93 protein-coding genes, 4 tRNA genes, 1 other RNA gene and 1 pseudogene (1 of these 99 only partly in view) are annotated in these 90,000 nt (G+C 70.0%); 45 read left to right on the top strand and 54 right to left on the bottom strand.

Translation table 11 applies throughout. The features are described 5' to 3' along the window. The 3 genes from M8445_RS05140 to M8445_RS05150 all read right to left on the bottom strand — a co-directional run. A protein-coding gene (locus M8445_RS05140) for an ABC transporter permease (RefSeq protein WP_273990155.1) crosses the window boundary here: on the bottom strand, window positions 1-774 show its 5' portion. Its footprint begins 342 nt before the window's first position; only the first 774 of its 1,116 coding nucleotides appear in the window; its start codon is at window positions 772-774; its stop codon lies off the left edge, out of view. Window positions 775-976: 202 nt separating this feature from the next. Beyond that, a complete protein-coding gene (locus tag M8445_RS05145) occupies window positions 977-1,891 on the bottom strand; it encodes a glycine betaine ABC transporter substrate-binding protein (RefSeq protein ID WP_273990156.1) in 915 nt (304 codons plus the stop codon). A gap of 96 nt (window positions 1,892-1,987) precedes the next feature. Then, window positions 1,988-2,281 (bottom strand): Lrp/AsnC family transcriptional regulator, encoded by a 294-nt coding sequence (locus tag M8445_RS05150; RefSeq protein ID WP_273990157.1) that lies wholly within the window; start codon window positions 2,279-2,281, stop codon window positions 1,988-1,990. A 95-nt stretch (window positions 2,282-2,376) separates the two neighbouring features. On the opposite strand from M8445_RS05150, the gene ahbA reads away from it, so the two are divergent. Next, complete coding sequence (gene ahbA / locus M8445_RS05155) at window positions 2,377-3,435, top strand: siroheme decarboxylase subunit alpha (protein WP_273990158.1); 1,059 nt, start codon at window positions 2,377-2,379, stop codon at window positions 3,433-3,435. Window positions 3,436-5,065: 1,630 nt separating this feature from the next. Beyond that, the gene (locus M8445_RS18320) at window positions 5,066-5,590 is read left to right on the top strand and encodes a hypothetical protein (RefSeq protein WP_420704101.1); all 525 of its coding nucleotides are present in this window, start codon (window positions 5,066-5,068) and stop codon (window positions 5,588-5,590) included. Between the two features lie 14 nt (window positions 5,591-5,604). On the opposite strand, the pseudogene M8445_RS18325 reads toward M8445_RS18320, so the two are convergent. Continuing rightward, window positions 5,605-5,703, bottom strand: a pseudogene (locus tag M8445_RS18325) (E3 binding domain-containing protein); the annotation flags it as partial. Between the two features lie 329 nt (window positions 5,704-6,032). Here M8445_RS18325 and M8445_RS05165 point away from each other — a divergent pair. The 5 genes from M8445_RS05165 (at window position 6,033) to truA (ending at window position 11,529) form a co-directional block, all read left to right on the top strand. After that, on the top strand, window positions 6,033-7,100 hold the full coding sequence (locus M8445_RS05165; RefSeq protein ID WP_273990160.1) for a Glu/Leu/Phe/Val dehydrogenase family protein: 1,068 nt from the start codon (window positions 6,033-6,035) through the stop codon (window positions 7,098-7,100). A gap of 11 nt (window positions 7,101-7,111) precedes the next feature. After that, window positions 7,112-7,711, top strand: a complete 600-nt coding sequence (gene udk / locus M8445_RS05170) for a uridine kinase (protein ID WP_273990836.1) — start codon at window positions 7,112-7,114, stop codon at window positions 7,709-7,711. Window positions 7,712-7,933: 222 nt separating this feature from the next. Beyond that, window positions 7,934-9,739, top strand: a complete 1,806-nt coding sequence (locus M8445_RS05175; RefSeq protein ID WP_273990837.1) for a DUF5693 family protein — start codon at window positions 7,934-7,936, stop codon at window positions 9,737-9,739. Next, entirely contained in the window at window positions 9,736-10,713 is a 978-nt protein-coding gene (gene csaB / locus M8445_RS05180) for a polysaccharide pyruvyl transferase CsaB (protein WP_273990161.1), read from the top strand. Before M8445_RS05175 ends, csaB begins: the two co-directional genes overlap by 4 nt. A gap of 6 nt (window positions 10,714-10,719) precedes the next feature. Then, window positions 10,720-11,529, top strand: a complete 810-nt coding sequence (truA, locus tag M8445_RS05185) for a tRNA pseudouridine(38-40) synthase TruA (protein ID WP_273990162.1) — start codon at window positions 10,720-10,722, stop codon at window positions 11,527-11,529. Here the strand turns inward: truA and M8445_RS05190 are convergent. Then, the gene (locus M8445_RS05190; protein WP_273990163.1) at window positions 11,481-12,158 is read right to left on the bottom strand and encodes a class I SAM-dependent methyltransferase; all 678 of its coding nucleotides are present in this window, start codon (window positions 12,156-12,158) and stop codon (window positions 11,481-11,483) included. The two genes, truA and M8445_RS05190, sit on opposite strands and share 49 nt — an antisense overlap. 71 nt (window positions 12,159-12,229) lie before the next feature. Between M8445_RS05190 and M8445_RS05195 the strand changes: the two genes are divergently transcribed. After that, on the top strand, window positions 12,230-12,757 hold the full coding sequence (locus M8445_RS05195) for a hypothetical protein (RefSeq protein ID WP_273990164.1): 528 nt from the start codon (window positions 12,230-12,232) through the stop codon (window positions 12,755-12,757). 16 nt (window positions 12,758-12,773) lie between these two features. Here the strand turns inward: M8445_RS05195 and M8445_RS05200 are convergent, their stop codons facing one another. Both M8445_RS05200 and M8445_RS05205 read right to left on the bottom strand, forming a co-directional pair. Next, on the bottom strand, window positions 12,774-13,604 hold the full coding sequence (locus M8445_RS05200; protein ID WP_273990165.1) for a class I SAM-dependent methyltransferase: 831 nt from the start codon (window positions 13,602-13,604) through the stop codon (window positions 12,774-12,776). A 63-nt stretch (window positions 13,605-13,667) separates the two neighbouring features. Then, a complete protein-coding gene (locus tag M8445_RS05205) occupies window positions 13,668-14,927 on the bottom strand; it encodes a cytochrome P450 (protein WP_273990166.1) in 1,260 nt (419 codons plus the stop codon). Window positions 14,928-15,009: 82 nt separating this feature from the next. Here M8445_RS05205 and M8445_RS05210 point away from each other — a divergent pair, with 82 nt between their 5' ends. Then, on the top strand, window positions 15,010-15,657 hold the full coding sequence (locus tag M8445_RS05210) for a hypothetical protein (RefSeq protein WP_273990167.1): 648 nt from the start codon (window positions 15,010-15,012) through the stop codon (window positions 15,655-15,657). A 55-nt stretch (window positions 15,658-15,712) separates the two neighbouring features. Here the strand turns inward: M8445_RS05210 and aguB are convergent, their stop codons facing one another. Then, entirely contained in the window at window positions 15,713-16,603 is an 891-nt protein-coding gene (gene aguB / locus M8445_RS05215) for an N-carbamoylputrescine amidase (protein ID WP_273990170.1), read from the bottom strand. A gap of 125 nt (window positions 16,604-16,728) precedes the next feature. Between aguB and thrC the strand changes: the two genes are divergently transcribed. The 4 genes from thrC to M8445_RS05235 all read left to right on the top strand — a co-directional run bounded on the left by thrC (window position 16,729) and on the right by M8445_RS05235 (window position 21,033). Beyond that, complete coding sequence (gene thrC / locus M8445_RS05220; RefSeq protein WP_273990171.1) at window positions 16,729-18,174, top strand: threonine synthase; 1,446 nt, start codon at window positions 16,729-16,731, stop codon at window positions 18,172-18,174. Window positions 18,175-18,213: 39 nt separating this feature from the next. Next, a complete protein-coding gene (locus M8445_RS05225; RefSeq protein WP_273990173.1) occupies window positions 18,214-19,230 on the top strand; it encodes a potassium channel family protein in 1,017 nt (338 codons plus the stop codon). 37 nt (window positions 19,231-19,267) lie between these two features. Further along, on the top strand, window positions 19,268-19,945 hold the full coding sequence (locus M8445_RS05230; RefSeq protein WP_273990175.1) for a DsbA family oxidoreductase: 678 nt from the start codon (window positions 19,268-19,270) through the stop codon (window positions 19,943-19,945). A gap of 317 nt (window positions 19,946-20,262) precedes the next feature. Then, complete coding sequence (locus M8445_RS05235) at window positions 20,263-21,033, top strand: VOC family protein (protein WP_273990176.1); 771 nt, start codon at window positions 20,263-20,265, stop codon at window positions 21,031-21,033. A gap of 73 nt (window positions 21,034-21,106) precedes the next feature. On the opposite strand, the gene M8445_RS05240 is transcribed toward M8445_RS05235, so the two are convergent. From M8445_RS05240 to M8445_RS05305, 14 genes are all read right to left on the bottom strand, one after another. Beyond that, window positions 21,107-21,466 carry a GNAT family N-acetyltransferase gene (locus M8445_RS05240; protein ID WP_273990178.1) on the bottom strand — a complete coding sequence of 120 codons (360 nt, stop codon included), beginning with the start codon at window positions 21,464-21,466 and terminating at the stop codon, window positions 21,107-21,109. A gap of 22 nt (window positions 21,467-21,488) precedes the next feature. Further along, the gene (locus tag M8445_RS05245) at window positions 21,489-21,872 is read right to left on the bottom strand and encodes a hypothetical protein (protein ID WP_273990179.1); all 384 of its coding nucleotides are present in this window, start codon (window positions 21,870-21,872) and stop codon (window positions 21,489-21,491) included. 3 nt (window positions 21,873-21,875) lie between these two features. Then, a complete protein-coding gene (locus M8445_RS05250; protein ID WP_380090903.1) occupies window positions 21,876-22,958 on the bottom strand; it encodes an agmatine deiminase family protein in 1,083 nt (360 codons plus the stop codon). Between the two features lie 97 nt (window positions 22,959-23,055). Further along, window positions 23,056-23,781, bottom strand: coding sequence for a 7-cyano-7-deazaguanine synthase QueC (gene queC / locus M8445_RS05255; protein WP_273990182.1), 726 nt, complete (start codon window positions 23,779-23,781; stop codon window positions 23,056-23,058). A 55-nt stretch (window positions 23,782-23,836) separates the two neighbouring features. After that, a complete protein-coding gene (locus M8445_RS05260) occupies window positions 23,837-24,529 on the bottom strand; it encodes a 7-carboxy-7-deazaguanine synthase QueE (protein WP_273990184.1) in 693 nt (230 codons plus the stop codon). Between the two features lie 4 nt (window positions 24,530-24,533). Then, window positions 24,534-24,944, bottom strand: coding sequence for a 6-pyruvoyl trahydropterin synthase family protein (locus tag M8445_RS05265; RefSeq protein WP_273990185.1), 411 nt, complete (start codon window positions 24,942-24,944; stop codon window positions 24,534-24,536). A 4-nt stretch (window positions 24,945-24,948) separates the two neighbouring features. Further along, window positions 24,949-25,431, bottom strand: coding sequence for a preQ(1) synthase (gene queF / locus M8445_RS05270; RefSeq protein ID WP_273990186.1), 483 nt, complete (start codon window positions 25,429-25,431; stop codon window positions 24,949-24,951). Between the two features lie 175 nt (window positions 25,432-25,606). Continuing rightward, window positions 25,607-26,038 (bottom strand): DUF6508 domain-containing protein, encoded by a 432-nt coding sequence (locus tag M8445_RS05275; protein WP_273990188.1) that lies wholly within the window; start codon window positions 26,036-26,038, stop codon window positions 25,607-25,609. A gap of 92 nt (window positions 26,039-26,130) precedes the next feature. Beyond that, window positions 26,131-26,206, bottom strand: a tRNA-Phe gene (locus M8445_RS05280). Between the two features lie 5 nt (window positions 26,207-26,211). Then, window positions 26,212-26,287: transfer RNA gene (locus M8445_RS05285), tRNA-Asp, on the bottom strand. Window positions 26,288-26,409: 122 nt separating this feature from the next. Next, window positions 26,410-27,171 carry a metallophosphoesterase family protein gene (locus tag M8445_RS05290; protein ID WP_273990190.1) on the bottom strand — a complete coding sequence of 254 codons (762 nt, stop codon included), beginning with the start codon at window positions 27,169-27,171 and terminating at the stop codon, window positions 26,410-26,412. 118 nt (window positions 27,172-27,289) lie between these two features. Beyond that, complete coding sequence (locus M8445_RS05295; protein ID WP_273990191.1) at window positions 27,290-27,889, bottom strand: single-stranded DNA-binding protein; 600 nt, start codon at window positions 27,887-27,889, stop codon at window positions 27,290-27,292. Between the two features lie 132 nt (window positions 27,890-28,021). Next, the gene (locus M8445_RS05300; protein WP_273990192.1) at window positions 28,022-30,475 is read right to left on the bottom strand and encodes a penicillin acylase family protein; all 2,454 of its coding nucleotides are present in this window, start codon (window positions 30,473-30,475) and stop codon (window positions 28,022-28,024) included. Window positions 30,476-30,707: 232 nt separating this feature from the next. Continuing rightward, window positions 30,708-31,076 carry a hypothetical protein gene (locus M8445_RS05305; protein ID WP_273990193.1) on the bottom strand — a complete coding sequence of 123 codons (369 nt, stop codon included), beginning with the start codon at window positions 31,074-31,076 and terminating at the stop codon, window positions 30,708-30,710. Between the two features lie 199 nt (window positions 31,077-31,275). Between M8445_RS05305 and M8445_RS05310 the strand changes: the two genes are divergently transcribed. After that, window positions 31,276-32,448 carry an MFS transporter gene (locus tag M8445_RS05310; RefSeq protein ID WP_273990195.1) on the top strand — a complete coding sequence of 391 codons (1,173 nt, stop codon included), beginning with the start codon at window positions 31,276-31,278 and terminating at the stop codon, window positions 32,446-32,448. An 18-nt stretch (window positions 32,449-32,466) separates the two neighbouring features. On the opposite strand, the gene M8445_RS05315 is transcribed toward M8445_RS05310, so the two are convergent. From M8445_RS05315 to M8445_RS05340, 6 genes are all read right to left on the bottom strand, one after another. Further along, entirely contained in the window at window positions 32,467-33,687 is a 1,221-nt protein-coding gene (locus M8445_RS05315) for a transposase (RefSeq protein WP_273990196.1), read from the bottom strand. Between the two features lie 276 nt (window positions 33,688-33,963). Next, window positions 33,964-34,821, bottom strand: coding sequence for a 4-(cytidine 5'-diphospho)-2-C-methyl-D-erythritol kinase (locus M8445_RS05320; protein ID WP_273990198.1), 858 nt, complete (start codon window positions 34,819-34,821; stop codon window positions 33,964-33,966). Continuing rightward, a complete protein-coding gene (ispD, locus tag M8445_RS05325) occupies window positions 34,818-35,474 on the bottom strand; it encodes a 2-C-methyl-D-erythritol 4-phosphate cytidylyltransferase (protein WP_273990200.1) in 657 nt (218 codons plus the stop codon). Before ispD ends, M8445_RS05320 begins: the two co-directional genes overlap by 4 nt. Further along, window positions 35,471-36,037, bottom strand: a complete 567-nt coding sequence (locus tag M8445_RS05330; protein WP_273990202.1) for a UbiX family flavin prenyltransferase — start codon at window positions 36,035-36,037, stop codon at window positions 35,471-35,473. The genes ispD and M8445_RS05330 overlap by 4 nt, the downstream gene beginning before the upstream one ends. Window positions 36,038-36,110: 73 nt before the next feature. Further along, window positions 36,111-38,261 carry a hypothetical protein gene (locus tag M8445_RS05335; protein WP_273990204.1) on the bottom strand — a complete coding sequence of 717 codons (2,151 nt, stop codon included), beginning with the start codon at window positions 38,259-38,261 and terminating at the stop codon, window positions 36,111-36,113. Then, window positions 38,258-38,824, bottom strand: coding sequence for a glycerol-3-phosphate acyltransferase (locus M8445_RS05340; protein WP_273990206.1), 567 nt, complete (start codon window positions 38,822-38,824; stop codon window positions 38,258-38,260). The genes M8445_RS05335 and M8445_RS05340 overlap by 4 nt, the downstream gene beginning before the upstream one ends. Window positions 38,825-38,917: 93 nt before the next feature. On the opposite strand from M8445_RS05340, the gene M8445_RS05345 reads away from it, so the two are divergent. Together M8445_RS05345 and M8445_RS05350 are read left to right on the top strand one after the other, a co-directional pair. Continuing rightward, on the top strand, window positions 38,918-39,715 hold the full coding sequence (locus M8445_RS05345) for a HesA/MoeB/ThiF family protein (protein ID WP_273990208.1): 798 nt from the start codon (window positions 38,918-38,920) through the stop codon (window positions 39,713-39,715). A gap of 104 nt (window positions 39,716-39,819) precedes the next feature. Then, window positions 39,820-40,173, top strand: a complete 354-nt coding sequence (locus M8445_RS05350) for an HU family DNA-binding protein (protein ID WP_273990210.1) — start codon at window positions 39,820-39,822, stop codon at window positions 40,171-40,173. A gap of 72 nt (window positions 40,174-40,245) precedes the next feature. Here M8445_RS05350 and M8445_RS05355 read toward each other — a convergent pair whose 3' ends face one another. Then, window positions 40,246-40,812 (bottom strand): hypothetical protein, encoded by a 567-nt coding sequence (locus M8445_RS05355; RefSeq protein WP_273990211.1) that lies wholly within the window; start codon window positions 40,810-40,812, stop codon window positions 40,246-40,248. Between the two features lie 275 nt (window positions 40,813-41,087). Here M8445_RS05355 and M8445_RS05360 point away from each other — a divergent pair, with 275 nt between their 5' ends. The 18 genes from M8445_RS05360 to M8445_RS05445 all read left to right on the top strand — a co-directional run bounded on the left by M8445_RS05360 (window position 41,088) and on the right by M8445_RS05445 (window position 58,678). Further along, the gene (locus M8445_RS05360) at window positions 41,088-41,492 is read left to right on the top strand and encodes a hypothetical protein (RefSeq protein WP_273990212.1); all 405 of its coding nucleotides are present in this window, start codon (window positions 41,088-41,090) and stop codon (window positions 41,490-41,492) included. A 12-nt stretch (window positions 41,493-41,504) separates the two neighbouring features. Beyond that, on the top strand, window positions 41,505-42,227 hold the full coding sequence (gene pth / locus M8445_RS05365; protein ID WP_273990213.1) for an aminoacyl-tRNA hydrolase: 723 nt from the start codon (window positions 41,505-41,507) through the stop codon (window positions 42,225-42,227). Then, window positions 42,202-43,290 (top strand): M42 family metallopeptidase, encoded by a 1,089-nt coding sequence (locus M8445_RS05370; RefSeq protein ID WP_273990214.1) that lies wholly within the window; start codon window positions 42,202-42,204, stop codon window positions 43,288-43,290. The genes pth and M8445_RS05370 overlap by 26 nt, the downstream gene beginning before the upstream one ends. 129 nt (window positions 43,291-43,419) lie before the next feature. Continuing rightward, window positions 43,420-43,977, top strand: coding sequence for a DUF4126 domain-containing protein (locus M8445_RS05375; RefSeq protein WP_273990215.1), 558 nt, complete (start codon window positions 43,420-43,422; stop codon window positions 43,975-43,977). A 379-nt stretch (window positions 43,978-44,356) separates the two neighbouring features. Next, on the top strand, window positions 44,357-44,728 hold the full coding sequence (locus tag M8445_RS05380) for a P-II family nitrogen regulator (protein WP_189066536.1): 372 nt from the start codon (window positions 44,357-44,359) through the stop codon (window positions 44,726-44,728). A gap of 82 nt (window positions 44,729-44,810) precedes the next feature. Further along, window positions 44,811-46,145, top strand: a complete 1,335-nt coding sequence (locus M8445_RS05385; protein WP_273990216.1) for an ammonium transporter — start codon at window positions 44,811-44,813, stop codon at window positions 46,143-46,145. Between the two features lie 292 nt (window positions 46,146-46,437). Further along, window positions 46,438-46,815 (top strand): P-II family nitrogen regulator, encoded by a 378-nt coding sequence (locus M8445_RS05390; protein WP_273990217.1) that lies wholly within the window; start codon window positions 46,438-46,440, stop codon window positions 46,813-46,815. After that, a complete protein-coding gene (locus M8445_RS05395) occupies window positions 46,812-48,059 on the top strand; it encodes an ammonium transporter (RefSeq protein ID WP_273990218.1) in 1,248 nt (415 codons plus the stop codon). Before M8445_RS05390 ends, M8445_RS05395 begins: the two co-directional genes overlap by 4 nt. 442 nt (window positions 48,060-48,501) lie before the next feature. Then, window positions 48,502-48,819 carry a V-type ATPase subunit subunit G family protein gene (locus M8445_RS05400; RefSeq protein ID WP_273990219.1) on the top strand — a complete coding sequence of 106 codons (318 nt, stop codon included), beginning with the start codon at window positions 48,502-48,504 and terminating at the stop codon, window positions 48,817-48,819. Beyond that, on the top strand, window positions 48,816-50,873 hold the full coding sequence (locus M8445_RS05405) for a V-type ATP synthase subunit I (protein WP_273990220.1): 2,058 nt from the start codon (window positions 48,816-48,818) through the stop codon (window positions 50,871-50,873). Before M8445_RS05400 ends, M8445_RS05405 begins: the two co-directional genes overlap by 4 nt. 18 nt (window positions 50,874-50,891) lie before the next feature. Then, window positions 50,892-51,200 carry a V-type ATP synthase subunit K gene (locus M8445_RS05410; protein ID WP_273990223.1) on the top strand — a complete coding sequence of 103 codons (309 nt, stop codon included), beginning with the start codon at window positions 50,892-50,894 and terminating at the stop codon, window positions 51,198-51,200. 1 nt (window position 51,201) lies between these two features. Then, window positions 51,202-51,771: a V-type ATP synthase subunit E gene (locus M8445_RS05415; RefSeq protein ID WP_273990226.1), complete on the top strand. Its 570-nt coding sequence runs from the start codon at window positions 51,202-51,204 to the stop codon at window positions 51,769-51,771. Between the two features lie 10 nt (window positions 51,772-51,781). Continuing rightward, the gene (locus M8445_RS05420) at window positions 51,782-52,759 is read left to right on the top strand and encodes a V0D/AC39 family V-type ATPase subunit (protein ID WP_273990228.1); all 978 of its coding nucleotides are present in this window, start codon (window positions 51,782-51,784) and stop codon (window positions 52,757-52,759) included. Continuing rightward, entirely contained in the window at window positions 52,756-53,100 is a 345-nt protein-coding gene (locus tag M8445_RS05425; protein WP_273990230.1) for a V-type ATP synthase subunit F, read from the top strand. Before M8445_RS05420 ends, M8445_RS05425 begins: the two co-directional genes overlap by 4 nt. Before the next feature lie 118 nt (window positions 53,101-53,218). After that, window positions 53,219-54,967, top strand: coding sequence for a V-type ATP synthase subunit A (locus M8445_RS05430; RefSeq protein WP_273990231.1), 1,749 nt, complete (start codon window positions 53,219-53,221; stop codon window positions 54,965-54,967). Continuing rightward, window positions 54,964-56,373 carry a V-type ATP synthase subunit B gene (locus M8445_RS05435; RefSeq protein ID WP_078301214.1) on the top strand — a complete coding sequence of 470 codons (1,410 nt, stop codon included), beginning with the start codon at window positions 54,964-54,966 and terminating at the stop codon, window positions 56,371-56,373. The genes M8445_RS05430 and M8445_RS05435 overlap by 4 nt, the downstream gene beginning before the upstream one ends. 84 nt (window positions 56,374-56,457) lie before the next feature. After that, a complete protein-coding gene (locus M8445_RS05440; protein WP_273990232.1) occupies window positions 56,458-57,132 on the top strand; it encodes a V-type ATP synthase subunit D in 675 nt (224 codons plus the stop codon). A 328-nt stretch (window positions 57,133-57,460) separates the two neighbouring features. Continuing rightward, a complete protein-coding gene (locus M8445_RS05445; RefSeq protein WP_273990233.1) occupies window positions 57,461-58,678 on the top strand; it encodes a CaiB/BaiF CoA transferase family protein in 1,218 nt (405 codons plus the stop codon). Here the strand turns inward: M8445_RS05445 and M8445_RS05450 are convergent. The 4 genes from M8445_RS05450 to M8445_RS05465 all read right to left on the bottom strand — a co-directional run bounded on the left by M8445_RS05450 (window position 58,644) and on the right by M8445_RS05465 (window position 61,124). Continuing rightward, window positions 58,644-59,201, bottom strand: coding sequence for an HD domain-containing protein (locus M8445_RS05450; protein WP_273990237.1), 558 nt, complete (start codon window positions 59,199-59,201; stop codon window positions 58,644-58,646). The genes M8445_RS05445 and M8445_RS05450 overlap by 35 nt on opposite strands. A 4-nt stretch (window positions 59,202-59,205) precedes the next feature. Continuing rightward, complete coding sequence (locus M8445_RS05455) at window positions 59,206-60,114, bottom strand: ROK family protein (RefSeq protein WP_273990238.1); 909 nt, start codon at window positions 60,112-60,114, stop codon at window positions 59,206-59,208. 192 nt (window positions 60,115-60,306) lie between these two features. Beyond that, window positions 60,307-60,657, bottom strand: coding sequence for a hypothetical protein (locus M8445_RS05460; RefSeq protein WP_273990239.1), 351 nt, complete (start codon window positions 60,655-60,657; stop codon window positions 60,307-60,309). Continuing rightward, entirely contained in the window at window positions 60,654-61,124 is a 471-nt protein-coding gene (locus M8445_RS05465) for an acyl-CoA thioesterase (protein WP_273990241.1), read from the bottom strand. The genes M8445_RS05460 and M8445_RS05465 overlap by 4 nt, the downstream gene beginning before the upstream one ends. A gap of 236 nt (window positions 61,125-61,360) precedes the next feature. Between M8445_RS05465 and M8445_RS05470 the strand changes: the two genes are divergently transcribed. Next, window positions 61,361-61,762 carry a cell division protein FtsB gene (locus M8445_RS05470; RefSeq protein WP_273990243.1) on the top strand — a complete coding sequence of 134 codons (402 nt, stop codon included), beginning with the start codon at window positions 61,361-61,363 and terminating at the stop codon, window positions 61,760-61,762. 72 nt (window positions 61,763-61,834) lie between these two features. Here M8445_RS05470 and M8445_RS05475 read toward each other — a convergent pair whose 3' ends face one another. From M8445_RS05475 to M8445_RS05485, 3 genes are read right to left on the bottom strand one after another with little or no spacing between them, the layout of a single operon-like run. Beyond that, entirely contained in the window at window positions 61,835-63,154 is a 1,320-nt protein-coding gene (locus tag M8445_RS05475) for a thymidine phosphorylase (protein ID WP_273990244.1), read from the bottom strand. 42 nt (window positions 63,155-63,196) lie between these two features. Continuing rightward, entirely contained in the window at window positions 63,197-63,664 is a 468-nt protein-coding gene (locus M8445_RS05480; RefSeq protein ID WP_273990245.1) for a (4Fe-4S)-binding protein, read from the bottom strand. Further along, a complete protein-coding gene (locus M8445_RS05485) occupies window positions 63,661-64,617 on the bottom strand; it encodes a helix-turn-helix transcriptional regulator (RefSeq protein WP_273990247.1) in 957 nt (318 codons plus the stop codon). Before M8445_RS05485 ends, M8445_RS05480 begins: the two co-directional genes overlap by 4 nt. Window positions 64,618-64,704: 87 nt before the next feature. Between M8445_RS05485 and M8445_RS05490 the strand changes: the two genes are divergently transcribed. The 3 genes from M8445_RS05490 to M8445_RS05500 all read left to right on the top strand — a co-directional run bounded on the left by M8445_RS05490 (window position 64,705) and on the right by M8445_RS05500 (window position 66,482). Continuing rightward, a complete protein-coding gene (locus M8445_RS05490) occupies window positions 64,705-65,190 on the top strand; it encodes a DinB family protein (protein WP_273990248.1) in 486 nt (161 codons plus the stop codon). A 5-nt stretch (window positions 65,191-65,195) separates the two neighbouring features. Next, window positions 65,196-65,765: a DinB family protein gene (locus M8445_RS05495; RefSeq protein ID WP_273990249.1), complete on the top strand. Its 570-nt coding sequence runs from the start codon at window positions 65,196-65,198 to the stop codon at window positions 65,763-65,765. 183 nt (window positions 65,766-65,948) lie between these two features. After that, window positions 65,949-66,482 carry a DinB family protein gene (locus M8445_RS05500; protein ID WP_273990250.1) on the top strand — a complete coding sequence of 178 codons (534 nt, stop codon included), beginning with the start codon at window positions 65,949-65,951 and terminating at the stop codon, window positions 66,480-66,482. A gap of 86 nt (window positions 66,483-66,568) precedes the next feature. Here the strand turns inward: M8445_RS05500 and M8445_RS05505 are convergent, their stop codons facing one another. From M8445_RS05505 to M8445_RS05530, 6 genes are all read right to left on the bottom strand, one after another. Next, window positions 66,569-67,303, bottom strand: a complete 735-nt coding sequence (locus M8445_RS05505; protein ID WP_273990252.1) for a cytochrome c biogenesis CcdA family protein — start codon at window positions 67,301-67,303, stop codon at window positions 66,569-66,571. Window positions 67,304-67,306: 3 nt separating this feature from the next. Next, window positions 67,307-67,717 (bottom strand): peroxiredoxin family protein, encoded by a 411-nt coding sequence (locus M8445_RS05510; RefSeq protein WP_273990253.1) that lies wholly within the window; start codon window positions 67,715-67,717, stop codon window positions 67,307-67,309. Between the two features lie 60 nt (window positions 67,718-67,777). Next, entirely contained in the window at window positions 67,778-69,025 is a 1,248-nt protein-coding gene (locus M8445_RS05515) for a hypothetical protein (RefSeq protein ID WP_273990254.1), read from the bottom strand. Further along, the gene (locus M8445_RS05520; RefSeq protein ID WP_273990256.1) at window positions 69,013-69,591 is read right to left on the bottom strand and encodes an RNA polymerase sigma factor; all 579 of its coding nucleotides are present in this window, start codon (window positions 69,589-69,591) and stop codon (window positions 69,013-69,015) included. Before M8445_RS05520 ends, M8445_RS05515 begins: the two co-directional genes overlap by 13 nt. Window positions 69,592-69,814: 223 nt before the next feature. Then, the gene (gene ftsH, locus M8445_RS05525; protein ID WP_273990258.1) at window positions 69,815-71,698 is read right to left on the bottom strand and encodes an ATP-dependent zinc metalloprotease FtsH; all 1,884 of its coding nucleotides are present in this window, start codon (window positions 71,696-71,698) and stop codon (window positions 69,815-69,817) included. Between the two features lie 121 nt (window positions 71,699-71,819). Further along, window positions 71,820-72,296, bottom strand: coding sequence for a hypothetical protein (locus tag M8445_RS05530; protein WP_273990260.1), 477 nt, complete (start codon window positions 72,294-72,296; stop codon window positions 71,820-71,822). 75 nt (window positions 72,297-72,371) lie between these two features. Here M8445_RS05530 and M8445_RS05535 point away from each other — a divergent pair, with 75 nt between their 5' ends. Then, window positions 72,372-73,796, top strand: coding sequence for a tetratricopeptide repeat protein (locus M8445_RS05535; RefSeq protein ID WP_273990262.1), 1,425 nt, complete (start codon window positions 72,372-72,374; stop codon window positions 73,794-73,796). A 237-nt stretch (window positions 73,797-74,033) separates the two neighbouring features. Here the strand turns inward: M8445_RS05535 and M8445_RS05540 are convergent, their stop codons facing one another. From M8445_RS05540 to M8445_RS05550, 3 genes are all read right to left on the bottom strand, one after another. Continuing rightward, window positions 74,034-75,821 (bottom strand): WD40 repeat domain-containing protein, encoded by a 1,788-nt coding sequence (locus M8445_RS05540; RefSeq protein ID WP_273990263.1) that lies wholly within the window; start codon window positions 75,819-75,821, stop codon window positions 74,034-74,036. A gap of 129 nt (window positions 75,822-75,950) precedes the next feature. After that, window positions 75,951-78,449, bottom strand: coding sequence for a glutamine--tRNA ligase/YqeY domain fusion protein (locus M8445_RS05545; protein WP_273990264.1), 2,499 nt, complete (start codon window positions 78,447-78,449; stop codon window positions 75,951-75,953). A 244-nt stretch (window positions 78,450-78,693) separates the two neighbouring features. Beyond that, entirely contained in the window at window positions 78,694-79,167 is a 474-nt protein-coding gene (locus M8445_RS05550) for a hypothetical protein (RefSeq protein WP_273990265.1), read from the bottom strand. Between the two features lie 105 nt (window positions 79,168-79,272). Here M8445_RS05550 and M8445_RS05555 point away from each other — a divergent pair, with 105 nt between their 5' ends. Continuing rightward, complete coding sequence (locus M8445_RS05555; RefSeq protein ID WP_273990268.1) at window positions 79,273-80,076, top strand: GNAT family N-acetyltransferase; 804 nt, start codon at window positions 79,273-79,275, stop codon at window positions 80,074-80,076. Here the strand turns inward: M8445_RS05555 and M8445_RS05560 are convergent. The 3 genes from M8445_RS05560 to M8445_RS05570 all read right to left on the bottom strand — a co-directional run bounded on the left by M8445_RS05560 (window position 80,062) and on the right by M8445_RS05570 (window position 82,645). Next, complete coding sequence (locus M8445_RS05560) at window positions 80,062-80,772, bottom strand: hypothetical protein (RefSeq protein WP_273990270.1); 711 nt, start codon at window positions 80,770-80,772, stop codon at window positions 80,062-80,064. The two genes, M8445_RS05555 and M8445_RS05560, sit on opposite strands and share 15 nt — an antisense overlap. 72 nt (window positions 80,773-80,844) lie before the next feature. Further along, complete coding sequence (locus M8445_RS05565) at window positions 80,845-81,405, bottom strand: multidrug DMT transporter (RefSeq protein ID WP_273990271.1); 561 nt, start codon at window positions 81,403-81,405, stop codon at window positions 80,845-80,847. A 64-nt stretch (window positions 81,406-81,469) separates the two neighbouring features. Continuing rightward, window positions 81,470-82,645: a S1C family serine protease gene (locus M8445_RS05570; RefSeq protein WP_273990272.1), complete on the bottom strand. Its 1,176-nt coding sequence runs from the start codon at window positions 82,643-82,645 to the stop codon at window positions 81,470-81,472. 246 nt (window positions 82,646-82,891) lie between these two features. Here M8445_RS05570 and M8445_RS05575 point away from each other — a divergent pair, with 246 nt between their 5' ends. Next, on the top strand, window positions 82,892-83,356 hold the full coding sequence (locus M8445_RS05575) for a gamma-glutamylcyclotransferase family protein (RefSeq protein WP_273990274.1): 465 nt from the start codon (window positions 82,892-82,894) through the stop codon (window positions 83,354-83,356). A gap of 91 nt (window positions 83,357-83,447) precedes the next feature. On the opposite strand, the gene rpsO is transcribed toward M8445_RS05575, so the two are convergent. Continuing rightward, on the bottom strand, window positions 83,448-83,723 hold the full coding sequence (gene rpsO, locus M8445_RS05580; RefSeq protein ID WP_273990276.1) for a 30S ribosomal protein S15: 276 nt from the start codon (window positions 83,721-83,723) through the stop codon (window positions 83,448-83,450). 188 nt (window positions 83,724-83,911) lie between these two features. Between rpsO and M8445_RS05585 the strand changes: the two genes are divergently transcribed. Next, window positions 83,912-83,995: transfer RNA gene (locus M8445_RS05585), tRNA-Leu, on the top strand. A 127-nt stretch (window positions 83,996-84,122) separates the two neighbouring features. Next, an RNA gene (ffs, locus tag M8445_RS05590) (signal recognition particle sRNA small type) lies at window positions 84,123-84,221 on the top strand. Window positions 84,222-84,296: 75 nt separating this feature from the next. Here the strand turns inward: ffs and M8445_RS05595 are convergent. Together M8445_RS05595 and M8445_RS05600 are read right to left on the bottom strand one after the other, a co-directional pair. Next, complete coding sequence (locus tag M8445_RS05595) at window positions 84,297-84,506, bottom strand: hypothetical protein (protein WP_273990280.1); 210 nt, start codon at window positions 84,504-84,506, stop codon at window positions 84,297-84,299. 92 nt (window positions 84,507-84,598) lie between these two features. Continuing rightward, entirely contained in the window at window positions 84,599-84,976 is a 378-nt protein-coding gene (locus M8445_RS05600) for a hypothetical protein (RefSeq protein ID WP_380090879.1), read from the bottom strand. 78 nt (window positions 84,977-85,054) lie between these two features. Between M8445_RS05600 and M8445_RS05605 the strand changes: the two genes are divergently transcribed. Continuing rightward, entirely contained in the window at window positions 85,055-85,777 is a 723-nt protein-coding gene (locus M8445_RS05605; protein WP_273990282.1) for a carbonic anhydrase, read from the top strand. Between the two features lie 84 nt (window positions 85,778-85,861). Here M8445_RS05605 and M8445_RS05610 read toward each other — a convergent pair whose 3' ends face one another. Further along, on the bottom strand, window positions 85,862-87,097 hold the full coding sequence (locus tag M8445_RS05610; RefSeq protein WP_273990284.1) for an aminopeptidase: 1,236 nt from the start codon (window positions 87,095-87,097) through the stop codon (window positions 85,862-85,864). A gap of 108 nt (window positions 87,098-87,205) precedes the next feature. Between M8445_RS05610 and M8445_RS05615 the strand changes: the two genes are divergently transcribed. Continuing rightward, window positions 87,206-87,282: transfer RNA gene (locus M8445_RS05615), tRNA-Pro, on the top strand. A 131-nt stretch (window positions 87,283-87,413) separates the two neighbouring features. On the opposite strand, the gene M8445_RS05620 is transcribed toward M8445_RS05615, so the two are convergent. Beyond that, window positions 87,414-88,460, bottom strand: a complete 1,047-nt coding sequence (locus M8445_RS05620) for a transposase (RefSeq protein ID WP_273988203.1) — start codon at window positions 88,458-88,460, stop codon at window positions 87,414-87,416. 160 nt (window positions 88,461-88,620) lie between these two features. Further along, window positions 88,621-89,586 carry a homoserine kinase gene (thrB, locus tag M8445_RS05625; RefSeq protein ID WP_273990286.1) on the bottom strand — a complete coding sequence of 322 codons (966 nt, stop codon included), beginning with the start codon at window positions 89,584-89,586 and terminating at the stop codon, window positions 88,621-88,623. Window positions 89,587-90,000: the final 414 nt, after the last annotated feature.

Genomic DNA, 90,000 nt, shown 5'->3' on the forward strand with positions numbered 1-90,000 from the left:
GCCGTTTCTCAGTACCGGCAGCAGCGCGTACAGGGTCATGGCCGTCAGGGCCGGGGTGACCCCGATGCCACTCACGCCCGCCTCCCGCAGCGCCGGGAAGGCGTTCGCCAGGGCCGAGAGCGGCGCGATCAGCAGGCCCAGCAGCGCCAGGCTGGGAATGGTCTGCACGGCGTTCGCCACGCCCAGCACGGCCCCCGCCACCCGCTCGCGCCCGGACGCCCATACGGCCAGCGGCGCGCCGATCAGGACGGCCAGCCCCAGCGCCGTGCCGACCAGCCGCAGATGCTGCGCGAGTTCCTGCACCCAGCGCGGTCCCTCGCTCCGGCCCTCGACCAGCACCGACCAGCTCGACAGCGTGCCGGTCAGCAGCAGCGCCGCCAGTCCTGCCACCCACAGCAGCCCGGTCCAGGCGGGACCGCCCGCCGCGCGGGTACACAGCCGCGACCCGTACAGGGCCACGCCCGCACCCAGCAGCGTCAACCACGCGCCGCTGGCGGCACTGGCCCGCGCGAAGTCCGCCTGCCCGACCAGAGCCGCGCCCGTGCGGGTGCCCAGCAACCACACGGCCAGCAGCAGCGCCAGGGTGGCCGGCACCCAGGTCAGCGCAGGCCGCCAGCGGGCCACTGCGAGTGGGAGCAGCGCCAGCACCAGCAGCGCCGCCATCCACACGGGCGGCAGGCGCAGGTACTCGCCCGGTGCGAGGCGGTTGGGGCGCAGCAGCACCCACGGCAACCACGCCCCCGCCAGCATCGGCAGGGCAGCCAGGGCCAGCACCGCCTGAACGTCGCCCCGCGCGCCCGCACCTGACCGGCCGGCAGAGGCAGGGCCAGCAGAAGAGGGGGCAGGCAGCCTCTCGGCTCCCACCCCCCTGTTCCCCGGATTACTCATGGACGGCCCGCACGCGGGTGGGGAAAGTCCCAGCGCGGAAAGAAACTCCGGCCGGCCCACCCCAGTGCAGCGCCCTGACCCACGGCGGTTACTTGATCAGCCCTTTGGCTTTCAGGTACTCCTGCGCCACGGCCTGCGCCGTGCGGCCTTCCAGCGCCACCTTGGCGTTCAGGCCCTGCATGGTCGACTGGGACAGCGTGGCGAAGGTCCTGTTCAGGATCGCCTCAATCTGCGGGTTGGCTTTCAGGGTCGCCGTGCGGATGATCGGGGACGGCTGGTACACCGCCTGCGCGCCCTTGGGGTCCTTCAGGGCCACCATCTTCAGCGCGGCCAGCGTGCCGTCCGTGCCGTAGGCCATGGCGGCGTTCACGCCGTTCGTGCCGTTCGCGGCGGCCTGCTGCGTCTGGGGGGGCGTGGCGCCCGCCAGGATCAGCTTCTGGTCGGCCTTGAGCTTGAAGCCGTACGCCTCTTCAAAGGCCGGCATGGTGTCGGGCCGGTTGAAGAACTCGGGGCTGCCCGCCAGTTTCAGCTTGCCGCCGCCGTTCACGTAGCGGGCGAGGTCCGCGACCGTGCCCAGCCTGGCGCTCTTCGCCAGGGCCTCGGGCACCGCGATCACCCAGGTGTTGTTCACGGCGGCAGGCTTGAGCCACGTGACGCCGTTCTTGCTGTCCAGCTGACGCGCCAGCCCGTAGATGGTGCCGGTGTTGCCCGCCTGCTTGGCCGTGATCTTCGCCTTCGGGAACAGGTACACGGCGTTGCCGGTGTACTCGGGGTACACGTCGATTTCGCCCGCCAGGATCGCCTTGCGGTTCACGCCGGTATCCCCCAGGTTCGTGCGGTCGGTCACGTCCAGGCCCGCGTTCTTCAGGGTCAGGACGATCATCTGACCCAGAATCTGCGCTTCGGGGTCGAGTTTGCTGCCCACCACGATGGGCTTGGCGGACGCGGCGCTGGACAGGGCGGCGCCCAGAAGCAGGGCAGGCAGAAGCAGTGTGCGGGTCATACGGTCAACGTACCCGCCGCCCCAGGAGGCACAGGTAGGGCAGGTCACAAAACCCGCAGGCCTCTAAAGACTTCTTAAACCCGCTGTGCCTACCCTCTAACGCTCCTGGCTCTCGTCGAGTCCTACCCCGAACCCCTGATCCAGCAGCGCCTCGTTGTACGTGCGGAACGCCAGCATCGTCTGCGTGCGCGCGATGCCCTCGACCTTGCGCAGGTGGCCGGTCACCACGTCGTCCAGGTCCTCGTAGCGGGCGAGTTTCAGGATCGCCACGATGTCCCACTCGCCCGTCACGGAGTACACCTCGCGCACGCCCGGCACGCCTGCCAGCGCCTCGGCCGTCTCCTGCACCCGCTGCCGCTCTGCCTGCACCATCACGATTGCCGTTACCATGTCCGCCATTGTGCGCCCACACCAGCCCCCACTGCACCCGCCTGACCGTTCGTTCGGGGACGTTTCGCCGCCCCGCCGGCGCGTATTGTGCAGACATGACCGCACCCGCCGCCGCGCCCAAGCCTGCCCCCACGCCACGCGAGCAGCTCCTGAACCGTATTCAACGCGACATCCCCATCACCCGGCGGCCCTACGCCGTCATCGCCCAGGACGTCGGCCTGACCGAAGCCGAGGCCCTGAGCATCCTGCGTGAGGTGAAAGCAGAGGGCGTGCTGCGGCAGGTCAGCGCCATCTTCGACACCCGCACCCTGGGCTACCAGAGCAGCCTCGTGGCCGCCGTGCACGACGAGGACCAGCTCGACGCCGGGGCCGAGATCGTGAACCAGCACCCCGGCGTCAGCCACAACTACAAACGCAACCACAGCTTCAACCTCTGGTACACCATCGCCGTGCCGCCCGAAAGCGACCTTGAGGCGCACGTGCAGAAACTCCACGAACTCAGCGGCGCGCGCCTGACCCGCCTGATGCCCACCCTGCACCTGTTCAAGATCGGCGTGGAATTCGACATGACCGGCAAGGAAGACTGGAACGCCAAGGCCAAACCCCAGTACACCAGCGAGCAGCGCAACATCGGCTACGCGGTCACGGACCTCGACCGGGCCTTCGTCACGGAATTCCAGAAGGACCTGCCCGTCACCGAGGAACCCTACGCCGACGCCTGCGCCGCCCTGGGCCTGAGCATCGATGAGGTCGCCGCACACGCCGAGAAGATGAAAGCCGCCGGAGCGCTGCGCCGCGTGTCCGCCGTGTTCCGCCACCAGAAAGCCGGCTTCACCTTCAACGCCATGGGCGTCTGGGCCGTCCCGCAGGACAGCGTGGCCGAGGTCGGCCGCCAGATGGCCGAATTCAAGGCCGTCTCGCACTGCTACCTGCGCCCCACCTACCCCGAATGGCCCTACACCATCTTCACCATGGTCCACGGCCGCAGCAAGGAAGAAGCCTTCGGGAAGATCAACGCCATCGAACAGGAAGTCGCGCAGGGCGTCGCCCACGACATCCTGTACTCCACGAAGGAATACAAGAAAGTGCGCCTGGAATTCTATAAACCGGAATTCTACGGCTGGGCCAAAGAGCACCTGGGCACCGAGGCGTAACCAGGGAGGTGGGCAGAAGGTTGACCCCCTTCCTGCTCAGGCACAGCGAATTCAGGCACAACGCAAAAGAACCGCCCCGTAACGTGGGGCGGTTCTTTACGTTGCGGGCGCTTAGAGCACCAGCAGGATGGGCTGTTCCAGCGCCTCGGCCACCTGGGCCAGGAACTTCGCGGCGCGGGCGGCGTCCACGTCACCGTTCAGGCTCAGCGGAGCGCGGCCATTCTGCATGCGGCCCACGCTGAGGGTCAGGGTGTGCGGGTAGTGCAGGTCATCCAGACCGTGCGCGCCAGCGTCCACGATCAGCAGGTCCGGGGTGTCGCCGTCGTACGCGGTGTCCAGCTGCGCCAGCGCGTCACGCAGGCTGCCGGTCCCGACCGTGTGCGCGTGGCTCTCGCCCTGCACGGCCACGCTGCCGAGGCTCAGGGTGTCCGCGTGACGCTGCGCGGCGCGGGCGACCAGCAGGCCCAGCGGAAGCGCCTGATCCAGCGCGGCGCTGACCTGACCCTGCAGGTCATGCAGCGCGGTCACGTTCGCGTCGCGGCGCAGGTACGCGCCGAACCACACGGCGTTCGCCGGGCTGCCCTCGCCCTGCGCGTGCACGACCTGCGTGGAGTTGGTATCGGCCACCGCGACCGGCGCGACCAGCACCTGGGGTTCCTGCGCAGGCTCGGGCTGAAGCTCCTCAACCGGAGCTTCTCCAGATTCCGTGTCCTGTGCGTCGTCCGCTGCGGGCGTCAGTTCAGCCGCCACGGGCGCGGTGACCTCCGCTTCGACCTCTTCGACGGGCTCCTGTGCGGACACGGGCTCTGCGGCGGGCTCTTCTGCGGGCTCGTCCACGGGGTCAGGCTCGACCGGAGCGGCTTCAATCGGCGCTTCCTCGACGGGTGCCTGCTCGGTGGGGCTGGCGTCCACCGTGTCTTCTGCGGCTGCGGGGGCCGCCTCTGCCACTTCAACCGGCATTTCATCGGTCGTGACGTCCCCGGTGCTCGCGGCCTCGACGGGAGCGATTTCCGCAACGGGCGCCGCGTCTTCAAGGGGCGCCGCGTCTGTGGCAGGTGCTGCGGCCTGGGTCTGTTCCGTCTGGGTCGGTTCCGTCCAGGCGTGATCGTCGGCCTCACGGCCATCCGTCCAGGTGGGCATGGCGGGCGTCCCGGTCTGTTCAGGCTCGGGCATGGTTGCCGGCACTTCCGGCTGGGCAGCGGGGGTCTGGGCGGCCGGGGTGGGGTCGAAGTGGAAGGCGGGCACGCTGGTGGGCTCCGCTTCCGCCGCAACCTGCACATCCGGGGTCTGCGCATCCGGAATCTGCGCGGCGGGTGTCGTCAGATCGGGCAGGTGGACCGGGGGTGCGGTGACTTCCGGCTCGGCTGCCACGGGTGCCGTGAAGGCGGGCGTGTTGATGTCAGGCGCAGTGATGTCAGGCGTGGTGGCCTGCGAGGCGGCTTCCGGCGCGGGTTTCTGGTACAGGCGCGAGAGCAGACTGCCCAGGCCGGCGGCCAGTCCGGTCGCGGCGGCGGGCGCGGCAATGTCGGCGACCTGCGGAGCGGCAGGGGCCTGCGGTGCCACCGCCTCCATGACCGGGGCCTCCACGACGGGAGTCTCCATGACAGGTGCTTCCACGACGGGAGCCTCCATGACAGGGGCTTCGATGACAGGGGCTTCCATGCGGGGGGCTTCCACCACGGGCACCTGCATGACGGGCTCAGGAGTGACCGGCGCCTGCATGACAGGTTCGGGCGCAGTGGGCATCGGCGCCGAGAAGACCGGCGTGGCGAAGGCAGGGGCCGTCACTTCCGGCACGGCCGGTGCCACGGGGGCCGCCGGCATGGGGGCGGGGTCCGTGAAGCTGGGGGTACTGAAGGCCGGGGCGGGCGCGTCGGGCGCACTGTCCTCGTCGTCCAGTTCGAATTCCAGGTCCTCGTCGGCCAGGGTGCTGGCGGCCGGGGTGGCGGGCACCTGCGGCGAGGCGGTGCGCGCCTGCTCGACGAACGCGGTGATGTCGGTATCGACGCCCGCGCGGCTGAGCATGTCGGCGTTCATGCCGGCCTTGTTCAGCATGTCGGCGCTGGGGATTTCATCCCCGGTCCAGCCGGCGGGGGTGGGGTCCACGGGCGTGCTGGGCGGATCTTCCTCGCCGCTCATGACGCGGGAGAGGTAATTCAGGATGTCCTGTTCGACGATCATCCCGCCGCTCCCGGTCCCGTTGAGTTTCTGCCAGTCAATCCCGTTCGCTTCTGCCAGAATTTTGGCGAGCGGAGCAATCCGTTCCATTCAATTCCCCCTTTGTGCGCCCCATTGTAAGGGACTCCAGTCCGCCGGAACGCCAAGTTTTTCCACGTGGTTACAGTGAACCACGCGGAAGGCCGGGCGAGAGACCAGCATGAGCATGGTTGCAGGGTGACGAGGGGCGTCTGACAGCGTTCTTTCACACCGTTGCCGGCGGGCCCCGGCGGGCTGGTCACACGGCGCGCAGGGGTGTGGTCAGGAGGCCCTGCACATCCCCCCACAGGCCGCTGTTGCGGCGGCGGGCGCGGTGGTAGGCTACGGGGCGTTACCGCGCGCCGCAGCAGTGGCGGGCGGGGGCGGCACAGGAGTCCCGAATGCTAATACTTGAGGAGATGCAGTCACGCGGGCATGAAGCCCTGACGTTATTGCACCACGCTCCCAGTGGCCTGCGCGCCGCACTGGCGATTCACTCGACGGTGCTGGGGCCCGCCATTGCCGGCGTGAGGTTACGAGAACAGGATGAAGAACTGGCCGTGCGGGGCGCGCTGGCGCTCTCGGAAAGCCTGACCCTGAAAGCTGCGCTGGCCGGACTGAACTACGGCGGCGGCGCGTGCGTCCTGATGATGCCGGAATCCGGCGTGGAAGACCCGCACGCCAGAGAAGCGCTGTTCCGCGCGCTGGGCCGGCAGGTGCGGCCCATGGAGTCCCGGGTGGTCCTGACCGAGGACATCGGGGTCAGCCCGGCCGACATTGCCTTCGTGGCGCAGGAAACCGGGTCCACGCTGGGCATGCACACCGACACCAGCTCCGTCACCGGGTACGGCGTGTACCGGGGCATGAAAGCCGCCGCCCGGCACGCCCTGGGCTCCGAGAGCATGCGCGGCGTGCGCGTGGCCATCATGGGCGTCGGGGCAGTCGGCCGCGCGCTGGCCGTTCACCTGCACCGCGAGGGCGCCCGCCTGACCGTGGCCGACGACCGCCCGGAGCGCGCGCAGGCCCTGGCCGACTCGCTGAGCGGCGTGACCGTCGTGGGGTGCCATGAACTGCTGGACGCGCCGTGCGACATCCTGGCCCCCTGCGGGTACGGGCACACCATCCGCAGTCAGGACGTGCCGCGCCTGCAGTGCCGCCTGATCGCCGGTGGCGAGCACCACCCCCTGACCCGCCGGGGTGAGGAGGCCGTCAAGGAGGCCGGAATCGTGTACATGCCAGACTTCGCCATCAACTCTGCGGGGCTGATCTCGGCCGCCACGGGCCTCGACATGAACCAGTCGGCCGAGCGCATCTACCAGACCGTCAACCGCATCACGGGCGTCGCCGAGCAGTACGGCAAGGCCACGCACGTCGTGGCGCGCCGCATGGCCGAGCGCCGCATTGACCTGATCGGCAGTCTGGGTGCCTGCTCGACTGGCGGTCTGGGCGGCGGCGGGAGGAGCGCGTGAGCGTTCCGTTCATGATCGGCGTGGCCGGCGGTTCCGGCAGCGGCAAGACCACCGTGACCCGCCGCGTGATCGAAACGGTCGGGCGCGAGGGCGTGGCCGTCCTGAACCAGGACAACTACTACCGCAACCAGGACGACATTCCCTTCGAGTCCCGCCTGAAAACCAATTACGACCACCCCGCCGCGTTCGACTGGGCGCTGCTGGGCCGGCACGTGGACGCCCTGCTGTCCGGCGTGCCCATCGACATGCCCGAGTACGACTTCACGAACCACACCCGCTCGGCGCAGACCACCAAGGTCCTGCCCGGCCCGGTCGTGGTGCTGGAGGGATTCTTCGCGCTGTACGACGAGGCGTTGCGCGCCCGCATGCACCTGAAAGTGTTCGTGGATGCCGACGCCGACGTGCGCTTCATCCGCCGCCTGCTGCGCGACACGCAGGAACGCGGCCGGACGCCCGAAAGTGTGATTGAGCAGTACCTGGAGTACGTGCGGCCCATGCACCTGAGTTTCGTGGAACCCACCAAACGCTACGCGGACGTGATCATCCCGCACGGCGGCATGAACGAACCGGCGCTGGACATGCTGGCCGCCCGCATCCGCACCACCATCTGACGCGGCCCGCCCGGCTGGCGCCGGCGTCTACCCGCGCCGGACACTCCCTGAGCCAGACGCTCCTTTGGATGGACGACCCGGCGGGCGGGGCCGCCGCAGCATGAACCGCTGCCCGGCCCCGCCCGCCGATCTGACCCGCTTCCCGTTCCCGCTGTTTCTCCCCTTTAGGATGTGCCTGTGACCGATGCTGCCCCCACCCGCGACGCGCCTGCCCAGGGCGGAATGACCGTTCCGCCGCCGTCCCGTCACCCCTGGACTCCGGCGCTGCTGGGCCTGATCCTGCTGTCCCTGATTCCGGCGCTGCTGCTGGCCGTCGGGCGCGTGAACTACGAACGAGGCGAGAAGACGGCCGCGCTGGTCATGGATTACCCGGCCGTGGCCACGCAGGCCCGCCGGTTCGGTCTGGAACCGCAGGCGCTGATGGACCGCTACCAGAAACTGGGCGTGAACAGCGTCGCCATCTACGAGGACGTGATCGGGAACCTCGTGCAGCGTGGCGAGGTGTACCAGCGCAGCGGCGCGGACCTGAAAGCCGACTTTCCCGGCGCGGCCGTGAACCCGCAGAACGTGTACCTGCGGTCCCTGAAGCCCGGCGTGGCCGAGGGCCTGCCTGCCCGCTTCACCATTCCGACCCGGCAGGTGCAGGTCGGCGGGTTCACCTGGACCGAGTGGCCCACCGACCCCACCTTCCTGCCGACCGGCCCGAACGCCGCCCTGATCAGCGAACTGAAGGCCAAGGGGTACATGATCGTGTACCGCCCGTACGCCGACGACGCCCTGCGCGACCCCGGCGCGGACTGGCCGGACGTGCCGTTCATCGCCTTCAACGGCGAGGAAGTCATCGGGGCGCGCACGCCGGAACTGCTCGCCCGGATCAACGAACGCATGGGCAAACGCATTCCCGCGCTGATCGAGGCGACCCCGCAGCGTGGCCTGGACACCCTGATCGCCACGCACGGCGCGGCCCGCGCGTTCAGCGTGAACCCCGCGTGGCAGAACCGCCTGGACCCCATCACGCTGGCCAGCAAGTACAACCTCGCGGCCCGCGAGCGCTCCATGCGCCTGCTGTACCTGCGCCCCTACCCGACCATCAACGAGACCGAGGACCTGCTGACGCGTACCACCGAACTGCTGGGCAAGTCCGGCGTGAAGATCGCCGAGCCGGTCATCACGCCCTTCGCCGAGAACACAGTGCTGCGCCTCCTGAGCCTGATCGGGCCGGTCGCGGCGCTGCTGCTGCTGGGCCTGAGCTTCCCGCTGGTCCGCCTGGGCCTGCTGGTCGCCGCCGCGAGCGGCGCGCTGGCCCTGGGTCTGAACCGCTTCGATCCCTTCGCGGGCGGCGCGCTGATCGCCGCCGTGACCTTCCCCGCGCTGGGCATGGTGCTGCGCCGCGCCCGCGTGACCGACTGGTTCATCGCGACCGGCCTGAGCCTGTGCGGCGTGCTGTTCGTCTCGGCGCTCGGCGCGAACCGTGACAGCGTGTTGGGCCTCGAACCGTTCCGGGGCGTGGGCCTGACCCTGGCGCTGCCGCTGCTGCTGGTCGCCCTGAGCTTCCTGCCCCGCCAGGACCTGCGGCAGACCGCGCGGGACATCTACAAAGCGCCCATCAAGCTGGGTGACGTGGTCGTGATGGGCCTGGCGCTGGCCGTGTTCGCGCTGGTGTTCCTGCGGCGCGGGAACGCCACCGGCGCCAGCGTCAGCGACACCGAGGCCCGCATCCGCCAGGACCTGCAGGACAGCCTCGTGCGCCCGCGCTTCAAGGAGATGGCCGGACACCCGCTGGGCCTCATCGGCCTGAGCGGCGCGCTGCCCGGTTACTTCGGCGCGATGCTGATCCTGGGCGGCGTGGTCGGTCAGTCCAGCATCCTGAACACCTTCTCTCACTTCCACACGCCGCTGCTGATCAGCGCCACCCGCTGCTTCCTGGGCCTGGGCATCGGATTGATCGCCGGTCTGATCGGCATCTGGCTGGTCCGCACGGCGCTGCGCCTGTGGCACACGTACGGCGCGCGGCCGGTGAACGCATGACCCGCACCACCGTCACCGTCAGCGGCTACTACGGCTTCGGGAACACCGGTGACGAGGCCATCGCCCTGGCCATCACCCGCGAACTGCGCAAGTACAGCGCCGAGCCGCTGCTGCTGTCGAACACCCCCGCCGAGACCGCCCGCACCTACGACTGCCAGAGCGCCGAACGCATGAAACCCGCCGCCGTGCTGGGCGCGCTCATGCGCTCGCGCGTGCTGCTGTCCGGCGGGGGCGGCCTGCTTCAGGACAAGACGAGTGCACGCACGCTCACGTACTACCTGGCGATCATCCGCCTCGCGAAATTCATGGGCCGCCGGGTGGTCGTGTTCAACCAGAGCGTCGGCCCCCTGAGCGAACAGGGCGGCCGCCGCGTGGCCCGCGCGCTGCGCGGCGTGACCGTCATCGTGCGCGACCAGGGCAGCCTGGACACCCTGGGCAGCCTGGGCGTGCGCGCTGAACTGGGCGGCGACCCCGCCCTGCTGCTGAGCGCCGCGCCCACCGTGCGCGACCTGAAACGCGTGATCGTCGCCCCGCGCGGCGACGTGACCGACGCCACCGCGAAACTCAGGGACGTGATCCGCCGCCTGCAGGCCGAGGGCCGCCACGTCACCGCCCTGAGCTTCATGCCCGACCACGACGACGAGGCCGCCCACAGCCTCGGCGCGAACGACGTGATCAGCACCCGCGACCCGCAGGTCGCGCTGGACGCCATCGCCGCCAGCGGGTACGTGATCGGGGTGCGCCTGCACGCCGTGATCCTGGCCGCCGCGACCGGCACGCCCTTCAGCGGCGTCGCCTACGACCCCAAGGTGCAGGGCTTCTGCGCCGACGCCGGCGCGCCCGCCCACCCCACCGACCTGAACGCCGAACAGGTGGCCGAGGAAGCCCTGCGGCGCGTCGTGCCCGACTGGAACGCCGTCGAGGACATGAAACTCCGAGCCGCGCAGAGCTTCGGCCGCGCCCTGAACCGCTAGGCGCCCATGACCCGCCCGGACTACCGCCCCCCCGACGGGCACCGCCGCCTGCTGCTGCACGTCGCCTGGGACGGCGCGCCCTACGCGGGCTGGCAGTCCCAGCCGGCGCTGCCCAGCGTGCAGGACACCCTGCACGGCGCGCTGGCCCGGCTGGGCGGCGGTGAGTTCCGGCCCGTCGCGGCCGGCCGCACGGACGCCGGCGTGCACGCCGAGGCCATGCCCGTGCACGTGGACGTGCCCGACACCTTCCGCGTGCCCGCCCCGAAACTGGCCCGCGCGCTGAACGCCCACCTGCCGCCCACGGTGGCCGTCCTGCACGCCGCCGAGGCGCCCGCCGGGTTCCACGCGCGGTTCTCGTGCACCGAGCGGCAGTACGTGTACCGCCTGCTGGTGCACCCGCAGCGGCACCCGCTGTGGCATGGCCGCGCCCTGCACGTCCCGCAGCCCCTGAACCCAGGTGCCATGAACGCCGCCGCCACCGCCCTGACCGGCACGCACGACTTCGCCGCGTTCGCCACCCAGGAAGACCGCCAGACCGTGCGCGAACTGAGGCTGCTGCGCGTGCAGCCCGGCCCGCTGATCTGGGAAATCCATGTGCGCGGCGAGAGCTTCCTGCGGCACATGGTGCGCGGACTGGTCGGCACGCTCCTGCTGGCCGGGCAGGGCCGCCTGAACCCCGAGCAGGCCGAGGGCATCCTGCACTCGCGGCAGCGGTCACAGGCGGGCGCGAACGTGCCCGCGCACGGCCTGTCCTTCACCGGTGCCCGCTACGAGGGATTCGACACTGACGAGGGCTTTGAGGCCAGCACCACGTAACGCTCCTCGCGGTACGGCAGACCGTCCGGCCCCGCGTGCGCGTCCCATTCGGGGAGGCGCTCCGGCTCGTTCATCCACTCGCAGCGGGTCGCCCAGTCCTGCCGCGTGGGCACGCGCGCCCTCACGCTGACCCGCCACTCACCCCGGACCTCCCACCCCACCGCCGCCAGCCGCTCGGGCACCTGCGGCACGTCCAGGCGCGGCCCCACGTACAGGAACTCCGCGCCCGGCGCGGCCAGTTCCGGCAGGCGAAGGATCACCGACGTCGGCCCCCGGCGCGACACGATCAGGTCGAAGGGACCGCGCAGGTCCGGGGGCACCTCGCCCTTGGCATTCCACTCGTGCACGTCCGCGTGAGGGGCATACACGCGCGCCTGCGCCACCAGCTCCGGCACTGCGTCAAACGCCGCCCAGCGCCCCGCCAGCGGCCCGAACCGCGCCGCGTCCGGCCCATGCCCGTACCCAGCCTCCAGCACCCTGACGGCTGGCCCCAGCCGCTCCGTGAGGAGGGCATCGAACGTCAACTCCGGGTCCGGGCCGTCCAGCACCCGCGCCCAGGGGTGCCGGTACCCGCCCAGCTCGCGGGCCAGCCGTGCGTACCACTCCTTCGAATGCGGTATCAGCGTCACCCCACCAGCGTGACACGAGCCTCAAGAGTTGACCTGCGCCAACCTGCCTCCCACCCCGCTACGCTGCCCACATGACCCTGCATGCCTTCACCGGCCCGCGCCCCTCGCACGACGGCGGCCAGGGCACCGTGCGCGGCGCGTTGGTCGGCTGCGGTCCCCTGAGCGCCGCGTGCCTGCTGCGGTGGCACGCCGACCGGCTGGACGTGCCCCTGCCGCCGCGCGACGCCCTGGCCGCCGAACTGCTGACCGCCCAGCGGGCCTTCATCGTCCCTGCCAGCGGCGGGCAACGCGCCGTGCTCCCGTGGGACTGGCTGACCGGCACGAACGACTGGCTGCGCGCACAGGCCCTTCCGCTGCGGGCACGCGGCCTGTGGGGCGTGCGTCGCGCCGACGCGCTGGAACGCCACCTGCACCGCCTGTTCACCGCCGGGACGCCCGCCGTGGGCCTGGAATTCAGCCCACGCCTTCAGCATTACGGCCTGCTGAGCGCCTACCAGCCCGGCCCCACCCTGCGCGCCACGCTGCTCGTGGACGGCAGCGACCTGCACCTCGCGCCCCGCGTCGGCTTGGGCGGCGTGTTCTGGATCGAGGGGCGGTAGCGCTCAGGGGGGCGGATCAGGCCCGCACCCCGGCGGCCAGCAGGTGCGGGCTGATGCCCAGCAGGGCCGGGTCGCGTTCGGTCAGGCGCAGGGCGCGCAGGATGCCCTCGCGGCGCGCGGGGTCGCGCATGGCGGCGTCCGGGTCGCGCAGCAGCGCGGCGGGACCCTCGACGGCGTACACGCTCACGTCCCGGAAGCCCGCGCCCGTCAGTTCCCCCGCGAGTTCGTGGGGGTGATGGTAGTACGCGTCCGTGAAGTGTCCGCGCCTGTGTTCGGGGTTGTGGTGCCTGCCGGTGCGGTAAGTGTGCTCGCGGATGGGCCGGGCGTACGCCTCGTCCAGCGCGTCCCCCTCTTTCGTGAAGTCCCCGGCGATGTCGGCGGCGCGGGTGATCGCGGCGGCCAGCACCACCCCGCCGGGCCGGACGGCGCGCGCCGCTTCGGCCAGTGCGCGGGCGCGGTCCCGCGGGTCGGTCAGGTGGTACAGCGGGCCCAGCAGCAGCGCCGCGTCCGCCCCGGCATCCGGGTAGGGCAGGGCGCGGGCGTCCCCCAGCGTCACGGACGACAGGCCCGCCAGCGCCGGATCGGCCCGCAGGCGCTCCGCGTGACCGGGCATGGCGTCCAGCGCGTGCACGGCGTACCCGGCGCGCAGCAGTTCCCGCGCGTACACGCCCGCACCTGCCCCCACGTCCAGCACCGTCGCGGGCGCGGGGGGCAGCAGGCGCGACAGCATCTCCAGTGTGCGCATGAACTCGATCAGGCCCAGGCCGCGCGTCAGGCGGTCATGCTCGCGGTCCTGGGCGTAGTACGCGGCGATCTGCGTCAGGGTGTCCGGGGTGGCGTCTGGCATGTGCCAGGGTAGGCGAGGCGGCCCGGCAGGCGGAATGCGCCGACTGGCCTATCCGAGACTGGCCTACCCGAGCCGGACCCTGAGTTCCTGCGGGCCGCGCAGGACGAGGTTCGCCTTGAATGGGGGGTGGGGGTCGGTGACGGTCAGGTTCGGGGAGCGGCGGGCGAGCGCGGCGTACACTTCCGCGATTTCCAGGCGGGCCAGGGACGCGCCCAGGCAGTAGTGCGCGCCGGCGGCGAAGGCGAGGTGCCGGGCACTGTTGGGGCGGTCCCAGTCGATGCGGTCGGGGTCGGGGAATACGCCGGGGTCGCGGTTGGCGGCGGCCAGCAGGGTCTGCACGTGCGCGCCGGCCGGGAGGGTGATGGGCTGGCCGTCCGCGCCGGTCGTGGTGAGGTCGCCGGCCAGGGTGCGCCCGTCGAGTTGCACGGGGGAGACGACGCGCAGCAGTTCGTCCGCGACGTTCGGGTGGTCGGGGCGGGCGACCAGGGCGGCCCAGGCCTGGGGTTGCCGGGCGAGTTCGAGGAGGCCGCCGGGAATCAGGTTGCTGGTCGTTTCGTGCCCGGCGGCCAGGAGCAGCACGGCGTTCGAGAGCAGTTCGTCGCTACTCAGGCGTTCGCCCCCGTCCTGCGCGGCGGCCATGGCACTCAGCAGGCCGGGTTGCGGGTCGGCGCGCAGTTCGTCGGCCAGGTCACGGAAGTACGCGCGCATCTCGCTCGCGTCCGCCTCGATGCGGGCCAGGAGGTCCGGGTTGCCTTCCGCGCCGCCCAGCAGGTCCGCGACGCTCTGGGTCCAGCGCATGAATTTCGCCTCGTCGTCGCCGCGCAGGCCCAGCATCCGCATGATCACGCGGGCCGGCAGGGGCGCGGCCAGTCCGGCGACGAGGTCCACGTCCCGGTCGGTGGGCAGGGCGTCCAGCAGGTCGTTCAGCACCGCCTGCACCAGTTCGCGCTGCGCCTCGACCACGCGCGGTGTGAAGGCCGCCTGCACCAGCCCGCGCAGGCGGGCGTGCGAGGGGCCGTTGTGGAACAGCATCATGGGTTGCAGCAGTCGGGTGCCCTGCGTGTCGCCCGGCATCTGCGAGATGATGGCTCCCGAGCGCGCCAGCGGGGAGCGCAGCACGGCGCTGTTCACGGCGTGCGACGTGACGAAGGTCATGCCCCATTCCGGCACGGGCAGCACCCCGGGCGGGTTCAGGTCGCGCAGCGCCGCGTACGCCGGGTACGGGTCCGGGAGGGTCTGCGGGTGCCACAGGGCCTGCACGGACGCCTGCACGCGCTGCTGTTCGGGCGTGAACTCCACCTGGGCTGCCACCGGATTGGTCATGCCCCAGCGTGCGCCCCGGTCTACTCGACCCTCAAGCACCCGCGTCGAGTAGACGTGGCCGCCGCTGCGATACGCTGCGGGCATGCCGCGAGCCTGGACGCGCCTGGAAGACCCGCACGCCGCCCGGCTGGCCCTGAACCCCGCCTACACCGACCTGCTGCGCCTCCTGATGACCCGCGAGTGGACCGCCGCCCCGCTGGCCGCCGCTGCCGGGCAGGCCCTGAACGCCGCGCACCACCGTCTGGGCCGCCTACAGGATGCCGGGCTGATCCGCGTGACGCGCCTGGAGGCGCGCCGGGGCCGCCCGCTCAAGTACTACCGGGCCGTCAGTGACGCCCTGCTCATCCCGTACCACCTGACCCCGCTGGGCAGCCTGGAAGACCTGATCTCGCTGCACGAGGACACCTTCAGCGACCGCTTCCGGCAGGCGGTCGTGCAGGCCGGCGTGCCCCTGGTCCGCCGTGAAGAGGACATCGCCGTGCGCCTGTACCGCCACGCGGGCAGCGTGGTCATGGACGTCACGCCCACTGCCGAGCATTTCGACATGCACGATCTATTACGTCCAGAGGCGCCCGCCCTGACCGTCGAGTGGGGCACCCTGCACCTGACCCGCGAGGATGCCAAGGCCCTGCAACGCGACCTGCACGATCTGCTGGGCCGCTACGCTGCGCGGGGCGGCCCGCACCCGCATCTGTACCGCGTGAACCTCGCACCCGATACCAGCGAGTAGGGAGTGGGGAGCAGGGAGTGGAGGCGGGGACGCCGATCCACTTCCCACTCCCGGTTCAGCCTCTGCGGGTCACGCCGTCCAGGGTCAGCAGCGGGCCGTACAGTTCGGGGCGGCGGTCGCGGAAGAAGCCCATCCCGGCGCGGAATTTGCGGGCCTCGGCGATGTTCAGGGTGTGGATCAGGGCGCCTTCCTCGGTCTCGGCCAGTTCCGCGACGATCTCGCCGGTGTAGTCGCTGACGAAGGTGTGCCCGTAGTACGTCTGGTTCAGGCCGCCCACGACCTCGGTGCCGATGCGGTTGGCGGCGGCCACGTACGTGCTGTTGCTCACGGCGTGGCCGACCATGGCGCGCTGCCACATGTGGTGGCTGTTCGGGGTTTCCACCTCGGCCGGTTCACTGCCGATGGCGGTGGGGTACAGCAGGAAGTCCGCACCCTGAAGCATCATCACGCGGGCCGTTTCCGGGTACCACTGATCCCAGCAGATGCCCACGCCCACGCGCCCATAGCGGGTGTCCCAGACCTTGAAGCCGGTGTCGCCGGGGTTGAAGTAGTACTTCTCCTCGTAACCGGGGCCGTCGGGGATGTGTGTCTTGCGGTAGTTGCCCAGGAGGGTGCCGTCCGCGTCGATGCACACGAGGCTGTTGTAGTGCGCCTGCCCGGCCGCCTCGAAGTAAGAGACGGGCAGCACGACGCCCAGTTCGCGCGCCAGTTCCTGAAAGCGCCCGATGAACGGGTGGCCCTCGAGCGGGTGCGCCAGCGCGAAGTACTCCTCGCGTTCCACCTGACAGAAGTACAGGTTCTCGAACAGTTCCGGCAGCAGGATCACCTGCGCGCCCTGCGCGGCGGCGCTGCGCACGTGACCGATGGCGCGCGTGACGTTGTCTTCGAGTTGATCCGTGACGTGCATCTGCACGACGGCCAGCTTCACGGTGTCGGGGGCTCTCATGCCCCCACGCTACCGGATGGGCCGGGTGAGGATGGTGCGCCCCGCCTTCAGGCGGCCATGACGACAGGCCGGTCTGGCTAGCCCCCGGCGCCGTCCGGGGCGCGGGCGGCCTTTAGAGTGACCGTATGAAGTACGTTTCCACGCGCGGCATGCAGGACCTGGGGAGCTTCTCGGACGTACTGCTCTCGGGACTCGCCCCGGACGGCGGGCTGGCCATGCCCGAGAGCATTCCGACCTTCACGCCCGCGCAGATCGGAGCGTGGCGCGGCCTGAGTTACGCCGATCTGGCGTTCGAGGTCATGCGGCCCTTCATCAGCGACATTCCGGAAGATGACCTGCGCCGCCTGCTGCGCGCCACGTACACTGAAGAGGCGTTCCACAGCGAGGCGATCACGCCCCTGACCCCCCTGGGTGACGCGGGACCGGACGGGGGCGGCCTGTTCCTGCTGGAACTGTCGAACGGACCCTCGCTGGCATTCAAGGACATGGCCATGCAGTTCCTGGGGCAGGTGTTCGAGTACGTGCTGGAGCGGCGTGACGAGCATCTGAACATCCTGGGCGCCACCAGCGGCGACACCGGGTCGGCCGCCGAGTACGCCATGCTCGGCAAGGCCCGCGTGAACGTGTTCATGCTCTCCCCGCACGGCCGCATGAGTGCCTTTCAGCAGGCGCAGATGTTCAGCCTGCACGACGACAACATCTTCAACATTGCTCTGGAGGGCGTGTTCGACGACTGCCAGGACCTCGTGAAGGCCGTGAACGCCGACGCCGAATTCAAGGCCCGCTATGACATCGGCGCCGTGAACTCCATCAACTGGGCGCGGGTGCTGGCGCAGGCCGTGTACTACTTCCGCGCGTACCTGACCCTGAACCTGCCGGACGGGCAGGAGGCGGACTTCAGCGTGCCGTCCGGGAACTTCGGGAACGTGTTCGCCGGGTACCTCGCCCGCAGCATGGGCCTGCCCGTCGGGCAACTGATCGTCGCCACGAACGAGAACGACGTGCTGAACGACTTCTTCACCGGCGGCGTGTACCACGTGCGCCCGGCCGAACAGGTCGCCATGACCAGCAGCCCCAGCATGGACATCGGCAAGGCCAGCAACTTCGAACGCTACCTGTACCTGATCACGGGCAGCGACGCCCCGCAGACGCACGGCTGGTGGCAGGACGTCGGCGAGGGCCGCCCGGTGGACCTGCGCGGCACGCCGCACTGGGACGCCGTGCAGGCCAGCGGCCTGAAGTCCGGGCGCAGCACCCATACGGACCGCCTGAACACCATCCGCCGCGTGGACCGCGAGCACGGCCGCCTGATCGACCCGCACACCGCCGACGGCGTCCTGATCGGCGAGCGCTACCAGCGGCCCGGCGTGCCCATGATCTGCCTGGAAACCGCGCTGCCCGCCAAGTTCGAGGAAACCGTGCAGGAAGCAGTGGGCCGCCTGCCCGAGCGCCCCGCGCGCTTCGAGGGCATCGAGGGCGCCCCCAAGCGCTTCGAGGTCCTGCCGAACGACGTGCAGACCCTCAAGGACTTCATTACGGCGAAGCTGGCCGGGAAGTTGGCAACCATCTGAACGGAGCCCCCCCGGCCGCCCCGCCCTACACTGTTTCCTGTGGACCGCCGCCGCCTGTCCCTGCTGCTGGCCCTGATCGCGGGGCTGGTGCTGTTCGGCACGCTGGGGTACCGGGTGCTGGAAGGCTGGGGGTGGCTGGACTGCGTGTTCATGACGGTCATGACCCTCACCACCGTCGGGTACGGCTCGCCGGGGCCGCTCGGCACGGACGGCAAGGTGTTCAGCACCCTGCTGATGCTGGTCGGGATCGGCCTGATGCTGTACCTGCTGACCCTGCTGGCCGAGACGGTCGTGCGCGGCCTGACCGACCCACTGGCGGTGCGGCGACGAAAGGAGCGCAAATTGATTCACCTGCGGGGACATACGGTGGTGTGCGGGTACGGGCAGGTGGGCGAGGCCGTGTGTGTCGCCCTGCGCGGCGCGCGCAAGGACGTGGTCGTGATTGATCACCGGCCCGAGCACCTGGAGTGGGCGCAGGGGCAGGGCATTCACACGCTCGTCGGGGACGCCACCGACGAGGACGTGCTGCGCCGCGCCGGGGCCGAACGGGCCGAGTCGCTGGTCACGGTCATCAACAGTGATCCCAGCAACCTGTACGTGGTCCTGTCCGCCAAGGGCCTGAATCCGGCGCTGCGGGTGATCGCGCGCGCCAGTGACGAGAGCGCCGCGCAGAAGATGCGCCGCGCCGGAGCGGACGAGGTCGTCAACCCCTACCAGCTCAGTGGGAACCGCATCGCGGCCATGATGCTCGCCCCGCGCCTGAGCCGCCTGCTGAGCGGCGACGTGACCAGCGACCACTTCATCATCCGCGAGATCAGCGTGCCCGACACCCTGGTCGGGCAGACGGTCGAAGCCCTGGGCCGCGAGACGGGCGCGCTGATCGTGGCCATCTGGCGGGGTGGGCAACCCATCCGCTGCCGCGCCGGAGACGTGCTACAGGCCGACGATACCGTGCTGGTGGCCGGCGCCGCCGCCGAGGTGGACGCCGTCGAGGGACACCGCGCCGTCGGGGGAAGTGCCGCTGGGGGAAGTGTGGCGGGAGTGCAGCCCACCTGACCTTCCGTGCTGTGCGGGGGGTGCTAGCGTGCCCGGCATGACCGACACCCAGACAGCCGGCCCCCAGGCAACCCTCACGCAGCCCACCGACGTGTTCATCGACTTCCTGTGCCCCTACGCGTGGCGGGGCGTGGAACTCGCCGCCGTGCTGCGCGCCGGGGGCGAGGCGTTCACGCTGCGGCACTTCTCGCTGGTGCAGGGCAACCACGCCGAGAACGCCGGGCAGGCGCAGAGCGCGTGGTGGCTGACCGATCAGCCGGCCGGTGAGGGTAGCGAGTACCAGCAGGGCAGCCTCGCCGCGTTCCTGGCCGCGCAGGCCGCCGCCCGGCAGGGTGAGGATGCCGCCTGGAACTTCGCGCTGGCGCTGTTCCGCGCCCGCCACGAGCAGGGCCAGCCGCTGAACGCAGACACCATCCAGGCCGCCGCCGCGCAGGCCGCGCTGGACCCGGAACGCTTCGCCGCCGACCTGAGCGACGACGCGGGCCTGCGCGCCACGCTGCGCAGCGACCTGCAAGACGCCGCCGAAATCGGCGTGTTCGGCACGCCCACCTTCGTCCTCCCGACCGGCGAGGCCGCGTACTACCGCTTCGAGAACCTCACCCGCGACCCCGCGCAGGCCCGCGCGTGGTGGGACCTGTACGTGACCATCCTGCGCGACGGGGCGGGCGTGGCGACCATCAAACGCGCCAGGAACCGCCCCGCCCGCCGCGCCTGAACCGGACTCCGATTGGATGGTGGGCAAACACCATTCAATCCGAGTGAAGCGAGTAGGAGCTAGGCGGAGTCCGGGCGTGGAGTTGGCAACCCGGTTATTAACGCAACAGACGGCAGTCCGCATGACCGGCCGCCGGCGGTGCGGCCGCGTGAGCGGCCGCCCAAGGGCCGCCCCACCCGCCGTGCGCGGCTGCGGCCTACGCTCGGGGCATGACCCTGGCCCCGACCGCACTGAGCGGCCCCTCCCCGATTCTGGACCTTGCGGGCGTGACCCTGGAAGTCAACTCGCTGGAACGCGGCGTGCGTTTCTACGCGTAGGTGCTGGGCCTGCCGCTGCAACACCTGGACGAGGACCGCCGCGTCGCGCGGCTCGGCGTGAACGCCGCCCAGACCGTGACGCTGTGGCAGCCGGTCACGCGCCAGCCGAACGAGCCCTGGCTGGCGCCGCTGCGGGCGCGCGGAGCGGGGCACCTGGACCTCGCGTTCCAGGTGCGGCCCGAGGACCTGCCCCGCTGCCGGACCCTGCTGGACGCGCACGGCCTGCCCTGGCAGGAGATCGACCTGGGCACCCCGGACGCCCCGGACCCCACCCTGTACTTCTTCGATCCGTTCGGGCACGGGCTGGAACTGCGGACCGTGAACCGCCACGATCCGCGCCAGCCGCTGTGCCCTGCGCCGGATCACCCCCTGACGCCTGACCCGCACGCCCTGCCGGTCCTGGGCCTGCGCGAGGCGGCCATCGCCTTCGGGGACTACGCGGCCATGAAGGCCCGCCTGCCCCGCGCGTACGGCTTCGCGTTCGCCAAGGAGCAGGACGACCGGGACTTCGCGCAGTTCACGCTGGGCCCCTGGCCGGAACCCGACGGGAACGGCACCCCGCACCGCTGGCTGTACGCCTGGGACCCGCAGGTGGGTCTGGCCGACATGCTGGGCGGCGACCACGCCCTGCTGGAGTTCTACGCGGACGTGCCCGCCGTGGCCGCCCGTGTGCAGGCCGAGGGGCTGCCCTGCGTCACTGACGCCGGCCGCCTCGCTGTCCGCGACCCGGAAGGGCACGTGTTCGTGTTCCGCCCCGCGCCGACTGACTAAATGCGGGTCAGGCCGCTGCGGCGATCCATGTGCGCGGCGTACGCCGGATCGAAGCTGAGCAGCAGGACGGCCATTACGCCGTGCTCGTCTGCACCAGCGTGAACCCTGCCGCCCGGAACACCGCGAGCAGGTGCGTCAGCAGCCGCAAGTACACCCCGCGTCCCTGATGCTCCGGCAGCAGGCCCGTGTCGGCCATGTACACCGTCCGCCCGTCCAGCGCGTGCGCGTGGTGCCAGCCGACCAGCGCCGCGCCATGGTACACGCCCCAGTTCCACGAGTCGCCGGGCGGCGGGGCCGGACGCACCGGCGGGTCGAAGGCGTACAGCGAATTCCCGCCGAAGATCCGGTCCTCCAGCCGCGCACACGTCTCCCGGTAGTCATCCAGCGAGATCGGGCGGGCCGAGTACCCGCCGCCCAGGTCAAGGTCAGTCACGCCGTCACTCTGGCACGCGCGGTCAGCGGACGTGGTTCATGTAGAAGTTGTAGACCTGAGCCTGCCACTCTGCGTTCCCCTGGAGGGTGAAATGGATGTCCTCCAGCGGCACCTCGCGGCCCTGGGCGTCCACGAAGCGTTCGCCGTCCAGCGGACGCAGGCCCAGCGTCTCCTCGATCAGGAACAGCAGGCGCGGCTCATCCAGCAGGTCGCGGAAACTCCCGAACGACACCTGCCGCCCGCTGCCCGGCGCGACGCTGCCCATGTACCGGGGCCGGGCCGCGCCGCAGACCGGGCAGGAGCCCAGCAGACCCAGCTGCTGCTGGTGCACCAGCCAGCGGTGTCCGCACGCCGGGCATTCCACGGTGCAGCTCGGCTGATCCTGCGGCAGGGGCTGGAAGGGCATGGGTCAGCCTTCCTGCGCCCAGGGCGTCCCGGTGGGTTGCTGCTGCGTGACGCAGTGGAAGCTGCCGCCGCCCTCAATGATCGCGCGGCTGCTCAGGCCGATCACCTCGCGGCCGGGGAACAGCGGCGTCAGGACCTCCAGGGCGCGGGCGTCGTTCGGATCGCCGTACTGCGGGACGACCACGAAGCCGTTCCCGATGTAGAAGTTCGCGTATGTGGGCGGCAGGCGGCCCTCCGCGCCCTCCAGGTAGGTGGCGGGCAGGGGCAGTTCCACGATGCGGAAGGGCTGGCCGTCCTGGTCGGTCATGGCGCGCAGGTCGGCGAGGTTCTTCGCCATGACCGCGTGGTTGGGGTCCTCGGGGTTGGGTTCGACGCTGGTGACGATGGTGCGCTCGTCCGTGAAGCGCGTGATGGTGTCGATGTGCCCGTCGGTGTGGTCGTTCTCCAGGCCGCCGTCCAGCCACAGCAGTTTCTTCACGCCCAGCGTCTCGGCCAGCAGCGCCGCGTACCCGTCCTCGGTCAGGCCAGGGTTGCGGGTGTCGGTCAGGAAGCACGAGCGGGTGGTCAGGCCCACGCCCAGCCCGTTCACTTCCAGGCCGCCGCCCTCCAGCACGAACGGCTGCGCCCAGCGCTGCGTGCCGAGGTGGCCGGCCACGTACTCGGGCACGCGGTTGTCGTGGTCCCAGTTGAACTTCCCGCCCCAGGAGTTGAACTGCCAGTCCGTCAGGGCCAGATCACCCTCACGCTTCACGAAGATGGGGCCGTTGTCCCGCACCCACACGTCATCCAGCGGCACGCGGTGATAGGTGACGTTCGCGCCGTCCAGACGGGTGCGGGCGTCGGTCTCGCTCTCCTCATCACGGACGAGCAGGTGCAGCGGCTCGAAGCGCGCGATGGTCCGCACGAGCCCGGCAAACTCGGCGCGCACGCCCTCCAGGTGACCGAACCACAGGTCGTCGTCGGCGGGCCAGCTCATCCAGGTGGCGGCGTGCTCGGCCCACTCAGCCGGCATGCCGAACCCCAGCTCGCGGGGCGTGGGGTCATGCGGGGCGTCGTGCGGGGTGGCGGCAGGGGAGAGATCGGACATGCCCGCCATTAAAACAGACCCCGGTGCGCGGATTGTCTGATGAGGCGGCATGGGCGCGGGCCGGGGGAGGAAGTGTCGCCTTCCGCCAGCCGCCTCCTTACGCCAGCTGCGCCTGCGCGTACCGGGTGGCGAGGTCCGGGCGGCCCGCCTTGATCAGCGCCTTATCCCGGATGCGGCATGAGTCGCACACCCCACACGGCTCCTCGCCCCCCTGATAGCAACTCCAGGTCACGTCAATGGGTACGCCCACCGCCAGCGCCTCCCGCACGATGTCCGCCTTCGTCTCCGCCTTCGTCTCCGCCTTCGTCATTTCCGCCAGGGGCGCCGTCAGCACCGCTCCGCGTCCCTCCAGGCCCGCCTTCGTCGCCAGATCCGCCAGCGTCTGATACGCCGCCAGATACTCCGGCCGGCAGTCCGGGTACCCGCTGTAATCCACCGCGTTGATGCCCAGGAACACCCGCTCGGCATCGATCGCCTCGGCCAGACTCAGGCCCACCGCGATAAACACCGTGTTGCGCCCCGGCACGTACGTCGGCGGAATCACGCCGTCCTCCGTCCCGTCCGTCGGCACCACCATGGATTCATCCGTCAGTGCACTCCCCCCGAACGACCCGATATTGATGTCGATCACCCGGTGCTCCGCCCCGAAATGCGCCGCGACCGTCGCCGCCCGCTCCAGCTCCACCGTATGCCGCTGCCCGTACCGGAACGACAACGCCGTACACGCGTACCCGTCCCGCACCGCCATGCCCAGCACCGTGCTCGAATCCAGCCCGCCCGACAGCAGCACCACCGCGCGCTTCTTGCCTTCAGCCATACTCATTCCTCCGAAAGACCCCTCACCCAACCCTCTCCCCAGGGAAGAGGGCTCTAGAAGCTCAATACCCCAGGGCCGTGTTGCCGCCGAGGGGGATGAGGCGTTTGTCGCTGTGCGCGTCGAGGTCGTCGGCGCGGTACAGCTTGTGCATCTGGTACCCGGCCCGCAGGCGCGGATTCTCCTTGACCGCCTGCGTGATGCCGTTCAGCACAGTCAGATTCCGCTCGCGAGCTTTACTCCACTCGGGGTGCAGCCAGATCACCGCCCCGTCCGGCAGGCCGGTCAGGGTGTCCAGTCCAGCCTGAATGTCACTCAGGTCGTGAACGATGATCTTCACCTCGTCCGCGAGTGCCACGACCTCCGGCAGTGGGAGTTGCCCGAACGGTTTGGGCGACAGCGTCACCCAGTCCAGTTCACCCCGCAGCGGTGCGATCCCGCTCGTCTCGATGTGCACCCGGCGGCCCAGCGCGTGCAGCGCGTCCGTCAGGGGGTTCAGGTCGAACAGGATCGGTTCGCCCCCCGTGACCACCACCACCGCGCCCTCTGGACTCTCGGCCCGCACCACGTCCGCCAGTTCCCCGGCGCTCATCAGGGTCACGCCGTCCGGGCGGTAATCGCGGTGCCACGTGCCGGCACTGTCGCACCACGGGCAGGACTGCGGGCAGCCGTACAGGCGGATGAAGTACGCCGCGCGGCCCAGGTGCACGCCCTCGCCCTGCCACGTGTAGAAGCGCTCGTACACCGGGTATTTCACGGCCTCACTCCCAGTACTCGCAGGAACTGTCGGGCGTTTCCCACAGAGTCACGTGCAGGCGCAGGTCCGCGCCGTCGTCACCTTCGGGCAGGTCGGCACGCACGCGCTTCATGGTGTGGCGGTGAATGTACGCGGCGACGACCTCGGCGGTCGTGTCGTCCCCCAGTTCCGGGATGTCGTTCAGGTATGTGTGATCCAGGCCGCCGGCATCGATGTCCTTCTTGGCCCACTTGAGGGTCTTGAAGTCCGCGACCATGATGGCGCGCTTCACGTGCGCGCTGGGGCGGAGTTTGTCACTGCTGAGTTCCATCCGCACGCGGTAGGTGTGCCCGTGCAACCTCCCGCACGGTCCGTCGTATTCGGTGATCACGTGCGCCGAATCGAACGTGAACTCCGAACTCAGTTTCCACGGCATCCGCTTACGCCCCCTGGTGATCGGGTGCCACGTACCGCACGGTGCAGATCGTGTTCAGGCCCCCACGCATGCCGTAATCACAGCGGATCTCCAGGCTCAGCGGGTTCAGCAGCGCCACCAGATCCGCCAGCACCCGCCGCGTCGCGTGCTCGTGGTAGATCCCCACGAAGCGGTAGCTGGTCAGGTAGTACTTCAGGCTCTTCAGCTCCACGCACGCCTCACGCGGCAGGTACCGGATCTCCAACCGCCCGAAATCCGGCAGGCCACTCCAGGGGCACACCGGGCTGAACTCGTCCGTCACGATCTCAATCTGCATCGGCTCGCCCGGATACCGCACCGGGTCGTCCACGCGCACGTGCTCGAAGGTGCCCAGCACCGCCGTATCGATGGCGTCCAGGCCCTGCACGTCGTAACGGCGGTCAAACCCGGGATTCTGGGGGCCGCAATCGGCCCCGGCGGTGGCCGGCGTGTTCACAGTGTTCGTCATGTTCTCTCCCTGACGGTCCCGCCGCTTGATACGGACAGGCCGGGACGACAGCACAGGTCGTCCAGTGGTGGGGGAGCCCGCACAGAAGACGGGCTCGCCGGGCATTATCCACCACGCCGGGAATAACAGTCAGGGACGAGCAAACACATGACTCCCCGCGACAGAAGAGGAACGCTCAGTCCGCCGCGTCTGCCAGCTCGGCCGCGCGGCGCAGGATGCCCAGCAGCAGCCCGGACTCCCAGAACCCCAGCCGCGAACCGTCGTTGAAGCGCTCCTGCCGGGCGAAGACCGTCAGCAGCCGCGCCAGTTGCGGCGCACTGGCCTGTGCCAGCGCGGCCGGGTCGTCCCTCAGTGACCGTGCCTCATCGCCCTGAATCCATTCCGGCCACTGGAACCCATCGTCTCCATGCACCCACTGGACCTCGTCCAGGGTGCGCAGCAGGCGACCTACCTGCGGGTCGTACGCGTACCCCCGCATCTGAATCCCGCCGTCCGGCCGCACCACGGCGGGCGGCTGACCGTCCGTGAACCGGAACGCCGGGTCACTCATGACCGGCAGGAACGCCGCGACGGCGCGCAGGGCTTCCGGGGTGTACTGGGGTGTCATGGTTCCTGCATCGTACAGAGGGTCGGGCCGGGGCGTACGTGCAAGTGCGGCACAACGAAAAACCCCCACCGCTGGGGTGGGGGTTTTCTTGGTGGTGGCCAGGGCCGGACTTGAACCGGCGACCCAACGATTTTCAGTCGTTTGCTCTACCAGCTGAGCTACCTAGCCTTCCTTGGCGGTCCGGACGGGATTTGAACCCGCGACCTTCTGCGTGACAGGCAGATATGCTAACCGCTACACTACCGGACCATGGTGGAAGTTACTGCTGGTACGCTGCTGTAAAAGCAGCGGGGTTAAGGATAGCGGTGGCAGTTACGGTTGTCAACCGGGTGCGGGCCGGGCCGCCGAGGTGCGTCGGGACTGGGTGCGGGTCAGAAGGGGACGGCGCGGACGCTGATCAGCGGGTCGGGCTGTTCGGGGTTCAGCATGAGTTCCAAGTACTCGCGGCCGTGCAGGGCGTCGATCATGGCGAGGTGGTGTGTTTCGTCGAGCAGGATGCCGTCTTCGATCTGGGTGTGGCCGTACACGCCGAAGCTCAGGCCGGCCATCTGCACGTACTCGGGTGTTTCGCGGAACCAGCGTTTGGGGCTGCGGTCGGCGTAGAACAGGTCGTCGTAGTGCGTGTGGGCGGGGAGGGGGGACACGTGCGCGAACTGCACGGTGCCGACCCTGAGTTCGCGGGGGAAGGTCTGCATCCAGTGTTTCAGGTGGTCGGGCAGGTGGATGCCGCCGTGGTCCGGGTCGAATTCGGCGTGGACGAGGCCGCCGCTGGTGCCGAGCATGAAGCTGGTGTTCAGGACGGCGTCGTCGTGGTTGCCCAGGATGATGTGAATGGCGTGCGGCGCGGCGTTCTGGTACTCGCGCAGGCGGTCGAGGTGCTTGACCTGTTCGCGCGCGGCGAGGAACAGGTGGTCGGGGTCCCTGTGGTCGAAGCGGGGCAGGCCGGTCAGGCGGCTGTACTCGCGGTCGTTCTTGGGGTGCACGAGGTCGCCGATCAGGACGACCTGATACAGTCCGGCCTGCACGGGCGGGGTGGGCTGGCCGTTCGCGTCGGCGCAGCTGGCGGCGCGCAGGGCGGCCCAGAGGGTGTCGAAGTCAGCGTGCACGTCACCGAAAGCCAGGAACTTCCGCATCGGTTGTCAGTGTACGGGATGCCGGCCGGCCTTCCCCCAATAGGGGCTGGCCGGGCCGTTACGCGTCCCTTGAGGGTCCGGCGTGAGCCGGCGCGCCGGGCTTCATACGGACTCCGTTTCAGCCTTTGAGGATGGAGTGCAGTTCCTTGTAGATGGCGCGGCTTTCTTCCAGCGTTTCGCCGTAGCCGCGCATGAGGATGCGGGCAGCCTCGCCGCCGCGCCCGGCGACTTTCAGTTGCTCGAGGAGGTCCTCGATGTGCCGCCGCGCTTTTTCCATCTGCGGGTCGCGGGGCGGCGCGGGGGGCAGGGGGCGTTCGGGCAGGTCGGCGGGGGCGGGCGTGTCGGTTTCCAGTTCGGTGGTGTTCGCGCCGTCTTCCGGGTCGTACTCGACCCAGACGGGGTCGCTGGTGGGGCGCACGCCGTAGCTGCGGGCCATCTCGGCCAGCGCGGCCAGTTTCGCGTCCGGCAGGGTGTGCGCGGTCGCCAGTCCCTCGCGGGCGGTGCCGTGCACGGTCAGGCGGGCGCGCACGACGGGCGGCGTGACGCTGTCGCACGCCCAGGTGAGACTCCAGGCGGGGTCGATCTGGTCGAGGTGCGGGGCGAGCACGTCGAGGTCCGGGGCGAGGGTCACGCGGGCCTGATCGTCCCGGACGGTCAGGGTGGCCCAGGCGGTCATGCTGGCGCGCAGGGCGTCGCGCACGCGGTGAGGTTCAGCCATGCCCTGGAGTGTACCGGGTTGCCCGCGCCGCAACTGTCTTCCGTGAAGGCACGCCCCCCGCCCGCAGGGAACGCCCCCGCCTTCCCGCCGCGTGGGCGTGGGGAGGTCGGGGGCGCAGGGGGGACGGGAACTTCAGGGCTTCAGGGTCAGGGTGCTCACGCGGCCCCAGTCGGCCTGATCGGTACTCATGGGCAGGTACTCCCCGGCAATCCAGCGGGGTTGCTGGTCGGCGGCGTGCGCGCCCAGCGGGTTGCCGTCCTGGCCCAGGCTGCCTATGAACACGCTGTCGTTGGGGTTGGCGAGGTCCACGACCTGCCGGTAACTGGGGCCGTGGGTCTGCCGGAAGGTGCCGTGTTCGGGCCGGGCGACGTTCACGGTGTTCGTCCCGCCGGGCGTGGGGGCCGAGTGGTTGAACAGCCACGCCAGGGCCTGCACGTTCCCGAAGGCGCGGTGGTTGCTGGCGACCGTGTGCAGTCGCCCGTACGTCCAGGTCTTCATGTCGGGTCCGAGGCGGCCTTGCAGGTCGGCCAGGGCAGTGTCCAGCGTGCGGGTCAGCAGGGCCGCGCAGTCGCCCTGGCCGTTCACGGCGCACAGTTCGCCGCTCCCGTCCGCTTCGCGCAGCTGGTTCAGAACGGACAGGCTGTTCATGACGGTGTCGGTGCCCAGTTCGTCGCGCCCCATTTCCTGCAACTGCATCAGCCACGCCTCGAACAGGGTGGCAGGCACGCTGCCGGTCGTCTCGTTGCCGTCCCAGGCCCGCAGTTGCTCCAGTGCCTGCCGCGCCCGGTCGCTGCCGGGGCGGGTGGCCAGCAGCGGCCCCCTCAGGTCCGCCCAGACGAGGCTGGTGGTATCCAGTTGCACGCGCTGCACGTCCGGCACGGTCAGTTTCCCGGCGGCGCTCAGCAGGTCCGTGATGCGCTGGGCGCGGTACGGTTCGGCCCAGTTGCGGTCGTTGCCCAGCGCGCGCGAGCCGGGGCCGGGCACCACCTGATTGTTTGCCGTGACGACCAGCCCGTCGGCGGGGTTCAGGGTGTGCGGTAACTGCTCGAAGGGAATGAAGCCCTGCCACTCGCGGCTGCCGTCGCCACTGACGGGCAGGCTGCCGTCCCAGCCGCTACGGATGGGCACGCGGCCCGGCGCGTAGTGCCCGGTGTTGCCGTCCACGTCGGCGTACACGAAGTTCTGGCTGGGCGCCACGTACGAGCGCAGCGCGCCCGTGAAGTCCGCCCAGTTCTGCGCGTAGTTCAGGCCCAGGAAGGCGTCCATGGTCGTGTCGCCGCCTTGCAGGGCCGTCCACTTCAGGGCCACGCGCGGCCCCACGGTCCTCGCCCCGGCGTCACTGATGATCGGCCCGTGCGCGCTGCTGCGGACCGTCAGGGTCACGTCCGGCTGGCCCTTGACCCGGATGACCTCGCGGCGGCTGGTCAGGGGCGCGTCCTCGGGTTCGATGTACAGGTCCTGCACGTCCGGGTTCACGTTCGTCACGCCCCACGCCACGCGGTCGTTGCGGCCGATCACGATGGCCGGCAGGCCCGGAATGCTGGCCCCGATGGCCTTCAGGCGGTCACCCTGCACGTCCGCGAGGTACCACAGCATCGGCGCGGTCAGGCCCAGGTGCGGGTCGTCCGCCAGGATGGGTTTTCCGCTCGCGGTGCGGCTCCCGGCGATCACCCAGTCGTTGCTGCCCTTGCCCGGCACGGCCTGCATGCCCAGGGCCCGCGCGGCCAGCAGGTGCGAGCGCAGCGCCTGCACGGTCTCCTGCGGCAACCCTGGCCCCTGCGGCGGGGCCACCTGTGACCCGCCCGCCTGCGTCCCGTCCGTTCCAGAACTGACGGCGCCGGTCAGGGACTGCGCCGCGCCGGTCAACTCGTCGGCGCTCAGGATGGTCGGTGCGCCCGCCGGGTACGGGGCCGTCACCTGATTCAGGCCGTCCTCGCCGAGCGCGCGGACCACCTGCGCGCCCAGCACTTCTTCCTCGTAGTTCCCGCCCAGGTCGAAGGCCATCAGTTTGCTCCAGGAGACGCTGTCCACGTCCTGCCAGGGTTCCGGCGTGTAGCCCAGAATCCGGAATTCCAGTGCGGTTTTCCCCTGCGCCTGCGCGGCGTTCACGCCCGCCGTGTACGCCCGGATCAGCGCGCGGGACTGCGCGGACAGGGCCGGCAGGGCCGCCTGGGCCGCCCGCCCGAACCCCCAGGTGCGCAGGAAACGGTCCTGTTCCAGCGCCGCCCCGCCCAGCACCTCGGACAGGCGGCCCTGCGCCACGCGCCGCTGGAAGTCCATCTGCCACGCGCGGTCCTGCCAGTGCACGAAGCCCAGCGCGTACACGGCGTCCGCGTCCGTCGCGGCGCGGATGTGCGGCACGCCCCAGGCGTCACGCGTGACCGTGACCGGCCCCGACACCCCGGCGACCGTCACGGCCCCACTGCGCTGCGCTCCGGAGGTACTTTTCAGCCACGCGAACGCGCCCCCGCCCGCCAGCAGCAGCAGCGCTGCCAGCCCCAGCAGCCCTCTGCCCAGCAGCGCCCACGGGGAGCGCCTGCGTTTCTTCTCGTTCCGACCTGCCCGGTCTGCCTGCCCCTGCGTCATGTCCAGCCTCCCTCAAGGTGACAGCCGGAGCGAGCGCCCGGCGGCGGCTCCAGCGTTCCTGTGATTGTCGATGCCGGCAGCATAGCGCCCGTGCCCGCCGCGCCCCACGACAAAGCCCCCAGTCGGGAACTGGAGGCAGGGGCAAGCAGCAGTGAAGCGGCGAGGGTAAAGCTGAGGGGAGGCGGGGGGGGCGCAGCAGGACCAGCCGGACAGGGGAAAGCTGGTCAGCGGATCAGAACACCTCGTCCTGAAGGGCGCGGTTCGCGGCGGCGCGGCGCGGGTGCGTCGGCAGGCGCTCGGTCAGCATCAGCAGGCCCTGCGCGCCCGCGTGCGTCAGGCTGTTCAGGAACGCCCCGGCGACCGGCGTGTCGAAGCACGGCTGCGGGTCCGGCAGCGTGCAGTCCAGCACGCAGAACTCGAAGGCGCTGTCCGGACCGGCCGGGCGGGTCACGGCCGCGCCGTACCCGTTCATGAACCGGAACACCAGCAGTTCGCCCTCCGGCAGGGTGTGGCGCTGCGGGGCGTGCAGCAGTTGCGGGAAACTCGTTTCGGGCGTCAGTAACGCCGGATGAAGGGTGAACTCGGGGGGATGCAGCGTCATGGGCACACTCCTGTCACCCGCCGGGAGAACGGTGAGGCGTCCGGGAAGCGGGATGCGTTGATTGATGACCGGCGAGCCGCAGCTCTCAGGGGTGATCCTGTCCCCGCACGCTACGCCCGCAGGACTTACGGGTCACTTACGGCCAGCAATCCTCAAGGTCAGTCAGGGAACCGCGCCGGCCGGCCTTACAATCGGCCCTGTGTTATGGCTGCGGCCCCTGACCATGCTGCGGCTCCTGGCCCTGCTGACCCTGTGCGAGACCGTGCGCACCGGGCTGTTCGTGTCGGCCCTGCCGGTCAGCGGTCCCGGCCTGGGCCTGAGCGCCGCCGTGATCGGCGTGATGGCCGGCGTGCACTACCTGGCCGACGCGCTGGCCAAGGGCCCCGGCGGGCTGCTGGTGCAGCGCTGGGGTCTGGGCGCCGCCCTGCTGCCGGGGCCGCTGCTGGGCCTGCTGGCGCTGCTGCTGGCCCGCTTCTGGCCGTACCCGGCGAGCGGCGTGCTGGCCTGCGCCGCCTGGGGCCTGGGGTATGCGGCGCTGTGGCCGGGCGTCATGAGCGCCTCGCAGGCGCTGGCCGTACCGGGCCGCACCGCCCGCGCCCTGACGGTCAGTAACCTCAGTGTCGCGCCCGCCATCCTGACCGGCGCGCTGATCGTCGGGCCGCTCATGCGAACCCACCCGGACGCCACCTGGAACGCCCTGCTGGCCGCGCAGCTCCTCGCGGCCGGGCTGGCCCTGAGCCTCGTGCGGCTGCGCCTCTCCTCGCCCGCAGCCCCCCCGGGCACGCCCGTGCCCGCGTGGCGGGACTGGCAGCGCGTGGCGGCCCTGCTGCCCGCCGCGTTCGTGCAGACCCTCGCGCCGGCCCTGCTGACCACGGTCCTGTACCCCCTGCTGGACCGCCTGAACCTGAGCCTGCGCGACCTGCTGCTGCCCGGCGCGCTGGCCCTGACCACCTTCGGCCTGAGCGTCTGGCTGATCGGCCGCCGCGCCGACCGGGGCCACCCGCGCCGCGCCCTGCTGCCCGGCCTGCTGCTGCTGGCCGTGACCTTCGCGCTGGCCGCCGTGCCCGGCATGACCGCCCTGCTGCTTCCGCTGGGCGCCCTGGTCGGCCTGGGCTACGGCGCGTTCATCACCGGCTGGAACGGACTGGTCGCCCGCACCCTCCCCGAAGGCCAGCAGGCCGCCGCGTGGGGCACCGTCATGGCCGTCGAGGCGCTCGGGTACGCCATCGGGCCCGTGCTGGGCGGCGCGGCGTGGCAACTGGCGGGCGTGACCGGCGTGTTCAGCCTCGGCGCGGCCGTGTTCCTCAGCGCCCTGCTGTACGACCTGGCCCGCCACCGCAGCAGACGCGCCGCGATGACCGGACCGGCCTGATCAATGGTGCGGACAGGTTCAAGCGGCTTTAACGCCAAGATCCAGCGGTCTGGACGGATGTTCCTCCAATTCGACAAATCGCTGTGACAAACCCAGATTGGCCATAATTCGCGAGGCGAACAGCCGGTTAAACGCACGCCGCTTCACATCCTCGTACGAAAACGCCACCACGCCAGCCGGTCTGCCCAGATGGGCAGACCGCTCCAGTAGATACTCCGCACGACCCAGCGACAACGCGAAACACACTGCGTTCCAGTGATTCTCCAGCCCCGTCGTCGACCGGAGCTGGCAGGTCGTCAACCCCGCGAACTGCTTGGCATCACGGAAGACGAACTCCAGCTGGAACCGGGCGCTGTACAGCGCCCGGATCTCCTGTGCCGGCATGGTCGTATCCGTGCTGCACAGGACTACATGGGCCTTCACCTGACCCTTCCGGTCGAGACGCTCGATCACCACCACCCGCAGAAAGCGGGCGAAGTGAGGGGCCCACACCACCCGCGTCCACACGCGCTCCTGAGCGTCACCCGGAACGCTCTGCCAGCCGCTCCAGTCTTTGAAGTCGACCTTGCCACCCCACTTCCGCCGGGCACCCCGGCGTGTGGGATGCGCGCCAGTGAACGGGTAGAGCAGGTTGGCATTCGACTGGAGCTTGGTGACGAAGGCGATCTGTTCGGCGTGGATGGCGTCCATGAACATCTTCTTGGCGTACTGACCGTCAGCAACCACCGCGCGCAGTTGGCCGGACAGCCCGTCGAGTCGCCGGGTGAAGACGTCTTTCAGTTGCTCCAGATACTGTTCCAGGCGATCCGCCCGGTCCTGTTTGGGCCGGGTCTGACGGACGTCCAGCGGGAAGGCATGCTGTCCGGTGAGGCTGATCAGGGCCAGGCAGGATAACTCCAGTCCGGTGTCGGAACGGCTCGCAGAGCCGTTCCAGAACGCCCCGAGCCCTTCGGTGTTCTTGCCTGACTTGGGGATGAAACTGGCGTCGATGGCCAGGATGAACCGTGAACCGAGAACACCCCAGCGAATCAGGAGTCGCACCAGTCCCCAGTGGAGTTCTCCCCAGGGCAGCGTCTCGTGCATCCATCGGCGGAAGGTGCGCTCGTCCCACTCGCTGTAGCGGCTGAAGTTCCTGGCGTTGACCCGACCTGGAATGGCTTGCCAGAGGGGAATGAGGTGAGCGAAGAAGCGGGTTTGATGGGCTGGCAGTCCGAGGAAGAGCAGCAGCATTGGTAACATGGGGTCAGGTCTCCTTGCGGTGGTGTCGTTTCAACTTCACCGTACAGGAGACCTCTTCCTTGAACCCCTCAAAAGTGTCCGCACCATTGCTGATACGGATTCCGTCTGTTTCGTTGACAACCTGCCAACGCGCCGGGTTGCCAACTCCACGCCCGGAACCCGTTTCTCTCCTGCTCGCTCCGCTCGGGTTGAAAGTTTTTGCAAACCTTTCAACCGGAGTCCGTATGACCCACGCCCCGGAACCCGTTTCGCGTCTGCGCGCGTCCGGGTCCGTACTTACAGCGTGCGCGTGGCCTGCACCCACCAGTGCGGGTACTGCCGGGCCAGGGCGTGCGCGGCGTCGTGCGCGTGGGCGTCGTCGCGCGCCAGGGCGAAGCAGGTGCTGCCCGAACCGCTCATCAGGGCCGAGTGCAGTCCGGCGGTCTCCAGGGCGCTCAGGGCCTCGCGGACGGGCGCGTGGCGGGCAGCGACCGGTCCCTGCAGGGCGTTCAGGTACGGCACGGGACGGCCTCCGGTCAGGGCGTCCAGGATGGCCTCGGTGTCCAGGGCGGGCGTGAAGGCTTCCTCGGCGTCCAGCCACGCGTAGGCGTCGCGGGCGCTGACCTCCACGCCGGGGTTCACGAGGACCAGCGGGACGGGCGGCACGGGCAGCGGGTCCAGGATCTCGCCCACGCCGGACGCCACGGCGGCGCGGCCCAGCAGGAAGAACGGCACGTCCGCGCCGAGTTTCAGGGCCAGCGCCGGCAGGTCCACGCGCGCCGGGTACAGGCGCGCCAGGGCCATCAGGGTGGTGGCGGCGTCGCTGCTGCCGCCGCCCAGCCCGGACGCCAGCGGCAGGCGCTTGTGCAGCGTGATGGCGGCGCCGCCGGGGTGGCCGGCGGCGTCCAGGTACGCGCGGGCGGCGCGGAACACCAGGTTGCGTTCGTCGGTCGGCAGGTCCGCGCCTTGCACGCTCAGGGTCAGGGTGTCGGCCGGGGCGATGTCCAGGTCGTCCCCGACGTTCAGCGGAACCATCAGCGAGTGCAGTTCGTGGTACCCGTCGGCGCGCAGGTCCCGGACGCTGAGGCCCAGGTTCACCTTCGCGGGCGCGAAGTACGTGACGGGCAGGGCAGGGTCGGCGGGAACGTGGCTCATGACGCCTCAGCATCCCACACCCGCGCCAGGGCCTGCGCGATCAGCAGGTCGCCGGGTGTGGTGACTTTCAGCAGGCGGGCGTCGCCGGGCACCAGGGCCACGGGCTGCCCCGCGCGGGCGATCAGGCCCGCGTCGTCGGTGGCGGCGTGGGCGTCGGCCAGCGCGGCCTCGTGCGCGGCGATCAGGGCCGCGCGCCGGAAGGCCTGCGGGGTCTGCACGGCCCACAGGCCCTCGCGGGGCGTCAGGGTACCCCAGCCGCCCGTCTCGCTGGCCCGCACCAGCGTGTCGGCCACGGGCAGCGCGGCGGTGGCGGCCCCGACCTCCTGCACGGCGGCCAGCAGGTCGCGGATCACTCGCGAGGGCAGGAAGGGCCGCGCGGCGTCGTGAATCAGGACCACGTCGGCGTCCGTGGCGCGCAGCAGCGCCAGCACGCTCGCCTGCCGCGTGTCGCCGCCCAGCACGGACCTGCCCGGCACGTCGCCCGGCAGGTCCAGCCCGGCCGGCAGGGCGATCAGGACCTCGTGCACGTGCGGGGCGAGCGCGGCGGCCGAGCGGCCCAGCAGCGTGCGGCCCTCGACCGGCACGAACGCCTTGGGGCCCAGGCCCAGGCGGGTGCCGGACCCGGCCGCCGGGATCAGCGCCGCGACCTTCACGGCGTGTCCTCACGCCAGCGCTGGAAACCCGGCACGTCCAGCCCAAACTGATCGAGCACCCGCGCCGTCACGAAGTGCAGCAGTTCCTCCACGCTGCGCGGCGCGTGGTAGAAGCCTGCGCTGGCCGTCATGACCGTCGCGCCCGCGTCGTGCGCGGCCAGCATATTCAGCAGCGCCGGGCGCGGCAGCGGATCCTCGCGCAGCACCAGCACCAGCGGGCGCCGTTCCTTGAGGGTCACGTGCGCCGCGCGGGCCAGCAGGTTGTCCGCGAAGCCGTGCGCGACCTTCGCCAGCGTGCCCGCGCTGCACGGCACGATCAGCATGCCGTCCGTGCGGAACGACCCACTCGCCACGCCCGCCGCGAGGTCCCGGTCGTCATGCACGTGCGAGGCCAGCGCCGTCAGGTCCGGCAGTTGCGGCCCGCTGCCCTCGGCCGTCATGACCCGCTTGGCGCCGCTGGACACGATCAGGTGCGACTCCACGTTCAGGTCATGCAGGGCGTGCAGGACCGCGTGCGCGTACGGAATGCCGCTTCCACCGGAAACACCGACCACCAGCTTCATGCGCGCACCCTAGCAGGGCCGCCGCCGGGCGCGCTGTACGCCTGCACCCAGCGGCCACGCCCAGAATGGAGCTTCAGGGAGTGGCTTGCGGTTCGGCATCCGGGTCGTCGCGCCGCACCCGCCGCGCGTGCCGCACCTCGGCTGTCACGAAGGTCAGGGTGTTCAGCACGTACGTCAGGATCAGGGCGCTCAGCAGCGCCGCCTGCGACCCCGCCTGCTCCAGGAACGGCAGGTTCGGGAAGAACACCAGCCCCGTCGCGGGGGCCAGCGCCGCCATCACGCTGCCCCACGACAGCAGCAGCATCCCGCCCCAGGGGCTGTCCAGCACGCCCGCACCGGGGAGCGCCAGGGCCAGCAGCCGGAAGCCCGGCGGGCGCGAGCGGCGCAGCGGCGTGACCGTGCGCGGCAGCAGCAGCGCCAGCGCCAGCAGCGCCGTCAGGGCTGCCGATGCCAGCAGCGCCGCCGACACCCGCGTGCCCACCGCCGGGTTGCCCAGCAGGCCCGCCGGGTCACTCAGGGCCGCGCGCAGCGTGACGCTCAGGTCGCCCGTGACGGCCCGCGTCACGCTGCGCTGGTCCGGGTAGCACAGGCGCGGCTCGCCCGGACGGTTGGTCCGCTGGAACTCCAGGGACGCCAACCCCGGATTCAGGCCTAGGTTGAACGCGGCGGCACTCAGGTCCGGGTTGTCCGACAGCGCCGCGCGGTACAGTTCGCGCGCCTGCGGTTCGTCGCCGCGCACCTGTGCGATCACGCCCAGGTTGTTGCGGGCGCAGGCGTCGGGCAGCGCCTGCGTGTACAGCGTGCGCGCCAGGCTGTTGTCGCCGTCCAGCTGCGCGGCCAGCCCGCTCAGCAGCGCGGCGTCCGGGCCGGGGCGCAGCGTCAGGTTCGCCAGCTGCGCGTTCCACCAGCCGCCCCCGTACGTGCCGCTGGACAGCGCCGGGGACTGCAACTGCACGCTGACCTGACTGGCCCACTGCACGCCGCCCACCGCGCCCACCAGCGCCGCGCCCAGCAGGGTCAGCAGCAGCCGCTCGCCGGGCGACGCGTACGCCACGAACACCCGCCGCGCCCGCGACAGCGGATGCCGCAGCCACGAGCGGTACCGGCCGCCCAGCGCGCGGGTATCCTCCCGCTGGGCGGGCCACGCGCGGGCCGCCACGGTCAGCAGGGCCGCCAGCAGCGTCAGCAGCAGTGCCGCCGCTGTCAGGCGCGCCGCGCCGCGCACGCTGTTCAGGCCCTCGGGACCCAGGTTGTACAGCGTGCCGCCGCGCAGGGACCGCGTGAACTGCCGCCACTCCTCGGCCTCACCCTCGCGGCCCTGCTGTTCCAGAATCTGCGCGTAGCGGGCGTACAGCGCCGGGCCGCCCTGAAAGCGGGGGTGCAGCTCGCGCAGGTACGTCATCCAGATGTCCGCGCGGGCCAGCCGGTTCTGTTCCAGCAGCGTGCCCACGTACCCGCTGGGATTCCCGAACGCGCCCAGCGCCGACCGGGAGATCGGGATGTCCGGGTCCACGCCGCGCGCCGCTGCGTCCCGCCGCGCCCGGTCCAGCGCCAGGTCCGCCGCCGACGGGAAGCCCGCGCCGTCCAGCCGGGCCGCCAGCTGCACCCAGGCCGGGAACGGCACGCTGACGTTCAGGGCGCGCCGCACGGCACTCAGGGCCGCGTACGGGTCACCCGGACTGGCCTGCGCCTGCCGCAACGCCAGGAACGGATTCAGCGGGTCCTGCGCGGCCGCCGCCTGCACGTCGGCGGGGAGCACGCTGTCGGCGGCGCGGGCCAGCCAGCCGGTCACGGTCGCGTCGGGCGGGAACACCACGCGTTCCTGCACACTCAGGGTGCCGGTCTCGCCGGACAGCGTGAAGCGTTCGTTCACGCCGCTCAGTTGCGTCGTCACGCGCACAACGCCCCCCGAGGCGTCCAGCGAGGTGACCAGTCCCGGCAGGTCCGCGCGGCCCAGCGGCGTGCCCGTGGCGCTGCTGTACGCGAACACCACCGGCCCCACGCCCAGGTACACGGTCTCGCCGACTTCCAGCGGCCCGGACAGGCTGCCCAGCGCGTCCGGGTACGAGCGGGACCACAGCAGCTGCGCGCCGTTCTCGGAGCGCAGCGTGCGGTCCTCCAGCACGGCCGTTCCCTGCGCCGTCCCGGTCAGCCCGGCGGTCAGCAGGCCCACCAGCAGCGCGCTCCGCCGGCCGCGCCGCACCCCGCCGCGCCGCACGTTCACGCGGGCCCTGCCGGGCGCAGCAGCAGGTGCAAGCTGCGCGCCGCCATGGCCGCCCCGCCCGCCAGCAGTTCCGGCAGGCCCCCGTACCGCGCGGCCACCAGTAGTCCCACCGGCACGGCCACCGCCGCCGCGAACGGCACGGCGTTCAGGCCCACGCGCCGCTGCCCCCACGCCCGGTACGCCGGAATGACCAGCGCGGCCGTGCCCAGCAGGGCCAGCAGCGTCAGCGGCGCCAGGACCGCCAGCGCCCCCAGCAGCGGCGCGATGCCCGCCCCACCCCGGAACCGGAAGAACACCGGGTAACAGTGCCCCAGCACCACGCCCAGCACGGCCAGCCAGCCCAGTTCCGGAGCAAACTGCCGTGCGATCAGGGCCGCCAGCACGCCCTTCAGGATGTCGCCGCCCGTCACCAGCGCCGCCGCCGCCGCGCCGTACTGCCGGTACGTGCCGCTCCCGCCGGGCAGGTCACGCTCGCGGATGTCCGCGCCTCGCGCGCGGGAGTACAGCACGCCCGACACCAGCGAACCCAGCAGGTAGGAGGACAGCAGGATCAGGGCGGGCATACGCGCGGCATTCTACCCGGCTTCCGCACGGTGCCGCCCGGTGCGGAAGCGGATGGACCGGTGGCTGGCGGGGCCGGGTTCTACACTCGGCGCATGACCGATCCCGTCCGCCCGCCCGACCCTGACCTGACCAGCCCGGGTCTGACTCACTCTGGCCTGACCCGTACCGAGTTGCGCCGTTACTCCCGGCAACTGCTGGTGCCCGAGTGGCTGGACGCCGGGGCGCAGGAGCGCGTGCGGGCGGCCTCGGTGCTGGTCGTGGGGGCGGGCGGGCTGGGCGGCCCTGTGTGCGTGGCGCTGGCCGGGGCGGGCGTGGGCCGCCTGATCATCGCGGACGACGACACGGTGGACCTCAGTAACCTGCACCGGCAGACGCAGTTCACGCTGGGCGACGTGGGGCGCGCCAAGGCGGCCGTCACGGCGGCGCGCGCGCAGGCCATCAACCCGTTCGTGGCGGTGCAGGCCGCGCCCCGCCTGAATGCTGCCAACGTGCACGCACTGCTGGCGCAGGCGGACCTGATCATCGACGCCACCGACAACTTCGAGACGCGGTACCTGATCGCGGATACCTGCGCCGCGCTGGGCCGCGAGTGGGTGTGGGGCGCGGCCAGCGGCACCAGCGGCATGGTCAGCGTGTTCGGCCCGCACCTGGGCTTGCGGCAGCTGTTCCCGGAGGCGGGCGACGACCTGTCCTGCGACGAGTCGGGCGTGATCGGCCCGGTCCCGGCGGTGGTGGGGAACCTGATGGCCCTGGAGGCCCTGAAGGTGCTGGGGGGGGTGGGCGAGCCGCTGCGCGGGCGACTGTGGACCTTCGACGCCCTGAGCGCCCGCACCCGCACCCTGAACCTGCGGCCTCCCACCGGCCCGGCAGCGGGGGAGGAGGGGGGCTGACGTTCGCCTGGGGCGGCGTTCACCGCTTGACGGGTATCAATAGTGTGTTAGTGTTCATTTGAGCCAAAAATTCATTGCTCAATTCAGTTCCCGGAGGTTCCCGCATGGCCAAGAGCACCAAGCCCGCCGCGAAGAAACCCGCCACCCGCCCGGCCAAAGCCGCCCCGAAGGCTGCCGACGCCGGGAAGATCGCCAAGACGCAGATCATCGACATGGTCGCCGAGCGTACCACCCTGAACAAGAAACAGGCGGGCGAGGCGGTCAGCACCCTGGTCGACTGCGTGATCGGCGCGCTGCGCAGCGGCACCAGCGTGGGACTACCGGGCCTGGGAACGCTGAGCATCGCACAGACCGCCGCCCGGACCGGCGTGAAACCCGGCACCAGCGAGCGCATCACCATTCCCGCCGGGAAGAAGGTGCGCTTCAAGGTCGCCACCACCCTCAAGGGCGACCTGTAACAGCCGCCTGACCGCCAGTTGGGCCAGAGGGGGGCCGGGACCGCGTGTCCCGGCCCCCCTCTGTTGTCCCTGTTACGGGTGTCCTGAGCGGCGGGGGCGGCCCAGCCACTGTTCCAGTTGCCCGCCGGGGTGCAGGCGGTGGGCGTGCAGGGTCACGCGGGCGTGCGGGTCCAGCCCCTGTTCCAGCCACTGGGGCAGGGGCAGGCGGTCGAGTTCGTCGGCGAGGTTCAGCTGTTCGCGCACCTGCCCGGCCTGCACGACCAGCAGGGTGCCGTTCGTCCAGTTCAGCAGGGCGCGTCCCAGCGCCGCCGGGGCCTGCGGGCGGGGCGTGCCGGGCAGCATCAGGGCGTGCCGGGCCAGTTCCAGGGGAACGCCGCGCAGCGTGCCGCCGTCACTCCAGGGGGAGGCGCGCACCTGCCGCCCGGCGCAGCGGTAGGTCAGGTGTGCACCCAGCAGGCGGGCGCTGTCGTGCAGCACGGCGCCCAGCGTGTCTGGGGGGGTGCGGGCGTGCAGGTGCAGCAGCCGGGCGTCCAGGCGGCCCAGGGCCGCGCCGCGCATCTCGGCCGCCCACTGCGGCGGGTAGAAGGCGACGGTCAGGTGGGTGCTGGGGCCGCCCTGCTGGGCGGGATGGGAATCCATGCGTACCTTCCAGGGGGGTGTGCGAGAGGACGGTGGGGTGAAGCGGTGAGCGTGAAGGTGGCGGGCCGGTCGGTGGCAGCAGGCAGTGGCCGCCCAGGGCGCGCCGTGGGGTTGAGTTGTGGATGCCCCCATGCTGACACGTCCGGCGGCCCGGGTGTGCCGCAGGCACCGGGCGCCCGCGCGTGCACCCGCATGGGTCACCCCCGCACGGCACCCGCGTGAAATGGTGGGGGCGGGCGTGGGTGGCGGCGCGCGCCCCTGCTACCCTGCTTTGCATGACTGACGCTGCTGTTCGCGCGAAACTCACGGCCCTCGTTCCGGCCCTGCGGCATTTTCACGCCGCGCTGCTGGACTTCACGAAAAGTGATTACGAGTTCCTGAACGGCCCGGTCGGTGGGCCGTTCGAGCTGTACTCGCTGGTGATGAACCACCCGCAGTTCCAGTGGCTGCGGCCCCTGTCGGGCCTGATGGCCACGCTGGACGAGGTGCTGGACGCTAAGGACACGACCCTGACCGAACGGAACGTGACCGACATCCGTCAGGCGCTGGGACTGCTGTTCGCCGAGACCGACACGCGCTTCGCGGAGTTCCGGGGCGGATACAACCGCGCCCGCACGGACCTGCGTGTCCGCGAGACCGAGGCGAAGTGGCGCGAGATCCTGCACAGCCTGGAAGCCTGAGGACCGCCGCCCGTGAAACTGGTGGTGGGCCTGGGCAATCCGGGGGTTGGGTACGCGCAGACGCGGCACAACGTGGGCTGGCTGGTCGTCGACGAGGTCGCGCGCCGCGCCGGGGCCACGTGGCGCAAGGAAGGCAAGGACGCCGAGGTGGCCGAGGTGCGCCTGGGACCGGGGGCGGGCGAGAAGGTGCTGCTGGTCAAACCGCTGACGTTCATGAACGCGTCGGGCAAGGCGGTCACGCCGCTGATGTCGTTCTACAAGCTGGACGGCGCGGACCTGCTGGTCGTGCAGGATGACCTGGACAGTCCGTTCGGGCTGCTGAAGCTCCGCATGGGTGGGCGGCACGGCGGGCAGAACGGCCTGCGGGACATCATCCGGCTGCTGGGGCACGAGGCGTTCGCGCGCCTGAAGATCGGCATCTCGCGGCCCCCGGCGGGCTGGGCGGTGCCGGACTGGGTGCTGAGCCGCTGGCGTGAGGAGGAGAAGGGTGACCTGACCGAACTGGTGCGGCTGGGCGCGAACGCCGTCGGGGTCTGGGCGGCGTCCGGGCTGGCTGAGGCGCAGGGGCAGTTCAACGGCACGGACCTGCGCCCGCCGCCTCCACCCCCACCCCCGAAACCGGCATCCCCGAAACCCGCGCCTGCGTCCGTCCCGTCAGCAGGGACCACGCCGGTCAGCGCGCCGGGCGGGGCGGGGCATACTGGCGGGCATGTCGAAAACCCGGAAGAAGGATAGGAAGGCTCCCTCCGTCCCCGAACTGCGCCTGGACGTGCTGATGCACCTGTCGGACCTGCCCGGCGTGCCCGGACAGGAGGACGCCGTGCGTGACTTCGTGCTGGCCGAACTGGAAGGACTGGCCGACGAGGTCCGCGTGGACGCCATGGGCAACGTGATCGCCCGCCGCGCCGCCCGCCCGCCCAGGAAGGGCGAGGTGGCCGAGCGCGTGATGATCAGCGCGCACATGGACGAGATCGGCTTCCTGGTGCGCTTCATCGACGACCGGGGCTTCCTGCGCGTGCAGGCGCTGGGCGGTTTCGACACCCGCAACCTGTTCGCGCGTGACGTGACCGTGCACGCGCGCGGCGGGGCGCTGCCCGGCATCCTGACGCCCGGCGGCAAGCCCGTGCACATCGCGACTCCTGAGGAACGCAAGAAGATCCCGGAAGTCAAGGAGTTCTTCATCGACCTGGGCCTGAGCGCCGACGAGGTCCGCGCGCAGGTGCGGATCGGGGACATGGTCACGCTGGATCAGTCGGCCCGCCGGGTCGGGCGGCTGGTGTGCGGCAAGGCCATGGATGACCGCGCCAGCGTGTTTCTGCTGCTCGAAACGCTGCGCGCCCTGCGCGGCCAGGACCTGCGGCACGAACTGATCGCGGTGTTCAGCACCCAGGAGGAGGTCGGTCTGCGCGGCGCGATCACCGCCGCGTACGGCGCTGAGCCCACGGTTGGCATCGGTCTGGACGTGACACTGGCTGTCGACACGCCCGGCGTGGCCCCGGACGAGGCCGTGACGCAGGTGGGCCAGGGCATCGGCATCAAGGTGTTCGATTCCAGCATGATCTCGCACCGCGCGCTCGTCGAGCAGTTCTGGGATCTGGCGCAGGACCGGGGCATTCCCGCGCAACTGGAGGTGCTGGCCCTGGGCGGCACGGACGGCGCGGCCATCCAGCGCAGCCGGGGCGGCGTGCCCACCCTGACCCTCAGCCTCCCCACCCGCTACATCCACACCGTCGTGGAGGCCGTGCACGAGACCGACCTGCGCGCCGGGGTGGACCTGCTGGTCGCGTACCTGCGCTGACACGAGCCCGCCCCTCCCCCCGGACTTGCACTGCCCGGACTTTCACGGTCTGGCCTCCACTGCCCCCGGTGGGGCCGGAAGCCGGGGGGGGTGGAACGCCCCCTCACGGCGGCGCGTACTGTGGGGCGTATGGAACTGCTCTCCGGTCTGCTGTCCTCGCTGGGCCTGTCGGGCGCGGCGGGCCTGAACGCCTTCGTGCCGCTGCTGCTGGTGGGCCTGCTGTCCCGTTTCGGGGTACTGGGCCTGAATGAACCCTTCGACCTGCTAGGCAACACCTGGGTGCTGGTGGGCATAGGTGTGCTGGGCCTGCTGGATTTCGTGGGCGACAAGATTCCGGGTGTGGATCACGCGCTGCACCTGCTGGGCGGCGTGGTGAACACGGCGGCCGGCGCGGTGCTGTTCGCCTCGCAGTCCGGCGTGGCCGACATACCCCCGGCCCTGAGCATGGCGCTGGGCCTGATCGTGGCGGGCGGCGTGCACGCCACGCGCACGGCGGTGCGGCCGGTGGCGACCGCCACGACTGGCGGCCTGGGGAACCCGGTCGTCAGCGGTGTCGAGGACGGTACGAGTGTGCTGCTCAGCGTGCTGGCTGTGTTCGCGCCGGTGCTGGGAGCCGTGCTGCTGGCCGTGGTGGTCGTGCTGGCCGTGCGCTTCTGGACAAGGCTGCGGCCCCACCGGTTGGTGTAGGTCCGGCTGCGCTGTAGGCCCGGCAGAGGGTGCGCGGGCTGCACACCTACAGACACCAGAACACCTGATGGCGCGGCCGTCCTTTTCCCGGGGACGGCCGCGCGCCTGTGTTGTGCGGTGGCCGCAGGGGAGGGGAGAGGGGGCTAAGGGCTGGCGCCTGCCACGATTTCGTTCAGCTGCCGTGCAATCTGTACGTGAAATTCGGTCGCACGGGCAGCCCTGGGCCAACAGAACGCGTTTTTAGGGGAAGATGACGCAATCCGTCCGGCGAAATCTAGCCAAATTGTCAGAAATATTTTGACATTCTGCACATCTGTCTCTAAGCTCGGGGTATGCAGGGATGCAACCACTGCAAATTGAGCTGCAAAAAGGAGACGCCATGAAACTGGTCACGGCTGTCATCAGGCCCGAGAGGGTCCAGCAGGTGAAAGAAGCGCTGTTCCAGGCCGGTATCAGCGGCATCACGCTCTCCCGCGTCAGCGGGCACGGCGGCGAACAGGAGATCGTGGAGCACTACCGCGGCACCCGCGTCATGGTCGAGTTCCGTGACAAGGTCGAAGTCCGCATGGCCGTCAGCGAACCCTTCGTGCAGGCCGCCATCGAGGCCATCTGCAAGGGCGCCCGGACCGGCGAGGTCGGCGACGGCAAGATCTTCGTGCAGTCCCTGGACCGCGTGGTCCGCATCCGCACGGGCGAGGAAGGGACGGCGGCCCTGACGCCCGTCACCGAAACCCGCCTGGCTCCGGCCTGAACCAACCCGGCCCGACCCAACCCGGCCTGACCCGCCCCCCCTTCGGATCTCCCGACTTCAGGCCCCTCCAAGGAGAGTGACCATGCTGACCACCCCCACCCGAACCCCCCGCGCCCGCCTGGGTGCGCTGCTGCCCCTGGCTGTCACGCTGGGCGGCGCGGCCCTCGCGCAGACCGAGGCGCCCAAACTGGATACCGGCGACACCGCCTGGATGATCGTCGCCTCGGCCATGGTCCTGCTGATGACGCCCGGCCTCGCGTTCTTCTACGGGGGCCTGAGCCGCACCCAGAGCGTCCTGAACACCATGATGATGAGCGTCGTGTGCATCGGTCTGGTCGGCGTGCTGTGGATGCTCGGCGGGTACTCGATCGCCTTCGCGCCCGGCGGGAACGCCTTCTTCAGCGGGCTGTCCAACGCGGGCTTCAGCGGCCTGGCGGGGCAGCTGACCGGCACGATTCCCTCGTACATCTTCGCGGCCTTCCAGGCCATGTTCGCCATCATCGCCGTCGCCCTGATCAGCGGGGCCGTCATCGAGCGCATGCGCTTCGGGGCGTTCGTGCTGTTCGGCGGCCTGTGGAGCCTGCTGATCTATGCCCCGCTGGCCCACTGGGTCTGGAACGCCGACGGCTGGCTGTTCAAGATGGGCGCGCTGGACTTCGCGGGCGGCACCGTGATCCACATCGCCGCCGGCGTCAGTGGCCTGGTGGCCGCCTCGGTGCTGGGCGCCCGCATCGGCTTCCCCAAGACCGCGCACGTTCCGCACAACGTTCCCTTCGTGCTGCTGGGCGCCGGTCTGCTGTGGTTCGGCTGGATGGGCTTCAACGCCGGCAGCGCCCTGGCCGCCAACCAGACGGCCGCACTGGCCTTCATGACCACCCTGATCGCCCCGGCCGCCGCCATGCTGACCTGGCTGGGCCTGGAAAGCGTGCGGAACGGCAAACCCACCGCCGTGGGCGCCGCCACCGGACTGGTCGTGGGTCTGGTTGCCATCACGCCCGCCTGCGCTTTCGTCAGCCCCGCCGCCTCGGTGATCGTGGGTGTGCTGGGCGCCGCCGCGAGCTTCGCCGCTGTGCAGATGAAAAACCGCGTGAAGGCCGACGACGCCCTCGACGTGTTCGCCTGCCACGGGGTGGCCGGCATCGTGGGGGCCGTTCTGACCGGCGCGCTGGCCTTCACCACCGGCAGCGGCAAGCCCTGGGGTGAGCAGATGCTCATCCAGCTGATCGGAGTGGTGGCCGCCATCGTCTGGACTGGCCTGGGCACCTTCATCCTGCTGAAGCTGGTGGGTCTGGTCATGCCGCTGCGCGTCCCGGTCGGCCAGGAAATCGCGGGCATCGACATCAGCGCCCACAGCGAGCAGGGTTACTCCGACAGCGAGACGGGCCTGGGCGCTCCGGTGTTCGTCGGCGGCGACTGAATCCAGATTCCAGTTCCGCCTTCCCGCTCCTGCTGAATCTTCTGAACCCTCCACGCGGGTCCCGTCCGGAATTCTGACCCGGCCCGCACTGACAATCAGACCCTCCACGTTTGGCCGGCCCCTGACCGCATCCCCAGGGGCCGGCCCTCTGCTGCCCTGGCGTCCGGCCGGGCGTGGCAATCAGCACTTTCTCCCGTTTCGGTCTGCCGATTTTATGGATTAAGCTGCAAAACGTTCACGCGTTTCTGGACAACCTTCCGGTTTGGCCTTGACAGATCGTTACCTTGTGTTCATGAAACTGGTCACGGCAGTCGTCAGACCCGATCGGGTCCAGCAGGTCAAAGAAGCGTTATTCCAGGCCGGCATCAGCGGCATCACGCTCTCACGCGTCAGCGGGCACGGTGGCGAGCAGATCGTCATCGAGCACTACCGGGGCACGCGCGTCATGGTGGAATTCCACGACAAGGTCGAGTTCCGCATGGCCGTCAGCGAACCGTTCGTGCAGGCCGCCATCGACGCCATCTGCCGGGGTGCGCGCACCGGAGAGGTCGGCGACGGCAAGATCTTCGTGCAACCCCTGGACCGCGTGATCCGCATCCGCACCGGTGAGGAGGACGCCGCCGCACTGACGCCCGTCACCGAGACCCGCCTCAGCCCGGGTCAATTGTGAACGGCGCCGACACCGCCTTCATCCTGCTGGCCTCCGCACTGGTCCTGCTGATGACCCCGGGCCTCGCCATCTTCTACGGCGGGCTGGTCCGCGCCCAGAGCGTGCTGAACACCATGATGATGAGCTTCGCCGCTATGGGCGTCGCCAGCGTCGCCTGGGTCGCCGTGGGGTACACCCTGGCCTTCGGTCCCGGCGGGAACGCCCTGATCGGCGGCCTGTCCCAGGTGGGTCTGAACGGCACCGCCGGAGAGCTGACCGGCACCATTCCCACCCCGCTGTTCGCGGTATTCCAGATTCTGTTCGCGGTGATCACGCTGGCCGTCGTGAGTGGCAGCGTCGTTGAGCGCATGCGCTTCCCGGCGTTCGTGCTGTTCGGCGCGCTGTGGGTGCTGGTCGTGTACGCCCCGCTGGCCCACTGGGTCTGGAGCAGTGACGGCTGGCTGTTCAAGCTGGGCCTGCTGGATTTCGCGGGCGGCACGGTCGTCGAGGTCGCCAGCGGCGTCAGCGGACTGGTCGCCGCGCTGGTCCTGGGCTCCCGCCTGGGCTACCCGCGTGTGGCGCACGTACCGCACAGCGTGCCGCTGGTTCTGCTGGGCACCGGGCTGCTGTGGGTCGGGTGGCTGGGCTTCAACGCGGGCTCCGCACTGGCCGCCAACGGTGTGGCCGCCTCCGCCCTGCTGAACACCAACACGGCCGCCGCCGCCGCGCTGCTCACCTGGATGCTGTGGGATCAGGTGCGGGGCGGCAAACCCACCGCCATCGGCGCGGCCACCGGCGCGGTTGTCGGACTGGTCGCCGTGACGCCCGCCTGCGGCTTCGTGACGCCCGGCGGCGCGCTGCTGATCGGCGCGGTGGCCAGCACCGTCTCGTTCTTTCTGGTGGCCAACAAGCACCGCCTGTTCCCGGACGACGCGCTGGACGTGTTCGCCTGCCACGGCGCGGCCGGCATCGTGGGCACCCTGCTGACCGGCGTGCTGGCCAGCCCCGAGATCAACCCCGCCGGGACGGGCCTGCTGGCCGGAAACGCCGGTCAGGTCGGCGTGCAACTGCTGGGCATCGTGGCGGCGGCGGCCCTGGCGGGCAGCGGCACTTTCGTGCTGCTGAAACTGGTCGCGCTGATCACGCCCCTGCGCCTCAGCGAACGCGACGAGACGCTGGGCATCGACCTGGCCGAACACCAGGAGGAAGGCTACCAGGAGGCGCAGAGCCCGCTGGCCGCGCCCGTCTTCGTCGGCAACGACTGATACAGGCTCCGATTGAATGGTTTGTAAAAACCGTTCAATCCGAGCGGACGCGAGTGGGAGCAGGACGGATTCCGGGCGTGGAGTTGGCAACCCGGTGCCCTGCCGGGTTGTTAACGAAACAGACGGAATCCGTATGACCTGTACGCACCCTGGGGTCATGAAGAGGCAGTACCGGAAAGTTCCGGTGCTGCCTTCCTCTGTTACGCCCCCACCGCCCATCGATGTCCGGGCACTCTGGCGGGCAGGCCGCGCCGGGGTGACAGGGACGCTTGACCCCCCAGAGCCTTCAGGAGGCTGTGTTAGGATTGAGTACGAGTCTGACGCAATTATCACAAAGGGTCGGGCCACCGAAAAACTCACCGCACCCCCGCCACACCTCATGACGTTCATGGGGCGCCTTGACCGGGGTGCTTGAGTCACGAAGGGAAAGGAGGAGTGAGTTTTGGACGTCTCAAGTCGAGTCTTAAGTGAACTGGCCAGCCGCGAAGCGGCCCTGGACGGGCAGATCGAAGCCGCGCGCACCCAGGCGCAGGCGACGGTCGCGGCCGCCGAAGCGGAAGCCGCGAGCATTCTGCAGGGCGCCGAAGCCCGCGCCAAGGCCATGCAGGCCGAGCAGGAGCAGCAGCTCGCCGCAGAAGTCGAGCAGATTCGCGCCCAGGCCAGCGCCGGCGCCCAGCAGCAGGCCGACGCGACGCGCACGCGCGCCGAGGCCAAGCTGGGCCAGGCCGTGGACACCATCATGAGGGCGGTGCTTCCGTGATCAACCCCATGCAGCAGGTCGTGATCGCCACGCGCAAGCGCGACAGCGAAGCCGTCATTGCGGCCCTGCAGAATGCCGGGGTGCTGCACCTCAAGCCCATCACGGGCGGTCCACTGAACACCGGGACCCTGGCCGGAACAGACGCCCAGAGCCGCCGCGAGGACGAGCGCCTGCTTGCCCGCGTGGAGAGCACGCTCGCGGAACTGGGCAGCTACCGCCCCGCGCCCGCGCCGCTGCCCGCCCAGAACACCTGGGCTGACACCATCGAGCAGGCCGCGCTTCCCGTGGCCGCGCTCGCCCGTCAGCGTCAGGAACTCCAGGCTGATCTGGACGCCGAAGCCGCCTACGGCGACGCCGTCCGCGCCCTGGCCAAACTGGCCGGCGGCCTGGACAGCAGCCGGCGCGTCAGCACCGTGCCCTTCCTGCTTCAGCCGACCGACAACGTCGCCGAACTGGAAGCCGCGCTGAACGAAACCCTGCGTGATCGCCACGCCCTGGCCACCGATACGGTCGGCCAGAACCGCGTGGGCCTGATCGCCACCCTCCGCACCGAACGTGACGCCGCGCGCGCCGCGCTGGGCAAGGTCCGCCTCGGCGAACTGCGCCTGCCCGGCCGTTTCGACAGCATGAGCCTCGGTGAGGCCGCCAGCGCCCTGGGCCAGATCAAGCAGAGCGGCGAGAGCCGCCAGCGCGAACTGAACGCCGAACGCGACCGGCTGGCCCAGACGCACACCCCCGCGCTGTACGCCCTGCGTGACGCCCTGAAAGACCGGGTCGCCATTCACGACGTGCGCGCCGTGTCCGCCCGCGGCAAGTACAGCCTCGCCATGCAGGGCTACGTGCCCGAAGACCGCGTGCCGGCCCTTCAGGCGGCGCTCGGCACCTTCGGTGACGCCGTCAGCTACGAACTGCACGCCGTGGACGAACACCACGACACGCTGGTCCCGGTCGAACTGAAGAACAACGGGTACGTGCAGCCCTTCCAGACCGTCATGGGCCTGATGACCCTGCCTAAGTACGGCACCTTCGACCCCACCTGGGTCGTCGCGCTGTTCTTCCCGCTGTTCTTCGGGATCATCATGGCCGACATCGGCTACGGCCTGATGTTCCTGGCGTTCGGCATGTGGCTGCTCGGCAAGGCCCGGCGCAACGAAGGCTGGAACCTCAGCTTCTTCGGCGCGTTCGTGCCGCCCGCCACCCTCAAGGACCTGGGCTTCGTGACGAACGTCATGGCCGCCTGGACCATCCTGTGGGGCTTCCTGACCGGCGAGTTCTTCGGCACCCTGCTGGAGCACATGCACTTCTTCTACATCAACCCGGAGCTGCTCAACAGTCTCTGGAGCTGGACCGGCGTGACCTACCCCATCGAGGAAGGCGTCAAGCACTACGGCGTGATCCCGATCGTGTTCCCCCGCCTGGAAACCGCCTACTTCAGCAACGTCGCGCTGGTGTTCGCGCTGTGCTTCGGCATCCTGCAGGTCCTGTGGGCCTGGGCGATCCGCATCCAGCAGGGCATCAAGCACAAGGACAGCACCCACACCTGGGAAGGCATCGCGCTGTTCGGCGGCGTGCTGGCCCTGATCATGCTGGCCTTCGCCACCAAAGCCGGGAAGGACTTCAGCGCCTTCACGAACTTCAGTGACGTGCGCGTGCTGGTCATGTACGCCGGGTTCGCCGCGTTCATCGTCGGCTGGCTGCGCGTCATCAAGCACTACCCGCTGCTGCCGGTCGAACTGCTCTCGCAGGGCGGCGCGGTCGTCAGTTACGCCCGTATCTTCGCGGTCGGCCTGGTGTCCGCCATCCTGGCGAAACTCTGCACCGACCTCGGCTGGAGCCTCGGCGAAACCCTGGGCTTCATCGGTATCCTGATCGGCGTGATCCTGGGCATCGTCCTGCACTTCTTCGTGCTGGCCCTCACCCTGATCGGCCACATCCTGCAACCCCTGCGTCTTCACATGGTCGAGTTCCTCAACCCGACCGGTTTCAACGCTGAATCCAGCCCCCGTTACAACCCCCTTCGCCGCCTCAGCCCCTCCCAGGGGCCGGTTAAATAACTTTCAGGAGTGTTCACCATGACCAAGTACAACAAGATCGTCGTCGCTTCCCTCGTCCTCGCCCTCGCCACCAGCGGTCTGGCCCAGGAAGCCGGCGCCGCCGCCGGTAACTCCGACAACATGTACCAGGGTCTGCGCGCCATCGGCGCCGGCCTGGCCCTCGGCCTCGGCGCCATCGGCACCGGCATCGCCCAGGCCCGCATCGGCTCCAGCCTCGTCGGCGCCGTCGCCGAGGACCCCAGCAAGGCCGGCAGCCTGCTGCTGTACTTCCTGCTGCCCGAAACCCTGGTCATCTTCGGCTTCCTTGCGCTGTTCATCCTGAACTGATATGGCGCTCGACAAGCTCCTCGAAAACGAAGCCCAGGCGGAAATCGAGCGCCTGCGCGCCGACGCACAGGCCCGCGCCGAGCAGATCGTCGCCGACGCCCGCGAACGCGCCCAGGCCCTCCTGGACAGCCGGACCCGGCAACTGGAAACGGCCCGTCAGGCCGGACTGGTCCGTGCGCGTAGCGCCGCCGACCTCGAAGGCAACGCCCAGCGCCTGTCGGCCTCCGACAGCCTGCAGGTTCAGGCCTTCAAGGTCTCCGAGCAGTACCTGCACTCCTCGGTCACCTCGCCCGAGTACCCGCAGATCCTGGCGAAACTGATCGCCGAGGGCCTGCAGGTCCTCCCGAACGCCGAAGCGGTCGAGTCGGCGCTCAGCGAGCACGACGCCGTCCGTCAGGCCCTGGCCCAGCTGGGCCGCACCCTTGACCTGCGCGTCAACGAGCAGGTCAAGACCGGCGTCCGACTGGTCGGCCCCGGCGGCAAGTCCAGCATCCAGAACACCCTCACCGGCAGGCTCGAACGCGTACGCGGCGAACTCGCGCCGCAGATCAGCCGACTGCTGGCCGAGTAAGGAAGGCCGCATGCCCGACGACTACGCTTACATCAACACGCGCGTCCGCATCATGCGGACCAAGCTGCTCGACGGACGCTCGCTTGACTCGGCGCTCGCCGCGGGCAGCTACCAGGAGTTCCTGCGGGTCCTGAGCGAAACCGACCTCGCCGCGAACCTGCGCGCCACCACCACCGAAACCGCCGGACTGAGCGAACTGGACCAGGCCCTGAGCCGCAACCTGTTCGACACCACCCAGAAAGTCCTGGGCTTCGCCGACGGTGACGCCAAACGCGAGATTCAGGCCCTGCTGATGAAGTGGGACCTCGTGAACCTCAAGACCGTGGCGCGCGGCGTCGCCGGAGGCCGCGGCGCTGAAACCATCAGCGCCAGCCTGATCCCCGGCGGCACCATCAAGGCCAGCGCCCTGCAGACCGCCGCGCAGAGCAGCGACCTGCCCAGCGCCGCCGCTGCCATCGCCCTGAGCGGACACCCGCTCGCGGCCGCGATGCGCGCCGGCGCGCAGGCCTACGCCAGCAGCAACCGCCTGCTGGACCTCGAAATCGCGCTGGACCAGGGCTACTACCGCTACGCCCTGAGCGTGGCACGCAACACCAGCCTGCGCCGCTACCTCAGCCGCGAGATCGACGTGACCAACGCCCTGATCGCCCGCGCGGGCGCCGGACAACCCCTCGACCCGAACCTGTTCGTGGCCGGCGGGAAACTCGACGCCGCCGGGTACGCCCGCCTCGCCGGCGGGGACGCCAGCGGCCTGAGCGACGTCTCGGCCATCCTGGACGCCCCCAGCCTCGAGGACGCCGAAGTCGCCGCCCGCACCGCCCTGGACACCGCCGCGCGCAACGTCGCCGCCGGTGACCCCGAAGGCGTGGGCATCATCCTCGACTTCCTGCGGCGCAAGGAAATCGAGATCGCCAAACTGCGTCTGATCGGCCGCGGCAAGTTCTACGAGCTGCCCACCGACCAGATTCGCCGCGAGGTGCAGGCATGACCAGAGGCACCTCCACCCAGCGCGTCGCCGTTCTCAGTGACGCCGAGACCGCCACCGGCTACCGCCTCGCGGGCGCCGAAGTGATCGAGACCACCCCCGAGAACGCCGTGGCAGAACTGGAACGCGTGATCATCAGCGGCACCTACGGCCTGATCGCCGTGGACACCGGCCTGATCCCCGACCCGGCGACCGCCACCGCCCGCGTGATGCGCGGACGCGACCTGCCGATCCTGCTGCCCATCCCCAGCCTGCGCGACGCGTTCAACCCGGACACCGTCGACGCCAAGGCCTACATGGGCAAACTGGTGCGCGACACCATCGGCTTCGATATCAAACTGTGAGGGGGTTGATGGCAGATGGTCGATGGATAATGGTAAAAACCAGCTCTAGCCGACGTTTTTCCACCTTCTTCCATCAACTTTCTTCCATCAACCGTTTCCCTCTCCCAAGGAGTACCAAATGACGCAGAACAAGACTGGCGTCGTGCAGAGCATCGCTGGACCGGCCGTCATCGCTGACGGCATGTACGGCGCGAAAATGTACGACATCGTGCGCGTGGGCACCGAACGCCTCGTGGGCGAGATCATCCGCCTCGACGGCAACACCGCCTTCGTGCAGGTGTACGAGGACACCAGCGGCCTGACCGTCGGTGAGCCCGTGGCCACCACCGGCCTCCCCCTGAGCGTCGAGCTCGGGCCGGGCATGCTGAACGGCATCTACGACGGCATTCAGCGCCCCCTGGACAAGATCCGCGAGGCGTCGGGCGACTTCATCGCGCGCGGCATCGAGGTCTCCAGCCTGGACCGCACCAAGAAGTGGAGCTTCACGCCCAGCGCGCAGGTCGGCGACACCATCGGCGGCAGCGCCATCCTGGGTACCGTGCCGGAGTTCAGCTTCACGCACAAGGTCCTGACGCCCCCCGACAAGAGCGGCAAGCTCGCCTGGATCGCGCCCGCCGGTGAGTACAACATCGACGAGACCATCGCGAAACTCGAGGACGGCACGGAACTGCGCATGGCCCACTACTGGCCCGTGCGCGCCGCCCGCCCCGTCGCCAAGAAACTCGACCCCAGCTTGCCGTTCCTGACCGGGATGCGCATCCTGGACGTCCTGTTCCCCCTGGTGATGGGTGGCGCGGCCGCGATCCCCGGTCCCTTCGGTTCGGGCAAGACCGTGACGCAGCAGAGCGTGGCGAAGTACGGCAACGCCGACATCGTCGTGTACGTCGGTTGCGGCGAGCGCGGCAACGAGATGACGGACGTGCTGGTCGAGTTCCCGGAACTGGAAGACCCCAAGACCGGCGGGCCCCTCATGCACCGCACCATCCTGATCGCCAACACCAGCAACATGCCCGTGGCTGCCCGTGAAGCGAGCGTCTACACCGGTATCACGCTGGCCGAGTACTTCCGCGACCAGGGCTACAGCGTGTCCCTGATGGCCGACAGCACCAGCCGCTGGGCCGAGGCGCTGCGCGAAATCTCCAGCCGCCTGGAAGAAATGCCCGCCGAAGAAGGCTACCCGCCCTATCTGGGCGCCAAGCTCGCCGCGTTCTACGAGCGCGCCGGGGCCGTCAAGACCCTCGCGGGCGACGACGGCGCGGTCAGCGTGATCGGCGCGGTCAGCCCCGCCGGTGGTGACATGTCCGAGCCCGTCACGCAGGCCACCCTGCGTATCACGGGTGCGTTCTGGCGTCTGGACGCCGGCCTCGCCCGCCGCCGTCACTTCCCCGCCATCAACTGGAACGGCTCCTACAGCCTGTTCACGCCCATCCTGGACTCCTGGTACCGCGCCAACGTCGGCGAGGACTTCCCGGAACTGCGCCAGCGCATCGGCAACCTGCTGCAGCAGGAAGCGGCGCTGCAGGAAGTCGTGCAGCTCGTCGGTCCCGACGCCCTGCAGGACAACGAGCGCCTGATCATCGAGGCGGGCCGCATGCTGCGCCAGGACTTCCTGCAGCAGAACGGCTTCGACCCCGTCGACGCCAGCGCCAGCATGCCCAAGAACTACGGCCTGATGAAGATGTTCCTGAAGTTCTACGATCAGGCCGAAGTGGCCCTCAAGGACGGCGCGACCATCGACGAGATCGTCCAGAGCCCCGTCATCGAGAAACTCGCCCGCGCCCGTTACACCGCCGAAGGTGACTTCGCCGCGTACCGTGACGACGTGCTCAGCGAGCTCGACACCACCTTCAAGGGAGTGAAAGCGTGACCCTTCTCCAGAAGGAATACAACGACGTCGCGTACATCTCCGGGCCGCTGCTGTTCGTGAACGCAGCCTCGGACCTCGCGTACGGCGCCATCGTGAACATCAAGGACGCCACCGGCAAACTGCGCGGCGGTCAGGTCATCTCCGTGACCGACCAGAACGCTGTGATCCAGGTGTTCGAAGAAACCCGTGGTCTGGACCTCGCGACCGCCAGCGTGAGCCTCGTCGAAGACGTGGCCCGCTTGGGCGTCAGCAAGGAAATGATCGGCCGCCGCTTCGACGGCCTGGGCCGCCCCATCGACGGGCTGCCCGAAGTGATCGCCGAGAAGCGCCTGAGCATCAACGGTCAGGCCATGAACCCCGCCGCGCGCGCCAAGCCCGAGGAGTTCATCCAGACCGGCATCAGCACCATCGACGTGAACACCAGCCTGATCCGTGGTCAGAAACTCCCGATCTTCTCGGGCTCGGGTCTGCCGCACAACGAACTGGCTGCCCAGATCGCCCGTCAGGCCAAGGTGCCCGGCCACGAGGGTGACTTCGCCGTCGTGTTCGCCGCGATGGGCCTGACCCAGCGCGAAGTGTCGTTCTTCACGCAGGAATTCGAACGGACCGGCGCCCTGGCCCGCTCCGTGCTGTTCCTGAACAAGGCCGACGATCCCGCCGTGGAACGTCTGCTGACCCCCCGCATGGCCCTGACCACCGCCGAGTACCTGGCCTTCGAGCACGGCTACCACGTGCTGGTGATCCTCACCGACCTGACGAACTACTGCGAGGCCCTCCGTGAAATCGGCGGCGCCCGCGAGGAAATCCCCGGTCGCCGTGGCTTCCCCGGTTACATGTACACCGACCTTGCGAGCCTGTACGAACGCGCCGGCGTGGTGCAGGGCAAGCCCGGCTCGGTCACGCAGATCCCGATCCTGTCCATGCCCGACGACGACATCACGCACCCCATCCCCGACCTGACCGGCTACATCACCGAAGGTCAGATCGTGGTGGACCGCGCGCTGAACGCCAAGGGCGTGTTCCCCCCGATCAACCCCCTGCCCAGCCTGAGCCGCCTTCAGGGCAACGGCATCGGCAAGGGCAAGACCCGCGCCGACCACAAGAACGTATCGGACCAGCTGTTCGCCGCGTACGCCAACGGCCTGGACCTGCGTAAACTGGTCGCCATCACCGGTGAAGACGCCCTGAGCGAAACCGACAAGCTGTTCCTGCGCTTCGCGGACGACTTCGAGAACTACTTCATCGGCCAGGGCAACCAGGACCGCTCCATCGACGACAGCCTCACCGTCGCCTGGGGCATCCTGAGCAAACTGCCCCAGAGCCAGCTGACCCGCCTCGGCAAGGACTCCATCGACAAGTACTACGGCACCAAGATGGACGAGATGTGGAAAGGCAACCGCATGTAACCCCCTGACGGAAGGCGGCCCGGCCCCCGTGGCCCGGAACTCCCGCCTTCCGTCGTGACCGACCGACCAGGGAGGTGAATACTTATGGCAGAACAGATCAGCCCCACCCGCAGCGCCATGCTGGCCAGCAAGGCCAGCCTGAAAACCGCTCAGAGCGGCGCGGACCTCCTGAAACGCAAGCGTGACGCCCTGATCGGGGAGTTCTTCGCGCTCGTCAAGGATGCCCTCGCCGCGCGCGAGGAACTCGCCGGCGTCAGCAAGGGCGCGTACACCAGCCTGTTCAGCGCGAAAGCCTGGGACAGCCCCGAAGCCGTCGAGAGCCTCAGCCTCGCCGGCAGCGGCGACTACGCTGTCGACATGCAGATCGTGAGCATCTACGGCGTGAAGGTCCCCAAGATCGAGATCCCGGAGCGCACGAATACCGCCACGTTCAGCCCCATCAACGTCGGCGCGCGCACCATTCAGGCCGCCACCGACTTCGGCGGCGTGCTGGAAGCCATCGTCAAGGTCGCCGCGACCGAGACGAAACTGCGGCGCATCGGCGAGGAAATCAAGAAGACCAGCCGCCGCGTGAACGCCCTGGAACAGATCCGCATTCCGGGCATTCAGGACGACATCCGCTTTATTCGCGGCGTGCTCGACCAGCGCGAACGCGAGGCCAGCTTCACCCTGAAGAAGATCAAGGCGAAACTGGAAGCCGAAGCCGCCAAGGACAAGGCCAACGCGCAGGCCGGACACCACGGCAGCGCCGCCGACTGAACCTTTCACGGCACACACGAACCGCCCCCCACCCGGAGGGCGGTTTTTTGTGTGCTGATACGGACTCCGATTGAAAGGCTTGCAAAGCTGTTCAATCCGAGCGGACGCGAGCAGGAGCAGAACGGACTTCGGGAGTGGAGTTGGCAACCGGTGCCCTTCCGGGTTGTTAACGAAACGGACGGAATCCGTATGAGTGGGTGGGCGCGCTATGCTGCGCGGCAACCACAACCCTGTTTTTGCTGCGCCGCTGTCCTCCGGCTGCGCTCGTCTGATCCTGCTGAGGTACTCCTATGTTGACGCTCCTGCCCTGTCCCGCCGGTCTGTGCCCGTGACCCCTTCCACCCTGCCCCTGAGCGGCGTGCGCGTCGCGGATTTCACGCGGGTGCTGACGGGGCCGTTCTCGACCATGCTGCTGGGCGACCTGGGCGCGGACGTGATCAAGGTCGAGCCGCCGGGCGGGGACGACACGCGCGCCTGGGGGCCGCCCTTTCAGTACGGTGCGGGAGGGGAGGGCCGCGAGAGCAGTTACTTCCTGAGCGTGAACCGGAACAAGCGCAGCCTGACCCTGGACCTGAAAGCCCCGGACGGTCTGGAGGCCGCGCGCCGCCTGATTGCCGGGAGTGACGTGCTGATCGAGAACTTCCGGCCCGGCACGCTGGAGCGCCTGGGCCTGGGCTGGGAGGCCCTGAGCGCCGCCCATCCGCGCCTGATCTACGCCAGCATCACGGGCTTCGGCCTGGATGGCCCGTACCGCGACCGGGCCGGGTACGACGTGATCGCGCAGGGCATGGGCGGCATGATGAGTTACAACGGCGAGGCGGGCGGGCCGCCCCTGCGGGTGGGCGTGGCCGTGGCCGACGTGTTCGCCGGGTCGCTGGTCACGCAGGCGATCCTGGCCGCGCTGTACGCCCGCGAACGCACGGGGCGCGGCGAGCGGGTGGACGTGAACCTGCTGGAGAGCGTCGTGGCACTGGGCAGCTCACAGGTGGGCCGGTTCCTGGCGACGGGGGAGGTGCCCACTCCCACCGGGAACGACCACCGGTCCATCGTGCCGTACGGAACGTTCCCCTGCGCGGACGGTTTCGTGAACATTGCCGTGGGGAACGACGCACTGTGGCGGCGCTTCTGCGAGGCGCTGGACCTGACGGATCTGGGCACTGACACCCGCCTCGCCACGAACGAGGGCCGCGTGACGCACCGCGCGGACCTGGACGCCCGGATGCTGCCCGGACTGGCCCGCTATTCGCGGCAGGAGGTCATGGACCGCCTGGAACGTGCGGGCGTGCCGTGCGGCCCCGTGAACGACCTGGCCGAGGTCTTCGCGGACCCGCACGTGCAGGCGCGCGGCGTGGCCGTGACCGTCCCGCACCCCACGCTGGGCGAGACGACCGTGACCAGCCCCCCCTGGCGTTTTGGGGGCGAGGCCCTGCCGGTGCGCCGCGCGCCGCCCACACCCGGCCAGCACACCACCGAGATCCTGGCTGAACTGGGACTGCCAGGGCTGGCCGGATCTACGCCAGCCTCTCCAGAGCCCGCCTCAGATTGACGCGCGCCGGGGCGTCCAGCGCCGCGAATTCCGGCGTGAGGTACAGCCGCTCGCGGCTCAGGAAGCCGTGCAGCACGGCAGCCCGCCCCGCCCGGTAGGCGTCCTCCGGAACGTGCGCGTACTCGGCGCGGATGGCGCGGTCGTAGGCGTCGAAGGTGTCGGGGTCGGCACCCAGGATGCCCAGGTCGGCGTCCACGAACAGGGCTTCGGCCCGCGTGGTCGGGGGCGCGGTGTGGCGCGTGGCGAGAATCAGGTCCCGCACCTGCGCCTGCATGTCCACACTGGCGCCCTGTGCGGCCAGCCACGCGCCGAACACGTCCGCGCTGCGTTCCTCGTTGTCGGCGGCGCGCGGGTCGTAGATCAGGTCGTGCCCCCACGCCGCCAGTTCCAGTTCCGGCGTGAGCACGCCGCGCCCGTCCAGCGCCCGGATCAGGGACTGGACGTGCGCGGCGGTGTGGTAAGCGCGACCCGGCGCGTCGTAGAACGGCCGCGCGAAGGCCCCGGCGGCCGCCACGAGCGTCATGGGTTCAGCCGTGCCGGGCCGCGAGGGCCGCGCCGATCACGCCGGCGTTCGTGCCCAGCTGCGCGCGGCGGATCGTGACGGACGCGAAGCCCTGCGCGTACTCGTCGGCGGCGGCCTGCACGCCATGGAAGAAGTAATCCCCGACGCTGGCGACCCCGCCGCCCAGCACGAACACCTCCGGGTCGATGGTCTTCTGCAGGTCGGCCAGGGCGATGCCGATGTGCCGCATGGCCTGCGCGACCACGCGCCGCGCGGCCGGGTGGCCCTGCTGCGCCAGCTGGAAGGCCTCGGCGGTGCTCACGTCGCGGTTCAGGGCGAAGCTGGCGTCGCGGGCGATGGCGGTGCCGCTGGCGACCGCCTCGAGCGCGCCGTCCAGGCCCGCGCCGCTGACCGGGCCGCCGGGCAGCGCCGTGATGTGCCCGATCTCACCGGCAATGCCGTGCCGCCCGCGCCAGATGCGGCCGTTCAGGACGATGCCCGCGCCGATGCCGGTGCTGACCGTCACGTAGATGCTGCTCTCGGCGCCGCGCGCGGCGCCCAGGTGCGCCTCGGCCAGCGCGGCGGCCTTGGCGTCGTTCTCCAGGACCACGCGCTGCGCGAGGCGGTCGCGCAGGCCGTCGACCAGCGGCACGTCGGTGAAGCCGTAGATGTTCGGCGCGAACTTCACGCGGGTGCGGTCGGTGTTCAGCGGTCCCGGAATGCCCACCCCGATCAGGCGGGCGTCCGGGTGGCGGTCCTGAAGGCGGCGGACCTCGCCGGCAATGGCGTCCAGTACGGTTTCCCAGCCGGTTTCCGGGGTGGGGATCACGTGCGCGTCGAGCAGTTCGTCGCCGCGCAGGACGCCGCTGGCGATCTTGGTGCCGCCCACGTCGATGCCGATGCTGATGGGTTCGGGAATGGAGGGGTTGGTCATGCTTGCTCCTGGGTCTGCTGTGAAATCGCGGTGGGACGGGGCTGACCCCACGGCTGGGAACGCTTCCAGTGGAGGCTCCCGGTGAGGTCCGGCTCCGGCCTGCCGGAACGGGGAAACGGGAAAGGTCAGCTCTGCGCCTTCAACTGTACCGCGCCGCCCAGGGCCGGAATTAAGGTCGCGGGCCGACAGAATTCACGTGCCTGAGCGGTCCGGACCCTCCGGGCGGACGGCAGCGGCGTTCCCGTCTGACTCCGGCCCGTCTGGTCCCGGCTCCCCGGACTCGGGTTCAAAGCCCAGCAGGTCCAGCGCCTCGGCCAGTTGCACCTCGGGCACGTACAGGCCCACGTCGCCCTGATACCCGCCCGTCTCGATCTCGATCACGGGACTACCCATCGACCACTGGAACGGCGTGCGCACCACGCTGACCACCCCGCCGTCCATCAGGTTGCGCCGCCAGCCCTCCGCCATGATGCGCGGCAGGGTATCGATCCGCACCCACACGTCCCCCTGGTACAGCACCCGGTCCTCGTACGTGGCGCTCACGGCGTGGCCGCCCGCACCAGCACCGGCGCGATCCGCTCCGCGAAGCCCGGCGGAATCACAGCCGGGAGCCCCTGATCGTCCACGCGCACCTGCACGGACCGCGCGAACGCACACGGCACCCCGTCCGCCAGGATGCGGGCCACGCCCGTCCAGCTGGTGCGGCCCACCCGCTCGATCAGCGTCTCGATCACGACCTCCTGCCCCAGCCGGATATCCCGCACGTAATCCAGTTCCAGCCGCGCCAGCACCGACCGGTCATCGGCGTCCCGCACCTCAAGCGCGCGTGACAGGTCCATGCGCGCCACCTCCAGAAACTCGGCGTACCGGGCGTTGTTCACGTGCCCCATGGCGTCCAGGTCGCCGTACCGCAACTGGATGGTCGTGCGGTGCGCGTCGCCCCAGTTCAGCGCGGGAATGCGCGTGGGGGAGGCCGCGCCCGCCGGGACCGCGTCAGTAGAAACCGTCATGCTCCCAGTGTAGAGCGCCCTGTCCTGCCGGGTGCGCCGCCCCCCACGCAACTCACACTCATACGGACTCCGATTGAATGGCTTGCAAAGCCGTTCAATCCGAGCGGAGCGAGTAGGAGCCGAAGCGGGTTCCGGACGTGGAGTTGACAGATCGGTGGTCTTCCGATCTGTCGACGAAACAAACGGAATCCGTATCACCCATCCAACCGGGCGCGCCGCCCGCTATGCTGGCAGGCGTGACCGACCTTCCGCCTCCCCCCGTGCCGCCGGCCCGGGCGACGTGGTGGCAGCGAACCGAACGGCGTTTTCAGCGCCTGCAACGCCTGCCGCTGACCATGATGATCGCCAGTCTGCTGGCCGGACTGGGCATCGTGCAACTGAGCTTCCAGCTGGTCAACTCGGCGTACCGCAGCGTCACCTGGAGCGCCCAGACCCGCGAGACCCTGGCCCGCACCGCCACCCTGGAACAGGACGTGCGTGTCCTTCAGGACGCCGTGAAAGCCCACCAGGACCCCACCTACCTGCGCGCCCTGGCCCGCTGCCGGGGCTTCGTCGCCGTGGGCGAGCGCGTCGTGGTCGCCAGCGACGCCCCGGAAACCCCGCCCGGCGAGAACTGCAAGGCCCTGCGCGTTCCGTAGAGGGGTGATGGTCAAAAGTTGATGGTTGATGGAAGGGAGACCCCTCTATCAACCATCGACTTTCAACGTCGTTCAGAACACGCGGTCAAGGATCAGCGGCTCCGGCGCAGGAGCCTGCGCGCTGACGCTGAGTCCCTCGGCCAGCAGGCGCTGCGCGACTTCCAGGCCACGGGCGCCTCTGTGGTAGATGCGGATCACGCTTTCGCCGGCCTGCACGGCCTCGCCAGGCTTGCGTAGCAGTTCCACGCCCACGCCGTGATCGATGGCCTCGCCCTTGCGTTCGCGTCCGCCGCCGAGGGCCAGCACGGCGCGCCCGACGCTCAGCGCGTCGATGCCCGCCACGAAGCCGGATTCGGTGGCGGTCACGTCGGCGCGGCCCGGGGCCACGTCGAACTTGGTCACGTCGTCCACGTAGGTCGCGTCTCCGCCCTGCGCGGCCACGAACGCCCGGAATTTCGCCAGGGCCGACCCGTCGTGCAGGGTGGCCAGCGCCCGCTCGCGCGCCTGCGCCTCGTCCTCACCCTGGGCGGCCAGCGCCTCGACGGCCAGCGCCACGCACAGGTCCGTCAGGTCCTGCGGGCCCTCGCCGCGCAGGGTCGCCAGGGCCTCCAGCACCTCCAGGCTGTTGCCGGCCATGTGGCCCAGCGGGGTGTCCATGTCGGTCAGGACGGCGCGCACCTGCCGCCCGGCGCGGTTACCGATGTCCACCATCGCGCGGGCCAGTCCGCGCCCGGCATCCAGGGTGCGCATGAACGCCCCGGCGCCCACCTTCACGTCCAGCACGACCGTGTGCGCGCCCGACGCGAGTTTCTTGCTCATGATCGAACTGGCGATCAGGGGCAGGCAGTCCACGGTGGCGGTCACGTCGCGCAGGGCATACAGTTTCCCGTCGGCCGGGGCAAGGTCACGGCTCTGCCCGACGAGTGCCAGGCCGATCTCGCGGGCCTGCGCGATGAAGTGGTCCTCGTCGAGTTCGCTGGTCCAGCCGGGAATGCTCTCCAGTTTGTCGATGGTGCCGCCGGTGTGCGCCAGGCCGCGCCCGCTCATCTTGGCGACCGTCTGGCCCAGCGCGGCCAGCATGGGCGTCAGGATCAGGCTGGTCTTGTCGCCCACGCCGCCCGTGGAGTGCTTATCCACGGTACGGGGCAGGTCCCCGAGGTTCATCAGGTCGCCGCTCTCGGCCATGACCATGGTCAGGTCGGCCGTTTCCTGTTCGGCCATGCCGCGCAGGAACACGGCCATCAGCCACGCGCTCATCTGGTAGTCCGGCACGTCGCCGCGCGTGTAACCCAGCACCAGGGTTTCCAGTTCCTGTTTGGTGTGGGTTTCGCCGTCGCGTTTCTTGCGGATCAGGTCGGGAATGTTCACGGCATTCAGCGTTGAGGCAGTCATAGCGTAGTTTACGGCTGCCGCGCGGAATTCTGTCCCGCCGCGCTACGAGGGATCGGGCGCGCTTTTCCAGTCGACTTTCGCGTGCGTGCCGTCGCAGTACGGTTTGTTGCTGCTCTGCCCGCAGCGGCACAGCGCGGCGCGGACTTCCCGCTGCTCGCCCTGCGGCGTTTCGATCACGAGGTTGCCCCGGATCATCAGCGGCCCGTCGGGCGTGGGGGTGACGGTGGTGGGTTCCTGCGGCATCTCGGCCTCCTGTTCGTGCTGGTCAGGCTGGTCGTGCAGGGCGTAGTGCAGCGCCCCGGTCGGGCAGGTGCGCACGACCGCCGCGACCGCCTGCGCCCCGGCGTTGGCGGGTTGAATCCAGGGCCGGCGGGCCGTATCGAACACGTCCGGCAGACCCTTTACGCAGTTGGCGACGTGCAGGCAGCGCCGCGCGTCGTAGTACACGGTGACGCCCGGCGCGGTGTACGCCCGGCCCTGCGCGAGGTCCTCCTGGGTTGGCCTGGTCATGCCCCAGTGTACGCAAGTTGCGCCTCGCAGCGCTGCGCGAGCCGCCGGAACTCGGCGTGCAGCTGTGGCGGGCTGTCCACCCGGAACGGGCAGTCCAGGCCCAGCAGGAACGCCGCGAAACTGCCCAGCGAGTCCCGGCGGGTGGTCAGGCGGGTGCCCCGACCCTCGGCGCGCAGCTCCGCACCCCACACGGACACCCGGCCGCGCAGGTCCCCGGGTGGGCAGTCCAGCCACACGCTCACGTCGAAGGCGGCGGGGGCCTGCCGCGCCGCGTGCAGGAACGCCGCCGCGTCGAAGTCCGTGGGGGGCGTGAAGCTCTGCGGGCAGACGGTCAGGTCGCTCATGCGGTCCAGCCGGAACGACCGCAGCGCGCCGCGCAGGTGGCAGTGCGCGGCGGCGTACCAGCGGCCGTCCAGGTGCACCACGCGGTACACGTCCGCCTGCCGGGGCGTGGGGGGCACGTCCGGCGCGGCGTACGTGAAGGCCACCCGGCGGCCGTCGCGCACGGCGCGCAGCAGCGCGGCCAGCAGGTGCGCGTCGGTGCTGACCACCCACGGCGAGGTCTCCATCTGCACGCCGTCCTCCAGGGCCTGCACGTCGGCGCGCAGCGCGGCCGGCAGCGTACGGGCCAGTTTCGCGGCGGCGGCCCCGGCGGCGGGGGCCAGGGCGTGCAGGCCCAGGTGACGCAGGGTGCGCAGGCCCAGCGCGGCAGCCAGCGCCTCCTCGGGCGTGAACATCAGGGGCGGCAGGCGGAAGCCGGGTTTCAGGCGGTACGCGCCGCCCACACCCCGGCGGCCCTCGACGGGAATCCCGAGATCCTGAAGCCGCGCCACGTAGCGCTGCACGGTGCGCGCACTGACTTCCAGCCGGCGGGCGAGTTCCGCGCCGCTGACCTCCTCGTGGGCCTGGAGGAGTTCCAGCACGGTCAGCACCCGCATGCTTGGGTCGTACATGTCCTGAGTCTAATCGGAATAAGCGTCACGTTCTGACGGGAATCTGGATTATGCTGTATACAGATTCAACCCCAGGAGGTTTCACTCATGACCGTACCCGATCCCGTGTCTGCCGCCGCTGTCATGTCCATCCCCGACTTCATCATCCACTGGCAGGGCCACCGCGCCCTGACCCGCCGCGTCATCGAGACCTTCCCGGAAGATCAACTCTTCAGCTTCAGCCTGGGCGGCATGCGGCCCTTCGGCGTGCAGGCCACCGAGATCCACCTCGTGGACGCCATGACCGTCACCGCCCTGCGCAGCGGCGAGTGGCCCGAACCCGACTGGACGACCGGCCCTGGCACGAAGGCCGACCTACTGGCCGCCTGGGACGCTGTCAGCGCCGACCTCGCCGAGCACGGCCCCCACACTGACTCTGCCTTCTTCACCCGGGTGCACGCGCTGCCGTGGGGCGAGATGCCCGGCTGGGTCGCCGCGATCTACGCCGTGGACAACGAGATCCACCACCGCGCGCAGGGGTACGTCTATCTGCGTGCACTGGGTACCGAGCCCCCCGCCTTCTACGAGCGCTGAGTGCCGTGAACCCAGCCACGCTGTACGACCACCTGACCCGCGCCCGGCGCGACCTGCTGACCACGCTGCACGCCACGCCGGACGGGGTGCTGCGCGCGCCCCTGCTGCGCGGCGAACGCTTCCACTCCATCCTGGACCTGCTTCTGCACACCGCCGAGGTCGAGGACGGCTGGATTCACGGGGACTTCCAGGGCCTGCCGATGCTGCAGGAGGGTTTCCCGGAGGTGTTCTCGCTTCCGGCCGGCCCCGGTACGACCCTCAGCCTGAGTGCCATCGAGGCTTACTGGGCCGCCGTGGAGCTGGGCACCCGCGCGTACCTGGGTGACCTGCAAGGCGCCGACCTGACCCGCACCGTCACGCTGGACGACTGGCCCGAGGGACACCGCCAGTTCACCCTGGAAGGCCTGATCTGGCACGTCCTGCTGCACGAGGTGAGGCACACCGCGCAGATCGCCGCGCTGCTGCGCACCCAGGGAATTAAACCCCCGCAGCTGGACCTGCTGTTCTACCTCCCGGCGCTGGAGACCGGTCGGTCCGCCGCCCCCTTCGTGAACCCACTTCCGGAGGACGCATGACTCCTGCTCCCATCCCCCCGCGCCCCCAGACGGCCCTGGCGCCCATCTGGCTGCCACCGCTGAACCCCGCGCCGCAGCGGCCCGCGCCACGCATCCGCTGCCAGCTTCCCTGACAGCGCTGGCCCCGGGTGTCATGCTGGGCAGGACCACCCCACAGACCTTTCCCCGTTTCCCGGAGGCCCCATGACCCACCAGACGCCCGACCTGACCCTGCTGCTCGAATCCTTCCGCCGTAACGCCCGCGTGAACGACGCGCTGCTGGTTGCCCTGACCACCCCGGACTTCGACCTGAGCGACGGCCGGGGCGGCTGGACGGTCGAGCGGCACCTGCGGCACATGGCCACGTTCCGGGTGGGCTGGCTGTGGAACATGAGCCGCGACCACGCCATGCCCCTACTGAACCCGGACGAACTGGACGCGGACGGCGACCCGCAGTGGCGCTGGGCAAACGCGCCCGCCACGGCTCTGCCGGAGGCCCTGGCTGCCGGGGACGCCGCTGCCATCGCCGCCGTGCAGGCGCACCGTGCGTCCGGGGAGCCCTTCGCGGACCCCTGGAACGAGGGCACGTACCGCAGCGACCCGGCGCACTTCCTGATGCACACCATCGTGCACGACAGCCACCACCGTGGGCAGGTCATGAGCCTGCTGCGCCAGGGTGGGCGCACCCCGGAGCAGATGGACGCCCTGGATGACCACTGGAGCATCTGGCGCGAGTAGACGGCCCCGTTCGGTGGCCCCGTCAGTCGAAGGCCCCCTGCCTTACCGGAGGGGGCCTTCACACCTGAACTCCGTCTGCGGGGCCGTCAGGGCACCTGCTGCTGCAACTGCCGCTGCACGGCGTCCGTCTCCTCCAGGAAGGTCAGTTGTTGCAGGGCGGGCAGGCGGTCGACCAGCAGGGTCTGCACCTGCCGGTCCACGCCGAACACCATGCCCACCGCGAACACCACCAGCACCGCGCCGAACACCTGTTGCAGCTCTCCCAGGCGGCCCAGCAGCGCCGGGCGGTGCAGCAGCCGCCGGCCGCCCAGCATCACGCCCAGCATGGGCACGGCCACCCCCACGGCGTACGCGAGGGTCGCGGCGAACGCGAAGCCTGTCACCTGCCCGCTCAGGGCCAGGGTGGTCACGCTTGCCAGGATCGGGCCGACGCAGGGGGTCCACACGACGCCCAGCGTCACGCCGACCAGCACGCCACCCAGGAAGCCATCCCGGTCACCGGGGCGGCGCTGCGGCAGGGCGCGGCTCATGGCCAGCTCAAAGCGGTGTTGCAGCCACGGCACGGCCAGCGTCAGGCCGAAGGTCAGCAGCAGCGCCACCGCTCCGTAGCGGATCACGTCCGGGCTGAGGTTCAGGGCGCTCACCACGCTCGCCAGGAACAGCGTGAGCAGCACGAACGACCCGATGAACCCGGTGATGATCCCGGCGGGCCGCGCGCGCCCGCCGACCGTGCCGGACAGCAGCACGGGCAGCACCGGCAGCACGCACGGGGACAGGACCGTCAGCAGTCCCCCCAGGAACGCGACGAGCAGCAGCAGCACGGCTTACTTCCGGGTGTTCGCGAGAATCTGATCGAGCTTCCCGCCCGCCCATTTCTTCAGGGCCTTGCCGTCCCTGTCCACCAGCACGAAGGTGTGCTGGTACGTGATGCCGTACATCTTCTTCAGCGCGCCTTCCCGGTCGTAGTCTGTTTTGAAGATGGTCACGTTCGCCGGGATCTTCCCGAGGTTCCGGGTGATGTCGGCGTCGGCGGCGCGGCAGTTCGGGCACCACGACGCCGCGAAGAACAGGACGCGCTGGGTGCCCTGCGCGGCGTCGAAGGCCAGTTTGCTGTACGGCACGTACCGCTCACTGGCGGGCGCGGCCGCCTTGGTGGCGGCCAAGCCGGGTGCGTTCACGGTGGCGAGGGTGGTGGCGATCAGGGCGGCAGACAGCAGGGTGCGGGTACGGTTCATGGTGGGACCTCCAGTCAGGGTACGGGCGGGCGGGGCGGAAGGTTCAACGGGGCCGGACGGTCAGCGGGACTGACCGGCGGCGTTCAGGTTCAGGGTGGTGTGCAGGCCCGAGTCCAGCACGCGCAGGCCCTGGCCGCCCCCGGCCACCGCGAAGGTCCCGTCGGGCAGGGTCGCCACGTCCATCGGGTGCGTCATGGGCACCTGCGAGACCGGGCCGCCCGTCAGGGGCACGCGGGTCATCATGCCCGCGCGGTCGCTCAGGACGGCGGTGGTGTCGTTCACACTGAACTTGTCCGGGTGGCCCGGCACCGCCCAGGTCTGCACGACCCGACCGGCCAGGGTGACTCGCAGCAGCCGTCCGTTCACGTCCAGCACCAGCAGGTCACCCTGGTACGTGTCGAGCGCCACGGGCATGCCGCCCAGGATCACGCGGCGCTGCACGGCCAGCGTGTCCGGATTCAGGCTGCACAGTTCGCCGCTCAGGCGGTGCGTGACGAACAGTTGCCCGCCCAGCATCAGCACGCCGTCCATCACGTCCGCCAGCGGCATGCCGTCCTCGCGGGCCAGCGTGACCTGCGCGCCGCCCAGCACGCCCACCTCGCCGCGCACGCCCTTGAAGTACACCCGCGCCCCGCCGGGACCGCTGACGGCGCTCAGCCCCGCCACGCCGTCCGGCACGGCGTACGAGCGGCGCACCTGAAGCGGCGCGGTCTGCACTTCCAGCACGCGGTCGTTCGCGGCGTCCGCCAGGAACACCCGGCCCCCCAGGCGCACGCCCTCGGTGAACCAGGGCGTCTGCGTGCCGCCTACCGTCAGGCTGGCCTGCACGTGGTCGCCGCGCAGCACGGTCAGCGTGCCGCCCCGGTCGTTACTGGCGACCAGCACGTCCCGGCCGGTACTGACGACCACCGCCGGGTCCGGCAGGACGCCCGCCACGCCACTGGACGGGTTCAGGAACGCCAGCGAGGCCAGCACGCCCGTCACCACGGCGGCGGCGCTCAGCGCGGCGGGCCACCAGCGGCGCGCAGGGCGGGCAGTCGGCCGGTCAGGGACAGGCACCGGGTCCGCGAGCGGCGGCCGGGCCGCGCTCGCCTGCGCCAGGATCGCGGCCCGCAGTCCGGGCGGCGGGGCCACCTCGGGCACGTCTTCCAGCAGCGCCAGTTGCAGGTCGCGCAGGAACGCCAGGTCCGCGCGGCAGTCCGGGCACTCCCGCAGGTGCGCCTGCTCGCCGTCACTCAGGGGCACGCCTAACTGCACGTGCCGTTCCAGGCGTCCGGTCAGGTCGCCGCAGTTCATCAGTCCAGCCACGCTCCGCCCTCCTTGCCCAGCTGCGTTTTCAGGTGCTTCAGTGCGTAACTCAGGCGGCTTTTCACCGTGCCGACCGGCACCCCCATCGCCAGTGCGATCTCCTCGCGGGATTCGGCGCGCAGGTACGCCCGCTCGACCGTCTCGCGGTGCGTGTCCGACAGGCCCGACAGCGCCGCGCGCACCTGATCTCGCTGCGCCCGTTCCTCGCTGCGGCCCTCCGGGCCGGGCCGCCCGTCCGCCAGGGGGCGCTCCTCGCCGTCCTCGGTGTGCAGCGGCACGGTGGCGCGCGCCGCCCGCAGCCGGTCCAGCGCCCGCGAGCGCGCCATGACCAGCAGGTACGCCCGCAGGCCCGCCCGCGCCGGATCGAACGCCTCCGGCCGGTCCCACAGGCGCAGGAACACGTCCTGCGTGACCTCCTGCGCCGTTCCCTGGTCCAGCAGGCGACTCAGCACGCCCAGCACCGCGCCGGCGTGCCGGTCGTACGCCTCGGCCAGCGCCGCCTCGTCCCGCCGCGCCAGCCGGGCAGCCAGCACCGCGTCGTCCGCGGCGGCCGGCCCTGGCAGCACAGGCGACGCGTCCGCGTCCGCTGGCTGCGGAGCGGACCGTGCGGGGTGGGAGCGGGAGTCGGCCATGACCAGGGTCATACCTACCATACGGGCCGCGCCGCCGCCGGGTTCAATCCTGCCGTCTGCTGCGCCGCACAGAACCGGGCGCGCACAGAACCAGTCGCCACACACGCAACAGAACAGCCCCCCTCGCAGTGGAGGGGGGCCGGACGGTCGGGAAAGCTCAGGCAGGAGGCAGTTTCGCCAGTTCCGGCATGGGCTGCGGCGCCCCGTTCACGCGGGCCACCGCCTCGCGCACCACGTCACCCGTGATGAGTTCCTGAGACAGCAGGGCCTCGGCGACCTCGTGCATGGCGGCGCTGTACTCGGTGATGATCTCACGCGAGCGCTCGAAGGCGCGGGTCAGGATGCGCTTGACGTCCTCGTCGACCAGCTGGCTGGTGTGCTCGCTGAACGCCTTGGGCTTGGCCATGTCCTCGCCCAGGAAGACGGGGCCGCTGTCGGTGGTGAGGGCCATGTTCTTGAAGTTCTCGCCCATGCCCCACTCCAGGACCATCTTGCGGGCGATGTTCGTCGCCTTGCGGAAGTCGTCGGCGGCGCCACTGGTCACGCTGCCCATGAAGACTTCCTCGGCGGCGCGGCCACCCAGCGCCACGATCAGCTGGTTCTCCAGGCGTTCCTTGCTCATCAGCACCTGCTCTTCGGGCAGGTAGAACGCGGCGCCCAGCGCCCGGCCACGCGGGATGATGCTGACCTTCTGGAGCTTGTCGCTGCCGGGGATCACGGCGGCGGTCACGGCGTGCCCGGCCTCGTGGAAGGCGATGGCGCGCTTCTCGGAGTCGCTGATGGTCAGGCTGCCGTTCTCGAGGCCCAGGGTGATCTTGTCGAGCGCGCGGTAGAAGTCGCTCATGTCGATCACGGTCTTGCCGATGCGGGCCGCTTCGAGCGCCGCCTCGTTCGTGACGTTCTTGAGGTCCGCGCCGCTGAAGTACGGGGTGCTCTTGGCGATCTCGTTCACGTCCACGCCGCTGCCGATGGGCTTGTTGCGCAGGTGCACCTTCAGGATCGCCTCGCGCTCCTTGAGGTTCGGCAGGTCGATGGTCACCTGACGGTCGAAGCGGCCGGGGCGCAGCAGTGCGGGGTCCAGCACGTCCGGGCGGTTGGTGGCGCCCAGCACGATCACGCTGCTGGCCTTGTCGAAGCCGTCCATTTCCGAGAGGATCTGGTTGAGGGTCTGCTCGCGCTCGTCGTGACCGCCGCCGATGCCTGCGCCGCGCTTACGGCCGATGGAGTCGATCTCGTCGATGAACATGATCGCGGGCGCACTCTTGCGGGCGTCCTCGAACAGGGTGCGTACGCGGCTCGCGCCGACGCCCACGAACATTTCCATGAATTCGCTGGCACTGACCGAGAAGAACGGCACGTCGGCCTCGCCGGCGATGGCGCGGGCCAGCAGCGTCTTACCGGTGCCGGGAGGGCCGACCAGCAGCACGCCCTTGGGGATTTCCGCGCCGATCTGGTGGTACTTGGCGGGGTTCTTCAGGAAATCCACGACCTCGATCAGTTCCCGCTTGGCTTCCTCGTGACCGGCCACGTCCGTGAACTTGGTCTGCACGCGGTTTTCCTTGCCGTACTTCTTGGCCTTGCTCTGCCCGAACTGCATGACGCCGTTCTGGCCGCCCTGCGAGCGCATGAAGAAGAAGTACATCATGCCGAACAGCAGGATGATGGGCAGGAAGTTCAGCAGAATCCCGAGCCACTGGCTGGGCTGCTCGAAGCGCAGGTCCACGTTCCGCTGCTCCAGCTGCGTGATCAGGCCGCTGTCGGGCGTGGCCACGCTGCTGGGCAGACGCACCGTGAACGACCGGGTGTCGGTCGTGCGGGGTTGCTGACCGGCCGGGGTGGGCAGCGGAATCCGGGTGGATTCCTTGAGGGTGACGGTGGCGGTGTTCTCACGCACGATCACCTGGGAGACCTTGTCCTGCTCCAGCAGGGCTTTGAATTCGTTGTAGTTCACGCTGGTTCTTCCGCTTATGGGTGCCTGCGAGAACATCAGGAACAGGGCCAGTACGAACAGAACGATCAGCCAGGGATTGAGCCGTTTCAAGAACAGTCCTCCGGGGGAGTGAATGGGGCGTTCGGGGCACCCTTGGCCCCACTGAAGTTGAGTGTACCAGACTCAAGGTGTATGAAATTGTCCCGATTTCACAGCCTTCCTCACCTGCGCTTTAGCCTTCGGCAACCTTTGCCCGTGCCCCCTGGCCACTGCGTCGCCACGCTACCCCCAGCGCCAGCAGACCCAGCGGCACGCCCACCCACACCGCCAGAAACAGCGCCACCGGCAGGAAGTTCAGCGCAATCCCGAGCCACTGGCCGCGCCCCTCGAAGCGCAGGTCCACGTTCTGCGCCTCCAGTTGCGCGGCCAGCGCACCGTCCGGCATCACCGCACTGTCCGGCAGGCGCACCCGTACCCGCTGACCGCCGCGCAGCCACGCCTGAACGTTCCCTCCATCCCGCATGACCACCCGCTCGATCCGCCCGTCCGCCACCAACTCCTGGAACGCCGCCCCGCTGACACTGCTGCCCGCACCACCCAGCGCCCGCCAGCCCAGCAGGCCCAGTCCCGCGAACCACACCAGCGCCAGCACACCGGCCAGCACCGCCCACCCGTTCCACCGTCTGCCCGTCTGTCCGCTGCGTGTCATGGCCCTCACCTCATCACGCCGCGCCCTGGCCCGCAACCACCCAAAGCATGACCGGCCGCGCTATCCTGAGGAAGAATGATTGACGTGGCCACCACCTGGCAGCAAGTCTGCGCGGCACTCGCGGGCGGCGACTACGACGCGGCCTTTTCCATCCTGGAGGCCGCCATGCAGGAAGCCCGCAAACCCGAACGCGCCCGGCTGGCCCTGTACCTGGGCAGCGTGCACGCCCTGTACGGCGACTCGGCCCTCGCCGAGATCGGCGCGGCGCTGCGCGAGGCCCGCACCCTCGACCCGGCCGTGCGCGCCGACCCGCTGCACCTCGCGCTGATCGCGGAACTCGACGCCCGCACCCACGGCCCGGACGCCACCGCGCCCGCGCAGGCCGTGCGGGACGCTGCCGACCCGCTGGCCCGCTTTCACGCCATGTGCGCCCTGGCCCTGGCCGAGAAACCGCAGGAGGCGCTGGACCTGCACCTTCCCATCGCGGATCTGCCTGTGCACCTGCGCTGGCGGCTGCGGTCCTGGGAGGCCGACGCGCACGAGCAACTGGGCCAGACGACCGAGGCCGTCAACCTGTACGCCGAGGCCGCGCACCACGCCGAGGGCCTGAACCGCGCCGTGATGCTTCAGGAACAGGCGGCGCTGCTGCTGCAAGAAGGCCAGTCGGAAGCCGCGAACGCCGCGCTGAACCAGGCCCGTCCCCTGTACCCCGCGCATCCCCCGCAGGACGATCTGGAAGAACTCAGCCTGAACCTCGCCACCTGGCACTACCTGCGCGCCCAGACTCTCCTGAACCTCGGGCAGCCCGACACGGCGCACGACATGATCCGCGAGGCCGCCCGCCTGGAAGCGCAGTACGGCGACCCCAGTTACGGCGTGGCCCTGGTGCGCGGTCAGGTCCTGACCCACCTGGGCCAGCAGGAGCAGGCCATCACCGCCTTCGAGACGGCGCTGGCCCTGGCGACCGAAACGGACCGCCCCTACGCCAACCACGAACTGGGCGTGGCCCTGCTGGACCTCGACCGGCCCGTCGAGGCCCGCGAGAAACTCGAGGCGGTCCTGAACGAACCCGAGTACCCCTACCTGCCCGAGGTCCTGGCCGACGTGGCCGAATGCGATTACCGCCTGGGCCGCCTGCAGGAAGCGCAACTGGCGGCCGAGCAGGCCCTGGCGCAGGGGGCCGTGGTGCCCGCCAGTCTGGTGCTGGGCAGCGTCGCCCTGGATTACTTCCAGCTGGACGAGGCGCTCGAACACTACCAGCGCGTGATCCGCGAGGCCGCCCCCGACAGCCGCGACTGGATCGCCGCGCACCAGATGGCCACCGACGTGATGGCCCAGCAGGGCTTCCCGGACCCCGCCGCCGCCTACGCCCACGCGCAGCAGGCCCTGACCCACACGCCGGAAAGTGACGACTGGCACGGCACGCTGATCGAGCACATGCGCCGCGCCGAGGCGCTGATGGCCGAGAAGGGCGGCAGCGGCGGCCGCATGCTGAACTGATACGGACTCCGGTTGAATGGCCTGCAAAGCCGCTGGATCCGAGCGGACGCGACTCATAGAAGCGGACGCGACTCGTAGAGCTGCCCCGCAGAGGAGGAGCAGAACGGACGGAGTCCGTATGACAGCGGCGCCGAATCTACCCGAGTCACACAGCTGCACAGTCCGCCCCCAGAAGAGTGATCCTCTGGGGGCGGACTGTGAACCGGCGGGTGGTGCGGCGGAGCGGTCTGTGCGTCGTTACTTCACGTTGAAGACCGTGACGCTGCCGGGTTTGCCCAGCAGGCCGGAGCCGACCATCACCTGCTGACCGTTCTGCGACCACGCCAGCAGCCCGGTGGACGTGTTGAACTGACCGGTGCGGGTCAACAGGGCCCCGGTGCCCGTGTCGAAGATCTGCAGGGCGTTCTGCGCCGCGCCGGTCAGGACGGCCAGTTGCTTGCCGTTCGGGTTGAAACTCAGCGCGCGGACGCTGTCCGGGAAGCTCAGGGTCTTGAAGGCGGTGGTCGCGCCGGGTTTCAGCAGGGCCACGCGCCGCCCATCGTTGTCGTCCACGTACACCACGGCCAGCGTGCCTCCGGCACTCTGCTGGAATTCGGTCGCTTCGGCCCCGGCGGGCAGCGCGAAGGCCAGGGTCTGCTTGCCGGTGGCCACGTCGTAACGGAACACGTTGCCTTCGTGCGGAATCACGTAGATGCCCTTGCCGTCGGGGGTGGGCAGGGCGTCGTGAAGGTCCTCGACGTTCAGTTGCTTGGCCGTGACCTTGCGGATCAGCTTGCCGGTCGTGGCGTTCATGAGGGCCATGCCGTAGTACCCGCTGGCGACGGCGAACGTGCCGTCCGGCGAGGCGTGCAGGGTGCCGTACTCGCCGTCCTCGTCCAGGGTGGCGACGTTCACGGTCACGCCAGCGCGCCGCACGGCCACGTTCAGGTCGCGCAGCGTCCAGATGTTGTTCGCCTGCGCCACGAAGGTGTCCAGGCGTCCGCTGCCGCCCACCTTCAGTTCCTGCATGGACCCCAGGTTCAGGAACCGTCCCAGACCCGCGTGCGGCACGTTCCCGACGAACGCGCCGGTCCAGGCGTTACTGGACGGCAGGATGTTCGCCTGCGTGGCGGGCGCTTCCAGGTCCTGCGGGTCCAGCAGGGCCACCTGACCGCCCAGGGTCAGCAGTTCCCCGCCGGGGCCGGTGACCAGTGGGCCGTCCGCGTCGAGCATGAAGGGCTCGCCGCTGGCCCGACCGGTCTGCGGGTCGATGCGCTGCGCCTCGCCGTACGACACGGCCAGCAGGTCCGTGTCGCTCAGGAACAGCAGCGAGTCCTCCTGCGGGTCGAGGTCCTCGCCCCCTTCCAGGCTCACGGCCTGCGCCTGACCGGCGCGCAGGACCAGGGCCTCGCTGCCGGTCCGGACGGCGACCGCCTGCCCGTCCGGGCTGAAACTGGCTCCCAGCACGCCGGGTTCCTCGGTCAGCGGGGACTCGGCCAGCACCTTCCGGTCGGCGAGGGTCATGAACTGCACGCGGTCCTCGAAGGCCAGCGCGGCCCGCGTGCCGTCGGGCGAGACGGCCACCGAGTAGAGGTCACCGCCGCCCATCAGGTCACTGCGCCGGCCGGTGCCCAGGTCCAGGCGGGTCAGGGTCCCGTCGTTCAGCATCAGCAGGGCCCCCTGCGCGTCGAAGGCCAGGGTAGCGTCGTACGCGGTCTCGCCGCTGCGCACCTCACGGCCGGTCGCCACGTCCCACACCGTCCACTGACGGGTGTTCATGGCGGCCACGCGCGTGCCGTCCGGACTGACTGCCAGCCCCTCGATGCTGCCCTGCAGGCTGTAGAAGCCGGTGGTGGTGCGCAGCTTCGAGTCCAGGATCAGGATGCCGTTGTCGGCGTTCACGGCCACACGCCCGCCCGGCAGGAACGCCGCGAACTGCGTGTCCGCGCCGGGCACGGTGTACACCTGCGCGGGCGTGAGGGTCAGGGCGGACGCGGCGGTGCTGAGGCTCAGCGCGGCACTCAGGAACAGGGCAGTGATTTTCATGAGACCCACTGTAAACAACTTCACACGGCCTGCTCGTCCCACTTTTGCGTGAGGGCTGGCCGTGTGAACCGGGTTCAGAAAGGTGGGGACTGGGCGGTCAGCGCCAGCCGTTCAGCTCAGCCGTGCGGGTCAACCCTTCAGGGCGGCGGTCAGGGCGGCGTTCAGGGTGGCCGGGTCGGCCTTGCCGCCCGTGGCGCGCATGATCTGCCCGGTGAAGAAGCCCAGCAGCGCCGTACGCCCGCCCCGGTAGGCGTCCACCTTGTCGGGGTTGGCGGTCATGACCTGCGCGATGGCGGCGGCCAGTTCGTCCGGGTTCAGGCCCCCGGCGAGGTTCTCGCGTTCGATGATGGCGGCGGGGGCCTCTCCGGTCTGCGCGGCACGGGCCAGCACTTCCCGCGCCACGCGGGTCGTGACCTGACGCGCGCCCAGCATCGCGGCCAGCGGCGCCAGATCGGCCGCCTGCACCCGCACCTCACCGGCACGCAGGCCCGGCGCGAGGTCATTGGCGGTCCAGGAGGCCACCTGCGCGAAGGTGTCGTCCGGCGTGGCCCCGGCCAGGAAGGCCAGCAGGGCCGGGTCGCGCGCCAGGGTGCGGGCCTCGGCGTCCGACACGCCGCGTGCGCTCAGGCGGGTGGCCTCGGCCTCCTGCTCCGGGCTCAGGCTGGCGGGCGCGGGGCTGGGAGCGGTGGCGTTCGCGGCGTCCAGCTTCGCGTCCGGTTTCTGTTTTCCGGCCTGCTTCCCCTCCTGCCTGGGGACCGCTTTCGTCTCTCTGGGGGCCTCGCGGCTCCAGGTGTCTTTCAGGGTGATGATCCGCCCGAACACCAGCGCGCCCTCGCGACTATCGACCGGGTCACGCCAGAAGTACCCCTGCCGCTCGAACTGGTAGCGGGTGTCCGCCGGGTCGCCGGTCACGCTGGCCTCCACGAACCCGCGCGTGACGCGCAGACTGTCGGGGTTCAGGAAGCGCAGGAAGCCCGTCTCGGCCGGCCGACCTTCCTGGGTGGCGGCGTTCCCGTGGTGGGCGTCCTCGTGGCCGGGCTGTTCCGGGTCGAAGTCCGGTTCCAGTTCGGTGGCAAGGTCGGCGGCGAGGTCGTTCTCGTTGGCTCCCTCGGGGTTTGGCACGCGGAACAGGCGGTCGTACAGGCGGAACTCGGCGGGCACGGCGGTCGCGGCGTCCACCCAGTGGATCACGCCGCCCGCGCGGGCGTCCTCGCCCAGCAGCGTGGCGTGCACGGCCGTGACCTGCCCGCTGCCGTCCGTCTCGAAACGGTCGGCGCGGATGATCCCGGCGCCGCGCAGCCGGACCGTGCCGCCCGGCGTCAGGCGCTTGAAGCCTTTTGGCGGCTGCGGGTTGAAGTCCTCGCGCTCAATGAACAGGTCGCCGCTGAGGGTCACGGGACGCGTGGCCTGCTCGGGCGGGACGCGCTGTCCGCCGGGCAGGCCCACCAGTCCGTCCGGCGAGTCGCGGATCACGTCGTGCGGCCAGTACGGCAGGTCCAGCGTGCGCGCCGGCACGGGCTGGCCGTCCGCACCATTCAGGATCACGCGCAGGGGGTCCGTGACGGCCATCACGCGCGGCGCGTGGTGGTTCAGGTCGTCGCGCACGGCGTTCTCGTACACGGCGAGGTCCACGGTGCGGTTGGTGCGGCTCACGCCGATCTGCGAGGCGAAGGCCCGCACGGCCTGTGGCGTCACGCCCAGGCGGCGCTGGGCGCGCAGGGTCGGCATGCGCGGGTCGTCCCAGCCGCTCACGTGTCCTTCCTGCACCAGCTGGCGCAGCTTGCGCTTCGAGACGACCGTGTACTCCAGGCTGCGCCGACCGAACTCGTACTGATGCGGGCGCGGCTCAAAGCCCAGCCGCTCCATCAGCCAGTCGTAGATGGCGCGGTTGTCCACGAACTCCAGGCTGCACATGGAGTGTGTCACGCCCTCCAGCGCGTCCTGAATCGGGTGCTGGAAGTCGTACATGGGGTAGATGCACCACGCGTCCCCGGCGCGGTAGTGGTGGGCGCGCAGGATGCGGTACAGCACCGGGTCGCGCAGCTTCATGTTCGTGCTGGCCAGGTCGATCTTCGCGCGCAGCACGTGCGCGCCGTCCGGGAATTCCCCGGCACGCATGCGGCGGAACAGGTCCAGGTTCTCGTCCGGCGTGCGGTCCCGGTAGGGGCTGGGCGTGCCGACCTCGTTCGCCGCGCCGCGCAGGCGGGCCATCTCGTCCCCACTGACCGAGTCCACGTACGCGTCGCCCTGGCGGATCAGCTGCTCGGCGTACTCGTAGTACCGCCCGAAGTTGTCGCTGGCGTAGTACAGGTGCTCGCCCCAGTCCCAGCCCAGCCAGCGCAGGTCGTCGATGATCGCGTCCGCGAACTCCTGCGATTCGCCCAGCGGGTTGGTGTCGTCCAGTCGCAGGTGGTAGCGCCCGCCCAGTTGCGCGGCCGTCTGGAAATCCAGGAACGACGCGAAAGTGTGGCCCAGGTGGGCGTACCCGTTCGGTTCGGGCGGAAAGCGGGTCACGACCTGCGGGTACTTCCCGGCACTCAGGTCGCGCTCGATGATCTCGGTAATGAAGTTCGGGGCCACGCGCGGCGCAGCGTCACCGGCGGCAGGAGAGGAGTCGGGGGCCGTCATGCTGCCCAGCATAGCGGGGTCCGGCGAAGGTCCGCCCGACCCTCACGACAGTTCACGCCCCCCAGGTACACGTGCCTGGGGGGCGCGGGCAGGAGCCGAACGGATTCCTCATACGGATTCCGTCTGTTTCGTTCACAACCCGGCACTTCACCGGGTTGCCAACTCCACGTCCGGAACCCGTTTCTCTCCTACTCGCATCCGCTCGGATTGAACGGCTTTATAAGCCATTCAATCGGAGTCCGTCTTACAGCGTGACGTGATACGTGACGACCGCCGGCACCAAGAACAGGGCGCCCATGATGAACGACAGGGCCAGGTTGTGCTCCTCGCGCATCTCGCGGCGGATGTAGCGCAGCACCCCCTCGCCCTTGCGGCGGGCCAGCGTGCCGAACACGGCCAGGACGCCCAGCGTGAACAGCAGCAGCGTCACGAGGACCGCCACGGCCAGCCACGTGAACGCCTCTGCCCAGGTGCCGTCCGCAGGAGCAGGGCTGGCGACGGTGCGGCTCAGCAGCAGGCTGAAGCCCAGCGACACCCAGAAGAACACCGCGCCGATCGCGGCGGTCTGGTGTTCCTCGATCTCGGTGATCAGTTCCCGCACCCGCACGCCCAGCACCGCGCGGATGAACAGCAGGCTGATCAGCAGGGTGGGCAGCCACACGGCGAGGTTCCAGCCCAGCTCGGTCACCAGGGTCGTCAGCAGGTCAGTGAAGGTCATGACTTCCAGTTATACCGGGCGCGCCCGCCCGCACCGTCCCAGGTTGCCGTGCCATCCGGTGTGACCTCGCAGTGATCCGCGCCGCTCTCGCCTACCCTGGGCCGCATGACCCGACCCACCTTCCAGCTGCGGCACGTGACCGACCCCGGCGACCCGGCCATTGCCGCGTTCGGGCGCGTGCAGGAGGCCAGTTACTACGCGCCGGACATGCTGATCCCCCCGGAGGTCTTCGGACACCTCATCACGCGCCGCGACCCCGTCCGCGAGGACCGCCTGCTGGTCGCGCAGACAGCGGATGGCGAGGTGCTGGGCGGCACGCTGTACGCGCTGCTGCCCCTGCCGGGCGACGTGCGCGGCGCGGTGTTCAACTCGTTCATGGCAGTCACGCGGGCCGCGCGTGGCCTGGGCGTGGGCCGCGCCCTGCACCGCGCCACCCTGGACGGTGCCCGGCAGGCGGGTCTGCGCGGCGTGTTCGCCGACAGCGTGCACCCCTCCCGGCAGGACGCCGCCGACCGGGCCGCCGAGGCCGCGACCGGCGTGGACCCGGCGGCCCGGCGCGCGGCCCTGCACGCGCTGGGCCTGCGCACCGTGGATCTCCCGTACTGGCAGCCGGTGGGCGGCCCTGACGGCGGCCCGCTGACCGACCTGGACCTGCTGTACCACCCGCTGGACCCGGACGAGATGAACCCAGACGAGATGAGCCCAGACGAGATGAGCCCGGACGACCGGAGCGTGCCGCTGGCGCTGGTGACCGGCGTGCTGCGCGCCTACTGGACCGGCTGGCTGGGGGGGGAGCGGGCGCAGGCGGAAGCTCAGGCTCTGGCGGGCCGCGCCGGGAATGCGGAACGGGTGGAGCTGCTGGCGGGCACGGACACCCCGGCGTACTGGGCGGGCTCAGCGCCGCGCTGACAGGCTGCCCAGCACGCCGCGCACCTGGGCCTGCATATCGCGGTCCAGGGCGTCCTGCGCGTTCAGGGTGGCGGCGCGGGTCAGGACCGCGCGGGCCTGCGGGTCCCTGATCAGGCTCATGGCGATCCCGGCGTGCGCCTGCACGAACACGCTGTCCGGGGCGGCGCGGGCGGCGCGCGTGGCGAGGTCGCGGGCGCGGCCGGCGTTCCCGCCGCTGAACACCCCGGCCTTCGCCCAGGCGCCGGCATGCCACTCGGCCAGGACGGCCAGCAGGTCCGGCCGGTCGGGGGCCAGGGTCAGGGCACGGTCCAGGGCGGCGCGGGCCTGCTGCGCGGTGTTCAGGGCGCCCAGCGTGTAGCCCCCGGCGCGGGCCTGTAATCCCAGGGCGCTGCCCAGCGCGAGGTAACTGTCGGCGCTGCCGGGCGCGGTGCTCACGGCCTGCCGGGCGGCAGTCACGGCCCGCGCGGTCCAGTCGGGCCCGGCGGCGCGGTACTCGGTCATGGCGGCGGCGGCCCGGCTGGCAGTCAGGGGGTCGCCGCTCTGCGTGGCGGCCGCGAAGGCGCGGGCGTACTCGCCGCTGGTCAGCAGGGTGTCCGCTGCTGAGGCCACGGCGGAGGCAGGTGCAGCCAGGGCCGGGGTTGCCAGGGCCGGGACCGCCGCACACAGGAGCAGAGTCATGAAAGAGCCGCGCTTCACGTCTGCCACGATAGCGGGCGAACGTGAAGCGCGGCTGATGGACGGGCGCTCTGGCCGGAGAGGACCGGCAGGTTACGCGGCGGGCTGGTCAGAGGTAGGCCGGGCGCCCGGGGCCGGGTCGGCGTCCGGGGTGCGGCGGCCCCGGCTGGGACGTTCGGTGTCGCCGGGGGTGGCCTGGGCGGCGCTGGCGGCAGCGGGACTGGTGGCGGAACCGGCGGCTGGGCTGGGGGTGGGGGCCGCTGCCGGGGTGCCGGGCGCGGCGGCGATGCGGGTCAGGGTGGTCTCGAAGGCACGCAGGGCGTCGCTGGCTTCCAGGTCCGCGACGGCGCGGGCGTTCAGCGCGCCGAGTTCCTCGCGGGTTACGGCGTACTCGGGGGCGTCGTGGCCTTTCAGGGCGTGCAGGACTCGGTAGGCGGTGGGGGCCTCGATGGTCGCGTGCTTGCTGGTGGTGACAGTGGGGTCGCTGTGCATGTCCGCGCCGATCAGGGTGATGGTCTGCGGGCTGATCAGCGTGACGCGGTCGCCGCGTTCCTCCATGTGCGCGGCGAGTTGCAGCAGGCCGCGCAGGTCGAGCATGTGGTGGAACAGGTCGAGGTGGGCCAGCATGGCTCCGGCTTTTTTCAGGGTGTCCATACCCGCATTATTCTGTTTTAAGCAGAATTGTCAAGAGGCGTTTTGCATAATCGACGAACACCGTTTAATTTCTGACCTGACTGCGCCCGGTCAGCGTCACCGGCACCTGGAGCGTCTTCCCGGCGCGCAACACCGTCAGCGTCACCGTATCGCCCGGCCGGAACGCCCGCACCGCGTACTGGAACTCGCTGAAGTTCACGATCCGCTTTCCGTTCACGGCCGTCACGATGTCCCCCGATATCCGCTCGTCGTTCCCGTCCAGTTGCAGCGGCTGCAACCCCGCCTTCTCGGCCGGACTGCCGCGCGACACCCCCGTGAAGAACGCGCCCGGCGTGTCGCCCAGTTTCAGCACGCGGCTCAGCTCGCTGAAGCCCCGCTCGGGCAGAAAGAACAGATTCCCGAACGGCCCGCCCAGCGAGATCCCGATCACCGGCGCGTCGCGCTTCTCACCGGCTTTCAGGGCCGTCAGGCGCGGGTCCGTCGTCGTCACCGGCACCGCGTATGCCCGGCTGCGCCGACCCTCCAGCCGGATGTAACTCACGATGCCCGTCACCTGCCCGGTCGCGTTCAGCACCGGGCCGCCGCTGTCGCCCGGCACGACCGGCGCACTCAGTTCCAGCGTGCCCGGCGGGTAATCCGCGCGGCCCGCGTCGGCGTCCAGGGCGGTCAGGCGCCCGGTCTTGGGCCGCAGGAACGCCCCCTCACCGTTTCCGATCGCCAGCGTGATGTTCCCCACGCCGGGCGCGCCGGTCGCCAGCGGCAGGAACGGCGTCCCGGCCGGCACCTTCACGCGCAGCAGCGCCAGATCGTCCTGATCGTTGTACCCGACCACCTCCACCGCGTAGCGTTTGCGGTCCAGTGTCTGCGCGCTCAGGTTCTGCGCGCCCTTCACCACGTGGTACGCCGTCAGCGCCAGCCCGTCCGCCGAGATCAGCACCGCCGACCCCACGCCGTCCGGGTTGTCGCAGCGGGTCGGCGCGCACTGCTCGATCCGCAGTGTGGCGGGCCGCGCCTTCTGGAACAGCGCCTGCAAGCGCGTTTCCTCCGCTGCTGTCAGCGGGGCCGGTTGCGGCGTGCTGGCGCGGCGTTCCGTGACGCTGGGTGCGGGCGCAGCCGTCTGCGCGGCCACCGGAGAGGCCCACAGCGGCAGCGCCAGCAGGGCTCCCAGAAGGGCCCGGCCCGGCAGTGCGGAGCGGCGGGCGGGCGTGGCGGACCTGCGCGGAGCTGGACTGTCGTTCATGCTTCAGTGTGCTCGCCACTCGCGCGGCCGGCTGTGTCGGAACTCTCCATCCGGCCTGTCTGATATGGATTCCGTCTGTTTCGTTAACAACCCGGGACAGCACCGGGCTGCCAACTCCACGCCCGGAATCCTCTCTGCTCCTGCTCGCGTCCGCTCGGATGGAACGGTTTTTGCAAACCATTCCATCGGAGTCCGTATGACCGGGCAGCCGCCGCCGGCAGCCTGCCCGGCGGTAGATTTCCTGGTATGTCCATCCCGCCTGACCTGACGGCCGTGTTCGTGTATGGCACCCTGATGCCCGGCGAACGCAACGCCCACGTGGCCCGGCAGGGCGGCCCCTTCACCGCGCAGGAGGCGGCCCTGAGCGGGTACGACCTGCTGCACCTGCACCCGGAAGGGTACCCGGCCCTGCGGCCCAGCGCCGCGCCGCCCGGCACGCAGGCCCCGGTGCGCGGCTACCTGCTGACCTACACCCCGCAGGCCTGGGAGGCCGCGCTGCCCTTCCTGGACCACCTCGAAGGCCTGCACGAGCAGCCGCCCCTATACAGGCGCGAGCAGGTCACGGTGACGACCGTGCCGGGCGGCCAGCCGCGCCACGCCTGGGTGTACGTGTACGCCCGCGCGGACCGCCTGTCCGGCGCGCAGTGGTTGCCCGGCGGAGACTGGCGCGTGACCCTGGCCCGCGACCAGCCCGGCAGTGACGAACGCTGAAGCCACACGCGACACCCCGCATGAGAAAGCGCCCGGCCGGAACTTCCGGCTGGGCGCTGCTCTGTTAAGTGCTGTTCTGGTGTGCGTTGGCTTAGCGGACGATGCGCTGGCCACGGCGGATCTTCAGCTGATCCGTCAGGGCGATGTACCCGTCGTAGTTGGTGCGCTCCAGGTACTTCAGCAGGCGGCGGCGCTGGCCGTTCATCAGCTGCAGGCCGCGCTGGCCGTGCTTGTCTTTCTTGTTGGCGGTCAGGTGCACCGACAGGTTGTTGATGCGGGCGGTCAGCAGGGCGATCTGCACGGCGGTGCTGCCGGTGTCTTTCTCGTGCTTGGCGTGGGTCTGGACGGTCGCTTTCTTGTCGATCATGTTGAGCCTCTCGTGTTAGTGAAGTCCCGCGCGCAGCAGCCGGGGAAAATCCAGGGTCCATTCAGCGGACACCGGGCCCCACCGCTCGCGGCGGCAAACGCAATGATACCACGAACGTCCGGACTGACAAGCGCCCGCCTTGACTTTGTGCAGTGTCGCCCCTAAGATTGCTATCGCCTCTCAGAGATGCTCGGGTGGCGGAATTGGTAGACGCGCACGCTTGAGGGGCGTGTAGCTTAGCTGTGTGGGTTCAAGTCCCATCCCGAGCACCAACAGATTCAGTGCCGGCACTCCTGCGGGAATGCCGGCACTGCTTCTTGCTGCCCTCTGCTGTGCGCTTTCCCTGGCACGCCTGCCGGGGTGGCTGTCCCGCGCGGGTGTGCTATGCTCCGCAACGCATTGCTGGCGCAGCGCAGCGTGAACGCCTGAACCTGGTCAGGGCCGGAAGGCAGCAGCCATAAGGGATGATTCGCGGGTGCCGTTGCTCACCGGCAATGCTTTTTTCATATCAGTTCAGGGCGGTCCCGTTTCAGGCGGGGCCGCCCTTGTCGTGCGCCCGGACACAGGGAGCTGCTAACGGGTCAGGCGGTCCAGGTCCGTCTGCGCGCTTCTCAGGCGCGCCTGCCGGTCCTCGCGCTCGGTCCAGACGTGCCGGGTGGCCGTGAAGGCCTCGCCGTGGCCCAGCCACACGCCCGCGCCCGTCCAGATAAACGCGTCGCTGGGAAGCTGACGGTGGGCGGGCAGGGCCAGGTCCAGCAGCGGATGAAGTGCGGGCAGCGTCATGTGCCCAGCGTGCCGGGCCGGTGTCAGGCCCGCGTTCCCGCCCGGTCAGCGCCACGTCACGCCCGCCCACGCCCCGCGCGGGTGCCTGTGCCTCAGCGGGTCTTGGGTTGCAGGACCAGCGCCTGCGTTTCCTTCACGACCGCCAGTTCCCGTAAGCGCTCGCCGTCCAGATCGCCGGATTTCGCCAGGGCCTCGGCGCGGCGGCGGTCGATGGTCGCCACTTCCAGCGCCGCCGCGTCCCCGAACACCTCGCGGAAGCGGTCCAGCGGGTACTCGATCCGCCGCGAGACTTTCAGCGTGGCGCGGTACAGGTCCGTCTCGGCCTGCCCGCCGCCCAGCAGGGCCGCCTTGACCCGCGCGCCCAGTTCGTCCCGCTCGGTTTCCAGTCCCAGGATCGTGTCGCGCAGCGTGGCGTAGCGTTCCAGCAGTTCGCTCAGGGTCAGGTCTTCCGGGCTGTCCATGCCGTCCATGCCGTCAGCATACGGTCCGCCGCGCCTCTCTATACCCCGTTCAGCCGCGCTGGCCGGGCGGGCGCTAGCATGCGCCGCATGGATGATCCCGCTGCCCAGCCTGCTGCCGACCTCGAACGCCGCATCCTGGACGCCATCCGCCGCGGCGCCAGCATGGAAGACATCGCCGACATCAAGGAATCCGACGCCGCCAACCCGGACGCCGCCATCCAGGCCCTGAAGGACGGCAACGCCCGCTTCTTCAGTGGCCGGGCCACCCGACCGGAAGTCAGCGCCAACGAACGCCGCGCGCAGATCATGGGGCAGACGCCCTACGCTGCAATCCTGGCGTGCAGCGACAGCCGCGTGCCGGTCGAACTGGTGTTCGATCAGGGGCTGGGGCAACTGTTCGTGGTGCGCGTCGCCGGGAACGTCGTCGGCGAGGCCGGCCTGGGCACCCTGGAGTACGCCATCCGTCACCTCGACGTGCACCTGGTCGTCGTCATGGGTCACGAGGCCTGCGGGGCCGTGGCCGCCGCGCTGCTGCCCGAGGAGCGGGTCGCGCAGGAACCCGAGAACCTCCAGGCGCTGATCCGCCGCATTCAGCCCAGCGTGCAGAACATGCCGCCCATCCGTGACAAGAAAGCCCGCATGCGGGAGGCCGTGCTGAACAACGTCCGGTATCAGGTGAGCATCCTGCGCGAGCAGGCCGTCATTCAGGAGGCCGAGGAGGCCGGGCAGATCCGCGTGATCGGCGCGTACTACGAGATCGGCAGCGGCGCCGTGGACTTCCTGATCGACGAGGAAGACCTGCGGCCCTGAGGGAAGGCAGATAGCTGAAAGCAGATGGCAGATGGCTCAGCGGCCTCTGCCATCTGCCTTCAGCCATAAGCCATCGGCCTCCGCTCAGATCACGAATTCGCCCGCGCGCATCACGGCCTCACGCGTGCCGTCCTTCGCCACGCCGTCCACGTCCATCTCGCCGCTGCCGATCATCCAGTCCACGTGCGTCAGGCTGTCGTTGCCGCCCGCCGCCAGGAAGTCCTCCAGGGGCATGTCCACTCCGCCCCGCACGTTGAAGCGGTACGCGCTGCCGATGGCGATGTGCGACGCGGCGTTCTCGTCGTACAGGGTGTTGAAGAAGAACAGGCCCGAACGGCTGATGGGGCTGGAGTGCGGCACCAGGGCCACCTCGCCCAGTCGGTGGCTGCCCTCGTCGGTGTCGATCATCTTCAGCAGCGCGCTCTCGCCCTTCCCGGCGCTGGCCTTCGTGATGCGCCCATCTTTGAACTCGATGCGGATGCCGTCAATCAGGGTGCCGTTGTAAGACAGCGGCTTGGTGCTGACGACCGTGCCGTCCACCCGCTCGCGGTGCGGGGCGGTCCAGACTTCCTCGGTGGGGATGTTCGCCGTGAAGGTGATCCCGGCTGGCGTATCGGCCGCGCCGCCGCCCCACACGTGATCGTCTGCGAGGCCCACGGTCAGGTCCGTCCCGCCACCCTGGAAGTGCAGGGCCGCGTACTGCTTGCCGGTCAGCAGGTCGCGGCGGCGTTTCAGGTCCCCCAGGTGCGTTTCCCACAGTGCCACCGGGTCCGGCTGGTCCGCGCGGGTCGCGGCGAAGATTGCGTCCCACTGCTGCTCGACGGCCTGCTCGGCACTCGCGTCCGGGAACATCAGTTCGGCCCAGCCGCTGACGGGCGCGCTGATCAGGTTCCAGTTCAGGCGGTTCGTCATGACCTGCGCGGTGTACGGGCGGCGATACGCGGCCAGCGTCCGCTGGTGCGTCGCCACCCGCTCGGCGTCCACGCTGCCCAGCAGGTTCGGGTTGGTCGCGCGGATCGCCAGGACTGCGCCGCCCGCCCCGGCCGTCTCGATCTCGGCATCCACCCGCCAGCGGCTGATCTGGTCGAAACTGCCGTCCGGTGCCAGCTCAAACCGGGCCAACTGCACGTCGTCGTCATCCCAGCGGACATCCACGAAACTGGCGCCCGCCGCGTACGCCTCGCGCACCACCAGCCGCGCCAGGGCAGCCGTTTCGACCGGGGCCTGCACCAGCAGCCGCTGTCCGGGTTTCACGCCCACGCCCACCTGAACGGCCAGCCGCGCGTAGTTCCGTAACTTCTCTTCAAACGTCAGGGTCATGCCCGGCAGGATAGCCACGCGGGGCCGGGATATACAAAAGACCGTCCCGCCTCGCCGCGCACCCTTGACGGATTCCCAAAGCGCCTTTATAGTTCTGTGGCTGGGTATCGAGGCGTAGCGCAGCCTGGTAGCGCACTACCTTGGGGTGGTAGGGGTCGTGAGTTCAAATCTCGCCGCCTCGACCAGCAAAGCACCGGAGTGAGAAATCACTCCGGTGCTTCTTTTGTTGTGCCAGTCGGTTACCGGGCTGCGATGTCCGGCAACGCCGCACCGGACCCCGTAAACCAAGAGTTTCCACTTCCCTGCTGATGTCGTGTCACGCGGCGTCAAGCAGGGGGCCGTCCTGCTCCATCCCGGTCAGGACGTACTTTTCGGCATTCTGAGCTGCCTGCCGTTGTGCGGCCCGCCACGTCATTCCCGGTACTTCCCTACGCACCCGTAACACCGCGTGAAAGGCCTCCACCACGCACCACACCCAGTTCTCCTGCGCCTGGATCGTCCGGCAATGACAGCGTCCCAGTCCCAGGTTCTGCTTGAAGAACCGGTGAATCACCTCAATTCCCCAGCGGGCCTTCCAGGCCCGCAGCAGTGAGCGAACCGTGACGTCACCACCAAACGTGCTGAACAGGAAAAACCGTGTCCACTCCCCGTGCACCTTGCGCCACACGATCAGGACATCGAACCCACCGACCTCACGGGTGACCGACAATCGACGGACACGCCACCCGAACTCCGCGTACAGGTGGCAGCGTTCTGGAGGGAACTGCCGACTCAGCGCACCGAGGGTGAGTCCCTCACCCTCGAACTGCACGGTCATATTGGCTTTGGCACGGATCAATACCGGAATCTGATGCTCGCGACTGAAGGTCACAGCCGCGTCCCGCCCGAACTCCCCATCCAGGAGGAGACCCGCCATGGGGACGCCCGCCGCGAGGCAATCCTGGACGACGTGGATCATTTCCTGAGTCGCTGTACGGTAAGGATAGCGCTCTGTATGCAGGGCCTGGGAAACCTTGAAGCGCTCCAGCAACGGAACTGGATCTTCACCGAACCTGACCAGGGCCGCGGAGGTGAACTGATGGCCCAGACGGGTCTGGGCCTGACCGCTGTAGTGGTAGTTCACGCCTTCCATCGTCCGTCCGGCGTGGGGCACCATGACGAAATCAATGGCCAGGAACGCGCCCTCCGGCGCGTTCCTGGCTCGACGCTTGAAGTCCTCCGTGGAGGCGAAGGAGTCCCGCGCCATCTCTTTGGAGATGGCACTTTTACACAGGGTGCTGTAGGGGATGAGGCCACTGAGGCTGGTGACCCGGTTCAGCTGAGCGGTGATGATGCTGTGCGGTAGGCTGGGGATGCGAGGCATAGTCACTTCGCATAAAGGCCCATGAGACCGGGGAATTTCAAGCCCCTGCCTCCTGGGCCTTCGTGCTGGTCGCTATTCCCTCGCCTGTGGAAACTCTTGGTAAACGAGAGGGTCGGGCGCGGCGCTGGTTCTTACGGCATTGTTCCGAAGGTATTCAGCCTCAGCGTTCGATGAGGGTACCAGCTGCGTCGATGGGGAAGTCCAGTACGCGGCCTTCCAGTCCGTTGCGGGTCATCACGCCGTGCAGGTAGGCGTGCAGGGGCGCGGTGGGCTCTCGGGTGTCGTGAAAGCACAGCACGGTGGGGCCGGCGCCGCTGAGGGCCGCGCCGAGTGCGCCGTGCTTCCAGGCTTCTTCCAGGATGTCGCTCAGGCCCGGCACCAGCGGCGCGCGCCAGACCTGATGAATGTAGTCCTGCATGGCGTGGCGAAGCAGGTCCAGGCGACCCTGCGAGAGTGCGGCGGCCAGCAGCGCGGCGTGCGACAGGGCGTGCACGGCGTCGGCGCGGCTGTACTCCTTGGGCAGCACGGCGCGGGCCTTGCTGGTGCTCAGCTCGAAGTCCGGGATCAGGACAGTCACGCCCAGGTTCGCGGGCGGGTCCAGCCTCACGTAGTGCGTGCCGAGCTTGTCCAGGGTCGCCACGACGATCCCGCCGAACAGGGCGGGGGCCACGTTATCCGGGTGGCCTTCCTCGCGCGCGGCGACGTCCAGCACCGCCAGGTCGTCCAGCGGGCAGCCCATCAGTTCGTTCCCGGCGACGATCCCGGCGACCAGTGCGGCGGCGCTGCTGCCCAGGCCGCGCGCCAGGGGCACGTCCGTCTCGATCTCGATGCGGGCTGGCGGCAGGGGGCGCCCGGCACGTCTGGCGGCCAGCAGCATGGCGCGGTACACGTAGTTGCTCTCGTCGGTGGGCGTGCCGGCCAGTTCCGCGCCTGTGGGAACGATCTCGGTGGTGGCCTGCGGCGTGACGCGCAGCGTGGTGTACAGCGGCACGCTCAGGCCCAGGCTGTCGAAGCCGGGCCCCAGGTTGGCGCTGCTGGCGGGAGCGCGCACGGTGAAGGTGCCGGTGGGCGGCTCCCGCGTGGGGGTGGGGGCGGCGGGGCGGTCGCGTTCAGATGGTCCGGGCATAGGTGGGGGGCCTCCGTGCCGCGCCGCTGTTGGGCGAGGCCTGATGCCGCTATGCTACCCACCCCTCTGGTCACTGTGGGGCCAGCGGTAAGACAAATGGCACGGATACGACCGGTCAACTCCTGCTGTGAAAGCCGCTGGGAGCGGTCAGTGCAGGTAGAGTCGCCCGCTTCCAGCACCGGCAGCCGACCGGATGGTGCCGGCAGTCCAGAAAGGGAAGAGGGCACACCGTATGAGAATCTGTGTCGGTCCCCAGAGGTTGATGCTGGGGGGTGATCCAGTCCGTCCTCATGTGCAACTGTCTTTGGGGTCAGGTCAGAAATGAGCGTTCTGGCCGCGATTCTGAAGTCCAGCCTTAACGGGAATTGGCGGGACATCCATCCCGCCTTCGTCCGCCCTTGAGAAAGTACGACC

Source organism: Deinococcus aquaticus (assembly GCF_028622095.1).
Taxonomy (GTDB): Bacteria; Deinococcota; Deinococci; order Deinococcales; family Deinococcaceae; genus Deinococcus; species Deinococcus aquaticus.

What these genes read in the sequence shown, in the direction of transcription:
- M8445_RS05305 (WP_273990193.1), bottom strand. Translation starts at nt 31,076, where the DNA reads ATGACGCTGCATCCCCCCGAGTTCACCCTTCATCCGGCGTTACTGACG.
- M8445_RS05595 (WP_273990280.1), bottom strand. Translation starts at nt 84,506, where the DNA reads ATGACGCTGCCCGCACTTCATCCGCTGCTGGACCTGGCCCTGCCCGCC.
- M8445_RS05205 (WP_273990166.1), bottom strand. Translation starts at nt 14,927, where the DNA reads ATGACCAATCCGGTGGCAGCCCAGGTGGAGTTCACGCCCGAACAGCAG.
- M8445_RS05390 (WP_273990217.1), top strand. Translation starts at nt 46,438, where the DNA reads ATGAAACTGGTCACGGCAGTCGTCAGACCCGATCGGGTCCAGCAGGTC.
- M8445_RS05265 (WP_273990185.1), bottom strand. Translation starts at nt 24,944, where the DNA reads ATGCCGTGGAAACTGAGTTCGGAGTTCACGTTCGATTCGGCGCACGTG.
- M8445_RS05555 (WP_273990268.1), top strand. Translation starts at nt 79,273, where the DNA reads ATGACCCGACCCACCTTCCAGCTGCGGCACGTGACCGACCCCGGCGAC.
- thrB (WP_273990286.1), bottom strand. Translation starts at nt 89,586, where the DNA reads ATGCCCGGACCATCTGAACGCGACCGCCCCGCCGCCCCCACCCCCACG.
- M8445_RS05295 (WP_273990191.1), bottom strand. Translation starts at nt 27,889, where the DNA reads ATGGCTGAACCTCACCGCGTGCGCGACGCCCTGCGCGCCAGCATGACC.
- M8445_RS05475 (WP_273990244.1), bottom strand. Translation starts at nt 63,154, where the DNA reads ATGACTGCCTCAACGCTGAATGCCGTGAACATTCCCGACCTGATCCGC.
- M8445_RS05480 (WP_273990245.1), bottom strand. Translation starts at nt 63,664, where the DNA reads ATGACCAGGCCAACCCAGGAGGACCTCGCGCAGGGCCGGGCGTACACC.
- M8445_RS05535 (WP_273990262.1), top strand. Translation starts at nt 72,372, where the DNA reads ATGATTGACGTGGCCACCACCTGGCAGCAAGTCTGCGCGGCACTCGCG.
- M8445_RS05195 (WP_273990164.1), top strand. Translation starts at nt 12,230, where the DNA reads ATGACCCTGCATGCCTTCACCGGCCCGCGCCCCTCGCACGACGGCGGC.
- ahbA (WP_273990158.1), top strand. Translation starts at nt 2,377, where the DNA reads ATGACCGCACCCGCCGCCGCGCCCAAGCCTGCCCCCACGCCACGCGAG.
- M8445_RS05455 (WP_273990238.1), bottom strand. Translation starts at nt 60,114, where the DNA reads ATGACCAACCCCTCCATTCCCGAACCCATCAGCATCGGCATCGACGTG.
- M8445_RS05210 (WP_273990167.1), top strand. Translation starts at nt 15,010, where the DNA reads ATGCCGCGAGCCTGGACGCGCCTGGAAGACCCGCACGCCGCCCGGCTG.
- rpsO (WP_273990276.1), bottom strand. Translation starts at nt 83,723, where the DNA reads ATGATCGACAAGAAAGCGACCGTCCAGACCCACGCCAAGCACGAGAAA.
- M8445_RS05600 (WP_380090879.1), bottom strand. Translation starts at nt 84,976, where the DNA reads ATGGACGGCATGGACAGCCCGGAAGACCTGACCCTGAGCGAACTGCTG.
- truA (WP_273990162.1), top strand. Translation starts at nt 10,720, where the DNA reads ATGACCCGCCCGGACTACCGCCCCCCCGACGGGCACCGCCGCCTGCTG.
- M8445_RS05610 (WP_273990284.1), bottom strand. Translation starts at nt 87,097, where the DNA reads ATGACCCTGACGTTTGAAGAGAAGTTACGGAACTACGCGCGGCTGGCC.
- M8445_RS05575 (WP_273990274.1), top strand. Translation starts at nt 82,892, where the DNA reads ATGTCCATCCCGCCTGACCTGACGGCCGTGTTCGTGTATGGCACCCTG.
- M8445_RS05370 (WP_273990214.1), top strand. Translation starts at nt 42,202, where the DNA reads ATGTCGAAAACCCGGAAGAAGGATAGGAAGGCTCCCTCCGTCCCCGAA.
- M8445_RS05500 (WP_273990250.1), top strand. Translation starts at nt 65,949, where the DNA reads ATGACCCACCAGACGCCCGACCTGACCCTGCTGCTCGAATCCTTCCGC.
- M8445_RS05380 (WP_189066536.1), top strand. Translation starts at nt 44,357, where the DNA reads ATGAAACTGGTCACGGCTGTCATCAGGCCCGAGAGGGTCCAGCAGGTG.
- M8445_RS05315 (WP_273990196.1), bottom strand. Translation starts at nt 33,687, where the DNA reads ATGTTACCAATGCTGCTGCTCTTCCTCGGACTGCCAGCCCATCAAACC.
- M8445_RS05355 (WP_273990211.1), bottom strand. Translation starts at nt 40,812, where the DNA reads ATGGATTCCCATCCCGCCCAGCAGGGCGGCCCCAGCACCCACCTGACC.
- M8445_RS05550 (WP_273990265.1), bottom strand. Translation starts at nt 79,167, where the DNA reads ATGACCTTCACTGACCTGCTGACGACCCTGGTGACCGAGCTGGGCTGG.
- M8445_RS05530 (WP_273990260.1), bottom strand. Translation starts at nt 72,296, where the DNA reads ATGACACGCAGCGGACAGACGGGCAGACGGTGGAACGGGTGGGCGGTG.
- M8445_RS05330 (WP_273990202.1), bottom strand. Translation starts at nt 36,037, where the DNA reads ATGAAGCTGGTGGTCGGTGTTTCCGGTGGAAGCGGCATTCCGTACGCG.
- M8445_RS05245 (WP_273990179.1), bottom strand. Translation starts at nt 21,872, where the DNA reads ATGCCCTTCCAGCCCCTGCCGCAGGATCAGCCGAGCTGCACCGTGGAA.
- M8445_RS05250 (WP_380090903.1), bottom strand. Translation starts at nt 22,958, where the DNA reads ATGTCCGATCTCTCCCCTGCCGCCACCCCGCACGACGCCCCGCATGAC.
- M8445_RS05510 (WP_273990253.1), bottom strand. Translation starts at nt 67,717, where the DNA reads ATGAACCGTACCCGCACCCTGCTGTCTGCCGCCCTGATCGCCACCACC.
- M8445_RS05150 (WP_273990157.1), bottom strand. Translation starts at nt 2,281, where the DNA reads ATGGTAACGGCAATCGTGATGGTGCAGGCAGAGCGGCAGCGGGTGCAG.
- M8445_RS05375 (WP_273990215.1), top strand. Translation starts at nt 43,420, where the DNA reads ATGGAACTGCTCTCCGGTCTGCTGTCCTCGCTGGGCCTGTCGGGCGCG.
- M8445_RS05485 (WP_273990247.1), bottom strand. Translation starts at nt 64,617, where the DNA reads ATGTACGACCCAAGCATGCGGGTGCTGACCGTGCTGGAACTCCTCCAG.
- M8445_RS05440 (WP_273990232.1), top strand. Translation starts at nt 56,458, where the DNA reads ATGGCAGAACAGATCAGCCCCACCCGCAGCGCCATGCTGGCCAGCAAG.
- M8445_RS05450 (WP_273990237.1), bottom strand. Translation starts at nt 59,201, where the DNA reads ATGACGCTCGTGGCGGCCGCCGGGGCCTTCGCGCGGCCGTTCTACGAC.
- M8445_RS05200 (WP_273990165.1), bottom strand. Translation starts at nt 13,604, where the DNA reads ATGCCAGACGCCACCCCGGACACCCTGACGCAGATCGCCGCGTACTAC.
- M8445_RS05230 (WP_273990175.1), top strand. Translation starts at nt 19,268, where the DNA reads ATGACCGACACCCAGACAGCCGGCCCCCAGGCAACCCTCACGCAGCCC.
- M8445_RS05345 (WP_273990208.1), top strand. Translation starts at nt 38,918, where the DNA reads ATGACCGATCCCGTCCGCCCGCCCGACCCTGACCTGACCAGCCCGGGT.
- thrC (WP_273990171.1), top strand. Translation starts at nt 16,729, where the DNA reads ATGAAGTACGTTTCCACGCGCGGCATGCAGGACCTGGGGAGCTTCTCG.
- M8445_RS05275 (WP_273990188.1), bottom strand. Translation starts at nt 26,038, where the DNA reads ATGACACCCCAGTACACCCCGGAAGCCCTGCGCGCCGTCGCGGCGTTC.
- queC (WP_273990182.1), bottom strand. Translation starts at nt 23,781, where the DNA reads ATGAGTATGGCTGAAGGCAAGAAGCGCGCGGTGGTGCTGCTGTCGGGC.
- M8445_RS05145 (WP_273990156.1), bottom strand. Translation starts at nt 1,891, where the DNA reads ATGACCCGCACACTGCTTCTGCCTGCCCTGCTTCTGGGCGCCGCCCTG.
- udk (WP_273990836.1), top strand. Translation starts at nt 7,112, where the DNA reads ATGATCGGCGTGGCCGGCGGTTCCGGCAGCGGCAAGACCACCGTGACC.
- M8445_RS05415 (WP_273990226.1), top strand. Translation starts at nt 51,202, where the DNA reads ATGGCGCTCGACAAGCTCCTCGAAAACGAAGCCCAGGCGGAAATCGAG.
- M8445_RS05410 (WP_273990223.1), top strand. Translation starts at nt 50,892, where the DNA reads ATGACCAAGTACAACAAGATCGTCGTCGCTTCCCTCGTCCTCGCCCTC.
- M8445_RS05490 (WP_273990248.1), top strand. Translation starts at nt 64,705, where the DNA reads ATGACCGTACCCGATCCCGTGTCTGCCGCCGCTGTCATGTCCATCCCC.
- csaB (WP_273990161.1), top strand. Translation starts at nt 9,736, where the DNA reads ATGACCCGCACCACCGTCACCGTCAGCGGCTACTACGGCTTCGGGAAC.
- M8445_RS05420 (WP_273990228.1), top strand. Translation starts at nt 51,782, where the DNA reads ATGCCCGACGACTACGCTTACATCAACACGCGCGTCCGCATCATGCGG.
- M8445_RS05540 (WP_273990263.1), bottom strand. Translation starts at nt 75,821, where the DNA reads ATGAAAATCACTGCCCTGTTCCTGAGTGCCGCGCTGAGCCTCAGCACC.
- M8445_RS05620 (WP_273988203.1), bottom strand. Translation starts at nt 88,460, where the DNA reads ATGCCTCGCATCCCCAGCCTACCGCACAGCATCATCACCGCTCAGCTG.
- M8445_RS05430 (WP_273990231.1), top strand. Translation starts at nt 53,219, where the DNA reads ATGACGCAGAACAAGACTGGCGTCGTGCAGAGCATCGCTGGACCGGCC.
- M8445_RS05565 (WP_273990271.1), bottom strand. Translation starts at nt 81,405, where the DNA reads ATGGACACCCTGAAAAAAGCCGGAGCCATGCTGGCCCACCTCGACCTG.
- M8445_RS05570 (WP_273990272.1), bottom strand. Translation starts at nt 82,645, where the DNA reads ATGAACGACAGTCCAGCTCCGCGCAGGTCCGCCACGCCCGCCCGCCGC.
- M8445_RS05605 (WP_273990282.1), top strand. Translation starts at nt 85,055, where the DNA reads ATGGATGATCCCGCTGCCCAGCCTGCTGCCGACCTCGAACGCCGCATC.
- M8445_RS05360 (WP_273990212.1), top strand. Translation starts at nt 41,088, where the DNA reads ATGACTGACGCTGCTGTTCGCGCGAAACTCACGGCCCTCGTTCCGGCC.
- queF (WP_273990186.1), bottom strand. Translation starts at nt 25,431, where the DNA reads ATGACGAACACTGTGAACACGCCGGCCACCGCCGGGGCCGATTGCGGC.
- M8445_RS05320 (WP_273990198.1), bottom strand. Translation starts at nt 34,821, where the DNA reads ATGAGCCACGTTCCCGCCGACCCTGCCCTGCCCGTCACGTACTTCGCG.
- M8445_RS05340 (WP_273990206.1), bottom strand. Translation starts at nt 38,824, where the DNA reads ATGCCCGCCCTGATCCTGCTGTCCTCCTACCTGCTGGGTTCGCTGGTG.
- M8445_RS05300 (WP_273990192.1), bottom strand. Translation starts at nt 30,475, where the DNA reads ATGACGCAGGGGCAGGCAGACCGGGCAGGTCGGAACGAGAAGAAACGC.
- M8445_RS18320 (WP_420704101.1), top strand. Translation starts at nt 5,066, where the DNA reads ATGACAGGGGCTTCGATGACAGGGGCTTCCATGCGGGGGGCTTCCACC.
- M8445_RS05545 (WP_273990264.1), bottom strand. Translation starts at nt 78,449, where the DNA reads ATGACGGCCCCCGACTCCTCTCCTGCCGCCGGTGACGCTGCGCCGCGC.
- M8445_RS05290 (WP_273990190.1), bottom strand. Translation starts at nt 27,171, where the DNA reads ATGCGGAAGTTCCTGGCTTTCGGTGACGTGCACGCTGACTTCGACACC.
- M8445_RS05175 (WP_273990837.1), top strand. Translation starts at nt 7,934, where the DNA reads ATGACCGTTCCGCCGCCGTCCCGTCACCCCTGGACTCCGGCGCTGCTG.
- M8445_RS05465 (WP_273990241.1), bottom strand. Translation starts at nt 61,124, where the DNA reads ATGACGGTTTCTACTGACGCGGTCCCGGCGGGCGCGGCCTCCCCCACG.
- aguB (WP_273990170.1), bottom strand. Translation starts at nt 16,603, where the DNA reads ATGAGAGCCCCCGACACCGTGAAGCTGGCCGTCGTGCAGATGCACGTC.
- M8445_RS05350 (WP_273990210.1), top strand. Translation starts at nt 39,820, where the DNA reads ATGGCCAAGAGCACCAAGCCCGCCGCGAAGAAACCCGCCACCCGCCCG.
- M8445_RS05165 (WP_273990160.1), top strand. Translation starts at nt 6,033, where the DNA reads ATGCTAATACTTGAGGAGATGCAGTCACGCGGGCATGAAGCCCTGACG.
- M8445_RS05385 (WP_273990216.1), top strand. Translation starts at nt 44,811, where the DNA reads ATGCTGACCACCCCCACCCGAACCCCCCGCGCCCGCCTGGGTGCGCTG.
- M8445_RS05425 (WP_273990230.1), top strand. Translation starts at nt 52,756, where the DNA reads ATGACCAGAGGCACCTCCACCCAGCGCGTCGCCGTTCTCAGTGACGCC.